The following is a 98,118-nucleotide window of genomic DNA, read 5'->3' as shown; positions in this document are numbered from 1 at the left end:
TACCCCGGTTTCAATCTTCGCTTGGCCGAAAAAGTAAGATCGCTGAATATCCCGATAATCTATTATGTTTCACCGCAAATTTGGGCCTGGGGAGGAAAGAGAATCGGGACGATAAAGCGCCTGGTTGATATGATGCTGCTTATTCTTCCGTTTGAGAAAGACATTTATGAGAAGGCCGGGGTGAGAAATCGATTTGTCGGGCACTATCTTCTTGATGACATCGAGGCCGGTCTTATTAAGGCGCCGTACAACGCCGGTTCCGATCTGGTGGCCCTTCTACCGGGATCGCGTCCGCAGGAGGTGGAGAAGATGCTTCCGGTTCTGGCCGCGACGGCGGGGATCCTTGCGGAAAGCGGGAAATGGCGTTTTGCAGTGGCCGCGGTTGAAGGAAATATTGATTATCGGGCGTATCTGGCCGACGCCACGGTGCCGATCGAAATTGTGCGGGGGAAAACGCGCGAGCTGATTGCCGAAAGCCGGTTGGTGCTGACTTCCTCCGGTACCGCCACGCTGGAAACCGGAATTATCGGCCGCCCGATGGTGGTGATATATCGCACCGGGCGGCTGACCTACATGATTGCCCGGCGGCTGGTCACACTGGATAAGATTGCCCTGATTAATATTACCGCCGGACGGAAACTCGTTCCCGAATTGATACAGAATGATGCCAATCCGAAAACAATCGCCGCCCAGGCGCGGAAATTACTTGATGATGCCTTTCTTTCTTCGGAAATTGTAAGGGAATTGAACCGGGTCACCGATTCGCTGGGAACCTCGGGAGCCGGCGAACGAGCCGCGGCGGCGGTTCGGGAGTATATTAAGTGCTGACGCTGTACCGAATATTTACATTTTTGGTCTATTATATCACGCTGCCTTATACTTTCATTTCATTTCTGTTTGGTTCGCGGAAATGGGAACAACGGCTCGGTTTCCGCAACTGCCCGGCGGCCGGCGATGATAAAAGAGTGATCTGGATGCACGCGTCATCGATGGGCGAAGTGAAAGTGCTTTCCATTCTGGCCGATCAGCTTCTGGAACTGGACAAAGATATCCGGTTCTGTATCACGGTTATGACCGCAGCCGGTTTCAAGAGCGCCGAACATTGTATGGGTGGAAAGGTAACGGTGGGATATTTCCCGCTCGACTATTTTTCTCCCATAAAAAGGTTTCTCGACCGAACCAATCCTTCGGCGGCTATCTTTATCGAGACCGAAATCTGGCCCAATATGGTTATGCAATTGGGGAAAAGAGATGTCCCCGTATTTCTGGCCAACGGCAGATTATCGGAGAGAGCGACGCGAAGGTACCGCCGGGTGAGGCAGGGGTTGCGATATGTCTTTGCTCATTATTCCAGAATCATGGTGCAGACGGAAGGGGATAGACAGCGGTATCTCACGATCGGCGCCGGCAGCGAAATCATCGATGTTCTGGGAAGCCTGAAGTTTGATGCTCCTTTGATTCAGGTGCCGCCGGAGAAAAAGACGGCGCTTCGCAAATCACTCCCATTCAATACTCACACGAGAATTGTTACCGCCGGTTCCACAAGGGAAGGAGAAAATGAGATAATTCTTCAACTTTTTGCGAGATTGTATAATGATGTACCGGATATACGCTTGATTTTGGTGCCGCGTCACCTCGACCATATTGAAGATATCTGTCGGAAGGCCGAAGAATATCAGCTGGAATATGCCCTTTATTCAAAAAGAACGGAGCAGAATTCGGACCGGACGGTTCTTATTGTCGATGCCATGGGGATACTCAATGATCTGTATGCCGTCTCGGACATCGCCTTTGTCGGCGGGACGCTGGTCGATATTGGGGGACACAATATTCTTGAGCCGGTCTGGGCCGGTATCCCGGTACTATACGGCCCCTCGATATTCAATGTCGGCGACGGTTCCGAATATATTCTGGAAAATAATTTTGGGGCGATGGTGCAGGATGGAGAGGAACTGTATCATCAACTCGTTAATTTCTTCGATAAGAAGGTGGAATACAGGCGGAGGACCATCGAATCGAAGGAACTTTCCCGCACGTACCGGACCGCCCGGATCATACTGAACGGCATCGGCTCCAATGGAAAACATCTGGCTCACCATAATAAATCATAAGGGAAACCCCTTAAGCTGGCCGTTTCTTGCGGTACTGTGGGTGGTTTCCCTTTTCTATCGGCTGGGACTGCGATGGCGTGAAGCCCGCTTATCCGTCGCAGTAAAAACCAGGGCGCCTCTCATTTCAGTGGGGAATATAACCGTGGGTGGCGCCGGGAAAACGCCTCTGGTCATCGCGCTTGGCAAGTATTTCCTCTCCAGTAACTATCGGGTTGGTATTGTCTCTTCCGGTTACGGCCGCGAAAACAGAGAGGATATAATCGGATCCGGAGTCGAGATTCAGAAGATGAAATTCGAGGCAATCGGCGATGAAGTTCTGATGATGGCAGAAAGTCTTCCCGAGGCATTTTTCGCCGTTGCCGTATCGAAGAGTCATGCCGCGAAAATGCTGGATGATAAATTTGAGCCTCAGATTATTATTGTCGATGATGGTTTCCAGCACCGGAAATTGTATCGCGACTGCAATCTTCTGCTTCTTGATGCCGCGCGTGATCTGCGCAGGGAAAACCTCTTTCCGCTGGGTCGTCTGCGCGAACCGCTGAAAGCCATTAAGCGGGCCGATTGGATTATCCTGACAAAGGTCAATTCTCCCAATAAAGATGAGGATTTCTGTCGCTGGGCCAATGCCGTATTACCGGAGAAAAAGGCAGTGCAAGTAAGATACCTCAACGACAACCTGATTTCCGGTACCGAGGAAATTGAGCTAAGAGAAGTAAACAAGCGGAAGATTTACTTTTTCGCCGGGGTGGGGGCATTTGATGTGCTTGAGAAATACCTGGCCGAGTGTTTCAATGATATTTTGAAGATACGGCAATTCCCGGATCACTGCCGGTATGATTCTTCGGACCAAAATCGAATTAGGAAAGATATTGCACTCTATCGGCCCGATTATGTCGTAACTACTTATAAGGATTATGTAAAGGTGAGAGGCTTGGATTTTGGCCGCCGGATATATTATCTTGACTTGCGGCTGCGATTTGATACCGCCGGTATGGATTTCTTTGGACAGCTTGAGAGCACAATTAAAAGGTGACGATGGAACGAATATATGATGTGGTGGTAATCGGGTCCGGCATAGCCGGGCTGTTTTTCGCCCAAAAAGTGGCGGGTCTGATGCCGCAGGGACGCGTGGCTGTTATCACCAAAAAAAGCGAGACCGAATCGAGCACCAACTATGCTCAGGGGGGAATTGCCTCGGTGATGTCCTCAAAGGACAGCTTTGACGCCCATGTGGCCGATACACTGACGGCCGGGGCCGGGCTCTGTCATCGAAGGGCGGTCGAAACGATCGTTCGCTGCGGGCCCCAGGCGATACAGAAACTGGTTTCGATCGGGGTTGGTTTTACCAGCGAGAAAGGGAAATTCGATCTCGGGCGCGAGGGGGGGCATTCCACCAACCGGGTGGTGCATGCCGCCGATCTCACCGGCCGGGAAATCGAGCGGGCGCTGCTGAATGCCTGCCGCAAAAAGAAAAATCTCGATATTTTCCGCGACACTATCGGCCTTGATTTGATTACCTATGAATATCGGGGGCGGCGTCGCTGCGGTGGAGTCTATGCTTTTACCCAGCAGAAGCGGGAGTTCAGCAGTTTCTATGCCCCGGTAACAATGCTCGCTACCGGCGGCATCGGCCAGGTTTATTACAACACCACCAATCCGACGATTGCCACCGGTGACGGCATTGCGATGGCCTTTCGCGCCGGAGCCAGAGTGGCCAATCTGGAATTCATCCAATTTCACCCGACCACGCTCTACAGTCCCGGGCGCAGACCGTTTCTCATTTCGGAGGCGGTGCGGGGCGAGGGCGCCATCCTGGTCAACTCGGCCGGAGTGAAATTTATGAAGAAATATCATCCCCAAAAAGAGCTGGCTCCGCGGGATATTGTGGCGCGCGCTATCGACAGCGAACTGAAAGAGCATGGCGATGAATTTGTCCTGCTTGATATAAGTCATCTTCAAGGGGCGTTTATCAGACGGCGTTTCCCCAATATCTATAAGGAGTGTCTCCGCCGCGGGATAGATATTACCAAGCAGCCGATACCGGTGGTTCCCTCGGCGCATTATTGCTGCGGCGGTGTGATGACCGATATTTACGGTCGCACCGATATCGAGGGGCTTCTTGTTTGCGGTGAGTCGGCTTTTACCGGGATGCACGGCGCCAATCGACTGGCCTCGAACTCGCTTCTGGAGGCGGTGGTCATGGCCGATTTTGCCGCCGATGCCGCGGTGGAGTTTCGTACCACTAATCAGTTCCCCGATATTCCTCCCGCCGACTGGTGGTTGCACTCCTCGGTGATAAGACAGAAAGAAAAAGTCATTATTTCATACGACCGGCTTTTCCTTCGCAAGTTGATGTCCGATTTTCTCGGGATTGTCCGTTCGGAGGATCGCTTGAAAATGGCCCATGAACGGGTGCATATGATTTTGAAGTCGATAGATTCGTACTATCTTTCTCAGCCGGCATCGTATGCCATCGTGGAACTGCGCAATATGGCCCAGATAGCCGCTTTGATTGTTCGTTCGGCCTCGCGCAGGAAGGAATCGCGCGGGCTGCACTATATTCTTGATTATCCCAAGACCGACGACCTTCACTGGAAACGGGATACGATTATAAAACCGCCCCGGCGGAAAGCACCCGGCAACAACATTCGGATAAGGAAAAGGAAACATGCTTAGTGTCGACGAAATGATTTTGATACTCGATTTCGGATCCCAGTACACCCAGCTGATTGCCCGGCGGGTTCGCGAACAAAATATTTATTGCGAGATTGCACCATACAACGCCGATCTGACCGCCTATGCGGGGAGGAATATTAAGGGATACATCCTTTCGGGCGGGCCGGCCTCGGTCAAAGAGCCGGGCTCACCGCGGCTGGATAAAGCATTCTTTTCCATCGGTAAACCGATCCTTGGAATCTGCTATGGTTTGCAGCTGATCGCCGATACTTTCGGCGGCGAACTGGTGCGCTCGGAAACGCGGGAATACGGGCCATCACAGATGACGGTAACCTCGGAGACGCCGCTTTTCAAGAATATCACGCGTGAAAGCCGGGTCTGGATGAGCCACGGCGATTCGATAAGGAAACTTCCCGAAGGATTTACGGCGGTGGCCGCCACCGCCACGCTGCCGATTGCGGCGGCGCAGGCGCCGGAGAAGGGAATCTATGGTTTGCAGTTCCACCCTGAAGTGATGCATACGGTTTTCGGCAAAGAGATTCTGCATAATTTTCTTTATGATATTTGCGGCTGTTACGGCAACTGGACAACCGAGTCGTTCATCGATAGCACCGTGCGCGAACTGCGGGAGAAATTGAATAACAAGAAAGTTGTGCTGGCAATATCGGGCGGGGTTGATTCGACCGTCTGCAGTCTGCTTCTGAAAAAAGCTATTGGGGGCAATCTTTACGCCATCTTTGTCGATAACGGGGTGCTGCGCAACAATGAATTTGCGGATGTGACAAAGATGCTTTCTTCGCTCGGTTTGAATCTCCGCGCGGTGGATGCCTCGGCGCTCTTTTTAGAAAGGCTGCGCGGCGTGGAAGACCCGGAGCAGAAACGGAAAATTATCGGCAATACTTTTATTGATGTTTTTGAGGATGAAGCCCGCAGGATCGGCGACGTGGAATTTCTGGCGCAGGGGACACTGTATCCTGATGTAATCGAGTCGGTTTCTTTCAAAGGCCCCTCGGCAACCATCAAGTCGCACCATAATGTGGGGGGATTGAAAGAGCGGATGCACCTTAAACTGGTGGAGCCGCTGCGGGAGTTGTTCAAGGATGAGGTGCGCCGTCTGGGGCGGCAACTGGGGCTGGATGAGGCGTTTGTGGGGCGGCACCCGTTCCCCGGCCCGGGGCTGGCAGTGCGGATAATCGGCGAAATCACACCCGAGCGGCTGGCGGTGCTCCGCGAAGCCGATGCTATATATATTGAGGAACTTCATAAGCACGACCAGTACCATAAGATCTGGCAGGCTTTTGCGGTGCTTTTGCCGGTAAAATCGGTCGGCGTGATGGGTGACGAGCGCACCTATGAGAATGTGATCGCGCTCCGGGCAGTGACCTCGACCGACGGCATGACCGCTGACTGGGCGAAAATACCGCATGATGTTCTGGCGTTGATCTCGAACAGGATTATAAATGAGGTGAAGGGGGTCAACCGGGTGACTTATGATATTTCCTCCAAACCCCCCGCGACGATAGAGTGGGAATGAGTGCGTTTTATGCGCGGAAGATGATGTGTTCTGCCGGTCGTAAACATAATCGCATCGACACGCCGGTCGACTCCTACGCAAATTGCATGATTCAATCAACGGGGCGCGGCAACGCCCTACCCCCATGTCATATTATGGTGCAATAACTTTCTTAAACGCCAGCATGGCGGCGACACTGTCTTTCATCGTGGTTGACTTGCCGACGAGCAGCTTATCGGTCCGCTTGAAATATTCCAGACAAGTAGTGCATGATAATATTTCTGTACCATTCTCCTCATATTTCTTAATGATTCCGATGACCGGCGAACCGGCCGTGGTCAGGAAAATGCCGCTGTTCATGCAAATTATCCTGGCCGGCAATGTCCCTGATTCCAAAAGCATTTTCAGGAAGTTTTCCATCAGCCGTTCGCCCAGGTCGGGAGGGCCCTCACCAAGCGAAGATGACTTAATTATCAGAAGCAAATCGCGGTCAATCGGCATCAGCTTATCCCTTTCGTGCCCCGGCTTGATTTTTGTCCGGGCATAACAATCCTTTAATATAATATTCGTGAGGCTTAAGTCAAATCCGAAGTAACAATTCTTTGCCCTGCAAATACTTGCAGTAAAGTCCAGTCGGGTGTCACGTGCCCGGTAGACGATGGGATAGGAGAAATTTATAAGAGTGAGATGCTCTGGTTTTTGACATTTTTTGCTCGGTAAGAGTAGAAAAGACTTGCCCTGAGTTTAAATTCTATTAGTTTTGTTATATGGGACACATTTCAGGCAAGCGGATGATGTCCGGATTTGTCGGAGATTAAGCCGCATCAATTCCCCAACCTTTCACCCTATCAGATGAGGAGTGACAGATGAAAAGAGTTCTCCTGTTTGCGGCAGTGCTGCTGACCTTGATCATGATGTTTGGATGCAGCAAGACGCCGCAGATTAACGGTCCAAGTGACTCGACGAATCTGGGTCAGTTAGTTCAGCGCCCGGAATTCATCGACACCCGGCCGCCGAGTGCCATTGCACTGGCTACCGTAAAACCGACGGCCGACTATACTCCGATAGCCTATAAGCCGCCGCAACCGCCGCCGGACACCGGTGCCGATCCCAACCCCAACCCGGCTCACAAATACGCCTATATCGTTGGTATCTCCGACTACGAGGGTACGGCCAACGACTTGCAGTTCTGTGATGATGATGCGCAGGATATGAAGTCATATTTTCAGTCGCAGGGATTCACTATTCGGATGGATCTGGATCGGAACGCCACCGCCACCGCAGTTGAGGCCGGTCTTAACTGGCTGGTTTCCGTGGCCGTCCCGGGCGATGAAGTCGCCTTTGCCTATTCCGGGCATGGCGCCAAAGCTCAGGGGTATGGCTCCAGTCTGATTTCGACCGACCTGTATTATCTGACCCATGGCTGGGTAATGCAGAAATTCAACGCAGTCAACTGCAGCAAAAAACATATCTCCCTTGATGCCTGCGTTATTGGTGGCTTCCTCACCGACTGTGTCAACGGGACAATGATGGCACTGGCGTCGAATAGCACATATTCGTATGATGCTCCCGATCTCAATAATGGTGCCTGGACTTATTACTGGATTGAGGCTGTCGAAGATCAGGGTAAGATCTACGCCGAAGATGCCGCAACCTACGCGGAGGCCGGGATGAAGGCCTGGGCAGCGCTTTACCATCTCAGGGTCAGCCCTACCCACTCCGATAAATATACCGGGATGTTCGATATTTAGCAGTTCGGTATTGAAGATTAGCAGAAGCTCATCGCTTGCGATGGGCTTTTTTTATGGGAATATCTGCTTTAATATATGGACAGACCGGCGAATCAGATTTATGTTACCGGCGTAAAACGGGATCGACATGCGATGTATCCCGTCACCCGCTGTTATTACTTTTCACCGTGATTCGCCTCGGCTGCCTGATCGGCAATATCAACATTTTCGGTTTCAAGTTATCCGGCCTCAATGGTGGCCAAGATTATTCTGGCGCAGGTGATAGTTTCAATCCTTATAATGATATAATTCCTTTGCCGGCCAGCCCTCGGCGTGGGCGAATGCTCGCTGGACCGGCGTTCTGGAGAAGCGGGACGGCAATTGGGTGATGATGCAGATGCATTTCTCGCACTCGCTGGAGGATATGCAGGCGGCGATAAAGAAGGCGCTGGAAAGCAAAACGCCGTAAAGAACTGTCCGGGGCCGAGCTCACTTGCGCGGCGCCGGAGTAGGTACCGTTGTTGCGAAAAGGCCACGCCCGGTAGTTGCATCAATAATCTCATGAATGAAATTCCTCGCATAGGTTGGCGGCTGCGGCGTGCCGCGAGGCGGATGAAAATAAATGGGTGGAATTCCCCGAAGAGTGATAAACCATACGAGCCGAGGGGTTTGGTAGCGCGCATAGCCGGGCCGTGAGTACATAAGGAGTACCGCATCTATCTGTTTGGCCGACTTTGGGCTATGCATGCAAGAGTCGAGAGCCTGCAATAACGATATCTTAGGTGCAGGTCCGCTATATACCTGATAAACGTCGCCGCTGCTCAGCATTTGCGCCTCAGCGTCTACGGCGGACTTCACCGGCGCAATATTACTATCAATCTGTTGCGTTATTGTTGAAATCCTAAGAAGACACCCTTCAGCAGAATCAAGCAAGACTTGGAAGTTGTGAACAACTGATTTTCTTGATGATGTATCTGCGACGGTATTGCGCAAATCAATGTTGGTGAATGACGCAGACCATATGTGACGGCCGTTTATCTTTTCATGGACAAATGGTGTTTGGTCATCAAACAGCATTATCATCTCTGGCGCAGGTTGTTTTTGCACATCAAAATTGCTTATTGATAAAAATCCAGTATACTCTACTGCTCGTTGTAGAGCCTTCTGCGGTATTGGCGTATAACTGGATTCAATCCCATTTTCATGCGAACCAATGGGAACGATTATAAGCACAACAATTGGAAGAATGACACGCGCAAATATGGGCAATTGATTAATGCGAATGGACATACAACACCTCTAAACTAAATGCTTTCATTAATTCTATTATCAATATCAGCCTATTATGGTTGTGGATTATTATCATAAATTAGAATAGAATTATCGCCAGTACGCATAATAATCCACTCCAAAGGTTCATCAGAATATGGTTCATAATCTTGAAAATAGGGATTTAGATAATTTTGGTCATTAACCGTCTTGTAGCCGCAGGTAGTGAACTCGCACTTTTCATAGGTGGTACCCACCATGTCATCCTCAAAATTCAGGATTTCGGCACTCCAACCAATAGCTTCGCCAAACTTATTAATCCAGAACTCATCAGGAATTGATCGGAAAATAACGCCGTCATATTTAAATAACCAAGTGCCGTCGGTAGGATCAAGTTCGCTTGCATAGATATGGTATTGGCTCGGTTGGGGATAGTCGACTCTATCGTACCAGGCAGTAGGAGTGATTTCGGCGCCCTTTACTTCACAATATTTGAAGGGAAAAATCGCGTCGCCGAAAGCACTATCGCGTTCCATCCCATAGCCCATTTGAGCCCACTCGTTACCATCGTGCATAAATATATTAATATAGGCGACACTAAAAGCATTTCTAATAATACCTACGGAATTGCATAATCTGCCATATCTTGTTGCAATATTCGCCTTAATTGCGACAACATCCTCTTTTACTTTCTGAATTTGCGCATATTTTCTGCCGCCTGTGCAGCAGCTGATATGGCAGTTGGCGGTGTCCCAGTCGGAGGTGGAGATATAGACGGAGAGGGCCGAACTCGTGTGGTGTGCCTTCTTTATGTCGCCACAGTCATACGAATCCGAATAGACGTATACATAAAAATCATAATTGCCGCTGGCGTGTATCATAGAATAATCAACGGTAATGTCGCATTGCATAGTTGAGGCCTGACAGTGTAACATATGGAGCGGCCCCAGGCCCAATAATTGACCACCGTGCTTGACTCCAATCTGGCAATAATAGTCGCCGGCAGTGGAACTGTCGAAGAATGAAATCTCCAACTTATTGGCACAACAATCCATCTGTTGCTGGGCAGCAAGAGCCAAATTGCCAATACCCGTATTTTTGGGACCTTTGCATCCAGCCATTAGCATAAGAGTCAGCATTAATAATTGAACTCCAAGTATTTTACAACCGGTTAATCTATTTGGTTTCATATCTTTATCCTCTGAACTACATATCTTTATTTTGAGCTGCAATTATGGGCATATTGGTGGCGGCCCGCCTTTATACAAGAAATTTATCAAATATGTCACATCCTGGGTATTTATGAGGCAATTGTTGTTCACATCGGCACACTGTTTAGGGTCTGGCGCTGCTTGGCCTTTGTAAAGAAAATTGATCAAATAGGTTACATCTGCCAGGTTGACGGAGCCGCTACCATCGGCATCCCCGCAAGTAAAAGCCAATGTTGTCGGTTGTGGGCCGATTCTGGTTACCTTCACGCCGTTCAGATTAGTGCTATATGCATTATACCAGCCGCCAATAAGAAAACCACCTTCAACTACTTGCGCTATAGAATTGGCTTCCGCGCTAGTATCGGGGTTGGCAAAGACTTTGGTCCAGATCGTGTCACCGCAGCGGTTAGTGCGCTGCATGAAGAATTCGCGAGCGCTGCCGCCAGAGCCGGTTGCAATGCCGCTCAGGATGAAGCCATGATCGGACGTTTCCCTTATTGCCGTCCCCAGGTCGTAAGTCGTTGGCATAATTGATTTTGCCCAAAGCATACTTCCGGACGAATTGAATTTTTCGATGAGAATATGTAGCTGTTTCTGACCGGTGCAGATGTAACTGCCGTCGCTGCTGATAATCAGGTCATGTAATGCCCCATAAGCGAGTCTGGTCCAGAGAGTATCACCTGATGAGTTAGTTTTGATCACGCGATCATAGCTGGCTACTACGTATCCCTGGTCGGATGTCTGCTTTACTGCGTATCCCTCGCCTCCGGGCATTAATACTTTCATCCAGAGGCTGTCGCCCAATGGTCCGGCGCGGAAAAGAAGCAGACTGTCGTTGCGACGCCCGGTAGCTATAAACCCGCCGTCAGCAGTGTTCTCCACGTCATATGCGACTTCACTGGCTGCGGTACCATAGCTGCGGGTCCAAATTGTGTCGCCATCATAATTGGTTCTTATAAAGTATAAGTCATAACCATAAAAGGGAGCCGGACCGCATGTTCCGGCAATGATATACCCCCCACTGGCAACCGCGGCGATTGAGTAACCATATTGATATGGTTTATATGAATAGCTTTTAGTCCAATTTACATTGCCGCAGGGATCGATATTTTTAAGCTTTATTTTGGCCGAGTCGTTCAGGAGCAAGGCAGCAGCGCCGTTTATTGTATCAATATGGATCGAATCGGGCGAGGGGGGCGGGATCGAAACTTCCTGGTAAAGCATACAGATGGTGTTTTGGGGCGGATCGGCCCACTGCTGACAGATAAACCAACTCGTATCCACGATGGGTGATGCTTCCATATCCTCGATAATATTCTCGCGGTAGGTGCGGCTCCAGCTGCTGCTATCATACCCGCAACTGCTGCGTATGACATAGACGGAATCGCGGAAGGTGTTCTCCACATAAGGCACGAATTTGGAACGCGTGCGAACTTCATAGGTGTAATATCCGGCACTAAAGGAATCGATTGAAAGGTAGTAATCGAGATGATAACCGGGCACATTCAATGATTCATAATCCTGCTGCAGAACCACGCCATTGTGGATTACTTTTTTCCAGGTTTCGGTAGCACCACTTTGCTGCCATTCGAGTGTAATGTAGTCATAGCCGGCAGGTATAGTACGTGCGGTATATGATGACTTATGCGAGAGTACATCATTACCTAATGCATAACCTCTGATGCCAGTAATGGGTCCGAAATATTCTGTTGCGAAGGCATCGCCAATCAATGCAGGCATGGGTGCTGTGCCAACATCTTCCCATGCTTCCGCCATTTTGAAACGGAAAGGGTAATAGAGTTGGCCATCGCCCATCCCTATTTCGCCATAGACCGCAAAAAGAGTCTCAAGGTCCGAGGAAAACTCGTAAATTGTGGCGTTGCGTCGGTCAAGAACATAGATATTGCCAAAAAAGTCGACATCAATGGAGATTAATTGAGTTTCGGCGGGGAATGAAAAATTGCTGGAAACAAAGGAATATGGAGGAGACGTTTGAATGCGGACAATACGGTTGTTGCCGGCGTCAACCACATAGAGATATGAAGTATTCAGGCCATAAGAGCCGCCCCTTCCATAACAAATAGCAGAAGGGTTCTGCAATTGACCTATACCGCTGCCGGGTGCAAACAATCGCACACGTTGTTCAAAGGTATAGTGGCCTGTCACCTCATAGATGTCAACGATGCAATTCTCGCCGTCAAGTACTGCCACTTCTCTTTGAGGATTGGACCCCATGGTAAGATTGGCTGATGCTACATCTGAGACTACATCGTAATTATTGCTTAATACAGTAAAATATGATAGACTTCCGTCAGCCAGTTGCTCGTAGATCAACGCTCTTCCATTCATAGCGTCAGCCACAATGACTACTTCCGGCATTAGATGAGCTACTGCAGCCGGCTGTTTGAATTGATAGGGTCCGATGCCAAATTCACCGGGCCAATTATTATTATCCTCGTTCTCTGCGTCGGTAATAACTATTCTATTCCAGGGGGGATCGACAGCAAACATATATTCATGATTGAGGAATGTATAATGCGGGTCATGAAATTTGATAGGAAGAATGTCTGTCGGGCCCCCAAAGATAATGGAGCCATGATACAAGCGTATGCTTTCGAGAACGGTGAATCTTTCAATATTCTCATAATAATTTTTCGGCAACAACAAGTGATTGCTTCTTGGAGGAGCCTCATCATCCCGCATAACACCTTGATTATCTTGTGGATACCCGATATCCGGCAACATTTTTATTCTCGCGGAATCAATGAATGCATTTATTTTATTAAGGGAAGCGAGGGGATCAAGAATCGTCATTGTGGTGTAGTTCTCGGCGAACTCCAAATTGATTGAATCCAGCACAAGGGCCTCATTCATACGCAAGTAGAGCAATGTTCTGCATATTAGATTGCTGTCTGTTTCATCAAAGCCCCTGATTTTTATCAATAATTTTTGGTCAATAATCAGGCTATAGGAATTTTCAATGCCAGCCTCGCTGTTTACAAAATGGCCTATCTTCTCGAGGGCCTGATATCGTTCGCTCGCACTAAAAAGGTTTGCTATCATATCCAAATTATATTGTTGGGGATCATTTATCGCCTGGGTCAGGGCCCTGATAACCAGATAAATACGATCTTGCACATTTACATTTGCAACAGCAGCCGAACTTCTGCCCAAAGCCTCACTTGCCTGCAGCAATAAGATTGCGGTAATTAATGCTAACGTCAATCCAAACACCCTGAGAGATATTGCTTTGTTTTTCATAATGACCCCAGCCGCTATAATAAGTTCAATCGTCTAGCGTCCTTAGTTGCCACACTGATTTATCAAAACTTTATCGTTTTCGTCGTGAGCTTTCCCCAAGCTGCCTAATCTATTGACGAGGTACCCGTTCAATTTATAAATAAGAATTATCACTCACTTCTGTCAAGCCATTTTTTTGGTTTTGCGGGCGTAAAAATGCTGAAGCTATAATTCGTTTGACAAGCCCCCCCAAAAGGGGTATAATTAGGGCTAAATTGCCGATTTTGAGCGTTAATCGCCCGGAATCGACCGTATATTAGGCGATATGGACGGAGATAAACTTAAAAGCATTGTCAAACCGGTCGAGGAAGACCTGGCTCTGTTTGACTCCCGGCTGGTCTCATTTCTAACCGGCGATTCCCCGCTAATCACCTCGATTGCGCAGCACCTGATGAAAAGCAAGGGGAAACGAATCCGTCCGGCCATTCTTTTCCTTTCGGCGCGGGCGGCCGGCTTTTTCACCGAGCATACTATCAATGGGTCGCTGGGCATTGAGCTTATCCATACCGCAACCCTGCTTCACGATGATGTGGTCGATGATGCCGACCTGCGGCGGGGAAACGAAACGGTCAATCACAAATGGACCAATCTTATCGCGGTTCTCATGGGGGATTATCTGTTCGCCAAGGCATTTAAAATCCTGCTCAAAACCGAATCGATGGAGTTGATCGACGCCATTTCGAACGCCACCGAACGGGTGTCTATCGGTGAATTGCGGCAGGTGGAAGAAACCTCCAATTACGATCTCTCCGAAGAAGAGTATATGAAGATAATTACCGATAAAACCGCTTCGCTCTTTGCGGTTTCCTGCGCGGCGGGCCCGATTCTGGCCCGCAAGAATGGAAATATCCGCGAGAAATTCACCTATTTCGGGGAGAAAATAGGAACCGCATTCCAGATTGCCGATGACCTGCTCGATTATGTCGGCGATGCGGTCGTAACCGGCAAGGAGCCGGGCAATGATGTTATTACCGGCAAAGTGACTCTGCCTCTGATTTATTCGTTGCGTCACGGAGAAAAAGACAAGAACCGCGAAATAATGAGACTTTTGGGAAACGGGGTCAAGAAGAGAGAGTTTCACACAATATTGAAATATGTGACCGAGTCGGGCGGAATAGACTATGCCTACCGGCGGGCGGCCGAGATATCTCGGGAGGGCTGGACAGCAGTCGGCGGTTTGAAAGACTCGGCCTATTATCGCTCGCTCCAGGGGATGGTCGATTATTCCACATTACGGGTGGGGTGATTCCTTTTCCCGATTATTTTTGAACTCTGTCCTGTTCCCGGTGTATCCCTTTTAAGAATCTATGTTCGGCATAAAGGAATTATCGTTTAATCTTCTCACCGGTCACCCCTTTCTGACCGCTCTCTTTTTTATTCTCTTTCTGCTCTTTGCCGTTTATTTGTATCGTGTCACCAATCCGCCCCTTTCGCGAAGCATCCGAATCCTCCTGACTTCTCTTCGGATTGTCGCCGTCATCGCCCTCTTTTTGGCCATTTTCGAACCGGTGCTCTCATACCGGCGGGAGTATGAAAGAACACCGCGATCGACTCTCCTGATCGATAAGTCGAAAAGCATGGAGATTGACGAAGAGGGAAAAACCCGCAGCCAGAGGGCGGATTCGCTTACAGCATCCGCTCCGTTCGAGGATTTCTCGGGACGGTTTGATTTAAAACGGCGATACTTTGCGGGAGGATTGATTGAAGAGCTGTCGAGCGCTGATCTGGATAAAACGGCGCTGGGCGAGGCGATGAGCAAACTGGCCGAGGAAGAAACCGCCGCACCCTCGGAATACTGGCTGCTTCTCTCTGATGGTATTTCCAACAGCGGCGTTTCGCCCCTGACAGCGGCGATGAAAGTCAAAACTCCTATTTATGCGATCGGTATCGGCACAGAAATTGGCGAAAAGGATGTCGCGATATCGGGACTTGACTATAATCAGGTGGTTTTTGCCGGAAAGCCGACTGAAGTGACAGTCCATCTGGAGTGGTCGGGGATGAATAATGAGGAAATCAAAATAGAGATTCGAAGCGGGCAGAAAGTTTTGCAGGCGAAGTCGCTCGAATTGGCCGCGGGTAATTTGAAGCAGGAAGCAAAAATCAGTTTTACCCCGGAGCGGCCCGGTCAGCAGACTTTCCGGATCGAGATTCCGAAACTCGAAGGGGAGAGTTCCACCGATAACAACAGTCGTTCTTTCTCCATGACCGTTCTGAAAAGTAAGTTGAAAGTGCTTTTGACTGCCGAACATCTTGACTGGGAATATGCCTTTCTGAACCGTTTTCTGGCCACCGCACCGGACCTGGAGTTGACTACGGTCGTCTCGAGAAAGGGGGGTGGGTATCTGGGCGAGCCTTTTCCCTCCCGGCAGGAGGAATTGAATCAATACGATCTGCTGATTCTTTATGATATTGATCTCGAGGCGCTCAAGTCGAAGGCGGGATTATTCAAATCATTTCTGGACGATAAGGGAGGCGGGATGCTGGTTTTCCTCGGCGAAAATTATCTCAGGAATCCTTTTCCTAGGTGGCTCGATGATTATCTTCCCTTTGTCTCCCGCGCACGCAGCGCCAAACCGCTTTTTGTGAAATTCAATGGAAGTCCAGCGGAGAATTTTCTTTTTCATCCGGCGGTGCGGCTTTCCGAGGATCGTCAAGGAATCCGCGAAGGCTGGAGCAATCTCCCGCCCTTTGAAATGTATATACCGGTTGACTCGATCGTCCCGGGGACGGAAATTCTGGTCAGCGCCAATATCGACGCCCGCCGTAAAGAAATGCCGGTGCTGGGCTACCGGAATATCGGGGCCGGCAAAACGCTGGCAATGGCGGCAACCCCTTTCTGGCACTGGGCTTTCTTTGGCTACGGATTTGGCGGTGGGGGCGAGGAGTACAAGAGATTTTTTGATGGGATAGTCAATTGGCTTTCGCTGAAAGAGGAATCAGATCCGATAAGAATCACTCCTGATAAAACGATATACACGCGGGGAGAAAGGGTCGGTTTTTCCGCCTCGGTTTATGATCTGGCTTTTCGACCGATCATTTCCGCCTCGGGCTATATCGCTCTTACCGGCGAAAACAGCGGCGATACCATTGTCGCTCAATTTCTGGAGAGCGGCGAAGGGCGGTATCGGGCCGAATTTGATATCCTTGCTCCGGGAAAATACAGATATTTGGGAAACATCGAAAAGGAGGGGAAAAAATTGCGGGAGAGTTCCGGTCAGATTGCGGTGGAGCCTTTTTCCATAGAGGATTATCAGCGCCGTCCCGATTTTGACCCCATGACTCAGGTGGCGCAAATGACCGGTGGCAGGTTTTACCGCTTGAATGAGGCCGACAGCCTCTATTCCCGGCTGAATAACCGACCGATTGCAGTTACTCTCCAACAGGAAATTGTTATCTGGAATAAATTCTGGCTGTTGACGATTTTTATTCTCGCTCTCGGTCTGGAATGGTTGTTGCGAAAGCGATATCAATTGATTTAGGTAATTGCCCCCCTCTTTTCCCGACTTCTCAGGATGACACGATTGTTATGGACAATCATGCCTTTAAACCATAAATTGCCCCCGAAAAGTTTGTGGAGTGAATATATTTCAGGAGAAAAATGAAGATAGCTGTTATCGGCGCGGGGCTTATGGGACGGGCGATAGTCTATGATTTGAGTCGGGCCGAAGGGGTAGTGAAAGTGGGGCTTTTTGATGTCGAGCCGGAGCCGGCTGAGGAAGTAGCCCGGAAGTACGGTAATCAGATTACGGTTTCGGGTGAGCTCGACGCCCATGACGAGGACAAAGTGGCGGCTGCCCTTAAAGAGTTTGATGCCTGTGTTTCCGCGGTTCCTTACCGATATAACGAGGGGCTTACCCGAGTGGCCATTCAGAGCCGGACCCATTTTTTTGATCTGGGTGGAAATAATGATGTGGTTAGCCTCCAGTTTGCGATGGATGCCCAGGCAAGAGAAGCCGGCGTTACGGTTATCCCCGATTGCGGTCTGGCGCCGGGGATGGTTTCGGTCCTGGCCGCCGCGGGCATAGTCGAATTTGACAAAGTGCAATCCCTGAGAATCAGGGTCGGCGGTCTTCCGCAGAGCCCGCGTCCGCCGCTCGGTTATCAACTGGTTTTTTCCTCAGAGGGGCTGATTAATGAATACTGGGAGCCGGTTATCATATTGGAAAACGGCCAGCCGCGCACGGTCAATCCGATGACCGCAGTAGAAGAACTTGAATTTGACGGTATCGGTCAGCTCGAGGCTTTTTATACTTCCGGCGGAACCTCCACTCTCCCGCAGACATATCGCGGGGTGATAGATTTTCTTGATTATAAGACCATTCGCTATCCGGGACACTGCCAGCTTTTCAAACCGATGCTTGAAATCGGGCTGGGATCGCGCGGCCCGATTAGAATTGGTGAAGTCCAAGTTGAGCCACGAGAAGTTTTCAAGAAAGTATTGGAGAGAAATCTAACCTATAATGAACCGGATCTGGTGCTCGTGCGTCTGACTTTCGAGGGAATAAAAGCCGGCCGGCCCAAGACCCTGGTCTATGAAATAATCGATCGTCAGGATAATCGCACCGGATTGACCTCCATGATGCGGTGTACCTCTTTTCCGGCGGCGATCATTGCCTGGATGGTGGGAGTGGGGAAGATCGAAAAACGAGGTGTTGTCCCTCAGGAACTGGCGGTTGAGCCGCAGTCCTTTATTGCCCAGCTGAGAAAAAGGAATATTAATCTGACCATTAAGGAAAGCTGATATTTCCTGCAAAACTTAAAGATATAGTTCCTGGAGCATGTTTGTCCTGTTTCTGCCGATTCTTTTGAGGGGGGATATTGAATCCCGAAGGGGGACCGAAAATTCCAAAAAAAGACTTGAAAAAATTGTAGTTATTGTCCATATTGTCCTGATTTTATACGTATTTTGAATGATAGAGAAGCAATTAAGAAATAAGTGAATAAGGAGTAAACTATGCAACTTTCAAGAAAAGCGGACTATGCGTTAAGAGCGGTCATGCACTTTTCCGGTTTGCCCAAAGGCAAATTAGCTTCAATAGGCACGGTCGCCAAATCTCAGAAAATTCCTCGTGAATTTCTGGCCAAAATACTGAAAGATTTGACCTGGGCCGGGCTTCTGGTTTCCTATCAGGGGGTGACGGGCGGTTATCGGCTGGCTCGCCCGGGAAAGGATATTTCTTTTCTTGATGTGATTGAAGCGATGGAAGGGCCTATCTGCCTGAACCTTTGCTGTGAGGGTGACAGGTGTGAGTGCGAACACTACAAAGGATGCAAGATGCGTGATTTCTGGGTTAAGCAGCAGAATTCTTTCCGCAAGGCGCTGTCACAGGCGAACTTCGGCAAGTATAAGGCAATCCTGAAAGATTCCTGATCGCAGTTCCCGCTGCGATTTTACATTGCGCCCCAAAAGTGAATGATGGACACTTTTGGGGCGTTTTATTTTGGGGAAGGGTTCTCCGGGGTTGCATTTCACGCCATATTAATTATATTCCTGCAGAATTTCAGGTATGGCTGGGTCTTCAACGGCGGAGTCTTGTCCGGAACAATTCAGCCCCATCCTGATTATATAATGTACCAGGAGGAATGTGATATGAACCTTGAAGATAAGGATTATAAGATTCGAGTCGGGCTGGCGGAAATGTTAAAGGGCGGAGTGATCATGGATGTGGTCAGCCCGGAGCAGGCCAAAATCGCCGAGCAGGCCGGTGCCGTCGCGGTTATGGCGCTGGAAAGAGTGCCGGCCGATATTCGCGCCGAAGGCGGGGTTGCCCGAATGGCCGATCCGGCCATAATCGAGGCGATCAAGAAAATCGTCACCATTCCAGTCATGGCCAAATGCCGTATCGGGCATTTTGCCGAGGCGCAGGTGCTGCAGGCTCTGGAAGTCGATTTTATTGATGAATCCGAGGTCCTGACACCGGCCGATTACAAATACCATATTGACAAGTGGCAATTCCGGGTTCCTTTTGTTTGCGGTTGCCGCAATCTCGGAGAGGCTCTGCGAAGAATTTCCGAAGGGGCGGCGATGATCCGGACCAAAGGGGAGGCCGGGACGGGTGATGTCTCGGAGGCGGTCAAGCATTTGCGGGAGATCAATTCGGCCATGAAGCAGTTGACGATTATGTCAGCCGAGGAACTCAACGGCGCCGCCAAAGAGCTGGCCTCGCCGCTTGATTTGGTCAAATTGGTGGCTCGCCTGGGGAAACTTCCGGTGCCGAATTTCGCCGCGGGCGGAGTGGCGACTCCGGCCGATGCGGCTCTGGTGATGCAACTGGGCGCTGAGGCGGTTTTTGTCGGCAGTGGGATTTTCAAGTCCTCTAACCCCGAGAAGCGAGCCACGGCTATTGTCACCACAGTGGCTCATTACCGCGATCCCAAGGTTGTGGCCGAATGCAGCCGGGGACTGGGTGAAGCGATGAAGGGGATTTCCGCCGCCAGTATCCCGCAGGATTCGCTGCTCCAGGTGCGCTAATCACGATTTTCAGGCGCGCTGTTTGGAAATTATGTATTCCGATCTGACGGTAGGGGTGCTGGCGCTGCAGGGAGATTATGAAAGACATCTCCACCGCCTTATTTCACTCAAAGCCAATACCTGCGAAGTCCGGGTCAAAGAGGATCTGGACGGCCTTGACGGGCTTATAATCCCCGGCGGCGAATCAACCACCATGAATCTCCTGATAGACCGATTTGGCCTTCGCGACAGACTGGTGGAATTCTGCCGGAAGAAAGGGGTTTGGGGAACCTGCGCCGGAATGATACTTCTGGCTCGGGAGGTTGATGGCGCGCGTATCCGACCGCTGGAGATAATCGATATCAGGGTGCGTCGAAACGCTTATGGCCGTCAATTGCATTCCTTTCATACCTATATAAAGGCGGCGCTAAATGGCGCGCCGGCGGCTCTCCAGGCATCATTCATTCGTGCGCCGATGGTGTTGCATTACGGGCCGGAAGTGAAGGTTATTGCCAAATATGAAGAAACGCCGGTGCTCCTGTTTCAGCGGAATTGTCTGGTCAGCTCCTTCCATACGGAACTGGATGACGATCTAACTCTCACCCAATATTTCCTGAATAATTTCGTATCTCTTTTTAAATAGGCAGACGAAGAATCGGCCGGGAGGGAAAATCTTCCAAAATCCGATTTTCAGCCTGAGAAAAGAATCCTGCCTGAGGAGGAGTCTCTATTTCTTGCCCGGACTATAGAACTCCTCCGAGGGCAGGGTAATAAAGAGCGCAAATTGAGCCGGCCTGTCATCTTACCCGCATAAGCCAGTTGCATCACTACCCCATAAATGCTTAAATTGCCGCAGGAGAAGAATGGATTGAAGAAGATTATCATTGCCGAGCATTACGGTTTCTGCATGGGGGTAAAGCGGGCCATATCAATTGCCGAAGAGACCATGCTTCATGACAGGCGGGTAACCATTCTCAACGAGATCGTGCATAATGAGGCAGTCGTGGAGAAGTTTAAGGCGGCCGGGGTCGGCCAGGCGAGCTCATTGGAAGAGATAGACGGTGGAACGGTTATAATTCCGGCTCATGGCGCGTCGCCGGTGGTTTTCCAGGCGGCGCAAAAACGCGGTCTCAAGGTAGTTGATGCAACCTGTCCCCTGGTGATTCGCATCCATCAAATTATTAAAAAGCTTGCCGAAAATGGCTACCACATACTGCACTTCGGCGATGACGCCCATGATGAAACGATCGGCATTGTCGGCTATGCTCCAAAGCAGGTCACGGTTATTGCAAATCTGGCGGCCGTGCAGGCGCTCGGTCCTATCGGGGGGAAGTTGGCTTTGACTTCACAGACTACGGCCCGCACCGCCGATTTTGCCGAGGTCGAAAGAGAGGCTGCGGCAAAATATCCACAGATTGAAGTGTTCAATACCATCTGCAATGCCACCAATCAACGCCAGGCCGCTATCATGGAGTTGGCCCCGAGGGTGGACCTGATGCTGGTGGTCGGCTCGCAGTCCTCGGCCAATTCCAAGCGGTTGGCGCAGATCTCGGCCGCTATCTGCGGACGGGGTTATTTGATCGATTCCGGCAATGATATATGCGCAGAGTGGTTCCAGGCCAGTGGCGTCGAGATTGAAGTGGTGGGACTGTCGGCGGGTGCTTCCACGCCCGATTTCCTTATCACCGGGGCAATTGAGAAGTTGAAAGAGATTGCCGGGGGTGCTGTTGAGGTCATTTATCCCCGGCGGCAGTCAGTTCAAAATAGGCTCGCCCTTAAAGATGATGACGAGTGATTGTTTATTCGCCGGCGAAAGATTTCCGGAAGAACATCCCATGGCATAAAACAGGATTTTTTGTAATCATAATTGGTCGAAAATTTCTTTACCCAATCATCAAATTATGGTTGACAACAAAGAGTCGGGCCAGCATATTTATATAGGTTAGGACGGCTAGGGTAGATCCCTTAAGACGGCGAAGAGTCGAATTCGAGACTCATTTCAGCAGCCGCCGCTCAGCACCTTCACCGAGGCAGGGAACTTTGGCAACAAGGGGTTGTTGTCCGGAGTTAACAGATAGGAAAGGAATCTGAAACTTATTAGCCTGCTCAGAAGTATACTGAATAGAAAGTGAAAAATTGAACAAGCGTCGGGACGGAAATAAAATTTGTGAAAGAGGAACTAGTTGATGTTAATATATTGCGGGACAATTCGTTACCGAGAGTTGACCTTGTGCGGAAATAGACATAATTTAGTGGACTTTTTGACTGATAATGTATATAATATAAGCCTTTTTGACGGAGAGCCGATAACAAAAGTACAGGCTTCCCATCATTTAGATAGATAATAGAGCACTTAACGAGTTTAGTTTTGTCTGGTTTAAGAAAAGAATCCTTTTTGATATTCTGGAGGTATGATGCTGAAACGAGTTGACATTTACACTCACCCTGATGATTCCAGTTGCCACGAGGTAATGCAGTTTCTTCGGACGCAGGAATTTGATCTTAGAGTCCGTGATCTCAGTAACCGACCGCTTACTTCGGTAGAGATTTCCCTCCTCATCAAGCATTTCGATACGAAGCACTTCATTAACACCGCATCCAAGGCCTTTAAGAAGCACCATCTGGATAAGATGATGCCTACCCGGCAGGAGTTGATTCAGATGCTGGCGGCCGATAATGAGCTCTTGAGAATGCCCATTATCGTTTCCGGGAGGTTGATGACGGTGGGATGCAACCGGCAGAAGATAATGGAGATGTTGCAGATCAAATCCAATGGTTCCGGTTCGACCGAAAGTACGGCCAGGACGGAAAATGGTTCCAGAGGATCCAGGTCCTGATATTTTCGTTACCATTTTGTCCGAATCTGATTATATTTGATTCCATGTCAATCCTAAGAGCGAGGAAAGTGCATGGATATCCAACGAGAAACCCTTGAGGTTGATTTACTTGTTGTAGGGGCGGGCCCGGCAGGGCTTTCTTTTAGTTATCACCTGGCCAGTCTTATCAATCAATCCGGAGGCAAAGTTGCTATGCCGGAAATTATGGTTATTGAAAAGGGCTCATATACGGGAGCTCATTCATTATCGGGCGCCATACTTGATCCGCGAAGTATTCGCGAGATGATGCCGGATTTCAAAGAAAAAGGGCTTCCGATTGAAAATGAGGTCGGCCCTGATTCCCTTTATTATTTCACCAAGAAATCGCAGCATAAATTTCCCATACTGCCGCCTCCTTTTAAGAATGAGGGAAACTATATCGTTTCTCTAAATAAAGTGGCGGGATGGCTGGCGGAGCAGGTAGAGGCAATCGGGATAAATATTTTTTCGTCCACCGGCGGCTTCGAACTTCTGGTCGAGAATAATCGCGTCACAGGGATACGTACGGTTGACCTCGGGCTGGATAAAGAGGGGCATCCGCGTCCCAATTTTGAGCCGGGGTCTTATTTGAAGGCCAAAGTGACGATTCTGGCCGAGGGGACTCATGGTTCGTTGGCCAAAGAGGCGATTGACAAACTCAATTTGCGCGATGGGCGGCTCCCGCAGGCTTATCTCACCGGTGTTAAGGAAGTTTGGGAGATTCCGGAGGGGCGCCTGCGTCCGGGTGAGGTTATACATACTTTCGGCTGGCCGCAGCCGAGCGAGGAATATGGCGGCGGATTTATTTATGCCATGAGCAATAAGATGGCGGCAATCGGGTATGCGGTCGGGCTCAACAGCCCCAATCCTACCAGTGATGCGCATTACAAGTTCCAGCAATTTAAGCTTCATCCTTTCGTGAAAAAGATTTTTGAGGGCGGGACGATGCTTCACTACGGCGCCAAGACTATCCCCGAGGGGGGGTACTATGCCATGCCGAGGTTGTACCATGACGGTCTTCTGATGGTCGGTGATGCGGCCGGATTTCTTAACGCGCAGAAGCTGAAAGGGATTCATCTGGCAATCAAGTCGGGGATGCTGGCCGCGGAGACAATATATGATGCGCTGGAGAAGCATGATTTCAGCGTCGGCGTCCTTAAAGGGATGCAGCGGCGGTTTGAAAATTCCTGGGCCAAAGATGAATTGTATGCCGTGCGTAATTATCACGCCGGTTTTGACAGCGGCCTTCTGGGCGGCATGTTCCATGCCGGGCTGCAGATGCTGAGCCGAGGGCGGGGACTTATTGACCGCGCCACCACCCGGCCGGATCATCAGCATATGATGCATTTGCGCGATTATGTCACCCAGCGCGGCGATGATGCGGTCAGCAAGGATCTGAAATTCGATAACAAATATACTTTAGATAAACTGACGGATGTTTATCACAGCGGCACCAAGCATGAGGAAGAGCAGCCGCCGCATCTGGTCATATCCGACTATAATATCTGCAACGGGATTTGCACCGAGCAGTTCGGCAATCCCTGCCGGCATTTCTGCCCGGCGCAGGTATACGAGATGGTTGAGGATGCGGCCAATCCGGGGAAGAAGAAACTGCAGTTGACCCCCTCAAATTGCGTGCATTGCAAGACCTGTGATATCGCCGACCCGTATCAGGTAATCAAGTGGGTCGTCCCCGAGGGGGGGGGCGGGCCGAACTATACCAATATGTGATTGATTCCGGCGGGAGTCAGCTCCCGCCGGGGGAAATCATCTGTGCTTCTCGCGGGTCATGTTTCCTGCAAATTTGACGATTAATTAAAATGGCTAAAGGGCGAGACGCCCGATTTATTAATTTTTCATGGGGGATATTATGGCTAACACAGAAATCCAGCACAAAGTGGAGAACTGGGTGCGGGTAAATTTCCTTGAGCGGAAATATGATTGTTCTTTCACTGAAAAGAAAGTCCCGCTGATTTGGGGTGGTGTATTTAAATTTGATGCCGTCAGCGAGAATGGCAAAATCGTGGCAAGCATTTCGACCAGTGGGGCTTATACCGCAAGCGGGAAACCTGGAATTGGCAAGAAACACAAACTCCTCGCCGATACGGTATTTCTTCTCAATGTGAAGGATGCCGCGAAAATAATGCTGATATTCACTGAGAAGAATATGCGGGACCAGTTCGAGGAGGAGCGAAAAAGAGGCCGATTTCCGCACAATATCGATTTGATCGTTGTTGACTTACCCGTGCAACTCCGCGCATCATTAATGGAATCCAGACAGAAGGCCTCTCAGGAAGTGGCCCCCAGAGGATAATAAGGATGAATATCGGACAGTTAATCTCGGAGCCATACAGGGGCACGGCAGGGCCGTACTCCATCAATTTATATTATATATTGTCGGTGTGAAATCAATGGGGCGTATGCAATACGCCCCTACGGGAATCCCAGTTATTAGGGCAAAATGCTTTAAAATTTAAAAAGGACAGCGGTTGGGCTGTCCTTTTATGAATTCAGTTCGCCGTAACGCTTTTCTAAAAATTCCAGATAAATCCTACCATGGGAATGCCCGGGAAAAAGAAATCCTCGCTGAGAACATTGAATAAAGCCAGGTCAACAGAAATACTCTCGCCGAAAAATCTGAGTCCATACGATATTAGGGGATTATCGACATCGGGGAATTTCCAGTTCTCGCTGACAAAAGACAGGCGGCGGGCGATTCTATACTCGCCGCCGACAAGAACGGCCGGGCTTTCGGCGAATTCGTCACCCACATAACCATGCCCCACGCCGAACGTAAAGCTGTTATCCTCTCCGCCGATAGTACAGGTTCCAAAAACTATGCCCATGCTCTTGGGAGTATCAAAGCCGTCATCATCAAAGCCCGGAATCCTCATGATCAGGACACTTCCCGCGATGGCGACATTTTTCCCCGCATTGAAGCCTATTTTGGGAATCAAATAATAAAGCTGTTTGTCAATATCAACACCCGGAAATAACGAAACTCCTCCGCCAAGCGTAATGTTATCAGTCACCCCAAAGGAAACGCTGGGAAAGAATAGAAGCAAGTCCGAGAAATACCCCTGCCCCTTTTTAAGCATACGGCCGGTGGGTGAGAGATATAATCTGGTCTGATTCGGATTAGGGAACCAGAATTTGCCTCCCTTAAAAGATGAACTGGCCACCTCCTTGATTTCCACGATTTTGTCGATCGAAATCGTCATTTCGCCCATCTGGGTGGTAAAGGCGATGCTGTCGACATTGACTTTCGTGATCTTTCCAGTGAGAGTTGAACCGTCGTTCAATGTCAATATCTGGGTCTTGCCGGAATCCGGAACATGCAGCATGCCCGAAATATCTTTGGCCCAAAGAGACTGGCCGAGGCAGAGAATCAAGCCAATGGCCATTAAAAATGTCAAAACGAATCGAGCCGACCTGTTTTTGTCGCAGAGCATGTTACTTCCTCCCTCATGTTGATTTGATTATTTGCCAAAATACAATTAATCGATTAGTCATTTGTCTATCATAGTCAGTCTTTTTACGGCTAATGTCAAGGTATTTTTATAGAAACAGCGGATCCGGAATGCCGGCCTTCAGTCGAGCAATTTGTACATGGTGAACTCATCGACATATTCGCCGTCAACCAGAAGAGAATGCTTCCTCATCCCCTCGATTTCAAAACCCATTTTCTGATAAAGCCGAATTCCCCGCTCATTGTCGGCCATGACGGTCAACTCCAGGCGGTGCATCCCCTTTTCGCGGGCCCATTTCTCCATTTCCAGAAAGAGGTTTTTCCCGACGCCGCGGCCCCAAAATTCCCTGATGATTCCGAGCACGATATAAACCCGGTGCCGAATTCTTCGGGGTTCCCCGCCCATGGCCTGAAGAAAACCGATAATCCAGTTGTCATCCTCGGCCACAAAAACGGTCTGATTTTCTTTTGCAAGAATATTGCGGATTTTCTCGCGCATGGTTTCGACCGTTGCTCTTCTCTCGCCCGGTTCGTACATCATGAACCTGGTTTCATTATCAAGCATCTGTATCATGGCCAGGAACGCCTCGGCGTCCTCCTCCCTGATATGCCTGATTTTGATCATGCTTCGTGCTTCTCCTTGAATAAGGAACTCAATTTATAAGAAAGGGAGCACTCGCTGCCCTGGGTGGTTCGCAAAATTATGCAATGATGTCGGGAATCCAAAGCTGTCGGTTCATAAGACCCAAGAGCATCGGTCTTATCTTTCACCGGGAAAATAGCCAATTTGTGGTTAATGTCAATGGCTCTTAATCAAGACAAATATACTCTTGGAATAGAGAGGGTCGCATTAAAAAATCCTTGACATAAGGCAGAGTATGACTTAACCTAAAGCCCAGGAGTGTCCAAATTGCCTGACGTCATTGAGGCGGGGGATGGGCTAACTCGGCCCCCTCTCGCAACGATTTTGGAACCAAGAAAAGTAAGACAATCATTAAGCGAAATTGAATAATTAGCAGAAAGGTTAAGAAAACATCACGAAAAAAGTGAATTTGCCTTGACAAAAGTCGGAGATCTATTAATATCAGGTTGAGCACCCTCGGGTTCGGGTTTTATCTCCTGCGCCTGCCCGACGGCAATAATCCAATCTACAGGAGGGAGGATGGCTATGCATCATCGCTATTTTCAAGCAATGTTCTTCATGGTGGCCGCGGGATTATTATTTTTCGCGGGCATTCCTTCGGCAATTGCCGATAGTACATTTGTTTCAGGTACGATCGTAAATAGCACCTGGACAAAGGCAAACTCGCCGTACTGCGTTACGGGTGACATACTCATAGCGGGGTTGACCATCGAACCCGGCGTTCTTGTTGAGTTTCAGGGCAACTATGTTTTTGAAGTTGCGGGTGTACTTAAAGCGATAGGAACCGAGGAAGATTCAGTTATTTTCAAGGAAGCCCTGGGGAGCGGTGGTTGGAGGGGAATATTTTTCAATTATAATGTACCGGGTTCTGAGCTTGCCTATTGCGCTATCAGCGGATCAACACAGAGTGGAATCCGTTGCGATAATGGCGCGCCCACCGTGCGCAATTGTTTGATTAAGAATAACAGTACTTTGAGCTATGGTGGCGGGATATATTCCGTAAATTCCACGCTGACTCTGACTAATACGGTCATTGATTCAAATGAGACTACCGGACTTTTCGGCGGCGGTGTTTATTTTACGGGATCACTCACGCTCATCAAATGCAGGATTATTAATAACCGTAATTTATTGTATGGCAGTACAGCGACCGCGGCCGGGGGCGGTATCTTCAGTGGCGGAGGTCCGCTCCATATGATTGCATGTGAAGTGGCAGATAATCTATGTTACTCTTTGAATCCGACTGCAGGCAGAGGCGCCGAGGCGGTTGGTGGTGGCATCTACCACTCTTCTGATTCCTTGATCATGAAGAACTGCATTCTCCAACGCAATCTTGCCTATGCGGGCGCCAATACTGCCGAAGAAGATGCTTTCGGTGGTGCTATCTACATATATTCGGGCGCTGCGATAATGCAGAATTGCATAATCGCCGATGACTCACTTTATTCCCGCGAAGTCTGGGGCGGCCAGGCCAAAGGTGGGGGCATATACATTTATTCGGGCACTCTCGCGATGTTCAATTGCACGGTCGCACACAATGCGTATGAAGGTGTCTGGTGTAATGGAGGCAGTGTCGTTACATCAGCAAATTCTATTTTCTACTTCAATGCTCGAAACGAGATATATGGGACGGCGGCGGTGACTTATAGTGATGTTCAGGATGGGTATATAGGCACAGGAAACATTGACCTGCATCCGATATTTGAAAGCAGCACGGTCTTTAGAATAGTGGAAGGCTCCCCTTGTATAGATGCTGGCGATCCAGACATACAGTACAATGACGTGTGCTTTCCACCATCGCTGGGTACCGTAAGAAACGATATGGGCGCACACGGCGGACCGGGCGGTTGTGGATGGGATACGCCTGCTATTGTCTGTCCGCAGTTGTCAATTGACACGGCATTGTGCAGCGGCGAACTGTGTATCGAGTTGCCTATATATTATGCAGGCAATGTCATCATTGATGGCGCATCATGGGCCAATGATTCCCTTTGTTTCAGTGTTGATACAGCAGGCAGTTACACTTATAATATAATTGCAAGCAATATTTCTGGGGCGGATACATGCAATATAAACGTTAATATCAGTCCCTGCAATGACATCATAGAAAATGGCACACAGGCACTGCCCATGGAATATATATTGGAGCAGAATTGGCCCAATCCATTTAATCCAATGACAGAAATAAGGTTTGGTCTGCCTCGGAGGTGCACTGTAGCACTCGATATTTATAATATTCTGGGGCAGAAAGTTGCGACAATTTTAGATAAGATTCTGCCTGGCGGATACTATGTCGCACGCTGGGATGGGGCAGTATCAGGCGGCAAATCTGCCGCGAACGGAATATATTTCTATCGCCTCACAGCCGGTGACTTTGAAGCGACGAAGAAAATGGTGCTGTTGAAGTAGAGTATTGATTTTGGGGGCGGGAGTTCCCCGCCCCTTTCCGCCAGATCTTATATCTTTAGAAATATATCGGAATTCTCGTCTCTGCCGATGGCAGTATTCCATCATCCGAGCCACTGATCCCCCCAAAACATTGATCAGCTAAATCACTACCTCTTTCCCGATCCCGGCCTGCTTGGCCTTATCATAAACCAACTTGGCCGTTGCGGCATCCTGAATCGCCAGCCCATTGGACTTGAATAGAGTAATCTCGGAATCACTGCTCCGCCCCTGCTTGCGGCCCAGAATAACATCGCCCAGCTCCGCGTGCATGTGTGTTGAAGCAATTGCACCTTCCTGCATGGGAATCATGATATCTCCGGCCTCTTTCAAACAGGCTTCAAACGAATCGGCCACGATTTTGGACCTTTTAATTATGGCCGTGTCGAGTTCGCGGGCGTTGGGGGAATGACTGCCGATACCATTGACATGTGTCCCGGGCCGCACGAGGGTGCCGTCAAACAGGGGAATGGCCGAGGATGAAGCGGTACAAATAATATTCGCCTCAGCCAGAATCTGCTCCGGCGACTCGGCCGGGATAATGGTCAGGTTCAACTTCGTTTCCATCTCTTTGATAAACGCCTTTGTGGCATCGGCGGAGATATCATATACATAAGCGCGCGCGAGTTCCCTTGCTGTCGCCACCGCCCATAGCTGAGTCTTGGCCTGCACACCGGCGCCGAATATTCCGGCCACCTGTCCTTTATCGGCGCGGGCAAGATATTTGGTTGCCACGCCGCTGGCAGCGCCGGTTCGAACCGCCGTAAGATATCCGCCATCCATGATGCAGATTACCTCGCCGGTTTCGGGATTCTGTAACAACACTTTACCGATTGTTGTGGGAAGATTGAATTTTTTGGGATTGTTCTTATAAACCGTCACCACTTTGCAGGCCAGCGCCCCCATCCCTTTCAAATAGGCCGGCATATAGAGCGATAAACCGTCGGGCGGAGTAATGCCGATTCGAAGCGGCAGAACGGCGGTTCCTGCGGCCAGTTCGGCAAAGGCTTTTTCCACCATGGTCATACAGTCAGGCATATCAAGCACACGGATAACATCATCTCTGGTTAATAGCAGGGGCATATAATCCTCCATTTGGTAGATTTGGCATTATTATACCGGAAAAGGAATGACTCCGGCAAGATATTTCTGCTTCCAATAACAAATGCACCTACTGCGTCATCTGGAATATCTTGATTATATCAGCCCTATAAAGCGGCTTGGGATTGTTCAGATACTGCCGATTCATCGAGTATAACCGGAGTATGTCTTCGGCCATCTGCTCGAATTTCGAATCATCTTTAATACCGACATCCTCCATTTTCATGTATCGCCCGACTGACTGCAGGAAATCGATCATCCAATCAATGGCGAGGCGAGCCTGCTCCAGTTCGGTTTTTCTTTCGGAGTCGATGCCGAACAGCTCCCGGGCCATAAAAGCGAACTTGGCCGGGCGCGAGGGATAGGTGAATTCCATTAGGCGGGGGAGAAGCAGCGCCAGCCCCCGACCGTGAGAAATATCATAGTGTGCCGAAAGAGCATGTTCCATGGCATGCAGGGGGAAATTCCCGCCCCGACCGGAATTAATCATCCCGGAAAGAGCAAGGGTCGAGCACCAGGAGAGCTGGCCGCGGGCGTTAATATCCTGGGGGTCTTCTATTACATCGGGAAGATAATCCATCACAGTCCGCACTATCGAAAGAGAAAATCGGTCCTGCACCGGGGTGTCGTTATCACCGGTGAAAAAGCTCTCGATGACATGACAGATAATATCAATGCCGCCGTCAATGGTATAGTCTTTGGGGACGGTGACGGTCAATTCAGGGTCGATAATGGATACGCGCGGAAAGAGAAGCGGCGAACCGAGGACAGTTTTCTCATGGGTTTCCCAATTGGTGATAACCGCCCCGGAATCGGCCTCGGAACCGGTCGCGGCCAGAGTGGGAATTTCGATAATCGGGAGCGCCCTGGTGACTTTTTTGACCACCGGCTGACCATGGTAAATATAGTCCCAAATGGGTTGTCCCTCAGCGGCTGCCACCGCCACCCCTTTGGCGGCATCCATCGGGGAGCCGCCGCCGAGACCGATAACAAGATCGCATTCATTTTTTCGCGCCAGCGCACCCGCCTCATCAATGGTAGTCGTCCTCGGGTTTGGTTCGATCTTATCAAAGACAATCGCCTCGATACCTTCTTTTTCAAGATAATCGGTGACACGGTTGATAATGCCGAATTCCGAAGATGATCGCTTGCCGGTGATAATAATGGCTTTTTCGCCGAGATTCTTGGCCTCAATGCCGATTTTTTGAATCTCTCCCGGCCCGAAAATTATCTTGGTCGGGAGATAAAAAGTAAAATTCTGCATTCTATTCTCCTTATTTTCTTATCACTAAACCAATGCCGCAAAGATAATCAATTCATTTGCGGGGACAAATCTAAAACACCCGGACAGGAAAGGCTCAAGATTCATCCCAATAAATGGCAAAGTCGCGCAATGGCCCTCTTTTTTTGATTCTCCTTACGATTTGACTTCCCTATATTACCGCTATTAAAGTCCCGATATGGAATATTAAACCGGTTTGCCCGGGGAAGGGAAGATTGTCGTTCAAGCTTGAAATTGAAGGTGACCAGCACCTGGAATCAATCAAGGTTCTTTTTCTAACCCACAATTATATTCGTTTCAAGGGGGACTTTGCGGGGGTTTTCCTGCACCTTTTGGCCCGGCAATTGAGAGAGGAAGGGGTTGAGGTGGTTGTGGTCGCACCGCATGATGCCACTCTGCCTGATTCTGAAACAATCGAGGGGATTAATATCCACCGATTTCGCTATGGCAAGGATGAGGAAGAGACTTTTGCCTACCGCGGTGAGATGCATCGCCAGCTATTCCGGAACCCCTTCAGGATTTTTCTGCTGATACGATTTCTGAAATCGGCCTATCATCTGGCCTGCTCGGTTATCGAAAAGGAAAATCTTTCGGTCGTCTCGGTGCATTGGGTGATCCCCAACGGCGTGGTTGCCCATTTCCTAAAAAAACGGTACAAGGACAAAATTAAACTCATCTTAAGTTCTCATGGAACCGATATCCGGCTCTTATGCGAAATGCCGCTGATTCATCGGTTCTTCCGGCCAATTATAAAACAGGCTAAGGCCTGGACTGTCGTTTCGAGCTATCTCAAGAGCAAGATAACGAAACTGGGCAAGGAGGCTGCCGACAAAGTCACCGTCGTGCCGCTTCCCAACGATGAAACCCTTTTCTATCCTGATCCGCAAGTTCATAAGGAGCCGATGCTGGTGGTGGCGGTCTCCCGGCTAACCGGGCAGAAGAGAATTTCATTTTTATTGGAGGCCATAAAAGCAATATCAAAAGAACTGCCGGAAGCAAGGCTGGAAATTTATGGAACCGGGCCGGAAAAGTTGTCTTTAGCCAGAAGGATAGATGAACTCGGTCTGAAGGGAAGAGCGATAATTAAGGAGCCGGTACCCCAGCAAGAATTGCGGAAAGTTTACAATCGGGCCGCCGTCGTGGTTCTTAATTCCATTGAGGAAGGCTTCGGCCTGGCGCTGACCGAGGCGATGCTCTGCCGTACTGCGGTCATTGGAACGAATTCCGGGGGAATTACCGATATTATTGAGGATAAACAGACCGGGCTCTTGGTACCGCCCGATGATATTGAGAAACTGGCTGATGCGATCGGAATGATTTTGAAAGATCGCCATTTGAGGGCACGTCTGGCCGAGGCCGGCTATAGAAAGGCGCTGGCGCAGTTTTCCTCACGATCTTCGGCGAGAAAATTCGCGGAATTATTCAGAAAGAAATAGAGAGGGCTATTTTACGACAGCCAGTTTCCGGCTGACTCGCTCGAGAATTTGCCTCGTGGCAGCGGGGTATTTCTCCAGTAACCGCCCGATAATGAAACGGCGGAACTTCTCATGATCGGTATCATTCTTGGAAGGAATGAAAGCTTTTTCGGCTTCGCGCCAGGACTTCTCGAATATCGCTTCGTCCGGCTCCTTGACCTGACTCTCAGGAATAGATTCATTCGAGGCCAGAGCAACGAGCGCCTCTTTCAATCGCCCATAGGGCCAATCTTGCCGCAGAGCAGATAGGATGATTTGATAGATTTTACCCTGACTGTCTTGGGCAAACCGATAACCTCTTCTTCTGAGGCCGGTCATCAGACCGGTACAGATATGCGCCGCTTTCCTGACATTGATAGATTTCTCGGCCGCCAGACGTTCAAAAAGCTCGGCAGAGGGAGATAATGACAAAGCGGCGACCAATTCCGGACCCAGCCCCATTTGTGACCAGCGACGCTGTTTCTCCCAGAGCGGTTCGCCCACTTTCTTTCTGTCTTCGGCCACTCTTTCGGCGGCAATTCTGACCGGAGGATGGTCGGTATCGGGGTACATTCTATCGGGGCCGGGGAGAATTCTCTCAAAATCGGTGGTGCCGTCTTTCATATCCTGGCGGGTTTCATTGACTACACCGCCCGCCAGTTCCGATATCCGAATCTTGATTTCGTTTATGGCCGTGACAACATCGGCGGATGGCCCGCAGATAACCACGATATCGTCATTGGAACCGATATTCCATATGCCGCGGATTTCATTCCAGATTTGCTCCGGAATGTCATATTTATCTCTCCGGGAATAGAAAAAGAGGTTGGGTTTGCTGTCGATACAGGCGATGACCCGCACTCTTCCGCCCAATTCCGAACCGAAATCCCAGTTTGGCTGCAGGGGGAAATTGATGATGTCGGCCATATCCGGCAGATAGAGACCGACCACTTTTAGGGGCGTATCACTTTCGAGCCGATGGCCGATTAGATTGTTAGTGCCGCTGAACATGGGGGTAAGATTGCTTTCGGCATAGGCAATCTTTTCTGCTGTCCCAAAGCGGCTCGGGAAGAGCTTCTTTAATTCCAGCAATCCCTTCTGGCGAAGCGCCTCGATAGCAGTCAGAGGTTTGATATTGCCGACTTTATAGACCCCTTTGATCTCGACCCGGGTACCGCCGGTGATGGAAACATTGACATCCTGCCGAACGGTGCCGATGCCGCGCCGCACCAGCCCGGTAATCTTCATTGAATTTCCCAGCAGTCGGCAAACCTCAGCCGCCTCGGTCGGATTTCGCATATCGGATCCGGTAATAATTTCAACCAGCGGTATCGAGAGGCGGTCGGTGGCATAAGTAATCCGATGCCCGATATCGGAGACCTCACGGCAGGCCTCTTCTTCCAGATTGACCTGACTGACAGTGATTTTTCGGTCCTTATACGGCATCCAGCCGTCAACCCCGATAATCATGGTTCTCTGGAAACCGGTCGGGATGGAACCGTCCAGATACTGTTTTCTTATGACATGAATCTCATCGACAATTCTGCAATTGAAAAGAAGGGCCAGTTGAATAGCGAAATCGACCGCCTGCTGATTGACCAGAAAGGGCGGGGTATCATCCATCTCGTAAGTGCAGGTGCGATCTCGATAGAGACGGTAGATGACTTCCTTCTTGGTCTTGAATTCCATCAGGGCGGTGCCGTCATACTCGCCCAGTTCCGACAGGGTCGGGCGCATATGGCGCAGAATCTCAGCATCATATTTCCTCTTGGTCAGGCCGACCGGACAATGGCAGAACAGTTTCTTTTCGGTGGCTACTTGCTGATGGATTTCCAGCCCGCATTTGAACCCCAGGGATTCAAAGAGAGAATTATCCTCTATGTCGATTCCATAGTTGACCATTTCGCCCCCAATATATACCAGAATGGGGAAAAATAAAGGGATTTTTGCTGGAACCGTCACTTCAGCAGGTAATGAATTGGAGGCAAGTTCTAATGGTGAGCCATAATTGGATTGACAGACATAATAAAAAGATGCTATTTAAATGTAATTCACAGGAGATATATGCGCTCTATCGAGGCGATTATTGCCAGCCAGTTTAAGGTCTGGGAAAAAGAACGGCTTCAGCGGGAAGCTGAAGGAAAATCGGGGGCCGGTTTGCGAATTCGTCCGATTGTGACGTTTAGTCGGCAGAAAGGCAGCCTGGGCCTTCTCATAGCCGAGAAGTTGGCAAAACAACTTGATTATCGAATCCTCCGTCGTGAGATCGTCGATGAAATATGCAAGTCGGCCGGTTATCAGAAGAAAATAATTCAAGCGCTGGATGGAAAGGTTCCCAATCCGGTCGAATTCTGGCTGGAGGGGTTGTTTAAAGGACAGTATGTCACTCAGCCTGATTACACCAAGAGTCTGGTCAAAGTGATACTTTCCATGTCGGAACTGGGTGGAGTGTTAGTTATCGGTCGCGGGGCCAACTTCATTCTGCCGCCGGAACGGCGTTTCAGCCTGCGCACGATAGCGGCGCTGCCCTGCCGGATCGAAAATTTGCAGCGATATGAGAAGTTGTCTCCCAATGACGCCAGAGATGAAATTATCAGGAATGACCGGACGCAGACCGAGTTTATCAGAACCACTTTCCGACGTGATATCAATGATTCGAGCGCCTATGATCTGGTCGTCAATACCACCAATATTGATGTCGATTCGGCGGTAAAAATCTGTGACGAGGCTATCAGGGCCAAATGGCGTCAATTAGAGTCGGCGGCCCCCGGCGGTGAAAACTGATGGACTTTTTTCTTCAGAAGGCTTTCCCCGAATTTGCACGATTGGCCGAAGATGGCTTGTATAAGCCAAAAAACGCCCCCTGCGATTCCGCGGCTGATAATGGAGATTTTAATACATTATCGGAAAGGGTCGTTTTCCCCTATGAGAATTGCGGCCTCTCATAGCAAAATATATTGCAAAAATGAAAAATTTTTGTTGCAATAAGTTTTAAACATAATTTTAATTCGGTAGCAACACGAAAATTGTGGAGGAAAAAGGAAAATCGGTGCCTGGGTAGTAAGTACAGCTCCGGTTCAAGGAAGAAATAAACCAAGGTAAACATAAGCCTTAAACCCCTCAATTATTCAGGAGGATCTAATGCCAGCAGCGAAGAAGAAAGTCGCCAAGAAGCCGCCCAAGAAGACCAAGAAGACGGCCAAGAAGAAATGACGAGTTTCAGATCCAATGACGATCTGAGAAACCACGAAATCCCCTCTGAAGGTTAAAAGGAGGAATTGATGGCAGTTAAGAAAGCGGCTAAGAAGCCGGCCCAGAAAAAAGCGCCGGTTAAGAAAAAAGCCGCCAAAATGCCGGCCAAAAAGAAAGTGGTGAAGAAGAAAGCGGCTCCTAAGAAGAAAACAGCTCGCAAACCGAATCCAGCTTTCATGAGGCCGATGCAGCCCGATGAGATGCTTGGGGCCGTGGTGGGGTTGAAACCGATTCCCCGCACGGAAATCACCAAGAAGCTCTGGGAGTATATCAAGAAGAACAAGCTGCAGGATAGTGTCAACAGGAGAATGATCAACGCAGATGACAACCTGAAAGCGGTCTTCGGCGGCAAAAAGCAGGTCAGCATGTTTGAGATGACCAAGCTGGTTGCCAAGCACATGAAATAGATTTCATTGCTATTCTATAAAGGCCGAATGCAAATTCGGCCTTTTTTTGTCCTCCATGTCGCGGTATTTATCTCGTTTGGGCAAATGGAGAGGCAATTTTCCATCAAATCAAGATTCCCCGGAAAGATCGATTTCCGGCCATTGGGCCCGTGATTTCAGGCTGTCGCTCATAGTAAAACGGCCTTTCGGCGCGATCGATTGGCAATTGGCTGCGACCGGAATCCCGGACCGTTTCTATGGTTGGCGCATGTTTTAATTCGGGCAAACATCACCCGGCTGAACAAAAATCGAAACAAAACGTCAAAATAAAATGTAAGAACTTACATATTCTTACACCCATATTGATGGAATTGTATCATATGGAGGAAAGTGAATGGATTTGATTGCCCGATTGGGGCCTTTAGCACTTGCCAGCCGGCTCAAAAGGCTGGCCGAGGCACTGCAGCATGATGTTTCGCGGGTCTATGAAGCCTGCCGGATTGACTTTGAGGCCCGATGGTTTCCGGTGATGTATGCTTTGAGAGATAAGCCATCCATGACTGTTACGGCCGTGGCGGCGGCTATTGGGCTGACCTACCCGGCGGTAAATCAAATAGCCGGCGAAATGGCGGCGCGCGGGCTGCTGGCCTCGACCACCGATAAAGATGACCGAAGAAAGCGCCTGCTGTTGCTCACCCCCGAGGGAAGAAGAACCTTGAAGATACTTGAGCCTATCTGGGGGGATGTTGAATCGGCCACGAGGGAATTCATTCGCCAGGCTGACGGTGATTTTATGAAAGACCTGGGGCGGCTGGAAGCCGCCCTGAATCGGTCTGGCATGTTTGAGAGAGTCATGATGCGGGTGAAGAATCGCCAGTTCAATATGGTGGAAATAATCGGCTATCATCGGCGACACAAAAGATATTTTCTGGAGCTGAATTCCGAATGGCTGCGGGAATTTTTTTCATTAGAGGAATCGGATCGAAAAATCCTATCCGATCCGGCCCGCAAGATTATCCGGAAAGGAGGCTTGGTGATTTTCGCCCGGCTTGATCGCTCGATTATCGGGACAGCGGCCGTGATCAAGCACAATGATGATGTTTATGAACTGACAAAAATGGCAGTAACAAAAAAGGCACGGGGTATGCAGGCGGGAAAAAAACTGGCCTTGAGTGCGATTGATCGGATTCGCCGGCTTGGCGGCCGGGAAATTGTCCTTCAGACCAGCCCGAAACTGGAAATCGCGTCGGCGCTATATCGTAAACTGGGCTTTAAGGAGATTTTGGGCAAGCCGGAATGGGCGACAGATTATCGGAGAAAATCAATCTACATGAAATTGGATTTGACGAAAAACACGTAACCGTATAGCAAGGAGCAAACCATGACAGTAGAAATTCCGTTGACCAGGCAGATGCCGGGAAGAACTCGTTCTGCAAAAGCGGTAATACCCGGGATAATTGCAGTCACGATTTTCTTTATGGTCCTGCTGATGCCTCTTATGTCCGTGGCTCAGGGAGGGCCGGTGGGACCGGGGGAGGACAAAACAATTGATGCCCGTATGCAGAAAGAGATCATTGACAGTATCTCCGGCGCCCTCAACACAACCTATGTTTTTCCGGACGTGGCCAGGAAGATGGAGGAGCATCTTCGAAAACAGCTCAAGGATGGCAGGTATAAGGAACTCGCCGGTTGTGATGCTTTCTGTCGTAAACTGAGCGAAGACCTGCAGTCGGTGAGCAATGATAAGCATCTCAATGTCAGGTTTGTTCCGGATAAATATATTGACCAGATGGCCAACGATACCCTGACCGATTCGGCCAAGGCAGTACAGCTAACCGAAAGCAAGCGCGATAATTTTGGATTTAAAGAGGTTAAGATTCTTAACGGCAATATCGGGTATCTGGATTTCCGCCAATTTTCCGATGCTAAAAACGCCGGAGCAACCGCAATTGCCGCCATGAATTTTCTGGGGAACACTGATGCTATTATTATTGACCTGCGCCAGAATGGGGGCGGTTACCCCAGCATGATTCAGCTTCTCTCCAGCTATTTCTTTGAAGAGCCGGTTCATCTTAATAGTTTCTATATTCGCGCCAGCGACTCCACCGAACAGTATTGGAGTTATGCCTATGTCCCCGGGACGCGGCTCCCCAAGGCCGATCTCTATGTTCTGACCAGTTCCTATACTTTCTCGGGGGCGGAGGAATTCACTTATAATATGAAGAACCTCAAACGAGGCACCATCATAGGTGAAACCACCGGCGGAGGGGCTCATCCGGTCAACCGAAAAGTCTTTAAGAATCTGAATGTCGGGGTACAACTTCCTTATGGACGCGCTATAAATCCTATTTCCGGCACCAATTGGGAAGGAACCGGAGTGACGCCGGATATTGCTGTTCCATCCGACCAGGCTTTAAACGTGGCGCATCTGGAGGCTCTTAAGAAGTTGGCTCAGAAAGCCGACAGCCCGGATAGAAAAAGGGAGCTGGAGTGGGCAATGGAAGGGTTGGAGACGATTGTCAATCCGATCAGCCTTCCGGAAGACTCCCTCAAATTGTATGTGGGTGACTTTGGCCCGCGCCATGTTACCATTGAAAACGGCCGCCTCTATTACCAAAGGGAAAAGAACCCTCGGTTTTCCTTGATACCGATGGGGAATGATAAATTTATGGCGGAGGGGCTCGACTATTTCCGGATAAAGTTTGTCAGAGATTCCTCCGGCAAGGTGACGGAACTGGTCGGCATGTATGACAACGGTCGGACCGATAGCAATCCCAAGAATCCATGAGGTTCTCTTGAAACGGAAAACAAATATCTTGTAGATTGTCCGATTTCTCCTTGATTTTTGAATAATTTTTTAGGAAATTGTACACAGGCAAGGAGAGAGAATGGCAAAAAATCTATTTATTGGCATGGCGGCTTTGCTTTGTCTTCTATCGGGGTGCAGAAAAGATTTCTCCAATCGATCAGTCGAGCCAAAAAACTCTTATGTCGGTCAATATTGTGCGACCGAGATGATCTCTGGTCGTCCTTATGTTCATACATTTTACGTCTATTTCTCAGTTCTGCCGGAAAATGTCGCGTATGATTACTGCATCGAGGAAGACGTTGAGAAATCCTGTGAAGCCACTGTTCCCTACTTGTATATTTCGCCTGATACTATAGATTTCATCTTGGAAGGGGCAACTTTCTCCTCAGACTGCAATCATCGATATGACCTTTCGGGGAAATATCGCTATTGGCGGATTGCGGACAGCCTGAATATGGACGGTATAGATACGGTAGGCGGACTCACATTTAAACTGCGTCTCCGCGCCCTCTGACATTCTTCCTCCGACAGCCTTTATATGGACCAGACTGACCCGGTAAGAAAATTGATCTTTCGCCTCAACCTCAAGCTTCAATGAGCCGTTGCCTGTGGCAGTGATGATGGGGCGTCTGTGGATTTCACGAGGGTGTATTCCAAATCCCATTTGGCCATTGTGTCAAAACCGATTATATTCCGGCCATGACTGACAATACCCCCGGAAATCATTACGGTAAATACATTCCGCCGTTGATCTCTTTACTGGTGGCTTTTATCTTCACCCTGCCGTTTCTTCTGAAATGGGATTATATCGGCGTCGGCGACTGGGAGCTCTTTATCACCATAATGGCGGTGCCGGCCAAGACCATTCTTTATTATCATCAGTTTCCGTTCTGGAATCCCTATATCGGCGGGGGGAATATCCTGTTTGCCCACCCAGAGGTTGGAATACTTTCGCCTTTCTTCCCTCTCGTCCTGCTTTTTGGCGCGGTGGCAGGATTAAAACTGCAAGTCCTCCTGGCATATTTTCTCGGTTTTTGGGGGAGTTTTCTTCTGGCGCGGAAATTGGGATTATCCGGAATTGCATCATATCTGGTTTCTTTTGTCTATTTCGGCGGTTCCTATTTTGCCCTTCATTTCAGTATCGGGCATATCCCGTTCACGCATTTTTGCTTTCTGCCCTGGCTGCTATATTTTCTTCTCCAAACCCGGAATGACTGGAAATATGTTCTGGCCGGAGTTGTAGCTGTCGCGCTGATAATTCTCGGTAACGGAGCCGCGGTGCCATTTCTCTATACGGCTTTCTTCTCGGCCATTTTTGCGATTGCTTTTTCCATTGAAGGGAAGTCTTTTACCTTGATTAAGGCATATCTATTTTCCGTCATAGGCGGTCTGCTTCTGGCCGCGGTGAAGTTTATCCCGATGTTTCATTACCTTTCGCAGAACAAATGGGAGGGAATGCCCTCCGACTCCACTCCGATAGCTCTTTTGCCGCCGGCCTTTTTTTCGTTTAATCACGAGATTTTCCGGCAGGCTGGTTCCGGGCAATACTGGGGATGGCATGAGTACAGCGCCTATATTTCGCCATTAGTGGTACTACTGGCTCTGGTGGGATTGATTTTCTCATTCAAGAAATGCCGTCTCTGGCTGGTTATCGGCCTCTTTTTTCTGATTTTCGGGATGGGGAGTTTTTCCAGCCTTTCGCCCTGGAATCTGATGATGCAGGTGCCCGGCTTTTCCTCGATTCGCTCGCCTGCCCGCGCCTTTCAATTTGTTATTCTTACGGCTGCGGTCATGGGCGGTTTCGGGATGGATTATCTTATTGAAAAATTGAGAACCTCGATGCGCGGTGCGGGCATTCTGGCGGGAATCTTCGTTGGTATCATTCTGCTGGGGAATTTTCTGATAAATCTTCCGGCGTTCCAGTCGATCGCTTTGAAAAAGCCGGAGTCAATGAGATTCAACGAGGAGTTCAAGCAGGAGATTGGCCGCAAGGATAAAATATATGACCAGTTTCTGCATAATCGCGGGTCGCTGGCGGCTCCCTGGCTGTCGGGATACCGCGAAAGCCGGGGACTGGTTACCCCTTTAAATGAAGTTTTGATGGAGTATATCCCGGAGGGGCAACTGCAGGTTCTGAGGCGCAACTATACACCGAACCGGGTGGAATATGACATTGCTCCCGCACAGGCCGGAACGATAATATTCGGCATCGGGTATGATGAAGGATGGCATGCTGACGATGGGCGCCCCACATCAGAAAACAACGGTCTGGTATCAGTCCGCTATGGAATTAATGACCGGAAGATTGGACTCTATTATCGCACCCCTTATTTCTATTTTGGCCTGATTATCACGCTTCTGGCCGCGGCGAGTGGATTATTTCTGATTCTTAACCGCAAAGCGGCGCATCGACTGAAAACGGTACTTAAGTAACGTCCAGATTGCCTCCGCGCCGTCAAACCAGCGAATTTTTTTCCCTTCGGCGAAATTTCTTGGCCGATAGGTTATGGGAATCTCAACAATCTTAATCTTATTGCGTCCAAGTTTGGCTACCACCTCGGGACAGAATTCAAAGCGGCGACATTCCAGATTCAGCCCTTTCATTATGTTGGTGCGAATCATCTTGTAACAGGTGGATTCATCGGTGATGCCGACGCCATAGAGGAAATTGGCCAGCCAGGTCAGCAATTTCCCGCCCCAGAGATACCGTTGATACGATATCCCGGAAGCGGGATTGAGAATCCTTGAACCGAAAACGACCGGGGCCATCTCTCTTTCCGCCAGCTTGACCATCCGGACCAGATCATTCGGGTCATATTCGAGATCACCATCCTGAATGACAGTGTACTTCCCCTGGGCAAGTTTCAAACCTTCGGTGATAGCATCCCCTTTGCCGATATTTTTATCCCGGTCGATTATCCGGATGTTGGGCTGGTCGCCGAATTGCCGGATTATCATCCCGGTGGCATCATCGGAACCGTTGTTGATAATTATCAGTTCCAGTTGTAAGGGAAGGTCGATGACCTGCTGGATGATTTCAGCGGCCGTTCTTTCCTCGTTGAAAAGCGGCATCAGAACAGTCAAGAGCATAGGCTAATATAAGCAGGTCTACAGGAAATTCATAAGGCTTATTACCTTGACTTTATAATGCGGGAATATTAGTTTTCGCCCACTGCTATGAAAAACAAGAAGATAGATTATGCCGCGGCCGGGGTAGATATCGCGGCGGCCGATAAAGCAAAAGAGAGAATAAAGGAACTGGCCAGAGCGACATTTAATAAGTCGGTTCTCTCCGAGATTGGGGCTTTTGGCGGCTTTTTTAAGCCTGATTTTGCCGGATATGCCGATCCGGTCCTGGTCTCATCGGCCGATGGTGTCGGGACCAAACTGAAAATTGCTTTTATGACCGGCCGTCATGACACGGTTGGGGAGGACATAGTCAACCACTGTGTCAATGATATTCTGGTCCATGGCGCCCGCCCCCTTTTCTTTCTCGATTACATTGCCACCGGACGACTCAATCCTGAGATTGTGGCCGAGGTTGTCAAAGGACTTTCTCAGGCCTGCCGGAAAGCTGGTATGGCCTTGATAGGAGGCGAGACGGCAGAGATGCCGGATATTTACGCCCCCGGCGAGTATGACCTGGCCGGCTTCATTGTCGGTGTCGTTGACCAGAGCAGGATTGTAACCGGCGCCGCTATTAAGGAAGGGGACATCATTATCGGTCTCGGCTCCAATGGGCTGCATACCAATGGCTACTCGTTGGCACGGAAAGTGGTTTTTGAGATGGGCGGGCATAAGCATCATAACCGAATTGACGCCCTTGGGATGGAGATTGGCGAGGCGCTTCTGATGACCCATCGTTGCTATCTCGAACCGATTCTTTCCCTGTTGGGTAAATTTGAAATCCGGGGGATGGCGCATATAACCGGCGGCGGAATAGCCGGTAATCTGGTGCGGGTCCTGCCCGAAAACCTGAAAGCGGTTATCAGCAAGAAAACCTGGTCGGTTCCGAGAATCTTTGATTTTATCCAGAGCACCGGCGGAGTGGATGACGAGGCCATGTATCAGGCTTTTAATATGGGCATCGGGTATATAATTGTGGTCGCGCCCGATATTGCAAAGACGGTCATGGAGGCATTAGGAAGTCTGGAGGAATTGCCGTATATCATTGGTGAGATTGAAAAGGGTGAAAAGGAAGTTATCTTGAAGGACTGACCATGTTTCTCCTTTGTATCCTCGATGGCTTCGGCCTGCGCACCGACCCCTACTACAACGCCGTTGTCAAAGCCAATAAACCAAATCTGATAAAGCTCTTTCAGAGTTGTCCCAATATACCTATCGAAGGCTCCGGTCTGGCGGTAGGGCTTCCCATGGGGCAAATGGGGAACTCCGAAGTGGGGCATCTCAATTTCGGCGCCGGAAGAATTGTCTACCAGGATGTCACCCGGATTGACAAGTCGATTTCGGACGGAGATTTTTTCACCAACGCCGCTTTTCTATGGGGCATGAAAACCGCTCTAAATCAAGATTCTTCGATACATCTATTCGGGCTTGTTTCCGATGGGTGCGTTCATTCCTCGATGGAGCATCTGAAGGCGCTGGTGACAATGGCCAAAGACGTCGGCCTGAAGAAAGTCTATCTTCATGCTTTCATGGATGGCCGTGATACGCCGCCCAACTCGGGCGCCGGATATATTAAAGAAATGGTTGATTTCTTCAATCAGACCGGTGTCGGGAAAGTTGCCACCGTAATGGGGCGGTATTATGGGATGGATCGTGATAAAAGATGGGAGCGAACCGAGAAAGCGTATCAGGCGATTGTAAAGAAGATCGGTCCCAGATTTGATAATCCTGTTGCGGCCATAGAAGAATCTTACCGGAATTATGTGACTGATGAGTTTATTATTCCGGCGGTGATGAATCTCGGCGATGAGGAGGAAGGGAAACTACGCAACGGCGATGTGGCGCTCTTTTTCAATTTCCGCGCCGACCGGGTGCGCCAGTTATCATATATTTTCGCCGGCCGCCAGTATGATGGTTACCCGCATCCCGATAATCCCAAAGTGCACTTGATAACTATGACCAATTATGATGTTGAGCTTAAAGAGGCACAGGTCGCCTACCCGCCGGTGCATTTGACCAATATTTTCGGCGAGGTAATTTCGCGTCACGGCTTACGGCAGTTGCGTATCGCTGAAACGGAGAAATATGCCCATGTGACCTATTTCTTCAACGGCGGGGTGGAAAAGCCATTTGAAAATGAAGACCGGGTGATGATACAATCACCAAAAGTTGCCACCTACGATTTGAAACCGGAGATGTCCTCGGTGGAGGTGGCCGATGAAACCGTGCGGCGGATATTGTCGCGGAAATATGATGTTGTGATTCTGAATTTTGCCAACTGCGATATGGTGGGGCATTCCGGCATTTTCGAAGCGGCGGTGAAAGCGGTCGAGGCCATTGATGCCGGAGTGGGGAAAGTCATCCGGGCGGTCGAGGAAGTACAGGGGCAGGCGATTATCACGGCCGATCACGGCAACGCCGAGCAGATGTTCGACCCGGAGACCAACGGACCTTTTACGGCGCATACCACCAATCCGGTTCCTTTCATATTCTATGACTGTACCAATCGACTCGGTAAGGTTAGTCTGCGGGAAGGAGGGATTCTGGCCGATGTCGCACCCACCATCCTGCAGTATTTGAATATAAATCAGCCGGCCCAGATGACTGGCCAATCGTTATTGATTCCGGGTGAGATCCCTGCTGTCAAGCATTAAAGCCTTCTTCTGGCCCAGAGATGCCGCAGTCAGACTGCGCCGGGCCGAATTGACCTTCTGGGCCTTTATTCTGGCCCTGGCCTATCTTCCGCTTCCGCTCGGTTTCCTGGTTTGGATAGCGCTGGTGCGGCCGCTGGCTATCATATCCTCGCTTGAGGGCAAGACAGCTTTCAAGGCGGCATATTTCTTTGCCCTTCTGTCCAATATCTTTCAGCTGTACTGGGTGGCGGTTGTCACGCCGCCGGGGATGGTGGCGGCAGTCTTTATTCTGGCTCTCTATCCGGCCTTCATTCTTTATCTTTTTGTCAAAATCTATCGATGGAAAAAAGTCCTGGGGTTGATCGCGCTTCCGTTCCTGTGGGTTGGAATGGAATATTTCCGCTCTCTCAGCCAGTATGCTTTCCCCTGGACCGATTTATCTTACAGTCAGGGTTATTATCTGACTTTCATTCAGATTGTCTCCGTCGTCGGTTCTTATGGACTCTCCTTTGCTCTGATACTGATGAATCTCTTTATCTGGCAGGCGATGACAAAAGTCAATCGCCTTGAGACCCGGGTCAGTTCCGGGATCGCTTTCCTGTTTATCACGTTATCGATATATCTATATGGCTGGGTGGTTTTTCCGCCTTATGTCGAGCCGGGGAATTTCCGTGTTTCCTTGCTCCAGGGAAATGTCGATCTCAACACGAAATGGTCTCCGGGTATGAGGGAGTATAATTTTGTGCTGTATGACTCGCTGGCTCAGGAGGCCTCGCGCGATTCGGCCGATTTGATCGTCTGGCCGGAGACGGCCGCACCCTGTTATCCCCGCCTGGAACCGAAATATCGCCAGATATTGAGTAGCACGGTTGCCAACAGCCGGGCCTATAATCTCATCGGCGCCATGGACAATCAGATCAGCAATGGAAAGGAAAGGTCTTATAATGCCGCCTTTCAATTTGCCCCGGATGGCACTATGGGGACATCTTATAACAAGGTTAAACTGGTGCCCTTTTCGGAGCATGCCCCTTATGAGGACTATATGCCTTTTCTCACCCGGGATTTCCTCGCCAAATATCTCACCTTGATAAAGAATCACGACGTGGAATGGTGGTCTGACTTCTATCCCGGCGACTCGGCCATACTGTTTCAGACCGATAAAGGCGCCTATTCGGTGCTTATCTGTTTTGAATCGGCCTTTCCGGAATATGTCCGCGAATGCGTGCGCGGGGGGGCGGAGTTCATGGTCAATATTACCAATGATACCTGGTTTGGACGTTCCTCCGGTCCTTTCCAGCATATGCGGATTGCCGTCTTCAGGGCCGTGGAAAATCGGATCTGGCTGGCCCGTTGTGCAAATAGTGGTATTTCTGCTTTGATCGACCCGTTTGGGCGCGAAACAGCCCGGGCCGATCTCTATGTGCAGAAAGTGGTAAGCGGGCGGCTGGCCCTGAGCGAAGAGGAATCCGTTTTCACCAGGATCGGGCCGGTCTTCGGATCGTTCTCGCTGTTGATTACCACCACCATATTACTTATAATGATCTGTCTATGGATATGGAAAAAAATACGAAGATAGTCACTGTTATTCTCATTGTTCTCTTTTTCCTTCCCGTAGTCGGTGTTCCGGCCGCCGGGTTCGATAACTGGCATACTTATACCTCCGCCAATCAGGTTCGATATATTGATTATTTCGATGATTCGCTTCAGGTGGTAACCTCCGGCGGGTGGCTCAAAATTGACCCGCTTACCCTCGGGATGACAAAAATTACCAATGATAAGGGAATCGGGACGAACGATCTCAATTATATCCTTAAAGACGCCTCTTCATCAATCTGGCTGGCCGGGTACGGAAGACTTATCAAGTCTGCAGACAACCAGTACATTCCCTATCTCTTTTTCGACCGCAACAACAGTCTCCTCACCCTTTATTCGCTGGCTGATGATAACGACAATCTCTGGGTAGGCAGCTCGACCGGACTGGCTCTATTCTCAAAGACAATCGATGGCGGGCAAATCCAGGATTTGTATTTTCGCTTTGGCGATTTTGACCCGGAACCAGCCGTCTATGACCTTCTTTTAAGGGGCGATTCGATTTGGATAGCCACTTCGGAGGGTCTGGCGGTATCCGATAAAAGCAATCCCGATCTGCTCAAGTCTTTTATCAACTGGAAGACTTTCAGCACCACCGTTTACCCCGAGTTGCGCGTCGATACTATTAAGGCGTTGGCCTATTATCGGGGAGCGCTCTATCTGGGCACGACGCGCAACGCCTTCTATCTTTCGGTGAGTGGCGCTGATACATCTTTTGTCAAACTCGTCACACGCGAGCCTTTTTCTGTCAAACATATGATTGTACAGGGAGATTCCCTTTTTATATATGGCAGCAACGGGTATTATATACAAACGGCGGCCGAGCTTGAGAATCATGCTGCTTATAGCGATTATTTCTGCGCCGGCCGTATTGTTGCCGGCGTTCTCTGGGCCGGGACTCAGGCGCGCGGCCTTTGGTATGGCACCGGCCCGAATCTGACCAAATTTAATGATGGGGGGCTTCCCGGCAATATTATCTCCTCCCTTTCTTCGAGCCGGCAGGGGCAGGTGGCCGCATGTTTCAGGCGGGATGGGGCGGCCATACTGGATACGACCGGATGGAATAAACTGAATATTTTTGTCAGCGATTGGGCCACCTCGACCACACAGGATAATTCGGGGAATCTCTGGGTGGGAACATGGGGTAATGGTCTCTTTAAAATAAAAGATGATACTATTGTCCACTATAATCAGAATAACTCCTCGCTGCGGGGTGTTTTAGAGGGGCCGCATTACGTGGTGGTTAACAGTCTGGTCAGCACTCCCCGGTATATTTTCATGACCAATTACCGGGCGCTGGATGGAAATCCGGTTTCGGCGGTTGATTTAAATCATCTGGATAATTGGGTGTCGTTCGGCGCCGCCGAGGGGATTTCCACCGACCGCCTGATTTCAATCGATTGCAGCAGCAATACTCTGGCCCTGGGGACAGAGAACAATGGCGTATTTTTGTACTATTTTGGGCCGGATCCGTTCGATAAGAGCGACGATTCAGCCGTCAATTACCGTGAGGATAACAGCTGGCTGGGCTCCAATAATGTCAATGTCGTCAGGTTCGACAACCATGGGGTGCTCTGGGTGGGCACCAAATTCGGTCTCTCCCGCTACGATCCCGGAATAGAACGTTTCATAAATGTGCAATTGCCGGGCGGGTTCGGGCCGGAGGTGACCAGACTGATTTTTGACCGTCGCGGAAATGCGTGGATGGGAGCACATAACGGTCTGGCGCGTTACGATGCCGTGAGCGGCGATTTCGAGGTTTTTACAACCCTTAATTCCGGCCTCTCCGATATTGAGATTTCGGCGCTGATGATCAATTCTTTCACCAACGATCTCTGGATCGGCACTTCGGACGGGATCTCGGTGCTGGAATCCCCTATCGGCCCGCCAACCTCTGATATCGCGCGGGTTATTGCTTTTCCCAATCCGTTCATCATCAGAGGCGCGGATGAAGTTCTATCATTTAACTATAATGGTGATGCCATAGTTCGGCTGTACACCGCCGCCGGCGAATTGGTGCGCGAAATGAGTGTCAATGTCAACTGGGATGGGACCAATCAGCAGGGCCAAAAGGTGGCCCCGGGGGTCTACCTTTTTCTCATCACCGCGCCGGATGGTTCGGTCGGCCGGGGCAAAATCCTGCTGATTCGAAAGTAATGGCGTTTCAAATCTATTCGGCCAAAGATATTCCTTTAGAAGCCTGGTCTTCGCTGACCGGCAATTCTTTCTTTGCCTCACCGGCTTTTGCATCTCTCTGGGAAGTATTTGGAGGCAGAGAGGTTTTCCTGGCTGATGAGGAACAGGGCATTCTGAAAGCGGGGATGGCGGGCATTGTCTTTGGGCGGAAATATCTCCGCCGTTTCCAATCGATGCCCGAGGGATTATATGGCGGGATATATTGGAATGATGCCGTTTCTGAAATGGAGAAAAGGCAGTTCATAGCGTCATTTGAAAATTATCTCAAAAAAGAGAAATTCATAAGGGCCGATATTTATAATCCACCATCCCCTTTTCATGCGGCCGCCTTTGAGGAGCGACCGGAATCAACCCACATCCTCCATCTGGGAACTAATTCATATAAATTCCCCAACCGCAGAATGGAAAGATACATCCGTCATGCCGGAAGGGAGGGGGATTTCCGCATCGTTACTCTTGATGATGAAAGTTATCTGGAGGATTTCTATCACTTGGTGCTGGCCACAAGCCGGCGGCATAACAGCAAACCGCGCTATTCTCGCAGATTCTTTAAACGTCTGCTGACAATAGCAAAGAGGGATTCCCGAGTCATATGGCCGATGGTGCTCTCGGGTGAGACAATCACCGCTTCACATATTTATTTCAGGGAAAGGTCGCAGATTTTCGATTGGCAGAGCTATTCCGATCGCGATGACCCCCTCCGCCCAAATTATCTTCTGTATGATTATATTGTCAATCTGGCTGTCAGTCTCAATATAAAGGAAATAAATCTGGGCGGTTCACCACCCGGAGTGGATAGTCTGGTGGAATTCAAAGAACGCTGGGGCGGCAGGAAATCCACTTACCCTTACTACACATATTTGAGCGGTCTGGGTAAATTGATTTATCGGGGAAAACGGGTATGAGAGTTCTTCTTCTGGCCGATGGCCGCTCGGTGCACACAGAACGTTTCCGGCAGGGATTGCTTGCACAGGGGATTCGAGTCGTTTTGGCCTCGCTTGAATCGGGTACAACAGTGGATATTCAGCTTAAGAGAAAAACAGCGATCAATAGCCTCAATTATTTCCTGTCATCGGGAGAGATTGCCGCCATCGTGAAGCGGACCGCCCCTGACCTGATCAATCCTCATTTTGCTTCCGGGTATGGCTTTGCGGCCGCCCGGTCGAAGAAATCCCACGGAAAGCCGCTCCTGCTTCACTGCCTTGGTTCCGATATCCTTATTTCGCCAGAGAAATCATTTCTTCATCGGAAAAGAGTCGCTTTCGCTTTGTCGCGGGCGGATCACCTGGTTGTCGACTCACACTTCCTTGCTGACCAGGTGAGGAAGCTTCATCCGGCGGAAAATATATCTATCATCCCCTGGGGGGTCGAGAACGACATCATAAAATTATTTGAAAAAAGGGTGAACAGGCATAATCCGAGACAAAGGCCCCTGCGAGTTCTTGTCCCGCGCCCGCACAATTATGTCTACAATAATTCATTTATCATAAGGGCATTGGCTCCATTTATTATTAGGGGCGAAATATCTCTTACTTTCCCCGATTGGGGAAGCGAAATTGATTCTTTCCGCGCACTGGTTAAGAGAGAATGTCCCAAAGGAAATGTACATTATTATAGCTTTATGCCTCATGAGAAGTATACCGAATTCCTGGCACAATTTGATTATTACCTTTCGGCCTCGGTTTCGGATTCCTCACCGGCGTCGCTTCTGGAGGCAATGGGAGCCGGGTTATTTCCCATTGTTTCGGATATTCCGGGAGTAAAGGAATGGGTCGGTCCGGGGAATGCCATTTTGTTTAATCCTAACAACCCCGATTCTCTGAAGCAGGGATTTGAACGACTTATTAATGATCAGATAGACCTTGATCCTATTCTTGAAGAGAATCATCTAAAAATCAAAGAATCGGCGATTTTTGCGGAGAATATCAGGAGCACGATACAGATTATGGAAAGGCTGATCAGTCATGCCTCCTGACCGGACTATTCTGCTCATATCATACTATTTCCCGCCGCTCGGAATGGGTGGAGTTGGTCGTCCGTTGGCGCTATATAAATATCTGCCCGAATCGGGGTATAAAGTCAGAGTCCTGACGGTGAAAAATATTCTCTATCCCGAATATGATTATTCTCTTCTTGAAGGAATTGATGCGGCCAATGTTATTCGTACCGACTCGTTTGATCCTGCGCGTCTTCTGTATTTGCTCGGGCTCCGCAATACCATGGCCCTTGACACATCGGGCATTCGCTCTTTGTCCCGGCGACGCCGCCCCGATTCCAAGCGGGGATGGCATTTCTTTGCGCTCCGAAAAGCCGAGGAAATAATCAAAAGAGAGAAAATCGATGCCGTCATAACAACCTCACCGCCCCCTTCTTCCCACCTGCTTGGTTTAAAGCTTAAGGAAAAATTCAATATCAGATGGGTCGCCGATTTCAGGGATCTCTGGTTCTCGCTTCCCATTGAACAGGTCTATGCCCATCCCGCCGATCAGGCTTATGCCCTTGACCTGAAAAAGATGATAATCGAAAGGGCCGATGAAGTCGTGTCGGTAAATAATGATATTCGGCGGTATCTCGGGCGGGGAGAAGTTATCATGAATGGGGCGGATATTGAGACCGCGCGACTCTGGGAAGGGCCAAAGGCAAGGTCGGATGACAGGCTGGTAATCGGACTTCTCGGTACTATTAATTACCTTTGCCCGATCGAGCCACTGCTTAAGGGTATCAGCGCCCTTATCAAAGCCGACTCGAAGTGGAAGGAGAGACTTTCTATTATTCATGTCGGACATTGCGCCAAAGAGGCAATTGCATCGATTTCAAGACATGGGCTTGAGGATATCATAAGGCGCAAGGGGTATCTGCCGAAAGGGGAGGCAATAAAGGCAATGGCGGATTGCGATCTCCTTTATCTGGCGGTGGAGAAGTTCGGCGGCTACAATATCCTCCCCGGAAGAATCTTCGACTATCTTATATCCGGCAAACCGATACTGGGGGTGGTGGCAAAGGACTCCGATGCCGCGGCTCTTCTGCATGAATATCCTCTTGGAACCGTGATCCCGCCGGAGAAATCGGAATTAATCGCGCGGCATCTTGAAGAAATGGCCGGAAGGCCTAAAATCATTGATCGGTCGCCCAAATTGGATGAGCACATCAAATTAAAGTACTCTTCGATCACTACCGCCAAAAAATACGCCGCTCTTCTTGACAGGGTTTTGAAATGAACGACCGGCTTCCCTTTGTCTCGGTCATCGTTATCACCTTCAACGGTATGGAATTTGTCGAGGCCTGCCTGTCGAGTGTTCTCGGATCGGTCGAAGATATTCCAGCTGAGATAATTGTGATTGATAACGGCTCGAAAGACGGTACCCGGGAATTCATGGCCGCCCGGTTTCCTAAGGTACTAATGGAATGCAATGACAGTAACCTTGGTTTCGCGCATGCCGTCAACCAGGGATTTGCAGTAGCGCATGGGAGGCATATTTTCCTTCTCAATCAGGACACAAGAATCAATCCGACGGCTATTACGCAATTGCTGCAGCGGATGGAAAAGGATGCAAGAATTGGTATTGCCGGGCCACGATTTATCGGTTTTGATGGGCGACTCCAGAAATCATGCCGGGCATTTCCCCGTTACCGCGATTTGCTATTTGAGTTTACAGGATTGTCATATCTGTTTCCGCATTCAAAAATATTTGCTCACTGGAAAATGGGATGGTTCGACCATCTGACCGAACGCGAGGTCGATCAGCCGATGGGTGCGGCGCTGATGATTCGCCGCGAACTGACTGAGAAAATCGGCGGCTTCGATGAAAGTTTCGGGATGTTCTTCAATGATGTCGATTTCTGCCGCCGGGCCAAAGAGAGCGGATTTATAAATTTGTACTATCCCGAGGCGGTCGTGGAGCATTTTATCGGAGGTTCCACCCGAAAAATGAAACCGCGAATGGTAATTGCATCACATCGGGCCATGTATCAATATTTTCGGAAATACAATCGTGGTTCGACCGGAATTCCGGCTCTCTATTTCTGGGGCGGGCTGCTCTTTCTCTCGGCGCTGGTTCGCGCTCTCTTTCATATTGTGTCAAAAAAATAACTGATCCTGTGTTCTTCGCGCCGAATTGCATGGTGCAAGCCATGACGATGCATGCGAGTGAAACATGGATAATATAAATCCGTTATTTTGCCGACATCATGACAAAGATATGAATGACACTCACCTTCAGCTAAGGGGTCTTTATTTCCTTTTTCCCGATTATTGCCCCGAATAGCTTCGAAAATGCCCCTTTCCCTTTGTTTTCGCTTGAAACTCTATGAGTTATGGGTCAAAGTTGAAGCTTTTTTTCATTTTTTCAGACTTAAGTCGTTAACAAAACATAAAGTCAATCAAAGTATTGGCTTTTTTTGTTTAATTTTTCTATATTACCTCTTGAATTTTAAAGACTTCCGGCCGCAAAAAAATATTTTTTTCCCTTGACATTATTCAAAAGAAATGACACAATGGGGGAAGTTTTGGTGGGAAATGGAGTAAAGTGGAGGATGCCCGGTCAGTGGACGGCTTCTACGGCAGATATGATGTGCTGATGGACGAGAAGGGAAGAATTTCCCTTCCGGCCAGATTGCGCCCCTCTTCTATAGAAGGCGCCGGCGAACCGGACAACTTCATACTTACCAAGGGACTGGATGGATGTCTTGCTCTCTACCCCCGCAAACACTGGGAGCAGATCCAGCAGCGACTGGATTCGCTCAGTTTTACACGGAAAGATTTTAGATACTTTAGCCGCCTGCTTCATTCCGGGGCCGTTCTGATTACCCTGGACCGTCAAGGAAGATTGCTGATCCCCTCACATCTTCAGGAAGAAGCCTCCCTTAAAAAGGAGATTCTCGTCATCGGAGCTTACCGCTGGATTGAATTCTGGGATCCCGGTTTGTACCAGCAATACCTTGACCAGTACGGTCAGAGTTATGAAGAGGTAGCGGAAAAGCTTTTTGACATCAACCACTGGCAGAAAGAATGAAGCCTATCACCTCCCGGTGCTGGTTGAGGAAACGGTGAGCCTTCTGGTCACCCGCCCTGATGGTGTCTACTTGGATCTGACCTGCGGCGGCGGGGGACACATGAAATATCTCGCCGGGGCCGTTTCCCGGGAGGCCATTCTTGTCGGTCTGGATCGCGATCCAGAAGCAATTTCCGCCACTTCGGAAAATCTAGAATCGATTCCGCAAAAAAAGCGACTCTTTAACCTGAGTTTCGCCCGAGTGGACGAACTCCCGGAAGCGATCGGAATGCAACAAGTCGATGGAATTCTTCTCGATCTGGGTCTCTCCTCCCATCAACTGGATGCCCCATATCGTGGGTTTGCCTTTATGCAGGATGGGCCGCTCGATATGCGGATGGGGAAAGACTCCGGCGCAGGGGCCGAGGAGATCATAAATAATTATTCGGAAAGGGAGCTAACGCTTCTTTTCAAGAAATATGGTGAGGAAAAGAGAGCCCGCCGGGCGGCCGCAGCGATTGTCCATGAGCGGACCGGAGAAAGAATCACGGGCACCGGGCAACTGCGCCGGATTTTGGAGCCGCTGTTCCCGTCTCGCGAACGCAACGCCTCGCTGGCCCGAATCTTTCAGGCGATCCGGATTGAGGTCAATGATGAATTGGGGCAGCTCGCCGGCGTTTTGCCGAAAGCGGTTGATTTCCTCCGAGTCGGGGGACGACTGGTGGTCATTGCCTACCACTCGTTGGAGGATCGCATCGTGAAACGATTCATAGCGGAAAAAGTGCGCGGATGCACCTGCCCGCCGAATTTCCCGGTCTGCGTCTGCGGGAAAAAACCGTCGCTGAAAAATCTCACCCGAAAAGCGGTGCGCCCCGGGGTGGAGGAAATAAAACAGAATCGCCGGGCGGAATCGGCTCGATTGCGGGCCGCGGAAAAACTGGGATAGTTGCCAATGGAAATATCGTTACAGAGACACCGTTCAACTGATAGATATAAGAAGTCACTGGGGAGAAGATTGGTTTCCTCGCGGGCGCTTATTCCGTCCCTCTTTATTATGGCCATTATTCTCTTCGCCTGTCTGCATGTCTGGCAGAGGGTCTATGTTTTTGGCCTGGTAAATGAGGTTTCCCGGTTGGAAAAGGAGAGCGCTAATCTTGATGACCTGCTGAAGAAAACCAATGCCGAGATTGCCGACCTTTCGCGCCTCTCGCGGGTCGAAGAGGTTGCCGCTCGAGAACTGGGTCTGGGTCGAACCAAGGCGGAAAATATGTACACGCTGGTGATGAATAAACCGGAAGTCAAACGGGACGCTCTTGATAATGTGGTCCTCTCCCTGCGCAAACTGGCGGATAACCTTCCGGTCCTAACCGAAAGTAAGGCGGATACGACAAATGTCTTTGATACCAACGGAAATTGATATCAAGAAGAAAAGATTGATTCTCCTGGGTGTCCTGGCGACTTTGCTCTGGCTGGTACTGGTGGGACGATTGGTACAGATACAGCTGGTTCACGGAAGTGAATATACCGATAAAGCCCGCCGTCAAACCCTGGGCAAGAGGGAAATTGAGGCTGACCGGGGAATTATTTATGACCGTACCGGCAAGGAACTGGCCATAAATGTTTTCAAGAATATTCTGATAGCCGACCCGGAAGATCAGGCTGCCGTCAAACGCATCAATGCCTACCTTGATAAGCTTCTTGGCAAGTCTCGCGGATATGCGGCCGGGAAATATAATCTTCAGGCGGGGAAATCGCGTCCAGTTGACAGGGATTTACCTGATGCTCTGGCGGAAAAAGTGAAGGATGATAATATCCCGGGATTGTTTATTACCAAAGGAACCAAGCGCAGCTATCCCCTCTGGGGAGTGGGACAGCAACTGGTTGGTTTCACCGATGTTGATGGGCGGGGGATAGCCGGTCTGGAGTACAGTTACGATTCCGTGTTGACCGGTAAGCCCGGCCTGATCGATTACCTTCGCGATGGGCAGAGGAATACTTATCGCATAAGAGAACTCCCACTGGTGGCCCCGGTCAGAGGAAATTCAATCATCCTGACCATCGACTGGAACTTTCAGGAAATCGTCGAGGAAGAGTTGAAAGCGGCGGTGGAAAAATTCAAGGCCCTTGAGGGAACGGCCATTTTTATCGATTGCCGAACCGGGGAAATCCTGGCCGCGGCTGATTGCGTGGCGGACGGCAAGAATGATCCCATCAAACTTCGCGCGGCCAGCAACGCCTTTGAGCCCGGTTCCGTTTTTAAGGTCTTCACCGCCGCTGCGATTCTGGATGAAAATAAAGCCCGCCCGACCGATCAGGTCTACTGCGAAAACGGCGCCTGGAAATGCGGGCCGCGAGTGCTTCATGATGACCATCGTCATGGCTTTCTCACCTTCCAGGAGGTTATTGAGAAGTCGAGCAATATCGGCACCGCCAAGATGGCGCTGCGCATCGGCGGGAAAAAATTGAGCGAGGGGGCGCATCGTTTCGGGTTCGGGCAAAGGTACTTTGTCGGCCTGCCCGGCGAAGCCTCCGGATCGATCGGCAATCCCGGCAAATGGTCGGACTATAATGTGGCCGCACTGGCGATGGGGCATTCGGTTTCCGTAACCGCTCTTCAACTGGCGACAGGCATGGCGGCCGTGGCCAACGGCGGGAAATTGTATCGTCCCCGGGTGATTAAGGCAATTCTTGACAGCCAAGGAAAACCGCTCAAAGAATACCATCCGGAGGTCATCGCTAATGTGGTGAAACCCGAAAGCGCCCGAATCCTTCGCGAGTTTCTGGTCGGGGTGGTCGAGCGGGGAACCGGCACGCCGGTGAAATCCAAATCCGTGGCGATTGCGGGAAAAACCGGCACGGCTGAGGTGGCCACACTTGGCGGCGGCGGATATAAGAAAAATAAATTTGTCGCATCATTCATGGGGTATTTCCCGGCGGAGGATCCCAAGGTCGCCGGGGTAATTGTCCTGCATCAGCCGGAACCGATTCACTATGGAGGATATACCTCCGGCCCGGCATTCAGGAATATCGCCGAGAGATATGTTGCCGCCAATCCGGACCGGGTCGCGGCGGCGCCGAAAGTCATAGCTGTTACGGATCAGACGGATCTGAATGTCATCCCCGATTTTACCGGGCGCGAGGTGACGCTGGCCCAGACCATGGCCAGGAGATTGGGCATGGATTTGGTCTGCAATGCAAAACATGGCATCATCGCCTGGCAGTATCCGGCCTCAGGCCGCAAGATTCCCGGAAGTGGAAAAGTCGTCGTGCTGGTGGAAGAATCGGAACTGGATTCGTTGGCAATGGTTGACTTGACCGGACTGAACCTCCGCACCGCCATATCATTGCTGAATTTTCAGGGACTGGAATTTGAAATTGAGGGAAGCGGAATTGTCGATAGTCAGACGCCCCTTCCCGGCGCCTTAGTTGATAAAAAAGCCGTATGCCGCCTTATCTGCGGGCGGGGAAGCATAGATGAAGATACTGTTAAAAAATCTAATTAGACCGCTGGAAAACTACCGCTTGATCGGTCGTGATGATCTACCCGTGACCGGCATCGATTACGACTCCCGGCGCATAAAACCGGGGATGGTATTTGTCGCTGTCACCGGATACAAGACCGACGGCAAGAAGTTTGTGAGTGATGCCATTAAGAACGGCGCGGTGGCGATAATCTCGGACCAGCCGGTCAATGCCGATGTACCGATAATTGTCGTCACCTCCGCCCGGAAAGCTCTTGCCGATACCGCCGCTTCTTTCTATGGATATCCCGGGAAGAGCCTGTTTATCGTGGGTGTGACCGGCACCAACGGCAAGAGTACTTCCGTCTATCTTATAAAGCATATTCTCGATGTTTCCGGGAATAAAACCGGCATGCTTAACTCCCTTGTTTATGATATCGGAAAAGAGACTTACAGAGCCGAAAGAACAACGCCCGAATCGCTGGAAGTACAGCGGTTTCTGCGTGAAATGAAAGAAGCAGAGTGTACGCATGCGGTGGTGGAGGTTTCCTCGCATGCGCTGGTCCTGAGCCGGGTGGAAAATATTGAGTTTGAGGTCGGCCTGTTTACGACTTTCAGCCGCGACCATCTTGATTTCCATAATACTATGGAAGAATATCTGGCGGCAAAAAAATTGTTTTTGAAAAAACTTACCGGAAAGCATAAGCATGCTGTAATAAATGTCGATGTCCCGGAGTTTAAGGGATTCATAAAAGATGCCGATTGCCCGGTGATTACATATTCGGCCAACGGCAATAAGGCTGATGTGATGGTACATTCGCCCCGCCTCGGGACGAATAAAACAACTTTTGAGTTGGTAACTCCGGCCGGGAGCCGGACGGTGAGTATACGGCTGCTTGGGCGGTACAATCTTTCCAATGCCGCCGGTGCCGCCGCGACCGGCCTTGCCCTGAAAATCGATCCGGATATCATTGTTAAAGCACTCGAGACCGCCGAACCGGTCCCGGGGCGGTTCCGCCCGGTTGATAGGGGTCAGCTCTTCACGGTGCTGGTCGATTACGCACACACCCCCGGTGCCATTGAGAGACTGTGCCAGTCGGCCCGCGAAATAACCTCCGGGCGGCTGCTGCTTCTTTTCGGCTGTGGCGGCGACCGTGACCGGGGGAAACGGCCTCTGATGGGACAGATGGCTTCGAAATATTCGGATCTCGCGATAGTCACGTCTGATAATCCCCGGAGCGAAGACCCATTCAAGATCATTGATGACATATTGCCCGGCATGTCCGGAAATAATTATAAAATCGTCCCTGACCGGCGGGAGGCAATTCGCGAAATAATCAAAGAGGCCCGCGAAAACGATACCGTCCTTCTGGCCGGAAAAGGGGCCGAGGATTATCAGGAGATTGGACTCAAGAAATATCCCTTTGATGACACGCTTGAGGTCAGCCGCGCTCTGGAAGAGCGGGGATATAAGAAGGCGTAAATAGGGTGATAAAGTTGGATTTCTATACACTGGCAAAAGAAGTTAAGGGAGAACTGGTGCAGAGCCGGTTCGGTACCACGGTCTTTGAGGGTGTTTCTATCGACAGCCGAACCATTGCCGAGCGGCAGCTGTTTGTCGCCGTCAAGGGCGAAAAGGATGACGGCCATAAGTACATCAACGATGTCCTGAAAAGAACCGGCGCGGGCTTGCTCATACAGCGCGATTACCCCGACCTGCCCTCGATTAAAGATACCGTGCCGATCGTGATCGTGGAGAATACGCACGAATCGATGATGCAGCTGGCGAGAAGTTACCGCCGCAGGCTATCCGCCTGTTTCATAGCCATCACCGGTTCGAACGGTAAAACCACGACCAAAGAATTTATCTATGCTATGATTGCCTCAAAGGAAAAGCTGACCTATCGTTCCTCGGGGAATCTTAATAATCTTTTTGGATTTCCTTTGGCGATATTCGCCATGCCGCAGAACTCGAAGTATGGCGTGTTTGAGCTGGGGATATCTGTCCCCGGTGAGATGACCCGTCTGGCCGAAATGGCGGTGCCCGACCTGGCCCTGATTACCAATGTTGGGCCGACCCATCTGGAGACACTCGGTACTATTGAGGGAGTTGCGGAAGCCAAGCTCGAACTGGTTGACATGCTCTCAGAGGATAAACCGGTTATCCTGAATAAAGATTTCCCGGTGCTCATGAAAGCCGCCTCCCGAAGGAAAAGGAATTTTATCACCTATGGTATCGAGACGAATGCCGACTTCACCGCCAAAGCGGTCGGCATCTCCGATGACGGTTTTCCGATTATCGAAATCGACGGCAGCCGCATAACCATAAAACTGTTTGGGGAGCATCAGGCCTATAATCTTCTGGCCGGATACGCCGTCTGCAAAGTACTGGGATTGAATATAAAGGCCTCTGAACTTGATAATATCGAATATCGATTTGCACCCTACCGGGGTGAAATCGCAAATATCAACGGTCTGACTCTCATTGCCGACTGTTACAACGCCAATCCCGCCTCCATGGAGTCCGGTTTGGAGTCGCTACGACGCTATCTCGAACATCCCGCCATGCAGGGTCGGACAAATATCGTCGTTGTGGGCGATATGCTCGAGCTGGGCGAACGGTCGGAGGAATATCATCGGGAAATCGGAATATTGCTGGCTCGTCTGCACTTTGATATGGTCGTGGCGGTGGGGCCGCATTCGGAGTCGATGCGCCAGGCGGCGGTGGAGAACGGGTATGATGCCAAAAGAATAAAACATTTCTCCGGTACCGAGGAAGCCGGGGCTTATTTGGTGGATAATGTCATGAGGGGAGACATAGTCTATCTTAAGGCTTCGCGTGGAATCGGTCTGGAAAAAATTATAACCCTGTTGAAAGGTACGGCTTTCCGGCAGAATTGAGATGCTGTACTATCTGTTCACCCATATGGTCGGATATGTTTCCGGATTCAATCTTTTTCGGTATATTACGTTCCGGACCGCCGCCGCCACCATAACGGCCATTCTGATTGCGCTTTTCCTGGGACCGTTGTTCATCAGACTTCTGCGCCGGTACCAAATTAGGGAAGAGATTCGAACCGATGGTCCGCAGACCCACCTTTCCAAACAGGGGACGCCCACAATGGGGGGGTTAATTATCCTGGCGGCGATAATCATTCCCACGGTCCTCTGGGCCGACATGACCAATTATTTTGTACTTATGATTCTGCTGGTGACATTCTGGCTGGGGTTGATCGGTTTCATGGATGACTATCTCAAAGCGGTCAAGCATCAGAAGAAAGGTATGGTGGGACGGAAGAAACTTATCGGGCAGATAGGGCTTGGTCTGGTTTTCGGATTGGTTCTCACTTTTCTGCCGCCCAATTCGCTTTATGACGGTACGACCGGCATTCCCTTTTTCAAAAATTATGTCCTCTCACTGGGTATTCTTTACATTCCGTTCATAGTCGTTGTTATTACCGCCTCCTCCAACGCCGTCAATCTTACCGACGGTCTTGACGGTCTGGCGATCGGACTGACCGGATTATGTTTTGTGGCCTTAGCCGGATTTACCTATGTTGCGGGTCGCGCCGACTTCTCCAATTACCTGCAGATCGAATATATCCCCGGAGCCGGCGAAATGGCCATTTACTGCGGCGCCGCTATCGGTGCGGCCATTGGATTTCTCTGGTTTAACACCCATCCGGCGGAAGTATTCATGGGTGATACCGGCGCTCTCACGCTCGGCGGCGTGCTGGGCGCGATCGCCATTTTGATTAAGAAGGAACTTCTGCTGGTTATTGTCGGCGGGGTGTTTGTCATTGAGACTCTTTCCGTTATTCTGCAGGTCCTTTCCTATAAGTACCGCGGAGGGAAAAGAATATTCAAGATGGCGCCGTTGCATCATCATTTCGAGTTGCTCGGCTGGCCGGAATCAAAGGTGGTTATCCGATTTTGGATAATCGGGGCGCTGTTTGCCCTATTAACCCTGTCGACTTTGAAAATAAGATGACGACAAAAGAAAGAATCAAAGGAAGAACAATCGGCATTATCGGCATGGCCCGTTCGGGATTGGCGGCGGCACGATTGATTCATCTGCACGGTGGCACCTCGTTTGTGTCAGATGTCAAGACGGCCGAGAAACTCGCATCGGAACTGGCACAGCTTAAGGGACTGGGCGTGGAGTTCGAAACCGGCGGTCATACCGAGCGCCTGCTGGAATCGGATTTCATTATAATTTCCCCCGGCGTTCCCCGGACTATTCCAATCATGAAAAATATCGCCGACGCCGGCATACCCGTATTTTCGGAAGTGGAACTGGCCTCATGGTTCTGCCGCGGCCGGATTATCGCCATCACCGGCTCCAACGGAAAGACCACAACCACCAGTCTCACCGGGGCCATATTAAGTACCGCCGGGATAACCAGTATCGTCTGCGGCAACATCGGGCGTCCTTTTGCCGAGGTTGTAATGGATATTCCGCCCGATGGCTACGCCGTCCTCGAGATTTCCAATTTCCAGCTTGAGACCATCGAGGAATTTGCACCGTACATTGCCATGATTCTCAATCTGACGCCGGACCATCTTGACCGTTATGATGATTTTGACGGTTATAAGAAGGCCAAGTATCGTATCACCGAAAATCAGTCATCAAATGATTACCTTATTTTGAATGCCGATGACACGGTCATCGATAAGAACCATATCGGAAGCAAAGCGCAGAGGATATATTTTTCCACCGCCCGTGCCCTGCCGACCGGGGTCTGTCAGAGGGGACGGACACTGGTCGGCAGGGTGGGCGGGAATGAATATGAAATTATTGAAGTTGATAAGATTCGTATTCCCGGGCCGCATAACCGGCAGAATGCGGCGGCGGCCGCCCTGGCCGGCCTGCTTCTCGGTATCGCTCCTGCGGCCATTGCCGAAACGCTTCGAACTTTCCCCGGTGTGCCGCACCGCATGGAGGATGCGGGGTTGGTAGCCGGGATCAGGTTTATCAACGATTCCAAGGCCACCAATGTCGATTCGGTTTGCTACGCCCTGCGCTCTATCGATACGCCGGTCTGCCTGATTGCGGGCGGGCGCGACAAGGGCGGCAGCTACCGGCCGATTGTCGATTACGGCAAGGGGAAGATCAAGGAAATAGTACTGATCGGCGAAGCACGGGAAAAAATTTTCAACGTCCTGGGGAAGGAATTTCCCGTAGAATTTGCGGAAAGCATGGAGGAAGCGGTCAGAAAGGCTTTTGATGCTGCCTCGCCCGGCGAGACAGTACTACTCTCACCCGCCTGCTCCAGTTTTGATATGTTCAACAATTTCGAACACCGGGGAGAAGTGTTTAAGAAAGTGGTGGCCTCCCTGCGAAGCAACGGAAAGACGACCGTAAAGCTTGGTTCATAAGTAAAAATGGATAAGAAATTATTATATAGTACGGTGGCTCTGTCCATTGTCGGGATGGTGATGGTGTACTCATCATCATCGATTCTGGCCCAGGATCGATTCGGTTCTCATTTCTATTTCCTCCAGCGGCAATTGCTCTGGCTGTTGCTCTCTGTCGCCGTTGCCTGGGGTATCACAAAAATCGACCTCAAGAAGAATGCCATTGCTTCCGTCCCGCTCCTGCTGGGGTGTCTTATCCTCCTTTCGCTGGTATTCATCATGCCGGCCCGCAATGGCTCGCATCGGTGGCTTTTTTTCGGCCCGTTCACGGTGCAACCATCGGAATTCTTCAAACTGGTGGTTATATTCTATCTGGCCTTTTCCCTGTCGCAGAAGAAGAAAAATCTCGACAATTGGAAACAGATACTGCTGCCTTATGCGCCGCTGGTCGGTGCCGGATTACTCCTCATCATTCTCGAACCGGGACTGGGTTCGGCCATGACTATCAGCCTGACCGTTCTGACCGTATTTTTCCTGGCCGGCGTAAGGCTCTATCATCTCGGAGCGCTGATTCTTCCCCTGGCTGGACTTACCTCATTCATGGTTTTTGTGCTCGGTTATAAGCGAGAACGGGTCATTGATTATCTTGCGGCGGTCATTGATCCGCTTAAGGGAAGTTATCATATCAAGCAGGCGGTACTCGGTATGGGCGCAGGAAATCTTTTCGGCGCCGGGCTGGGGAACGGCAAACAGAAGCTCTTTTTCCTCCCTTATCCCCATACCGATTTCATTTTTGCAACGATCGGCGAAGAGCTTGGATTTATCGGATTGCTGGTAATTCTGATACTTTTTTACATCGTCATCTGGCGCGGCATCAAGATTGCCCTTTATCAGCCGGATCGATTCGGATATCTGCTGGCCATGGGCGTCACGCTCTCGCTTCTGGTTTCCATCCTGATCAATATCGCCGTCGTCACCTCCCTTCTGCCGACCACCGGTATTCCTCTGCCGCTGCTTTCGTATGGCGGCTCGGCGCTGATGGTTTCGATTGCCTCGGTGGCCGTATTGCTTAACCTGTCAAAACGAAAGGGGATAGTCGCTAGGTGAAAAAGGTGAAAGTCATCTTTGCCGGAGGCGGTACCGGCGGACATCTGATACCGGCGCTGGCTATTGCCGAAAAACTGAAATCACGGCTGGTTCCCGAATATGAGCCGGATTTCATTTTTGTCGGGACGCGCCGTGGTCTGGAATATCGAATGAGGGAAAAACTGGGATATCCTCTGGTCTTGATTAATATCCGCGGCATGGCACGCTCTCTATCTCCGGCCAATTTATTGGTGCCATTCCTGCTGGTAGGAGCGGTCATAAAATCTCTTCGGCTCATGCACCGCTTTCATCCCGATATCGTCATTGGGACCGGCGGCTATGTGATGGGACCGGTGATCATGGCGGCGGCGCTTTTGAATCGGCCGCGGGTAATTCAGGAGCAGAACTCCTATCCGGGTGTAACCACCCGGCAGCTGGCCTCAAGAGTCAACCGGGTCTTTCTGGGATTTGGCGCCGCGGCCGAATATCTGGGTAGGAAGAGCCGTACTGTAGAGACCGGCAATCCCATTAAGGAAATCATCGGAAGAGTTTCCCGAGAAGAAGGAAGGAATCATTTTGGATATGCATCACCGGATATAAAAGTCATATTGATACTCGGCGGCAGCCAGGGCGCCTCGGCTATTAACCGAAACATTTTAAAAAATCTGCAGGGTCTGGCTGATAATTATCAAATCATCTGGCAAACGGGAGAAAGGGATTACAAGGAAGTGGCCGCACATGCGGGCGGCAAGGTCCCCGGCCGCTCCCTTTTTCCGTTTACCGATCGCATCGAGATGGCCTATGCTGCCGCCGATATGGTTATTGCCCGGGCGGGGGCTCTGACACTGGCCGAAATCACCGCCGCCGGTCTGCCGTCGGTTCTCATTCCTTATCCCTTTGCCGCCGGCGATCACCAGCGGAAAAATGCGGCGGTTTTCAAGGAATGTGGTGCGGCGGTTATTTTCGATGATGGCGAACTGGATAAGGTGAATCTGCTCGGCGAAACGGTGAGGCTTTTTGAAAACGGGGAACGTGATCGGATGGCGCAGGCAACCGCGCGCCTTCGCGACAAGCGCTCCCGCAGCGCCGCCGATTTGATTGTCGACGAAATCTTTCAGTTGATCAACATCAGAAGGAGTGCCTCTTGAAAGCAGGGATTGCGGTACAACCAAAATTTGAAGGCAAGAAGATGATATTCGGAAAATTCAGAGAACTGTTTTTTGTCGGAATCGGCGGCGCCGGGATGTCGGGCATCGCCGAAATCCTCCATAATCTCGGCTACACAGTGAGCGGCTCCGACCTGTCGCACAGCGAAGTCACCGCGCATCTGGATCAGCTGGGCGTGCGGATATTCGAGGGCCATGACGGAGCCAATATCGGTAATGCCAATGTGGTTGTTATCTCATCGGCGGTCAGCGCCGACAACCCCGAAGTAGTCGAGGCCAAGCGGCGCGGCATTCCCGTTATCAAGCGGGCGGAAATGCTGGGAGAGTTGATGCGACTGAAATATTCCATCGGCATTGCGGGCACGCACGGCAAGACTACGACTACATCAATGATCGGCAAGATTATGACGGATGCCCGTCTGGAACCGACCGTTATTGTCGGCGGCATTGTTGCCGGAACCGGCTCGGGGGCAACGCTCGGCGCCGGCGATTATCTGGTGGCTGAAGCCGATGAATATGACCGCTCGTTCCTTTCCATGTTTCCCTCCATGGCGGTAATCACCAATATCGAAGCGGATCATCTCGATTGCTATGACGGCATGGAAGATCTGGAGAATTCTTTTTTGACTTATATGAACCGGGTACCGTTTTACGGTCTGGTTGTTTATTGCATGGACGATCCCACTCTGCTCCGGCTGCACGATCGCATCGGTCGGGCAGCGGTGAGTTTCGGATTTTCGGATGGGGCCGATTATCGCGCCGCCGATGTCCGGTATTTCGAGGGCGGATCGCGCTTTTCCGTTTTCAAGCGGGAGACACTTCTCGGGCAGATCGAATTGCATGTTCCCGGACGGCACAATGTCCTCAATGCCCTGGCCGCGATTGCGGCCGTGTCGGAGCTGGAGGTAAAGTTCGAAACCGTTGCCGATGCCCTGCTCAAATTCCGCGGGGTTGACCGCCGCTTCGAAATCAAGAGTATCACCGGCAATATCATGGTGATTGATGATTATGCTCACCACCCGACCGAAATTCGGGCCACTCTGGAAACCGCCCGAACCTCGTACAACCGCCGCGTGATTGCTGTCTTCCAGCCTCATCTCTTCAGCCGCACGCGGCAGTTCTATCGGGAATTTGCCGAGGTGCTCCATCTGGCCGATATCGCCTATCTGGTTGATATCTATCCGGCGCGCGAGAAGCCGATAGAGGGCGTTACCTCCGAGATGATCAGCCGCTGCGCGCTTCAGATGGGGTATAACAACATACATTATGTCGGTCCCAAAGAGAATGCGGTGGGTGAAGTACTTAAAACGATTCGTTCCGGCGATATGATAATTACCATTGGCGCCGGAAGTATCACGCGGATCAACCCGGAGATAGTGAGAGGAATAGAAAAGCGATGAGTCTGCGAGTCCGCTGGCCTTTTACCGTGATGCTGCTTATGGTGGTGCTGCTGGCAGGTGCGGCGGCGGCGGCTTACTACACCAAATTCTTTCTGTTAGAAAACGTGACAGTTGTACCCGATGCGTATGCCGGACAGGTCGATAATTTTAATCTCGCTCTGGGACAGAATTTGCTTCTGGCTCCGGTTGAAAATGCCGTCGATTATCTTATGGCCATGCAATCGGTCACCAGAGTGCAAGTTGATTACAATCTGCCGAACGGGCTTACCATCAGAGTGAACGATGTAAAGCCGGTGGCGCTGGCGCTCGGCGAGGACAAGCGATCCATTTATGGAATCGACGATCGCGGCAGGCTGATTCCGTATGAAAGACCGGGGGAAGATATCGATTTACCTCTGATAACCGGCCTGAAAAGATGCCCCTTTTATCAGAAGCCCGAGTATCCGCATCTGGGACTCATCATAAGGCAGTTGCAGAAGATAAAAACCGATGATCCCGATTTCTATCATATTCTTTCAACCGTGGATCTATCCGACGGCGATTCCATCACCGTCTTTATGGATGGAATTCCCTTTCACCTGTTAATGCAGGCGGGGGGGCTGTACCGGGGGATAGCCGGGTTGAGAAATTTCGTGTTGGATTGTGGCCCGGAACTGCGCGAGATAACAAGCCTCGATTTTCGCACCGAGGGACAAATTGTAGCGACAAAGAAGAAATGCCAGAAAAAAGAATCATAACCGGAATTGATATCGGTACGACCAAAATCCGCGCTCTCATTACCGAGAGCGACGAGAAAGGATTGCCGATCTTCCTCGGCTACGGCATTGCACCGGCGGTCGGTCTTCGCCGTGGTGTCGTGGTGAATATGGAAAAGACGGTACAGTCCATATCCAGGGCAGTTGAGGATGCCGAGTTGATGGCCGCCGTTCATATCGAATCGGCCGTTGCCGGTATTGCCGGGGATCATATCAAATCGGTCAACAGCCAGGGGGTGATAGGGGTTTCCCGTTCCGACAGCGAAATCACCCAGACCGATGTCGACAAAGCGATCGAGGCGGCCAGCGCCGTGGCAATTCCGGCCGACCGCGAAATTATCCATGTCCTTCCGCAGCAGTACACCATTGATGAGCAGCCGGGGATCAAGAATCCGGTCGGCATGACCGGTGTCCGGCTGGAGGTCGAGGTTCATATTGTCACCGCCGCGGTGACTTCGGCAAAAAATGTCTACCGCTCTCTGGAAAGGTGCGAAATCGGAGCGGATCATCTGGTGCTGCAGTCGCTGGCCGCATCGTACGCCACGATCAGCAGCGAGGAGCAGGAAATGGGGGTGGTATTGCTCGATATCGGCGGCGATCTGACCGATGTGGCGATTTTCTTCGACGGTTCCATTCGACATTCCGGGGTCGTTCCTCTGGGCGGTAAGAATGTCACCAATGATATTACAATCGGACTGCGGACGGCGGTCGAACAGGCGGAGCGGCTGAAACTGGTGCATGGCGCGGCGCTGACCTCGATGGTTGATGCGGATGAAATGATCGAGGTGAGCGGCGTTATGGGAAGAGCGCCGCGAAGCATCTCCCGTAATGTTCTGGCCTCGATTATCGAGCCGAGAATGGAGGAAATACTTTCGCTGGCGTCGCGGGAAATCAAAAAGGCAAATCCTCCCGATGCTCTGGCGGCCGGTGTCATTCTGACCGGTGGCGGCGCCCTGCTACCCGGGGTGGTGGAACTGGCCGAGCAGATACTAAATATGCCGGTCAAGCTGGGCATCCCGGCCGGCATTGAGGGATTGCCCGTGACAATTGTCAATCCGGAATACGCCACGGCCGTGGGCCTGGTGAATTACGGTTTCCGGCACGGGACAGGACAGGCGAAAAGGCGGGGCGGACTGCGCGGATTCTTTAGAAAAATGGAAGATTGGTTTTCAGGAAATTTTTAATAAATCATGGAGGAGTAACCGATGAATGAGGAAACTTTGAAATTTGATTTTGACGATGATTCGAATAATTTCGCCAAAATCAAAGTGGTTGGCGTCGGCGGCGGCGGCGGCAATGCCATCAGCCGAATGATTGAGGCCGGGCTCTCGGGGGTGGAATTCATTGCCATCAACACCGACGCCCAGGTTCTGGAAAGCAACCTGGCCGGCAAAAAAATCCAGATCGGCAAGAGACTCACCAAAGGGCTTGGCGCCGGCGCCAATCCCGATATCGGAAGAAAAGCTATAGATGAAGACCGGGACGAGGTTGCGGCCGCACTGGCTGGAGCCGATATGGTCTTTATCACCGCCGGTATGGGTGGCGGAACCGGTACCGGTGCGGCGCCGGTGGTCGCCGAAATCGCCCGCGAGAACGGGGCTTTGACAGTGGCCATCGTCACCCGCCCGTTCAAATTTGAGGGACAGCGCCGTAATGAAAAGGCGGAAGCAGGCGTCCGCGAGCTCAAAGAAAAAGCCGATACCCTTGTCGCCATTCCCAATGAGCGACTGCTCTCCATCGTGGATAAGTCAACCCGTCTGACACAGGCCTTCAGCTTTGCCGATGAAGTACTGCATCAGGCGACCAAAGGCATTTCCGAATTGATAACGATTCCGGGTCTGATCAATTGCGACTTTGCCGATGTCCGGACCGTCATGCTGGAAAAGGGCGGCGCTCTGATGGGTACCGGATTCGGCACCGGTGAGGAGCGCGCCGAGACCGCCGCCAAGCAGGCGATTTCCTCGCCGCTTCTTGAGAATGTCTGTATCTCCGGCGCCAAAGGGGTGTTGATTAACGTCACCGGCGGCGAAGATATGACTCTCTTTGATGTCAACACCGCGACCTCGATCGTCTATCAGGCGGCCGGCGCCGAGGCCAATATTATTTTTGGCGCCGTCATCGACCCGAGCATGAACGACAAGATGCGTGTGACCGTTATCGCTACCGGCTTTGGCCCTGCGGCCGAGACTACGGTACTTGAGGAAAAGAAGGATTTTATCCCGGCCTCAACTCCGGCCAAAATCATGTCGCTGTTTCCCGAGCACACCGCATACCCTCTGCGGAAAGTAGTCGGCGGCAACGGCGGCAATGGCCATCGTAGTCGCATTCCGAATTTTGAGGATGAGAATCGCAAGATACCGGCTTATATCCGGCGTCTTGACGAATAGAATATTATAAGCCCACTCGGTTCCTCCACACCCAAACCGCCGGTCTCTCTACCCGGCCGGCGGTTTGTATTACGCCATAAAGTATAGGGAAAAGGCCATATCGGTCAACTCTATCCCGAACTCCGCCATCGCTAACACTTTGTTGCTACAGTGGTTATTGATGTGTTACGGACGGCATTGCGATTGCATATCTTTATTCTGGTGATGCCTGTCCGATCACTATTTAACAGGGAGGTTGATATGGGCCTGGCTATTCAGAATAATATCTCGTCCCTCGGCGTCTGGAGAAATGCCGACCTGCGGCTTGTCCTCATGCTGGACTCGATGGAGAAACTATCCTCGGGGATGAGGATAAATTTCGCTCACGATGATCCGTCCGGGTTGGTCATTTCGGTGCAGATGCGGGCGCGGATTGCATCGCTCAATCAGGAAATTGCAAATATATCTGTCGCCATCAGTAAGTATCAAACCGCCGATTCGGCCCTGGAGCAGTTGCGAAGTATTCTCACCGAAATACGCTCTCTGGCGGTCGGGGCCGCCAATGGCGCGGTGAATGACGGGAAAATGCTTGAGGCTTATCAGAGCGAGGCGGATAATCTGGTGCAATCTTATAACCGGATTATATCCGAGACCTCCTTTGGAAAACAGAAACTGCTTGACGGTTCGGCCGGTTCAGTGACGCATGTGCAGAGTCTTCAGGAGATAGATTTTTCCACAACCGCCGGTACCGAGCATTCCATCACTGCTCTTGACGAAGCGACATCACGGCTCGATCAGGCAATCGCCGATATCGGCGCCACGCAGAAATATGCCCTGGAGTCTCAGTTGGTCAATCTCCGCGTCGAGGCGCAGAACCTGACTGCGGCCGAATCACAGATAACCGATGCCGATTATATTCTTGAGTATTCCAATTTTCTACGAAATCAGTTGCTTCTCCGCTCGGCTATGTCGCTTCTCGCGCACGGCAGCCTTAATGCCCGGACAGTGCTGACACTGCTGTCCGATCGGTAGCCGGCGAGCCGGGTTTATTGTATGGGACGACCGGCGTGTTGACCGGAAAAGGGTGAATAAAAACGGTGGGATTTGAATCCCACCGTTCTTATTCAGATTCTATCTAATCCTACATGCACTTTAATGGAGCGCCGCTCTTGTAAAGAAAATTAATCAAATAGGTGACATCGGCGATATTGACCGAATTGGAATTGTTGACATCGGCGGCCCGCACCGGCAGAGGCGCCGTCCCGTCGCGATAAAGGTAATTTATGAGAGCGGTAATGTCGCTGATATTAACATTTTCGCTGCTGTTGGCATCACCGCACATAAAACTGGGACAGACCATCCCGGCTCTCAGTCCGGGAATGTATTCGAGCGCCGGGCCGGCGAAAAGCGGTTTATACATATCATATTCAATCGGCTCTATTAACGCGGAATCATTCTGGCTAGGATAAGCGGGAAGTCTGAAATAGACTTTGAGCACCGGGCCGTCGCCGGGAGCAAGATCGGGCAGTGAGTTGCTGCTGCAATAAACGGCGAAAGTCATTCTCTTGTTGGTGGGATCGTCACTGATAGGATTCTTCTTGTCAAAAGTCTCCGTGCGGCAACCGACCACCGAGCAGGAGTCATAAGTCAGATCGAGAGGACCGGCATAGGAAATGGGGATCATAATTCTCCGCAATGGAATTGTGTTTGAACCGGAGATAGTTACAACCACCTCGGCATTGGCTTCACCCTCCGTATCAAGAATCCTCATCGTATCGGCCAGAGCGGTGACACAATTGGTGATAGTGTACGATTTTGTTTCACCGCCGGTGGCTGTCTGGACGGTTACATTATATCTTCCCGCGCGGGTATAGAGATGTGTTGGAGATTGCACGAACGCCGAATCACCATCGCCGAATGCCCATTTCCAGGAATCCGGCTGCACGGTGCTGGTACCGGTGAAATTGACCGGAATGGGCACCTGTCCCCACGAAGTATCAACCGCGAAAAACAGCCCGCGATCCGGCTCAATATGTGTCAACATGAATTCTTCCAAATACGAACACCCCTGCCAGTTGCAGTACAATTGATCAATACTATACCATGTAGTGTGGCCTTCGGCCCAGCCGTAATTCATATGAACCTGCGGAATTTTGCCGACCTCCTGCCAGCCATCGGCAACTATTGAATGACTCATGATTCTATACTGGAGGGGGCGGTTGGCCGCAATCTCGGTGCGAATCAAATCGGACCATTCAGTCTGGGAATAGCTGGTGCGATTTTCCAGTTGAATATGATTGAAATAGCGGAAATAGGTCGGGAAAACATTCTGCGCATCCGAGGTATAAGCTCCGGAACCGCAACGGCCGTACTCCATATTGAATGCCACCCCGACTTCAGAGCAGAGTTCGGCCAGGGCATTCTGGGTGGCCGGCGGACACGGATTGTTGCAGTAATCAACTATATTATCCCAATCATAGGGGTCGGAATAATCGGCGGTCAGCAGCGCTCCGGGCGAGCTCCCGCCGCATGAGTTGTCGCCGCCCCACCAATAAGTATGGGTGCCGCTTCCCTGCAATGGCCATCGGTGGTATGCCAGGATCTGCGCCGTCGCTGTCGCCACGCACCCGACCACGGTTCGCCCGCCGTCTCCGGCCGGGCAATAATTGTTATAGGGAAATCCCTGGTGCCAGGAGGTGGTCAGGAGCGGACCGAATTGTTCCATCGGCTGATATTTCTGTGCTGACAGGTTCGCTTTAAACAAATCAGAATTAGTCTGAAAACGATTCCATTCCTGGCGCTGGGTGCGATCGAGAAGAACCTCTCCGGTATCCGGTTGGGTTGCCTCCAGACTGCCGTATATTTGAACATAAAGGCGGATACGATGAAGCAGGACTTCCCGAAGCAATGCCGGGAATCCCTCGGGATCATTGATATTGATCCCATTCTCATCGGAGTAGGCTCGCACCGGCGGCAATTCCTTGAGAACCGGAACAACGACATAACCGTTGGGCCTGATGAGGAAAACTCTGGCCAGCAGAGTATCATTTTCCACGAGGTCCTGTACCGACGAAATCTCAGGAACAGGTGAACCACCCCATTCGCCCTTATAATAAGTCACGTAGGTCAGCCAGTTACGGCAGACCGATTCCATATCAGCAATATTGGCTTTCTCCGCCCATGCGGAAGAATAAAGGGCCATAAGTATCACGGCAACGAAAATAGAAATCCCGGCGGTGCTCATCGAGGGTTTTCTCATAATCTCCTCACGTGGGGACATGTCATACAAGGCTGACAGTCATAAGAGTGCTGAACAATACTTGTTTTCTTGAAGATATCGTCATCTGATTATTTCCGTCAATCCAATCTACAGGCAGTCGGGCGGCGGGCCGGCCTGATACAGGAAATTAATTAGCCGAGTCACATCCTGAATATTGACAGTGCCGCTATGATTAGCGTCAGCAGCTCTGAGCGGATTGGGCGCCGGACCGTCCTTATAGAGATACTTTATCAGGTAAGTGACATCCATAATATTCGCACGACCTTCGCCGTCGGCATCACCGCAAATGAAATATTTATATACGGCGCCGTCCTCTATATTGGGCTGATATTGAAGCACCGACCCCGAGTAAAGGGCATTATAGATATCATATCCTTCCAATGAAATTACCGCCGTGTCGGCATCGGTGAAATAATGTGGCGCACGGAAGTAAAGCTTGAGAATCGGTCCGTATCCCGGAGTCAGCTCGAGCGTATCGTTGACAGAATTATGAAAGGAGAAAGCCATCCGTTTGTTGGTGGGGTCGTAACTCATCCTGGTTTTTATCGGGAATAAATCGGCGCGGCAACCGGTCGTGGAAAATGTGTCATAGCTTAGGTCAAGCGGACCGCCGTATCCGATCGGAATGACTATGTGATTAAGGGGAACGGTATTCCCACCCATAATAATGACCTCGACAATTGAGTCGGCTTTGGCCAGAGCACTGTACACCGTCATTGTGTCACCAAGAGCATTAATGTACTTGGGAACCGTATAAGTATGTGTTTCAGTCCCGGAAATGATCTTGAGTGTTACATCATGCTGGCCGGATTTCTGGAAAACATGAGTCGGGGATTGAACAAAGGCGGAGTCCCCATCGCCAAAAGACCATATCCAACTATCGGCGGGAACAGTATTGATTCCGGTGAATGAAACCGGTAGCGGTACCTGACCCCCGGTGGTATCGGCGGAAAAATAACAGTCATCATCCGGTTCGATATTCGTAAGCATATCCTCGACCCAGGGAGTGCAGCCGCTCCATGGGCAGTAGAGTTCGTCGACGGAAAACCAGGCGTTCTGACTTCCCCCCCAGCCGTAGTTCATGTGTACCTGATCCGTCACTTCGATGCGCCGCCATCCGTCGGCCACAATGGCGTGAGAGTAAATGCCGTAGGCAATGGGGCGCCCGGCCGCGATCTCATCGCGGATGAGTGCCGACCAATCATAACGGGTGTAGCTGCTTCGCTTCAATTCGCGAATCTGATTTCGATAGCGGAAATAATAAGGAAAGAGACCGGTTCCGCTGCCGGTATAGGCCCCTGAGCCGCAGCGTCCATAATCCATATTGTAGGCAACACCTACTTCATAGCACAGCTCGGCCACGGCCTTCTGTACCGCCGCAGGACTGCTCATCGAGCAATAATCGGGAATATTGGCCCAATCATAAGTGTCCGAGAAATCGGCCCGGAGATTAAGCGGCGGGCTGCTGCCGCCGCAGGAATAATCGCCGTTCCAATAGTTGGTGCGTCGGCCCGAGCCCTGGGGCGGCCAATTATAATAAGCCATAATCTGAGCGGCCGCCGTGGCCACACAGCCCACCACCGTGCGACCGCCGTCGCCCATCGGGCAGAAATTGTTATATGGTGCCCCCTGATGCCAGGTACTTGTCAGGAGCGGCCCCAAATCCTCCATCGGTATCATCTTTCTGGCCGTCAGCGATGTCCGGAACGTTTCTTCATTCTGATTGAAAAAAGCCCATTCCCCGCGTTGCTCGCGGGCCATCATGACCTCCCCGGTATCGGGCTGTGCAATATCCAGAGAACCATACCGCGTCACGAAACTTCTGACTCGATGCTGTAACACCTCTTTTATAAGAGCCGGAAGACCCTTTTCTTCGGAAAGGTCGATGCCGTTTTCATCGGAGCAGTACATAACGGGCGGAAGTTCTTTGAGCACCGGCACGATCACAAACCCGACCGGTTGTATCATGAAACAACGACCCAGAAGAGTATCGTTGACGATAATTTCATGCACCCTGACAACCGCCGGAGCGGTCGAGCCCCCCCAGATCCCTCTGGTATTGGTCATATAGGTCAGCCAGTTCCGGCAAACCAATTCCATTTCGGAAGAGGTGGCTCTTTCCGCCTGCACTACCGGTGATAATAAGAGAATCAGGAAAAACGCCGTCAGCAGAAATTCGGCTGCACCCGGAGTGGTAATACAATCCGCCCCCGTCCGGGAATTCCTTCCCGGAAACCATTCATTTGAGGCAGTCCCATGTTTTGAACTCAAATCCCATTCCTTTCACTATTTCTCTTTTTATTATCCATCTCGGATGGATTTCCTATAGACAATGCGGAACCGGCCCCCCCTTATACAGGAAATTGATCAGATAAGTTACGTCCTGAATATTAGTTATGCCGCTGGCATTGACATCGCCCGAAAGAGGTGGAATCGGCGCCGGGCCGCCTTTGTACAAGAAGTTGATAAGATATGTCACATCCTGGATATTGACCAGTTGATTCCCATTGATATCACCGCAGATGAATTCACAGGCATCACCGATGCCGTCACTGTCGGAATCTTCCTGACCCGGATTGGCGATATTCGGGCAATTATCGCAGACATTACCAATTCCGTCATGGTCGGCATCCGCCTGGTCTGCGTTAGCCATAGCGGGGCAATTGTCGCACAGATTACCGATTCCGTCGCCGTCGCCATCGGCCTGTTCAAGATTGGCGACACTGGGGCAATTGTCGCAGGCATCGCCGAACCCGTCGCCGTCCTGATCGCTCTGTAAAGGATTGGCCGTGGCAGAGCAGTTGTCGCAGACGTCGCCGACACCATCACCGTCGGCATCCTCCTGCCCAGGATTGCTCACACTGGGACAGTTGTCCAGACGGCAGACATTTTCCGGATGATTGGGATTGCCGAACCCGTCGCCGTCGGTGTCAAAACAGGGGGGAGCAGCCCAGCCGTCAAGAAAGAGCAGGATACGGGTCATTATTGTGTCGCGACGGGCATAAGCAGTGGCCGTATTAAGTAATGCCTCATAACCCCAGTTGAAGTAAACAACTTTGAATGTCCCCTGATAACTGAGCGCGGAATAGTTGTTGCCAATCTGAAACTTGAATTCCGGCTGGGCGCCGTTGATAGGTATAATCTGCTGTGAAAGCGAAAAAACCTGCGTGCCGACGTTGTCATAACGAACCTTGAAACCATCTCCAATGTGCGAACCGGCGACTCCCAGATGTATAAAATAGAAAAGGTTGCCTCCAAAGCGAGCATGCAGGTAATTGTCCAGAAAGAGGGAGTCTTCATTCCGAAGCTCTCCGGCCAGGCCCTGGCCGGTCAGGAAGAGCCGGCCGCCGTTATCCAGAAATTGTTTCATTGCGGCTATATCATTTGGCGTGAGAAAGTCGGCGGCGCTGTCGCCGGTGTACCAAATTACGGTAGTGTAATTACTGAGCAGCGATCCGGTGGGCGAACCGGCGGTATTCTTGCGCCAGATATGCGTGGGAACCCGCATTGCATGCAGGTCACCGACATAGATATCCTCGTAGCTTCCATTATGGTCGCCATTGACGGTCAGGATGCGCGTGTGCCCGACTTCCTTTTCCAGAGCGATTCTGTCATAAAAAGTGCCGCCATCGGACTCGATGGTCAAGTAAAAAGAATCAATGATCGGATTAATTGTATTAGGAACCACATACTCAATCGGGACAGATAAATTGTTGACTTTTCCCCCATTACCATTGATAGCCGAGAGAGAGACCGAAGGTGTGGTGAAGATTATATTGGGGTCGGGCGATGAAAGAGTTACGGTGACACCGTTGGCGGTCAGCCAGTCGTTTTTCAGGAAAAAATAGAAGCGGACCGTCTCACCGGGATCATAGAAACCATCACCGTTAGGGTCGACAAATTTGGACGAATCGAGTATATAATAAGGGTGCGACCAGTTTATGTCGAGGTTGGCATTCATGATCGAATCGGAATAGGATATATCCCAAACCGCTACCTGCGTCGTGGCCGGAGCATATGATTTCGAATTGGGATTGGTCTTATCGTCAAAATGAGTGACACCGCCGGCACCCGGATAAGGGTCGGAGCCGTCGCCGCCGCCGTTATTGTTCTGGAGATCGAATCTCCCATCCGCCTGCTCCACCATAATGTGCGGATGCCATTCGTTATCGTTACCCCAGACTGTCTCATCAACATGATAAATCAGAATTCCTTCCCCCGGAAGAGCGGCATCAAATCCCTGTTTCCGGCGATTCTCAACCAGAAAATATTGACTGCCCATCGACCCCCCCGACCAGAGGCGATACCCGACCGGATTCCATTCCACCGCCGGGATTGACACGTCTTTCAAATTGGAGGTTACATTGGTGACGGACAAAAAGCCCAGTTGGTTCTTGCTCCATACATCAAGCTGAGCCGGAAGACGCGTTCCCCCGTTCCAGCTTCCTCCCGCCATGAGCGTCCAATTGCCGCAACCACGCGAGGAATAATCGTAATCATATAGGTCGGGAAGACCGAGAGTGTGGCCATATTCATGACAAAAGACGCCGATCGAAATCATCGGGCCGCCGACCGCTTCTTCCGGCTCCATCGAGTATGATGAGACATACACACCGTCTCTGAACTGGGCGGGAATGCCCGAGGCATGCGACCAGATCTCGCAGTCATCGCCCGATTCCTCCGTGCCGGTGCCGGAATGAACGACAAAAATGCCGTCAACATAGCCGTTCTGGTCATTATCATAAAGTGAATAGTCGACATCGGGATCGGCCAGAGCGACCGCCTCTTCCGCTAATTTTTGGGCATTATTGGGATAAGGTCCAAATCCGTGCGAACCGTCACAAAAGTTTGTGTAATATCTGAATAGCTGCGAGGCTCGGTACCATCCGACCACATCTCCCTGAAGAATAAAATTGCCATAAGAGTTTTCGATATAGAATTCTTTCATCGAGCCGGTCGGATTCTTTCTGCCGTCCGAAAAAAGGACAGAATCAAAGTGGGCAGGCGTAGGCGCCGCCGCTCCTGCCGTATACGGCTTGTCAGGGTAATCAATAAGAATAACCAGCACCCGCATAACCGTCAGTTGCGCAAAGGCCTTGCTTTTTGGGAGCTTACCGTCATCGGACATCGGTACATCAAACCCCCGGGCTCGTGCCTCGGCAGTTATCCTGACATATTCATCAAATCTCCCCTCGTCTTTAAGTTGTTGCAAAACTTTTTCGGAAGGGGGCATGGCCTTTAGCAAAGTGGTAAGGAAAAGAAGTGAGAAAATAAAAAGAACCGGCAGTAAAAGACGTTTCATCAAAACCTCCGAGGTGTGTAAGTCTATCAATAATATAGTAATAAAGCCTATTTTAGTCAAGTTCAATCGTCATCAAAAACAGGCTCCGGAGGTTTTTATTACCTCCGTGCGCACTACTCCGAGTGGTTATCTATAATTGTCGGCAAGAAAACTGACAGGTAAATGCAGAAAAATTTCCGAGCAGCCATAGATACAAAAAAACCGTCTCTTGCCAAGACGGTTTAAATGCTGCAATCTCATTGACCTATAGCAAATCGCGTTTCCCGGACTATTTCGCCGGAACCGCTTTTTTGGCTCTGGTGACTTTCAGAATTTTCCCGGCCTTAAGGCAACCGGTGCATATCTTGACAGTCCTGACCGACCCATCGACACTGGCCCGAACATTGCGGAGATTCGGATTCCAGCGCCTTTTGGTCACATTATGGGCGTGGGAGACATTGGCCCCGACAGCAGGCTTTTTCCCACAGATTTCGCATACTTTAGCCATTTCTATATACTCCAAAAATATAAACTTCCAATAATAATCATTTTGACCAAAAAAGCAAGATAAATTGTCTAACAAATACCGGCCAGCTAAATTCCTGTCAACCTCCTGCAATGGCATATCATCGATCATACCACCCTTGACACCCCTTTTCAAAACCTTTATCTTGCCGAAAAAGTATATATAAATGTTTGCCAAAAGGTTACTGCGTATAATCTTTTGAGAAAATAGAGTAAGATATGCTTGATATTAAATTTATCCGGGAAAACCCGCAACTGGTTAAAGATGCGGTCAAAAACAAGAACGAGAAGGCAGATATTGACGAAATCCTTCAGCTTGACACACGCCGCAGGGCCATTATTGCCGAGGTCGAGCAGCTAAAGGCCTTGCGCAACAAAGTCAGTGAGGAGATTGCAAACAAGAAAAAGGCCAAGCAAGATGCTGCTGCCGACATCGCGCGGATGAAAGAAGTCGGTGACAAAATTGCCTCTCAGGATAATGAACTGCGGGAATTGGAAGAAGGATTGAATCAGAAACTTAAATGGGTTCCCAATATTCCGCATCCGTCGGTCCCAATCGGATGTGATGAAGGGTGCAACGAAACCATCAAAGAATGGGGGACAATACCGCAGTTTTCCTTCACGCCTCTGCCACACTGGGATCTGGGGGAAAAATTCGGATTGCTCGATCTTCCCGCCGCGGCCAAGATCGCCGGGTCTGGTTTCTATGTCTTGAAAGGAATCGGTGCGAAACTTCAGCGAGCTTTGATATCTTTCATGCTCGATACTCACGGCCGCGATGGTTTCACCGAGATCTGTCCTCCTTTTCTGGCCAATGCCGAGTCCATGACCGGCACCGGTCAGCTCCCCAAATTGGCCGCCGATATGTACAAATTGGCCGAGGAAAACCTCTATCTCATCCCGACCGCGGAAGTGCCGGTGACCAATCTCCATCGAGATGAAATACTTCCCGTAGAGAAGCTGCCGGTTTACTATGTCGCCTATACCCCCTGCTTCCGGCGTGAGGCGGGCGCGGCCGGGAAAGATACCCGCGGGATGATCAGAGTTCATCAGTTCGATAAGGTGGAAATGGTCAAAATCGTCCATCCGGATAGATCCTATGAAGAACATGAAACTCTGTTACAGCAGGCGGAGAAAATCATCCAGGCGCTTAAAATCCCGTATCGGGTACGGCTTCTCTCCACCGGCGATTTATCTTTTGCCGGGGCCAAATGCTACGATATCGAAATCTGGGCGGCCGGCATGGGAAAATACCTGGAGATATCCTCGGTCACCAATTTCGAGGCTTTCCAGGCCCGTCGCATGAACACCCGATTTCGCGATAAGGATAAAAAAGTCCACTTTGTCCATACGCTCAACGGCTCCGGGGTCGCTCTGGCACGGCTGGTGCCGGTCATCCTTGAAAATAATCAAACCGAATACGGGACCATTTTGATACCTGAGGTTTTGCGACCTTATCTGGGCGGCCTTGCGGAAATAACCGGACGTGAATAAGAAAAGAAACATCAGACTCGCCATCGGGGCGACGACCCTTTTCAAACTGTTTCTGCTGGCGGGAATTGTCCTCATCTCGATTGTTTTCATCTGGTATACCCTGGATGTCATTGAACAACTCAAGGAGGATGCCGAACAGATGGTGCGATCGTATGTCAATCTCTGGCAGAAAGCCGCCAGCGACAGCACTTCCAGCGGCGAGGTTCAAATCATTTTTGAAGAGGTGATTAAGAAGGCCAATTTCCCCGTGGTCATCGCCGATCCCGAAGGGCAGCCGATTTTCTGGCGCAATGTCGAAGGCATAATCGATAATGATCCTCTGCCCGAGACCAGATCCAGAGTGCAGAAGCTGGTCGATGAACTGAAGCAGAGCGGTCGGGAAATTCCGCTTAAATTCGGTAAAACGACCATTAACTATTTCTACTATGGTGATTCTCCTGTCATTCGGCAGTTGCAGCGGATGCCCTTTATCGAAATTGGGCTGGTCGGAGCCTTTATCCTGGTTGGATTTATCGGTTTCCAGAATATCCGGCGTTCCGAGGAACGACACATCTGGGTCGGTATGGCCAAAGAGACCGCGCACCAACTGGGCACGCCGATTTCCTCTTTGATGGGGTGGCTGGAATTGCTTCCGGATAAAGCCCGGGGTGAAGGCGCGGTCGATAAATCGACAGATATTGAGACGGCTGACATATTTCGGCAGATGAAGACCGATGTCGACCGGCTGCAGAGAGTGGCCAACCGGTTCGGCCAAATAGGCTCCAAGCCGGAATTGAAAGAAATCAATATAAATGTCCTCTTGGAAGAGACCGCTGCCTATTACCGGCGCCGTCTTCCTTATGACGGGAAAGGAATTCAAATCATCTGCACCCTGGCTGACCTGCCGCCGGTAAAATTAAACGGCGAACTGATTACTTGGGCCGTCGAAAACCTTGTAAAAAATTCGCTTCAAGCCGTTGACCCTCAGAAAGGACGGGTAGAGATTCTATCCACTCTTGCCCGGGACTCCTACGGATTGATCGTTCAAGTCATTGATAATGGAAGCGGTATACCGTCGGGCACGGCCCGGAAATTGTTCCGCCCCGGCTTTACGACCAAAAAACGAGGCTGGGGACTGGGACTGACCCTGGCCCGCCGCATCGTCGAGGATTATCACGGCGGAAGAATAACCCTGCTCCGGTCGCACCCCGGGGAAACCGTTTTCCAGATTGTCCTGCCCCTCCGAAAAGCGGTCAAATAAACCGGCCGGGGATACTGGAACAAACCGCGCCGGAATTACATTAGGATAAGAGTAAGCAATATGATGAAGAAAAAAATATTATGGGTCGATGATGAAATCGACTCATTGAAACCTCATATCCTTTTTCTGGAACAGAAGGGATTTGAGGTGGTGACCGCCCTTTCCGGCGATGATGCGCTGGTGAAAGTGCGGAATGAGAATCTTGATTTGGTCCTGCTGGATGAGGTAATGCCGGGGAAAGACGGTCTCACAACGCTTGAGGAAATCAAGGATATCAAACCGCATTTACCGGTGGTGATGGTGACCAAGTCCGAAGAAGAAAGCCTGATGAATGAGGCGATCGGACAAAAGATAGATGACTATCTCACCAAGCCGGTCAATCCCTCTCAGGTTTTGATGGTCATCAAGAGGTTTCTGGATACCAGGAAAATCATCTCCGAAAGCCAGATGAAACGGTATATCACCGATGTAAATCGTTTTAACCAGAAATTGTACGGTGTGATGGAGCCGAAAGACTGGATGGAGGCAGCCCGGTTACTGGCGGAGTGGGATCTGGAACTGGATAACAGCCCCGATGCGGGACTTTCCCAGACACATCTCGGAACACGCAAGGATTGGAATACCGAATTCACCAAGTACCTGGAGAAGAATTACGCCCGATGGATTTTCGCGCAGGAACGACCGGTTCTATCGCCCGACCTCCTGCGGAAATATATGATTCCCCTGCTGCGGCAGGGACGCAGAGTCCTTCTGGTCGTGGTCGACTGCATGCGGCTGGACCAATGGCTGACAATCGAATCGCTTCTGGCGGAATTCTACAATATTGAACGTGACACCTATTTCTCTATTCTTCCCTCCGCCACCCCTTTTGCCCGCAATGCCCTTTTCGCCGGACAATTCCCCGATGCCATCGCCAAAAGATATCCGGAAAACTGGAAAGATGACGATGAAGGCTCTCTGAACCGGAATGAGGACCAGCTTCTCGCCGACCTGATCGTATCCGAAAAGGTCAAGCTGAATAGCAATGTTCGGTATGAAAAGATATATGACAACACCGAAGGGGAAGTGCTGGCCAAACGGGTGGCCGATTATTTTCAGTCGGAACTGGTGGCCTTTGTTTTCAATTTCCTCGATATTCTCGCGCATGGACGCTCCAATAATGTCATCCTGAAAGAAATCGCCGGAAGCGAGGCCGCTTTCCGTTCCCTGATGAAAAGCTGGTTCATTCATTCACCCCTCTTTTCAATTCTGAAATCGTTTGCCGAAAAGGAATTCACCGTTATTGTCACCGCCGACCACGGTTCGGTGCTCTGCTCTCGCGGAACCATGGCGCACGGACGGAGAGATACTTCCACCAATCTTCGGTACAAGTACGGCGATAATCTCAACTGTGACCAGAAAAATGCCCTCCTCATAAAGAAGCCGGAGGATTTCCGCCTGCCGCGATTCAACCTCGCCACCACCTACATCATTGCCAAGGAAGATTTTTACTTTGTCTATCCCAACAAATACAATGAATATATCCGGCAATTCCAAAATTCGTTCCAGCACGGCGGCATCTCGCTTGAGGAGATGGTGGTTCCTATCATCACTATGACTCCCAAGTGACCATGGCTCAGAAAAATATTGATATAATAATAACCGGGTCTGAGGAAGAGACTATCCGCACCGGGCGACGGTTTGCCGCTATCCTCCAAAATGGAGACCTGGTAGTTCTGACCGGCCCGCTCGGCGCCGGGAAAACCTGCTTTATCAAGGGCATTGCCCTCGGATTGGGGGTTAAAGAGGAGGAAATAAAATCCCCGTCGTTTACTCTGGTGAATGAATATTATGGCTCCAGACCTCTTTTTCATTTTGACCTTTATCGGATGAAATTAGTGTCGGAGTTGTATCAAATAGGTTGGGATGATTATCTTCTTCGTGATGGCATCGTCGTTGTCGAATGGGGAGAGAAAGCCGAGGAATTTCTCCCGGAAAAAAGGGTTGAAGTGGCGATTGATATCATTTCGGAAAATGAACGGCGTCTCAGCATCACTCTTCTGAGAGATTAAAATTGCAAAAGAATATGTTTGAAATCATACCCAATCTACTGGCCATAGAAAGTTCCACTTCAGTATTGCGGGTCGGCCTTTCCCTAAGCGGCAGTCGTTTTGATTTTTTCGAAAGCCATGACCGGTTTCGTCATGCCGAATTCATTTTCAAATTGATTTCCGAGGTTTTGAGCCGAAATCGGGTGGGGAAAGAGCAACTTGAAGGAATAATTGTCTCGACCGGCCCCGGTTCGTTTACCGGCCTGCGCATTGGAATGGCCGCGGCCAAAGGGCTGGCCGTGGCGCTCAGGATTTCAGTGATTGGTGTTTCGATATTTTCCTCCAATGCGCCCCGCCTGTTCGAGCAATTCGGCCCGACCGGCATGATTGTCCCCTCCCGACGGGATGAGTTTTACCTAGGAATAGTGGAGACCACCGATTTTGATGATAGCCGAATAACTGTCGTCCGGAAAGACGACCTGGACGCGCATCTCAAGGGACGGCCGTTGTTTCCGCTTGATTTTGAGGCCGTCAATATCGATTCCCTTACGAGTCATATCATCTCTCCGGATCAGTTTTCTCCCGATATGGCCGACCTTTTCCGTGCCGGCGGCAAAAGACTGCTGGAAACCGGGGGCGAAGATATCGAAAGGTTGGAGCCGCTCTATATTCAAAAATTCCCTGTCAGGAAGGAGCCATGAGCGACCCCGAGAGAGTAAAAGAGGAAGTTATTATCCGACCGATGGCCCGGTCAGATATTTCCACCATTGTTCTTATCGAGAACAGAATTTTCCCCGATCCTTGGCCAACTGTGGCTTTCGAGGAAGAACTGGACAATAATGGCCGGGGAATTATTGTGTCCGAGGTGGGCGGAGTAATTGCCGGTTATGCCGGGTATATAATCGGCCCTGGGGAAGCCCACTTGACCAATATCGGGGTGGTTCCCGAATTCCGGGGAAAAGCTATTGCCAAAATTCTATTAAATAGTATCTTAGAAATCTCCAGAAAGGGAGAGTGCGACTATATATTTCTGGATGTGCGGCCCAGCAACACGGCCGCCATTAATTTATATAACCAGTTCGGCTTCTTTGAGCTGTATCGGCGGCCCAAATATTATCGGATGCCCCCCGAAGATGCCGTGGTGATGGTCAAAACCCTGACGGATGAATCGCAATAAACTATGGACTGGTTTCGAAAAACTAAGGATGGTCTGACCCCGCAGGAACGGAAAGAAATTCCGGACGGCCTCTGGTCGAAATGCTCCTCCTGCGGCGAGATTATCTATACCAAACAGCTCGAGGCCAATTTCTGGGTCTGTGCCGGCTGCAAATATCATTTTCGTATTTCCAGCCGGAAATATATTAAAATCATTCTGGATAACGGTGAACTGGAAGAGTTTGATGCCAATCTGGAATCGATGGATCCCCTTAAATTCCGCGACTCCAAGAAATATCCCGACCGCATCAAAGGGGCCCAGGCCAAATCGGGTCTCACTGATGCCGTTATCGCCGGAATCGGCAAAATCGATTCGATCGAGATATCTTTTGCCATCATGGATTTTGAATTTGTCGGCGGGTCGATGGGTTCGGTGGTGGGGGAGAAGATTGCCCGGGCTATTGAACGGGCCATAGAGCGAAATATTCCACTTATCATTGTTTCCTGCTCCGGCGGGGCGCGGATGCAGGAGGGGATACTCTCGCTGATGCAAATGGCCAAAACCTCAGCCCTGCTGGCGGTGCTGGCCGAGAAGGGGCTTCCATATATTTCGGTGCTCACCAATCCGACCACGGCCGGCGTTATGGCCAGTTATGCCTCGCTGGGCGATGTCACGATTGCCGAGCCGAAAGCGCTCCTTGGTTTTGCGGGCCCCCGGGTCATCCAGCAGACTATCGGGCAGGACCTCCCGCCCGGCTTCCAATCTTCAGAATTCTTTCTCGAAAAGGGTTTTCTCGACAAAATTGTCGAGCGCAGCCGGCTTCGGGAAACTCTGGCGCTCCTGTTAAAATATTTTCAGAGATAATCGTTATGGCAAAAAAGATCGGCGGATATGAATCGGCTCTGCGATTTATCCTCTCCCGAGAAATGTTCGGCATGAAATTGGGATTGGAAAATATTTCAGGCCTGCTGGACAAAATGGACAATCCTCAGAATAAATTTCGGTCAATTCATATCGCGGGGACTAATGGGAAAGGTTCCACGGCCGCCTATATCGACTCGATCCTGCGGCAGGCCGGATATAAGACCGCCCTGTTCACTTCCCCGCATCTGGTTGATTTTCGGGAGAGAATAAAAGTCAACGGTGCGCTTATCAATGAAGGATACATTACCCGATTCATAGAAGAGAATAGAACGCTCATTGCTCGGAAGAAGATCACCTTTTTTGAGGTTTGCACCGCTCTGGGTTTCAGCTATTTCGCCGACAGGAAAGTCGATATTGCGGTAATTGAGACCGGCCTGGGGGGACGTCTTGATGCCACCAATACGCTCCGACCCCTGCTGTCGATTATAACCGATATCTCTTATGACCATACCGACATCCTTGGAAATACGCTCCCTAAAATTGCTTTCGAGAAGGCCGGGATAATTAAGGAATCAGTTCCGGTTTTGATAGGCATCCTCCCTTCGTCGGCTAGAAAAGTGATAGAAAAGGCGGCCCGCCAGAGATCTGCTTCTCTTGCCACTGTCTCGGCGAGAGATTTTTCGCGCTCGGGCGGCAATTTCCTTTTCGACTATCATCGTGATGGGCTGACACTGAAGGATTTGCGATCTTCTTTGCCGGGCAATCATCAGATGACCAATGCGGCCGTGGCCATTCAGGCGGCTGTGATGCTTGGAGGCTCCGGTTTTCGGGTGAGTCGGGTTGATATTCGCAGAGGGTTGGAAAATACCTACTGGCCCGGAAGATTCCAGATTGTCAGGCGCCGGGGGAAACCGGTCGTAATTCTGGATGTTGGCCACAATCCGGCCGGCGCGGGGGCAATGGCGGCATGTTTCCGCGAAATGTTTCCGCGACGAAAAGCCGACATGGTCATCGGGCTGGTGAATACCAAGGATCTGAGAGGAACTATAAAACCGCTAATTCCGATTGTGAGAAGAGTGGCGGTGGCCCGTCTGGATACGCCTCGCACCGCCTCGCCCCAGGAGATTGCATCCCTGTTCGACCGAAAAGTTTCTTGGGTCAGGACCTTCGCCAGCCTCACAACGGCGGCAAAGATGATGATAAATTCGGCTGCCCCGGACGATATAGTAATTGTCTGCGGTTCACATTATGGGGTGGGTGAGTTTATGGCCGGGATGGATAGGATTTATGAAAGATAAAAAAGGCGCCAAGAAGACCAAGACCAATTCGGAGCGGTCGCTCCGGGCCGAAGTCAATCAGAAGCTGGTGGAATTAACCGCCTCCAACCGCCACTTGAAACGAAAGCTTTTCGACCTTTACACTATTTTTGAATTGAGCCGCAATTTCAATGCGGTTCTCAATTATGAAACCCTTCTGGATTCCTTTGTCCTGACCTCGATGGGGCAGATGGGAGCCGCCAAGGCGGTCTTATATCTTCCCCTCGAAATAGGCAAGAAAGAGTTCCGACTGGCACGAGTGAAAGGGTCGGCGCCCTTTCCCGATGAATCGATTACCATCGATCCCGAGGGACGTTTCGGGCGCTATATTACCGCCCTTAATCGCCCCGTTCAGCTTGAGGATATCGAGCGGAAATTTGCGCCCACCGATGATATCGGCTTTATCCGGCATTTTCCCGCCGGGCTGGTCGTCCCGCTCATTTTCCAGACCAAGCTGCGAGGCTTCTTGATTATCTCCGATAAAGCCTCCCATCAACCCTATCTTGATGACGATATCGAATTTCTTTCCATTCTGGCCAATCAGACGGCCGTTTCGATTGAAAACGCCCGATTGTATGAATCGGAAGAAGAGGCGTTGAATAAGCTGCAAAAGGCTCAGGAATTGCTGCTGCAGTCGGAAAGACTGGCGGCGCTGGGCGAGCTTTCAGCCAAGATTGCCCATGAGGTAAATAATCCTCTGGGGATAATAAAAAATTACTTGCTTCTCATTAGCCGCGATCTCGAGGAGAAAGGCCCGACCGCGGAATATCTGAATGTTGTCAGCCAGGAAATTGACCGCATTGCCATGATTGTCCGGCAATTGCTCGATTTTTATCGTCCTCGGGTTATCAAGTTTGTCCGAACCGATCTGGTTGGGCTTATCAACGAGGTTGTGGCGCTGATGCAGCGCCAGATGGATGAGGCCGGTGTGAAAATGACCCTGAATGCTGAAATGGAAACGCCTCACATTATGGCCTGGCCCGATGGGCTCAAACAGGTCTTTTTGAACCTCCTCATAAATGCCAAAGAGGCGATAAAAGATGGAGGGGCGGTGGAAATCTCAGTCAAATCCCACGACCATACTATCAGGTTATGTATGAAAGATACCGGGCCTGGAATTGACCCCCAGCATATTCAATATATTTTCGAGCCGTTTTTTACGACCAAAGAGGAACGGGGAGGGAGCGGTCTGGGACTTTCTGTCTGTTACGGCATAATTAAAAATCACGGTGGGTCGATAGAGTATCATAATGCCGATACCGGGGGATGTTTTGAAATTGTCCTGCCGATAGAACAGAAGGAAAAGGCGTATGACTGGCGTATCTGAAAGAATTCTGGTAATCGATGATGAGGTGCGGATGTGCGAATCTCTGGAAAAACTTCTTTCAGGTAACGGCTATAAGGTCGTCACCACTCAGTCGGCGGTTGATGCGGTCGAGAAGCTTAAAAGAGAGCGATTCGACCTGATCCTGACCGATATAAAGATGCCGCATCTTTCGGGACTGGATATCCTTCGAGTCGCGCGGGAAGTCGACCCGGGGGCCATCGTCATTCTTATGACGGGCTATGCTTCGCTGGAAACAGCCCTCGAGGCGATAAGGAACGGCGCTTTTGAATACCTCCTCAAACCGGTTGAATTTTCGCAGTTGGCCATCTCGGTAAAAAGAGGGCTGGAAAAACGAGAATCCGATATCGCCCGCAAAAGACTCGTTGAGGATCTCAAACTGGTCAATCTTAATCTTAATAACCGCCTCCAGGAAATTAATGCTCTTTATGAAGCGGGCAAATCGCTTGGTTCGACTCTAAACTTAAAAGAGCTGCTTAACAAGATTGTCACTCTGGCGGCGGGAGTGACTCAGGCAGAAATCGGCTCCCTGATGCTAATCAACCCGTCTGGTGAATTCCTGACCATTGAATCCTCGATAGGGCTCGATAAGAAGCTGGCCGAAACAGTCAGGCTGCCGGTCGGCTCCTCCATCGCCGGATATGTGGCACAATCGGGCGCCCCTCTGATTGTCGACGATGTTGAAAAGGATGAACGATTTAAAAGGATAAATAAGGAGCGCTATAGTTCGGCTTCCCTGCTTTGTGTCCCGTTAAAAGTCAGCGAGCGAATCATGGGGGTCATCAACATGGCCAACAAACAGGGCGGCCAGAGATTCACCGAGCATGACCTGAAGCTACTCACGACTTTTGCTTCCCAGGCCGCCGTTGCCATTGACGATGTCCGCCAGTTTGAAAACAATTTGCAGAAACTCCGGGAATTCTCCATCCTCTTTGAGCTTTCCCAGCGGCTCTCCTCGGTCGGTTCGGTGGCGGCGATGCGGCAGGCCGTCTTTGAATATCTCAAGAAATTGATGCCGATCGATTTTGCCCTCTGGTTTGAATGGCAATCGGGGGCCGGAAGCCTGAACCCTATCGGAGCGGCTGGAACCAATATTCCGCTGACCGATAGTGGCTCAATCAATCTCGACCTGGTCAAGACCGAGGAAATTGTGGTTGATAATCTGGAACTGGAACAGATCGATCTTGATGATATTTCCGGATTGTCGAAGTACCTGGCCGATCATATTGCTCTATGCCCTGCCTATCCCAAACCGCGTTCCAATTTTACCGCCTTGCCGGTGCTCCAGGAAGGTGAATTGAGACATATTTATTGCCTTGGCTCCGACAGCGATAGAGCCTATACATCTCAGGAAATCTCTCTGGCGCGCCTGATTATATCGCATGCATCGGTCTTTTACGAAAGGGAGAAAGCGCTTCTAAATGCGACTCGTCTTCTCACCATGGGAAATATGATATCCGAAATCTCCCACGATCTCCGAAAACCGCTGACCAATATCAAAGGGTGGATCCAAATCCTCCGAGATAAAGGGCCTGAAATGGCCAAGGATGCCGAGTTCTTTGCCATGGCCGAGGAAGAAATTCATCGTCTCAATGACCTGGTAAAGGAACTGGTTGATTTTTCCCGGCCCCATAAGTACGAGACCGAGATTCGAGATATCAGAAAAATTATCAAGCGCGCCGCCGAACTATTAAAGCCGGAATTCAAGAAGAAGGAGATTACTTTCTCTGACGAATATGAGACCTGTAACTGGGAAATCCCGGTAAACAAAAACCAGATTCTGGAGATATTCCTGAATCTTTTCCTCAACTCGGTTGATGCGATTAAGGAGGGGGGACAGATTCGTGTTTGGGGACGAATTGACCGTCCATCATTCAAAAAATCAGACTTTCTGGCCGTGACCGTTTCCGATAACGGCGCCGGGATCAAAAAGGAGAATCTGGCCAAAGTCTTTGAACGATATTACACTACTAAAGCGACTGGAACCGGTCTGGGGCTGGCCGTGGTCGAAAGGATTATCGCCGCCCATGGTGGAACGCTCAAAATTGACTCTGAATATGGGAAGGGAACCGACTTCACGTTATATTTCCCGATTTAGCTATTGCAAAATATTGCAAAAAAAAGCACAAAAAGTGCCAATTGGGGGTTGATTTTTGTTATACATTGACGATAAATAAAGAGAGTGCAAACTATTTCGTATGAAAAAAGAAAAGATTAAAATCCTTATAATCGATGATGACCCCAAGATTTCCTGGATTTTGAGCGAGGGGTTATCGGCTAATTATGATTTTGTCTCGGCCCGCGATGGTGCCGAGGGGATTCAGATGGTTTCCACTGAAAAGCCTGATCTCATTTTACTGGATATCAAAATGGCGGGGATGACGGGACTGGAAGTTCTCGAGAAATTGAACAAGGCGCCGAATCGTCCCGATGTCATCATGCTCTCCGGCCATGGAGAAACCAAGAACATTGTTGAATCGATGCAGCTGGGAGCCTCGGAATTTCTCAACAAGCCTTTTGATGTTAAAGAAGTAGAGATACATATTCAATCGGTAATAGAGAAGGGGAAACTGCGTCAGGAGCTCAAGCATCTTAAATCCGAACTTAAATCACGCAGCCAATATGAACAGTTTATCGGCGACTCACCCAAAATGATGCAGGTTAACAGCATTATTGAGCAGGTGGCTGGTTCCGAATTGACCGTCCTGATTCGAGGTGAATCAGGAACCGGCAAGGAAATCGTGGCGCGATTGCTCCATAATCTTTCCGGCCGGGCCGAAGAACCATTTACCAAAGTCAACTGCGCCGCGATCCCTCGAGACCTTCTGGAAGCAGAACTGTTTGGGTATGAAAAGGGAGCTTTCACCGGAGCGCACAAAACGAAGCCCGGGCGCTTTGAGGTGGCCAATAAGGGAAGCATTTTCCTGGATGAAATCGGGGATATGCCGCTCGAACTTCAATCCAAACTATTGCAGGTTCTCGAACAGCAGGAATTTGTGCGGGTCGGCGGCATCCATAATATACATGTCGATGTCAGAATTATATGCGCCACGAACAAGAACCTTGAGGATGCCATTCGCCGCCAGTTGTTCCGCGATGACCTTTTTTATCGACTTAACGAAATAACCATCCTACTGCCGCCATTGCGGCAGCGCCAGGAAGATATTCCATTGCTGGTAACCCACTTCCTGCAACGTTACAACAGTCTATATCAGCGCAATTACCCGGCTCTTTCTCCGGAAACTATGTCCCGGCTTCTCGATTTTTCCTGGCCCGGCAATGTTCGGCAACTGGAAAACTTGATTAAGCAGGTATTGGTAAGAGGAGATGAATCGATTGTAACCGAGCTAATTGCTAATAGCGATGCGGTGACTGATTATCGGTATTCACCTGAAAACGGGGACACCGCCGCCAAATCCTTACACCTTGAGACAGATGGAAATGCCTTCTCACTGAAGAGACGGATAGGAACCGCAATAGCTCAGGAAGAGAAGAAACTCATCAGCGAGGTCCTCAATAAGACCAATTGGAATCGGCGCAAAGCGGCTGATATCCTGGAAATCAGCTATCGTTCTCTGCTCTATAAGATCAAAGAGTACAACCTGAACACAGCCAAATAGCAAGTTTGATAGTGTGACAGGAATTGTATATCTTTGACATCACCATTCATTAAATAAGCAAACGATTGCATATTAATTATCTGTGGATAAGTTATTAACAGGTTGTCCACCTGTAAGTCACCAATGAAATTGACTCTTGGCCAATGAATACAGAGCGTTTCTGAAATAGCGCGGCCCAATCAGCAACATTTTGCAAATTTTGCGGTTCCATAGTCATGATGGAACGATAATTGCTCCACTTATTATGGATAATTGCCTTTTTATAAAGGTAGGATTGATAAATAGTGAATCGGAGTCTATTGAGAAATCAGGGAGATTGGTCAGCTTTGAGTAACTTTGCTTCAAGGATTGATTTCGAGTTAAAGAGAGCCGAGCGATACAGAATTTTTGTTTCCTTGGTGGTCTTTAATCTCGGCCCGATACTGGAGAGTATCTCCGGATACGGGACGGACAAGGAAGAATTACGGGAGAAGTTTGTCGCGGCATTGGGCGGAGTAATGCGAGGTTCAATTCGCGAGATTGATGCTGTTTCGAATTCGGGTCGGCCCCGGATCGGGCTATTGTTCCCGGAGACGCCGCGGCAGGGAGCCGAAGCGGCGGTTCGTCGTCTATCGGAAATGGTCAATAATTTCTGCAACGATTATTTTAACAATCCGGCGGAATATTTGATCCCGGTTGAGATTTCATCTTTTCCGGATGCGGCCGGCGCGCGGCCGATTGCCAGCTATCTTGAGGAATTCGCTGAGACGAATTAAGGGAAACCGGCCCAATATTCCAAACTTGAACGGCCGCCTCTCGGGGCGGCCGTTTTGTTTTTTCGATAAAGGTTTGAAAGGGGAGTAGTCCTTACCAACCCATGAGCTGCTCGAGGTTGCTATTGAGTTTCTCCACTCGCTCCTCGAAATCGGCTTTTCTGACCTTCTCTTTCTCGATTATATCCCCCGGGGCGTTCTTAAGGAAATCGGCATTGGCCAATTTCTTAGAGAGCTTCTCCAATTGGTCTTTCAGATTACTCAATTCCTTTTCCAGACGGCTCTTTTCGGCCTCAACATTGATCAACCCCTCCAGTGGAATAAATATCTCGGCGCCGGAAATGACCGCTGATGCGGAAAGTCCCGGCTTTTTTATTTTCTCGCCGATATGCAGATTGTTGATCTTGGCCAGGCTCCGAAAATACTCCTGGTAATCCTCCAGCAATTTTGCCATCTGCTTGTCTTTAATGCGAACATAAAGGTCGGAGCGCTTTCCCGGCGGAACATTCATCTCGGCGCGGACTGAACGGACGGCGTTAACCACGGTCTGAATAACCTCCAGAGAGGCCTCAAGCTTATCATCCCGGAAACGAGACGTTTCGGTCGGCCAGGGGCCGAAAACAAGGGTTTCTTCTTTGTCTGGAAATGAGGCCCGCAGGCTGTCATTGATTTCCTCGGTGACAAAGGGGACAAAAGGATGCAGCAACTTCAGAATTTTTATACCAAGAACAGAAATCGTTCCAGGTGAAACTATAGAGGCTCTTGGCCGCCGCGGAAAGTTTGAACTCCTTAAAATTGGTATCCACCGTCTCGATCGTTTTTTCGAGGCGGCTCAATATCCAGCGGTCGACCAGAATCAGGTCGTCATCGGAAATGGAGTTGATATCGAATTTTTTATCGCCGATCCGCATCATCACAAATCGGGAGGCCTGATACAGCTTGTTGACAAAGTTGCGCCCGATCTCGAAAGCATTCTTGGATATCCAGGGATCCTGTCCATCGGGGGTGGCCAGCACCAGAGAAATCCGGAGCGCGTCGGCGCCGTACTTATCGACGATCTCGAGTGGGTCGATGCCGTTCCCGAGCGATTTGGACATTTTGATTCCATTGGCATCGCGGACCGTCCCATGAATATAAACATCGTTAAACGGCAGTTTCCCCATAAACTCATAACCGGCCATAACCATCCGCGCCACCCAGAGGAAAATAATTTCGGAGGCGGTAACCAGAACCCGGGTGGGATAAAAATAATCCAGAAGCGGGTCCCTTTCGGGCCAGCCGAAAGTGGAGAAAGGCCAGAGCCAGGATGAAAACCAGGTATCGAGAACATCTTCATCCTGAGCCAATTCCGTGCCGCCGCATTTGGGGCATTTTTCAGGACGCGCCGCCGCCACGATCATTTCGCCGCACTCGCAATAATAAACCGGTATCCGGTGGCCCCACCATAATTGACGGGAAATGCACCAGTCGCGGATATTCTCGGTCCAGTGAAGATAGGTCTTGGACCAATAATCGGGGTGGAAACGCAGTTCACCGTTCTGGACTGCTGCTACCGCCGGTTGGGCCAGCGGCGCCATCCGGACAAACCACTGCACCGAGAGATACGGCTCAATATCCTTATGACAGCGGTAACAGGTTCCCAGCGCCAGATGATAGGGGTCTATTTTCTCCAGATATCCCTTTTTCTCCAGTTCCTTGACCAACTGCTTGCGAGCCTCGTAGCGATCGAGCCCCTTGAATTTTCCGGCGTTGGCGTTGAGCGTACCATCGACATTGAGAATGTTTATTTCCTCGAGATCATGCCGCTTGCCTATTTCAAAATCGTTCGGATCGTGCGCTGGCGTAACTTTGACCACGCCCGTGCCAAAAGCCGGATCGACAAAGGCATCGGCAATAATCGGAATCTCCCGTTCCAGAATTGGCAGGATCACCGTCTTGCCGACAAATTTCTTATATTTGGCGTCTTTCGGATTGACCGCCAGCGCCGTATCTCCCAGCATTGTCTCGGGGCGGGTAGTGGCGACCGTCAGGAAATCATCGCTTCCCTGCAATTTATATTTGATATACCAGAGATGGCTGTCTCTCTCCTCGAACTCCACCTCATCGTCGGATAGAGAGGTCTGGCATGAGGGGCACCAGTTGACAATCCGATTCCCGCGATAAATCAAATCCTTTTTATAAAGCCGGATGAAGACCTCGGTCACCGCTTTCGACAATGATTCATCGATCGTGAATCGGGTCCGCTCCCAATCGCAGGAACAGCCGATCCGTTTCAGCTGATTGAGGATTATATCCTTGTTTCGATAGGCCCATTTTTTGGTCCGCTCATGAAATTTCTCGCGTCCCAACTCGCGCCTTGTGGTTCCCTCTTTGGCCAGTTGCTTTTCCACCACCACCTGGGTGGCGATACCGGCATGGTCGGCGCCCGGAAGCCATTCGGCCTCATAACCGGACATTCTCTTCTGCCGGATCAAAATATCCTGAATCGTATTATTGAGCCCGTGCCCGAGGTGCAGAATATCGGTGACATTCGGCGGCGGAATCACGATCGAGTAAGGCTCTTTCGATCGGTTTATTTCGCCCCTAAAATATCCGGCCTCCAACCAGCGCTTATATAACTTGTCCTCGACCGTTTTGGGGTCGTACGGCGCCGCTTTCGGCTTATCTTCTTTATTCTCTTTCATATCCTTCTTTCAAAAGACCGATTATATCATCCAGAATCCGGTTTGTCAAGCTAATGCCGGGTCAGGAGAATTTGCTTTATTAAACGGCCGGTTCGCCGTATTTTCTCAATAATATCGTCATAAAAGCCAAACAAAAAAGGAATAAACGAAGATGAATGATAATAAAGAGCCGTTTGACCGCTTGCGCGAGATTATTGCCGTCCTGCGCGCCCCCGGCGGCTGTTCCTGGGATCGCAAACAGACCCATAAGTCGCTTCTGCCGTATCTGATAGAGGAATCGTACGAGGTCGTCGAGGCGGTCGAAAATGAGGATTATGATGAACTCCGCGAGGAACTGGGCGATCTGCTCTGCCAGATTGTTTTCCATTGCCGGATAGCCGAGGAGGCCGGCAAATTCGACATCGATGATTCGATCGAGGATATCAGCCGGAAACTGATCAACCGCCATCCCCATGTTTTTGGTGAGAAAAAAGACCTCAAGCCGCAGGAGGTGCGCGACCAGTGGGAGAAGATAAAGATCGAATCGGGCGAGAAAGAATCGGTCATTTCCGGCATTCCCCGGTCGGCGCCGGCTCTTATTAAGGCGTTCCGGTTCGGCGAGAAAGCGGGCGGTGTCGGTTTTGACTGGAAAGATCCGGCCGAGGTTATGCTCAAAGTCAAGGAAGAGATCGGCGAGATTGAGGCCGCGATCGAATCGGGGGATAAGGCGCATCTGGAGGAAGAAATCGGCGACCTTCTTTTTGTCACCGCCTCGCTGGCGCGGAAGATGGAGATCAACCCGGAGCAAGCGCTCAATAAGACGTTGGCCAAATTTACCCGACGGTTCGAGTATATTGAATTGAAAGTGAAAGAATCAGGGCGGAAATTCGGCGATTTCACTCTCGATGAACTCGAATCTTTCTGGCAGGAAGCCAAAGACTAACCTCCCGACTATGTGGGCGGCCGATGTCCTCATCGGCCCCAGCTCAAAATTCTTGTAGGGCAAAATCCACGACGAAGTCGTGCGGTTTTGCCGTCTTTGATTGTTATGCCGGGCCTTGTTTCCCTCGGTGAAACCGGGGGGAATGTGACCGGGCCTACGCCCGCATATGGAAATGTGTCGGCTCACACGCTCGATGAATCTGGTGCAAGAACCGACACAACTCTGAATATTTTCCCCATACATCTTTTCTTTTAATTCCTTCTTGACTTCCGGAAGAATAATTAGTTATCATTGTCATAGGCGTCACTTCCTTTGTGCTGCATCGGAATCTGAACGGCAAGAAATATCAGATTTAAGGGAGGAATTTATGGGTAAGAGCAGATTCCTTTTCAAAGCAATACTTGTCCTGCTCTATCTGCTATTTGCGGCAAACACTACCGCGGAGACGTTCGACGGAAAACGTCAGGGTTTTATAATCGGAGCCGGAATTGGATTCGGTATTACCAGATATTCATCGTCGAATGAAATTTCCTCCGGTCGCGGAAACCCCTCCACGGTGATTTATGACTTGCGGATCGGATATGCTCCGTCGGACAAGCTCCAGCTATATTATGTGTGGCGACAGTGCGTATATATTCCCAAAATCATCGAGCGTTGGGGGAATCTACTTGATGATATTGGGCAGGGAACGGATAAAGCCGCCATTCATTTGATAATTGCGCCCATAGCTCTGCCTCTCATCGCAATCTGGTCGGAACAACATATAATGCCATTTGGTTTTGGCCTGAGGCAGTACTTCAAACCGGAGGCGCCTTCGCTGTTTGCAGACCTGGGCGCGGGGGTTTCGGGCTGTTCATTCCCTTACAAAGATGAGATTGTCCCCAAACCGCCTCGGAATATGGATGTCGTTTTGACGATAGTCGGCGGACTCGGCTGGGAAGTGAAAAGTCATCTCAGTCTGGAGATCCATTGCATGTGGGGGCATGTAACTCATGCAGGATCTCACTACAATAAAGAGAATCGCCTTCAGCACACCCGCGACAAATACGATGTCCTCTCGATTGCTTTTACAATCGCGGTATGTGGTTATTAAAGGAAATAACAGAGTCTTTTAATCGAGCCAGATAGGCCGAAACCCGCCAGTGGCGGGCGGTTTCGACACTTAACTAATTAGTTCCGTAGGGCAAAATCCCCCGACGAAGTCGTGCGGTTTTGGCACGAAATTGTAGGTCAATGACCCCTTGGGGTCTTGACAATGCGCCTTCTGTCATTATGTGCCCGGCCCGCAGGGGCGGGTCCTCGTCTGCCGCTTTCTTTTTGGCGGTCGACCGACGTTTCGCCCCGCTTCTTTACGGCCCGACAGAACTCGTAGGGGCGACCCACGGAGGCTGTCCCATAAGTTTTGGTTGATTGGCATTGATGGAGCGATTAATATGGTGGTGAATTGGAGGAAGAGAGATGATATATCGTCGCGAGGATGTTAATCAATTGGGGTTTTCCTGTCTTCATGATGAGGTTGCGGGG

General features: G+C 50.3%; 75 protein-coding genes and 1 pseudogene. 61 read left to right on the top strand and 15 right to left on the bottom strand.

Annotated elements, in window-relative coordinates; translation table 11 throughout:
• The 5 genes from lpxB to guaA all read left to right on the top strand — a co-directional run.
• On the top strand, positions 1-828 hold an 828-nt coding region (gene lpxB, locus NT002_03295), incomplete at its 5' end, for a lipid-A-disaccharide synthase (protein ID MCX6828296.1).
• The gene (locus NT002_03290) at positions 822-2,111 is read left to right on the top strand and encodes a hypothetical protein (protein ID MCX6828295.1); all 1,290 of its coding nucleotides are present in this window, start codon (positions 822-824) and stop codon (positions 2,109-2,111) included. The genes lpxB and NT002_03290, both read left to right, overlap by 7 nt.
• Positions 2,077-3,144, top strand: coding sequence for a tetraacyldisaccharide 4'-kinase (gene lpxK, locus NT002_03285; GenBank protein MCX6828294.1), 1,068 nt, complete (start codon positions 2,077-2,079; stop codon positions 3,142-3,144). The genes NT002_03290 and lpxK overlap by 35 nt, the downstream gene beginning before the upstream one ends.
• Before the next feature lie 2 nt (positions 3,145-3,146).
• Positions 3,147-4,787, top strand: coding sequence for an L-aspartate oxidase (nadB, locus tag NT002_03280; protein ID MCX6828293.1), 1,641 nt, complete (start codon positions 3,147-3,149; stop codon positions 4,785-4,787).
• Positions 4,780-6,321 (top strand): glutamine-hydrolyzing GMP synthase, encoded by a 1,542-nt coding sequence (guaA, locus tag NT002_03275; protein ID MCX6828292.1) that lies wholly within the window; start codon positions 4,780-4,782, stop codon positions 6,319-6,321. The genes nadB and guaA overlap by 8 nt, the downstream gene beginning before the upstream one ends.
• Before the next feature lie 132 nt (positions 6,322-6,453).
• On the opposite strand, the gene yedF is transcribed toward guaA, so the two are convergent.
• A complete protein-coding gene (gene yedF / locus NT002_03270; protein ID MCX6828291.1) occupies positions 6,454-6,801 on the bottom strand; it encodes a sulfurtransferase-like selenium metabolism protein YedF in 348 nt (115 codons plus the stop codon).
• A gap of 365 nt (positions 6,802-7,166) precedes the next feature.
• Between yedF and NT002_03265 the strand changes: the two genes are divergently transcribed.
• On the top strand, positions 7,167-8,051 hold the full coding sequence (locus tag NT002_03265) for a caspase family protein (protein MCX6828290.1): 885 nt from the start codon (positions 7,167-7,169) through the stop codon (positions 8,049-8,051).
• A gap of 468 nt (positions 8,052-8,519) precedes the next feature.
• On the opposite strand, the gene NT002_03260 is transcribed toward NT002_03265, so the two are convergent.
• From NT002_03260 to NT002_03250, 3 genes are read right to left on the bottom strand one after another with little or no spacing between them, the layout of a single operon-like run.
• Positions 8,520-9,320 (bottom strand): hypothetical protein, encoded by an 801-nt coding sequence (locus NT002_03260; GenBank protein MCX6828289.1) that lies wholly within the window; start codon positions 9,318-9,320, stop codon positions 8,520-8,522.
• A gap of 53 nt (positions 9,321-9,373) precedes the next feature.
• Positions 9,374-10,489, bottom strand: a complete 1,116-nt coding sequence (locus tag NT002_03255; protein ID MCX6828288.1) for a hypothetical protein — start codon at positions 10,487-10,489, stop codon at positions 9,374-9,376.
• Between the two features lie 42 nt (positions 10,490-10,531).
• Positions 10,532-13,771, bottom strand: a complete 3,240-nt coding sequence (locus NT002_03250; protein MCX6828287.1) for a dockerin type I domain-containing protein — start codon at positions 13,769-13,771, stop codon at positions 10,532-10,534.
• A gap of 304 nt (positions 13,772-14,075) precedes the next feature.
• On the opposite strand from NT002_03250, the gene NT002_03245 reads away from it, so the two are divergent.
• From NT002_03245 to NT002_03200, 10 genes are all read left to right on the top strand, one after another.
• Positions 14,076-15,056, top strand: a complete 981-nt coding sequence (locus tag NT002_03245; GenBank protein ID MCX6828286.1) for a polyprenyl synthetase family protein — start codon at positions 14,076-14,078, stop codon at positions 15,054-15,056.
• A 61-nt stretch (positions 15,057-15,117) separates the two neighbouring features.
• Positions 15,118-17,289: a hypothetical protein gene (locus NT002_03240; protein MCX6828285.1), complete on the top strand. Its 2,172-nt coding sequence runs from the start codon at positions 15,118-15,120 to the stop codon at positions 17,287-17,289.
• A gap of 119 nt (positions 17,290-17,408) precedes the next feature.
• The gene (locus NT002_03235; GenBank protein ID MCX6828284.1) at positions 17,409-18,551 is read left to right on the top strand and encodes a saccharopine dehydrogenase NADP-binding domain-containing protein; all 1,143 of its coding nucleotides are present in this window, start codon (positions 17,409-17,411) and stop codon (positions 18,549-18,551) included.
• Positions 18,552-18,764: 213 nt separating this feature from the next.
• Complete coding sequence (locus tag NT002_03230; protein MCX6828283.1) at positions 18,765-19,181, top strand: Rrf2 family transcriptional regulator; 417 nt, start codon at positions 18,765-18,767, stop codon at positions 19,179-19,181.
• A 219-nt stretch (positions 19,182-19,400) separates the two neighbouring features.
• The gene (gene pdxS / locus NT002_03225) at positions 19,401-20,282 is read left to right on the top strand and encodes a pyridoxal 5'-phosphate synthase lyase subunit PdxS (GenBank protein MCX6828282.1); all 882 of its coding nucleotides are present in this window, start codon (positions 19,401-19,403) and stop codon (positions 20,280-20,282) included.
• Positions 20,283-20,313: 31 nt separating this feature from the next.
• On the top strand, positions 20,314-20,904 hold the full coding sequence (gene pdxT, locus NT002_03220) for a pyridoxal 5'-phosphate synthase glutaminase subunit PdxT (GenBank protein ID MCX6828281.1): 591 nt from the start codon (positions 20,314-20,316) through the stop codon (positions 20,902-20,904).
• A 225-nt stretch (positions 20,905-21,129) separates the two neighbouring features.
• Positions 21,130-22,056 (top strand): 4-hydroxy-3-methylbut-2-enyl diphosphate reductase, encoded by a 927-nt coding sequence (gene ispH / locus NT002_03215; GenBank protein ID MCX6828280.1) that lies wholly within the window; start codon positions 21,130-21,132, stop codon positions 22,054-22,056.
• A gap of 616 nt (positions 22,057-22,672) precedes the next feature.
• Positions 22,673-23,098, top strand: a complete 426-nt coding sequence (locus tag NT002_03210; protein MCX6828279.1) for a hypothetical protein — start codon at positions 22,673-22,675, stop codon at positions 23,096-23,098.
• A 72-nt stretch (positions 23,099-23,170) separates the two neighbouring features.
• Entirely contained in the window at positions 23,171-24,847 is a 1,677-nt protein-coding gene (locus NT002_03205) for an electron transfer flavoprotein-ubiquinone oxidoreductase (protein MCX6828278.1), read from the top strand.
• A 139-nt stretch (positions 24,848-24,986) separates the two neighbouring features.
• Positions 24,987-25,430, top strand: a complete 444-nt coding sequence (locus NT002_03200; GenBank protein ID MCX6828277.1) for a hypothetical protein — start codon at positions 24,987-24,989, stop codon at positions 25,428-25,430.
• 217 nt (positions 25,431-25,647) lie between these two features.
• On the opposite strand, the gene NT002_03195 is transcribed toward NT002_03200, so the two are convergent.
• Together NT002_03195 and NT002_03190 are read right to left on the bottom strand one after the other, a co-directional pair.
• Complete coding sequence (locus NT002_03195) at positions 25,648-26,568, bottom strand: hypothetical protein (GenBank protein MCX6828276.1); 921 nt, start codon at positions 26,566-26,568, stop codon at positions 25,648-25,650.
• 138 nt (positions 26,569-26,706) lie between these two features.
• Positions 26,707-27,210, bottom strand: coding sequence for a GNAT family N-acetyltransferase (locus NT002_03190; protein MCX6828275.1), 504 nt, complete (start codon positions 27,208-27,210; stop codon positions 26,707-26,709).
• A gap of 537 nt (positions 27,211-27,747) precedes the next feature.
• Here NT002_03190 and NT002_03185 point away from each other — a divergent pair.
• Positions 27,748-29,637: a T9SS type A sorting domain-containing protein gene (locus NT002_03185; protein MCX6828274.1), complete on the top strand. Its 1,890-nt coding sequence runs from the start codon at positions 27,748-27,750 to the stop codon at positions 29,635-29,637.
• Positions 29,638-29,775: 138 nt separating this feature from the next.
• Here NT002_03185 and NT002_03180 read toward each other — a convergent pair whose 3' ends face one another.
• Positions 29,776-30,756: an ornithine cyclodeaminase family protein gene (locus NT002_03180; GenBank protein MCX6828273.1), complete on the bottom strand. Its 981-nt coding sequence runs from the start codon at positions 30,754-30,756 to the stop codon at positions 29,776-29,778.
• A gap of 88 nt (positions 30,757-30,844) precedes the next feature.
• Positions 30,845-32,038, bottom strand: coding sequence for an iron-containing alcohol dehydrogenase (locus NT002_03175; GenBank protein ID MCX6828272.1), 1,194 nt, complete (start codon positions 32,036-32,038; stop codon positions 30,845-30,847).
• 233 nt (positions 32,039-32,271) lie between these two features.
• On the opposite strand from NT002_03175, the gene NT002_03170 reads away from it, so the two are divergent.
• Positions 32,272-33,492: a glycosyltransferase gene (locus tag NT002_03170; protein MCX6828271.1), complete on the top strand. Its 1,221-nt coding sequence runs from the start codon at positions 32,272-32,274 to the stop codon at positions 33,490-33,492.
• Between the two features lie 6 nt (positions 33,493-33,498).
• On the opposite strand, the gene gatE is transcribed toward NT002_03170, so the two are convergent.
• A complete protein-coding gene (gene gatE, locus NT002_03165; GenBank protein MCX6828270.1) occupies positions 33,499-35,412 on the bottom strand; it encodes a Glu-tRNA(Gln) amidotransferase subunit GatE in 1,914 nt (637 codons plus the stop codon).
• A gap of 162 nt (positions 35,413-35,574) precedes the next feature.
• On the opposite strand from gatE, the gene NT002_03160 reads away from it, so the two are divergent.
• From NT002_03160 to NT002_03135, 6 genes are all read left to right on the top strand, one after another.
• A complete protein-coding gene (locus NT002_03160; GenBank protein ID MCX6828269.1) occupies positions 35,575-36,294 on the top strand; it encodes a cytidylate kinase-like family protein in 720 nt (239 codons plus the stop codon).
• 497 nt (positions 36,295-36,791) lie between these two features.
• Positions 36,792-37,169 (top strand): SWIB/MDM2 domain-containing protein, encoded by a 378-nt coding sequence (locus NT002_03155; protein MCX6828268.1) that lies wholly within the window; start codon positions 36,792-36,794, stop codon positions 37,167-37,169.
• Between the two features lie 373 nt (positions 37,170-37,542).
• Positions 37,543-38,508, top strand: coding sequence for a helix-turn-helix domain-containing GNAT family N-acetyltransferase (locus NT002_03150; GenBank protein MCX6828267.1), 966 nt, complete (start codon positions 37,543-37,545; stop codon positions 38,506-38,508).
• Positions 38,509-38,529: 21 nt separating this feature from the next.
• On the top strand, positions 38,530-39,936 hold the full coding sequence (locus NT002_03145) for a S41 family peptidase (GenBank protein ID MCX6828266.1): 1,407 nt from the start codon (positions 38,530-38,532) through the stop codon (positions 39,934-39,936).
• Positions 39,937-40,036: 100 nt separating this feature from the next.
• The gene (locus NT002_03140; GenBank protein ID MCX6828265.1) at positions 40,037-40,471 is read left to right on the top strand and encodes a hypothetical protein; all 435 of its coding nucleotides are present in this window, start codon (positions 40,037-40,039) and stop codon (positions 40,469-40,471) included.
• Between the two features lie 185 nt (positions 40,472-40,656).
• The gene (locus NT002_03135; protein MCX6828264.1) at positions 40,657-42,390 is read left to right on the top strand and encodes a hypothetical protein; all 1,734 of its coding nucleotides are present in this window, start codon (positions 40,657-40,659) and stop codon (positions 42,388-42,390) included.
• On the opposite strand, the gene NT002_03130 is transcribed toward NT002_03135, so the two are convergent.
• Entirely contained in the window at positions 42,334-43,029 is a 696-nt protein-coding gene (locus NT002_03130; protein MCX6828263.1) for a glycosyltransferase family 2 protein, read from the bottom strand. The two genes, NT002_03135 and NT002_03130, sit on opposite strands and share 57 nt — an antisense overlap.
• Before the next feature lie 105 nt (positions 43,030-43,134).
• On the opposite strand from NT002_03130, the gene purM reads away from it, so the two are divergent.
• The 23 genes from purM (at position 43,135) to NT002_03015 (ending at position 71,117) form a co-directional block, all read left to right on the top strand.
• Entirely contained in the window at positions 43,135-44,175 is a 1,041-nt protein-coding gene (purM, locus tag NT002_03125; protein ID MCX6828262.1) for a phosphoribosylformylglycinamidine cyclo-ligase, read from the top strand.
• Between the two features lie 2 nt (positions 44,176-44,177).
• Positions 44,178-45,737: a 2,3-bisphosphoglycerate-independent phosphoglycerate mutase gene (gpmI, locus tag NT002_03120; GenBank protein ID MCX6828261.1), complete on the top strand. Its 1,560-nt coding sequence runs from the start codon at positions 44,178-44,180 to the stop codon at positions 45,735-45,737.
• Positions 45,712-47,292, top strand: a complete 1,581-nt coding sequence (gene lnt, locus NT002_03115; GenBank protein MCX6828260.1) for an apolipoprotein N-acyltransferase — start codon at positions 45,712-45,714, stop codon at positions 47,290-47,292. The genes gpmI and lnt overlap by 26 nt, the downstream gene beginning before the upstream one ends.
• Complete coding sequence (locus NT002_03110) at positions 47,265-49,463, top strand: hypothetical protein (GenBank protein MCX6828259.1); 2,199 nt, start codon at positions 47,265-47,267, stop codon at positions 49,461-49,463. The genes lnt and NT002_03110 overlap by 28 nt, the downstream gene beginning before the upstream one ends.
• A complete protein-coding gene (locus NT002_03105) occupies positions 49,463-50,407 on the top strand; it encodes a GNAT family N-acetyltransferase (GenBank protein MCX6828258.1) in 945 nt (314 codons plus the stop codon). The genes NT002_03110 and NT002_03105 overlap by 1 nt, the downstream gene beginning before the upstream one ends.
• Positions 50,404-51,477 (top strand): glycosyltransferase, encoded by a 1,074-nt coding sequence (locus tag NT002_03100; GenBank protein ID MCX6828257.1) that lies wholly within the window; start codon positions 50,404-50,406, stop codon positions 51,475-51,477. The genes NT002_03105 and NT002_03100 overlap by 4 nt, the downstream gene beginning before the upstream one ends.
• Complete coding sequence (locus NT002_03095) at positions 51,467-52,720, top strand: glycosyltransferase (protein MCX6828256.1); 1,254 nt, start codon at positions 51,467-51,469, stop codon at positions 52,718-52,720. The genes NT002_03100 and NT002_03095 overlap by 11 nt, the downstream gene beginning before the upstream one ends.
• Entirely contained in the window at positions 52,717-53,592 is an 876-nt protein-coding gene (locus tag NT002_03090; GenBank protein MCX6828255.1) for a glycosyltransferase family 2 protein, read from the top strand. The genes NT002_03095 and NT002_03090 overlap by 4 nt, the downstream gene beginning before the upstream one ends.
• Positions 53,593-54,046: 454 nt before the next feature.
• Positions 54,047-54,514 (top strand): division/cell wall cluster transcriptional repressor MraZ, encoded by a 468-nt coding sequence (gene mraZ / locus NT002_03085; protein MCX6828254.1) that lies wholly within the window; start codon positions 54,047-54,049, stop codon positions 54,512-54,514.
• A complete protein-coding gene (gene rsmH, locus NT002_03080) occupies positions 54,486-55,439 on the top strand; it encodes a 16S rRNA (cytosine(1402)-N(4))-methyltransferase RsmH (protein MCX6828253.1) in 954 nt (317 codons plus the stop codon). Before mraZ ends, rsmH begins: the two co-directional genes overlap by 29 nt.
• A 6-nt stretch (positions 55,440-55,445) precedes the next feature.
• Positions 55,446-55,910 carry a hypothetical protein gene (locus NT002_03075; protein MCX6828252.1) on the top strand — a complete coding sequence of 155 codons (465 nt, stop codon included), beginning with the start codon at positions 55,446-55,448 and terminating at the stop codon, positions 55,908-55,910.
• Complete coding sequence (locus tag NT002_03070; GenBank protein ID MCX6828251.1) at positions 55,885-57,996, top strand: penicillin-binding transpeptidase domain-containing protein; 2,112 nt, start codon at positions 55,885-55,887, stop codon at positions 57,994-57,996. The genes NT002_03075 and NT002_03070 overlap by 26 nt, the downstream gene beginning before the upstream one ends.
• Positions 57,968-59,437: a UDP-N-acetylmuramoyl-L-alanyl-D-glutamate--2,6-diaminopimelate ligase gene (locus tag NT002_03065; GenBank protein ID MCX6828250.1), complete on the top strand. Its 1,470-nt coding sequence runs from the start codon at positions 57,968-57,970 to the stop codon at positions 59,435-59,437. Before NT002_03070 ends, NT002_03065 begins: the two co-directional genes overlap by 29 nt.
• Before the next feature lie 5 nt (positions 59,438-59,442).
• Positions 59,443-60,855 (top strand): UDP-N-acetylmuramoyl-tripeptide--D-alanyl-D-alanine ligase, encoded by a 1,413-nt coding sequence (locus NT002_03060; GenBank protein MCX6828249.1) that lies wholly within the window; start codon positions 59,443-59,445, stop codon positions 60,853-60,855.
• A gap of 1 nt (position 60,856) precedes the next feature.
• Positions 60,857-61,945, top strand: coding sequence for a phospho-N-acetylmuramoyl-pentapeptide-transferase (gene mraY, locus NT002_03055; protein MCX6828248.1), 1,089 nt, complete (start codon positions 60,857-60,859; stop codon positions 61,943-61,945).
• On the top strand, positions 61,942-63,333 hold the full coding sequence (gene murD / locus NT002_03050) for a UDP-N-acetylmuramoyl-L-alanine--D-glutamate ligase (GenBank protein ID MCX6828247.1): 1,392 nt from the start codon (positions 61,942-61,944) through the stop codon (positions 63,331-63,333). Before mraY ends, murD begins: the two co-directional genes overlap by 4 nt.
• A gap of 6 nt (positions 63,334-63,339) precedes the next feature.
• A complete protein-coding gene (gene ftsW / locus NT002_03045; protein MCX6828246.1) occupies positions 63,340-64,419 on the top strand; it encodes a putative lipid II flippase FtsW in 1,080 nt (359 codons plus the stop codon).
• Positions 64,416-65,546 carry an undecaprenyldiphospho-muramoylpentapeptide beta-N-acetylglucosaminyltransferase gene (gene murG, locus NT002_03040; protein MCX6828245.1) on the top strand — a complete coding sequence of 377 codons (1,131 nt, stop codon included), beginning with the start codon at positions 64,416-64,418 and terminating at the stop codon, positions 65,544-65,546. Before ftsW ends, murG begins: the two co-directional genes overlap by 4 nt.
• Positions 65,543-66,964 carry a UDP-N-acetylmuramate--L-alanine ligase gene (gene murC / locus NT002_03035; GenBank protein MCX6828244.1) on the top strand — a complete coding sequence of 474 codons (1,422 nt, stop codon included), beginning with the start codon at positions 65,543-65,545 and terminating at the stop codon, positions 66,962-66,964. The genes murG and murC overlap by 4 nt, the downstream gene beginning before the upstream one ends.
• Entirely contained in the window at positions 66,961-67,701 is a 741-nt protein-coding gene (locus NT002_03030; protein MCX6828243.1) for a hypothetical protein, read from the top strand. The genes murC and NT002_03030 overlap by 4 nt, the downstream gene beginning before the upstream one ends.
• Positions 67,680-68,903, top strand: coding sequence for a cell division protein FtsA (ftsA, locus tag NT002_03025; GenBank protein MCX6828242.1), 1,224 nt, complete (start codon positions 67,680-67,682; stop codon positions 68,901-68,903). The genes NT002_03030 and ftsA overlap by 22 nt, the downstream gene beginning before the upstream one ends.
• 21 nt (positions 68,904-68,924) lie before the next feature.
• Entirely contained in the window at positions 68,925-70,106 is a 1,182-nt protein-coding gene (gene ftsZ / locus NT002_03020; protein ID MCX6828241.1) for a cell division protein FtsZ, read from the top strand.
• A 240-nt stretch (positions 70,107-70,346) separates the two neighbouring features.
• Positions 70,347-71,117, top strand: coding sequence for a flagellin (locus tag NT002_03015; protein MCX6828240.1), 771 nt, complete (start codon positions 70,347-70,349; stop codon positions 71,115-71,117).
• A gap of 109 nt (positions 71,118-71,226) precedes the next feature.
• On the opposite strand, the gene NT002_03010 is transcribed toward NT002_03015, so the two are convergent.
• The 4 genes from NT002_03010 to rpmB all read right to left on the bottom strand — a co-directional run bounded on the left by NT002_03010 (position 71,227) and on the right by rpmB (position 79,154).
• Entirely contained in the window at positions 71,227-73,344 is a 2,118-nt protein-coding gene (locus NT002_03010; protein ID MCX6828239.1) for a C10 family peptidase, read from the bottom strand.
• Between the two features lie 108 nt (positions 73,345-73,452).
• Positions 73,453-75,636, bottom strand: coding sequence for a C10 family peptidase (locus NT002_03005; protein MCX6828238.1), 2,184 nt, complete (start codon positions 75,634-75,636; stop codon positions 73,453-73,455).
• 52 nt (positions 75,637-75,688) lie between these two features.
• A complete protein-coding gene (locus tag NT002_03000) occupies positions 75,689-78,667 on the bottom strand; it encodes a M6 family metalloprotease domain-containing protein (protein ID MCX6828237.1) in 2,979 nt (992 codons plus the stop codon).
• A gap of 268 nt (positions 78,668-78,935) precedes the next feature.
• Positions 78,936-79,154 carry a 50S ribosomal protein L28 gene (gene rpmB, locus NT002_02995; protein MCX6828236.1) on the bottom strand — a complete coding sequence of 73 codons (219 nt, stop codon included), beginning with the start codon at positions 79,152-79,154 and terminating at the stop codon, positions 78,936-78,938.
• Between the two features lie 236 nt (positions 79,155-79,390).
• On the opposite strand from rpmB, the gene serS reads away from it, so the two are divergent.
• The 12 genes from serS (at position 79,391) to NT002_02935 (ending at position 92,991) form a co-directional block, all read left to right on the top strand.
• Positions 79,391-80,665: a serine--tRNA ligase gene (gene serS, locus NT002_02990; protein MCX6828235.1), complete on the top strand. Its 1,275-nt coding sequence runs from the start codon at positions 79,391-79,393 to the stop codon at positions 80,663-80,665.
• Positions 80,658-81,905 (top strand): ATP-binding protein, encoded by a 1,248-nt coding sequence (locus NT002_02985; protein MCX6828234.1) that lies wholly within the window; start codon positions 80,658-80,660, stop codon positions 81,903-81,905. The genes serS and NT002_02985 overlap by 8 nt, the downstream gene beginning before the upstream one ends.
• 60 nt (positions 81,906-81,965) lie before the next feature.
• On the top strand, positions 81,966-83,513 hold the full coding sequence (locus NT002_02980) for a bifunctional response regulator/alkaline phosphatase family protein (GenBank protein ID MCX6828233.1): 1,548 nt from the start codon (positions 81,966-81,968) through the stop codon (positions 83,511-83,513).
• A 2-nt stretch (positions 83,514-83,515) separates the two neighbouring features.
• A complete protein-coding gene (gene tsaE, locus NT002_02975) occupies positions 83,516-83,956 on the top strand; it encodes a tRNA (adenosine(37)-N6)-threonylcarbamoyltransferase complex ATPase subunit type 1 TsaE (protein ID MCX6828232.1) in 441 nt (146 codons plus the stop codon).
• 14 nt (positions 83,957-83,970) lie between these two features.
• A complete protein-coding gene (tsaB, locus tag NT002_02970) occupies positions 83,971-84,636 on the top strand; it encodes a tRNA (adenosine(37)-N6)-threonylcarbamoyltransferase complex dimerization subunit type 1 TsaB (protein MCX6828231.1) in 666 nt (221 codons plus the stop codon).
• The gene (gene rimI, locus NT002_02965) at positions 84,633-85,112 is read left to right on the top strand and encodes a ribosomal protein S18-alanine N-acetyltransferase (protein MCX6828230.1); all 480 of its coding nucleotides are present in this window, start codon (positions 84,633-84,635) and stop codon (positions 85,110-85,112) included. Before tsaB ends, rimI begins: the two co-directional genes overlap by 4 nt.
• Positions 85,113-85,115: 3 nt before the next feature.
• The gene (gene accD / locus NT002_02960) at positions 85,116-85,955 is read left to right on the top strand and encodes an acetyl-CoA carboxylase, carboxyltransferase subunit beta (protein MCX6828229.1); all 840 of its coding nucleotides are present in this window, start codon (positions 85,116-85,118) and stop codon (positions 85,953-85,955) included.
• 5 nt (positions 85,956-85,960) lie between these two features.
• On the top strand, positions 85,961-87,253 hold the full coding sequence (locus tag NT002_02955; protein MCX6828228.1) for a bifunctional folylpolyglutamate synthase/dihydrofolate synthase: 1,293 nt from the start codon (positions 85,961-85,963) through the stop codon (positions 87,251-87,253).
• Positions 87,243-88,598 (top strand): ATP-binding protein, encoded by a 1,356-nt coding sequence (locus NT002_02950; GenBank protein MCX6828227.1) that lies wholly within the window; start codon positions 87,243-87,245, stop codon positions 88,596-88,598. The genes NT002_02955 and NT002_02950 overlap by 11 nt, the downstream gene beginning before the upstream one ends.
• Positions 88,582-90,714, top strand: a complete 2,133-nt coding sequence (locus tag NT002_02945; protein MCX6828226.1) for a GAF domain-containing protein — start codon at positions 88,582-88,584, stop codon at positions 90,712-90,714. The genes NT002_02950 and NT002_02945 overlap by 17 nt, the downstream gene beginning before the upstream one ends.
• 100 nt (positions 90,715-90,814) lie before the next feature.
• Entirely contained in the window at positions 90,815-92,236 is a 1,422-nt protein-coding gene (locus NT002_02940) for a sigma-54 dependent transcriptional regulator (protein ID MCX6828225.1), read from the top strand.
• 326 nt (positions 92,237-92,562) lie between these two features.
• Positions 92,563-92,991, top strand: coding sequence for a hypothetical protein (locus NT002_02935; GenBank protein MCX6828224.1), 429 nt, complete (start codon positions 92,563-92,565; stop codon positions 92,989-92,991).
• A gap of 91 nt (positions 92,992-93,082) precedes the next feature.
• Here the strand turns inward: NT002_02935 and NT002_02930 are convergent.
• A pseudogene (locus NT002_02930) lies at positions 93,083-95,672 on the bottom strand (valine--tRNA ligase).
• Positions 95,673-95,823: 151 nt separating this feature from the next.
• Between NT002_02930 and mazG the strand changes: the two are divergent.
• Positions 95,824-96,594: a nucleoside triphosphate pyrophosphohydrolase gene (gene mazG, locus NT002_02925; protein ID MCX6828223.1), complete on the top strand. Its 771-nt coding sequence runs from the start codon at positions 95,824-95,826 to the stop codon at positions 96,592-96,594.
• A gap of 367 nt (positions 96,595-96,961) precedes the next feature.
• Positions 96,962-97,687 (top strand): hypothetical protein, encoded by a 726-nt coding sequence (locus NT002_02920; protein ID MCX6828222.1) that lies wholly within the window; start codon positions 96,962-96,964, stop codon positions 97,685-97,687.
• Positions 97,688-98,118: the final 431 nt, after the last annotated feature.

The organism is Candidatus Zixiibacteriota bacterium (assembly GCA_026397505.1).
Taxonomy (GTDB): domain Bacteria; phylum Zixibacteria; class MSB-5A5; order GN15; family PGXB01; genus JAPLUR01.
This window is presented reverse-complemented; position numbering and strand designations above follow the sequence as displayed.

Bases quoted from the DNA above. Each gene is read 5' to 3' on its own strand.
- NT002_03105 (MCX6828258.1), top strand. From the start codon at position 49,463: ATGGCGTTTCAAATCTATTCGGCCAAAGATATTCCTTTAGAAGCCTGG.
- NT002_03065 (MCX6828250.1), top strand. From the start codon at position 57,968: ATGAAGATACTGTTAAAAAATCTAATTAGACCGCTGGAAAACTACCGC.
- yedF (MCX6828291.1), bottom strand. From the start codon at position 6,801: ATGCCGATTGACCGCGATTTGCTTCTGATAATTAAGTCATCTTCGCTT.
- accD (MCX6828229.1), top strand. From the start codon at position 85,116: ATGGACTGGTTTCGAAAAACTAAGGATGGTCTGACCCCGCAGGAACGG.
- NT002_03000 (MCX6828237.1), bottom strand. From the start codon at position 78,667: ATGAAACGTCTTTTACTGCCGGTTCTTTTTATTTTCTCACTTCTTTTC.
- nadB (MCX6828293.1), top strand. From the start codon at position 3,147: ATGGAACGAATATATGATGTGGTGGTAATCGGGTCCGGCATAGCCGGG.
- NT002_03160 (MCX6828269.1), top strand. From the start codon at position 35,575: ATGCGCTCTATCGAGGCGATTATTGCCAGCCAGTTTAAGGTCTGGGAA.
- purM (MCX6828262.1), top strand. From the start codon at position 43,135: ATGAAAAACAAGAAGATAGATTATGCCGCGGCCGGGGTAGATATCGCG.
- pdxT (MCX6828281.1), top strand. From the start codon at position 20,314: ATGTATTCCGATCTGACGGTAGGGGTGCTGGCGCTGCAGGGAGATTAT.
- NT002_03110 (MCX6828259.1), top strand. From the start codon at position 47,265: ATGGATATGGAAAAAAATACGAAGATAGTCACTGTTATTCTCATTGTT.
- ftsA (MCX6828242.1), top strand. From the start codon at position 67,680: ATGCCAGAAAAAAGAATCATAACCGGAATTGATATCGGTACGACCAAA.
- gatE (MCX6828270.1), bottom strand. From the start codon at position 35,412: ATGGTCAACTATGGAATCGACATAGAGGATAATTCTCTCTTTGAATCC.
- serS (MCX6828235.1), top strand. From the start codon at position 79,391: ATGCTTGATATTAAATTTATCCGGGAAAACCCGCAACTGGTTAAAGAT.
- murD (MCX6828247.1), top strand. From the start codon at position 61,942: ATGACGACAAAAGAAAGAATCAAAGGAAGAACAATCGGCATTATCGGC.
- NT002_03095 (MCX6828256.1), top strand. From the start codon at position 51,467: ATGCCTCCTGACCGGACTATTCTGCTCATATCATACTATTTCCCGCCG.
- rimI (MCX6828230.1), top strand. From the start codon at position 84,633: ATGAGCGACCCCGAGAGAGTAAAAGAGGAAGTTATTATCCGACCGATG.
- NT002_02940 (MCX6828225.1), top strand. From the start codon at position 90,815: ATGAAAAAAGAAAAGATTAAAATCCTTATAATCGATGATGACCCCAAG.
- mraY (MCX6828248.1), top strand. From the start codon at position 60,857: ATGCTGTACTATCTGTTCACCCATATGGTCGGATATGTTTCCGGATTC.
- NT002_03070 (MCX6828251.1), top strand. From the start codon at position 55,885: ATGTCTTTGATACCAACGGAAATTGATATCAAGAAGAAAAGATTGATT.
- NT002_02955 (MCX6828228.1), top strand. From the start codon at position 85,961: ATGGCAAAAAAGATCGGCGGATATGAATCGGCTCTGCGATTTATCCTC.
- NT002_03190 (MCX6828275.1), bottom strand. From the start codon at position 27,210: ATGATCAAAATCAGGCATATCAGGGAGGAGGACGCCGAGGCGTTCCTG.
- NT002_03100 (MCX6828257.1), top strand. From the start codon at position 50,404: ATGAGAGTTCTTCTTCTGGCCGATGGCCGCTCGGTGCACACAGAACGT.
- mazG (MCX6828223.1), top strand. From the start codon at position 95,824: ATGAATGATAATAAAGAGCCGTTTGACCGCTTGCGCGAGATTATTGCC.
- lpxK (MCX6828294.1), top strand. From the start codon at position 2,077: ATGGAAAACATCTGGCTCACCATAATAAATCATAAGGGAAACCCCTTA.
- NT002_03245 (MCX6828286.1), top strand. From the start codon at position 14,076: ATGGACGGAGATAAACTTAAAAGCATTGTCAAACCGGTCGAGGAAGAC.
- NT002_02950 (MCX6828227.1), top strand. From the start codon at position 87,243: ATGAAAGATAAAAAAGGCGCCAAGAAGACCAAGACCAATTCGGAGCGG.
- NT002_03030 (MCX6828243.1), top strand. From the start codon at position 66,961: ATGAGTCTGCGAGTCCGCTGGCCTTTTACCGTGATGCTGCTTATGGTG.
- ftsZ (MCX6828241.1), top strand. From the start codon at position 68,925: ATGAATGAGGAAACTTTGAAATTTGATTTTGACGATGATTCGAATAAT.
- tsaB (MCX6828231.1), top strand. From the start codon at position 83,971: ATGTTTGAAATCATACCCAATCTACTGGCCATAGAAAGTTCCACTTCA.
- NT002_03010 (MCX6828239.1), bottom strand. From the start codon at position 73,344: ATGAGAAAACCCTCGATGAGCACCGCCGGGATTTCTATTTTCGTTGCC.
- NT002_02945 (MCX6828226.1), top strand. From the start codon at position 88,582: ATGACTGGCGTATCTGAAAGAATTCTGGTAATCGATGATGAGGTGCGG.
- NT002_03130 (MCX6828263.1), bottom strand. From the start codon at position 43,029: ATGCCGCTTTTCAACGAGGAAAGAACGGCCGCTGAAATCATCCAGCAG.
- NT002_03250 (MCX6828287.1), bottom strand. From the start codon at position 13,771: ATGAAAAACAAAGCAATATCTCTCAGGGTGTTTGGATTGACGTTAGCA.
- NT002_03145 (MCX6828266.1), top strand. From the start codon at position 38,530: ATGACAGTAGAAATTCCGTTGACCAGGCAGATGCCGGGAAGAACTCGT.
- NT002_03180 (MCX6828273.1), bottom strand. From the start codon at position 30,756: ATGCCCCTGCTATTAACCAGAGATGATGTTATCCGTGTGCTTGATATG.
- NT002_03090 (MCX6828255.1), top strand. From the start codon at position 52,717: ATGAACGACCGGCTTCCCTTTGTCTCGGTCATCGTTATCACCTTCAAC.
- NT002_03155 (MCX6828268.1), top strand. From the start codon at position 36,792: ATGGCAGTTAAGAAAGCGGCTAAGAAGCCGGCCCAGAAAAAAGCGCCG.
- NT002_03135 (MCX6828264.1), top strand. From the start codon at position 40,657: ATGACTGACAATACCCCCGGAAATCATTACGGTAAATACATTCCGCCG.
- NT002_03150 (MCX6828267.1), top strand. From the start codon at position 37,543: ATGGATTTGATTGCCCGATTGGGGCCTTTAGCACTTGCCAGCCGGCTC.
- NT002_03255 (MCX6828288.1), bottom strand. From the start codon at position 10,489: ATGAAACCAAATAGATTAACCGGTTGTAAAATACTTGGAGTTCAATTA.
- NT002_03015 (MCX6828240.1), top strand. From the start codon at position 70,347: ATGGGCCTGGCTATTCAGAATAATATCTCGTCCCTCGGCGTCTGGAGA.
- NT002_03195 (MCX6828276.1), bottom strand. From the start codon at position 26,568: ATGCTCTGCGACAAAAACAGGTCGGCTCGATTCGTTTTGACATTTTTA.
- tsaE (MCX6828232.1), top strand. From the start codon at position 83,516: ATGGCTCAGAAAAATATTGATATAATAATAACCGGGTCTGAGGAAGAG.
- NT002_03265 (MCX6828290.1), top strand. From the start codon at position 7,167: ATGAAAAGAGTTCTCCTGTTTGCGGCAGTGCTGCTGACCTTGATCATG.
- NT002_03185 (MCX6828274.1), top strand. From the start codon at position 27,748: ATGGCTATGCATCATCGCTATTTTCAAGCAATGTTCTTCATGGTGGCC.
- ftsW (MCX6828246.1), top strand. From the start codon at position 63,340: ATGGATAAGAAATTATTATATAGTACGGTGGCTCTGTCCATTGTCGGG.
- NT002_03205 (MCX6828278.1), top strand. From the start codon at position 23,171: ATGGATATCCAACGAGAAACCCTTGAGGTTGATTTACTTGTTGTAGGG.
- NT002_03140 (MCX6828265.1), top strand. From the start codon at position 40,037: ATGGCAAAAAATCTATTTATTGGCATGGCGGCTTTGCTTTGTCTTCTA.
- NT002_03210 (MCX6828279.1), top strand. From the start codon at position 22,673: ATGATGCTGAAACGAGTTGACATTTACACTCACCCTGATGATTCCAGT.
- gpmI (MCX6828261.1), top strand. From the start codon at position 44,178: ATGTTTCTCCTTTGTATCCTCGATGGCTTCGGCCTGCGCACCGACCCC.
- NT002_03240 (MCX6828285.1), top strand. From the start codon at position 15,118: ATGTTCGGCATAAAGGAATTATCGTTTAATCTTCTCACCGGTCACCCC.
- NT002_03200 (MCX6828277.1), top strand. From the start codon at position 24,987: ATGGCTAACACAGAAATCCAGCACAAAGTGGAGAACTGGGTGCGGGTA.
- NT002_03235 (MCX6828284.1), top strand. From the start codon at position 17,409: ATGAAGATAGCTGTTATCGGCGCGGGGCTTATGGGACGGGCGATAGTC.
- NT002_02920 (MCX6828222.1), top strand. From the start codon at position 96,962: ATGGGTAAGAGCAGATTCCTTTTCAAAGCAATACTTGTCCTGCTCTAT.
- NT002_03175 (MCX6828272.1), bottom strand. From the start codon at position 32,038: ATGCAGAATTTTACTTTTTATCTCCCGACCAAGATAATTTTCGGGCCG.
- NT002_03230 (MCX6828283.1), top strand. From the start codon at position 18,765: ATGCAACTTTCAAGAAAAGCGGACTATGCGTTAAGAGCGGTCATGCAC.
- pdxS (MCX6828282.1), top strand. From the start codon at position 19,401: ATGAACCTTGAAGATAAGGATTATAAGATTCGAGTCGGGCTGGCGGAA.
- rpmB (MCX6828236.1), bottom strand. From the start codon at position 79,154: ATGGCTAAAGTATGCGAAATCTGTGGGAAAAAGCCTGCTGTCGGGGCC.
- NT002_03260 (MCX6828289.1), bottom strand. From the start codon at position 9,320: ATGTCCATTCGCATTAATCAATTGCCCATATTTGCGCGTGTCATTCTT.
- guaA (MCX6828292.1), top strand. From the start codon at position 4,780: ATGCTTAGTGTCGACGAAATGATTTTGATACTCGATTTCGGATCCCAG.
- NT002_02980 (MCX6828233.1), top strand. From the start codon at position 81,966: ATGATGAAGAAAAAAATATTATGGGTCGATGATGAAATCGACTCATTG.
- NT002_03075 (MCX6828252.1), top strand. From the start codon at position 55,446: ATGGAAATATCGTTACAGAGACACCGTTCAACTGATAGATATAAGAAG.